Genomic DNA, 110,485 nt, shown 5'->3' with positions numbered 1-110,485 from the left:
TCGGCCGGGTGACGGTCCGCTTCGAGACCGCGGACACCACGCCGGGGCCGGTCCGGACGTTCGCCGTCGACGACCCGGCACTGTCGAAAGTGGTCCACTCCGGGGTGGATGAAGACGCCGACGCCGAAAATGACCACAATGGGCCGGGTGAATGAGGAACGGCGGGGGGTCTACCCGTTCTGTGCGCGTTGCACCGCGGGGTCGGAGGCCTGGCGGGTGGCCGCGGGCGTAGGGCCGATGGGGAGCCGGTTCGTCGGGCACCGGGATGCCTGCGCGGACTGCGGCTCGCCGGTGCGCACGCTGTACCAAACCGTGTTGTGGATCCCGGTGGCGAAACGCGGGCGGTACCGGATCATCCCGACCGGCGGTCGCACGTACGTCGGCCGGCGGGTCATCGACGAGCAGGTCACAGCCGGCGTACGGCGGGAACCGGTGTCGGCGATCGTGAACCACCCGGAGCTCGACGGCGATCCGGCGTACCAGCAGGCCGAGGCGTTCTGGGCGGACAGCGAGCCGGGTCAGGCGTTGCCGTTCTACCAGTCCGTGCTGGTCGAGCGGGAGAAGGTGCTGGCGGCCGACGACCCGGCCACGCTGCGGGTGCGGCTGCGGGTCGCCCAGGGGATGCTGGCGACCGCGAACTACGGCCGCGCGATCGCGTGGTTCGAGTTGCTGACGCCGCAGCTGGCCGAGGTGTTCGGTCCGAACCACGAGCTGACGCGGTCGGCGGCCGAGGCGGTCACCGGCGCCCGGCTGATGGTCGGCGGCCCGAGGGCCGAGGCGCAACTGCTGACCGACATCGTTGCCGCGGACCAACACACGCCGGACGAAGCGCAGCTTCGACGCGACCGGGCCGCGTTGGGTAAGGCCTTGCTGGCGAGCGGCGAGATCCTTGCTGCGCTTGAGGTTCTGACCCGGACGGTCCGTGACTCGGTGCCCGGTCATCCCGATACGGCGGTCTACCGGTCGGCGGTGGTCGAGGCGTGCGAGATCGCCGAGGCGCGCGGCCGTAAGCGCGAAGTCGTTGCCATCGAGGCCGCGCGCGAGGTGCTCAGCCGCGCAGACGCACCGACAGACAAGTGACGCAGCCCTCGAGCTTCTCGAACTCGCTGATGTCGACCACCACCGGCGCATAGCCGAGCTCCGCGAACAACGCGGCCGACTTCGGTGCCGACGCGGCCATCAGCAGCCGGTCCTCCCCCAGCAGTACGACGTGCGCGCCGGACTCCTCGGGTACGGCGCGGAACCGCTCGAACGCCTCGGGCGCGTCGACGAGCGGCTCGTACCCGATCACGGTCCCGTCCGGCAACGCCGTGACCGCGGACTTGAGGTGCAGGACCTTGCGAACCGGCACCGAACGCACGTCGGCGCCCAGCGGCGCGAACGCCTCGCGCAGCTGGCGGATGCCCTCCGCGTTTGTCCGGCCGCCTTCGCCGATGTAGATGGTCGAGCCGATCTTGAGTACGTCGCCACCGTCGAGCGTGCCGGGATCGGCGATGCGCGTGATCCGGTAGCCCTGCGCCTGCACGGTCTCCGCTGCCGCGGCAGCTTCCGGTCGGCGCTCGTCGGCGCCGGCGCGGGCGATCACCGCGAGGTCGCCGTACACGACCATCGTGTCCTCGATGAACACGCTGTCGGGGCACTCCTCGATCGGCGGCACCTCGACCGTGGTCCAGCCGGTGCTGTGCAGCGCATCGACGTACAGCTGCCACTGCCGGATCGCGAGCTCTACGTCGACGGGCTGCCGCTCGATATGGGTGACGAGCCCCTCGGCGAGGCGGGCGCCTGGACGGCGGATGAGCGCGGTGGGCATGGCCGCAGGGTAGCCGGGGTACCAGGACGCATCCGAGAGAGGAGTCGATGAATGCCGAAGATCCTGCCGGCGACCGGTGGTGACGTGGTCGAGATCATTCTGGCCGACCACAGGTGGTTCGAGGAGGCGCTGCGTGAACTGCGCGACGTGCGCAGCGACCGCGCCGCCGTGCTCGCCGACCTGGCCACGGTCCTGATCGCGCACGCGGAGGCCGAGGAGTCCAAGGTCTACCCCGCGCTGCGCCGCAAGGACGCGATCGACGCCGACGAGGTCGAGCACTCCGAGCACGAACACGACGAGGGCAACGAGGCGTTGCTCGAGCTGATGGAGGTCGAGGACACGAGCAGCGAGGAGTTCAGCTCCAAGCTGCACGAGCTGTCGGAGGCGCTGACCCATCACCTCGACGAAGAGGAGCGCGACGTCCTCAACCCGGCGCGGACCGACGTCACGGAAGAGGTACGCCGGACGCTCGGCGACGCGTTCGCCGAGGAGCGGGCCCGGTTGATCGAGTCTGGGTGCGGCGACATCGCCAACGTCCGCAAGATTGTGAACAACTAAGCTTCGTGGATGGACGAGCTCACGGCGCAGGTCGAGGTGGGAGTCGGGCCGGACGTGGCCTTCCGGCTGTTCACGGACGAGTTCGGTGACTGGTGGCCGCGGGAGTTCTCCTGGTCCGGCGCCGACCTGCTGGAGGACATCGGCCTGATGGCCGGCGTGCTGTACGAGGTCGGTCCGAACGGTCTGCAGTGGGACTGGGGCCGCGTGCTCGCCTCCGAGCCCGGCCGGCGGTTCCGCTTCAGCTGGCAGATCGGCCCGGACCGCGTGCCGATCCCCCGCACCGAGGACGCCACCGAGGTCGAGGTCACCTTCACCGCTGGCCTGGTGCACGTCACCCACCGCGGCTGGGAACGCCACGGTGACGCCGGCGCCGACTACCGCAACAGCTTCACCGAGGTATGGCCCCACGCCCTGGGCAGGTTCGCGAAGTACGCCGCGGCTCGCGCCAAAGTGTGACCGGCCTCCTGCAGCACCGCGGCTTCGTCAAGTTCTGGGTGGCCGATGCCGTGTCGATGGTGGGGTCGGCGGTGACCGGGCTGGCGTTGCAGGTGGTGGCGGTGGTCACGCTGAAGGCGTCGGGGACCGAGGTCGGGATTCTCAACGCGGCGCGGTGGGTGCCGTACTTGTTGTTCGGGCTGGTTGCCGGTGTGATCGTCGACCGGTACCGGCGGAAGCCGTTGCTCGTCGGGGCGGACTTCGCGCGGGCGGTCGTGCTGGCTGTCATCCCGGTGGCGGCGGCGTTCGACGTACTGACGCTGCCGCTGCTGATCGCTGTGGTGCTGGTGTTCGGGACGCTGTCGTTGGCGTACGACGCTGCGCACCAGTCGTTCCCGCCGTCGTTGGTGCCGGCTGACCTCCTGATGCCGGCGAACTCGCGGCTCGAGCAGTCGGCCGCAGTGGTACAGACCGGTGGCCCGGTGCTCGCCGGGGCGCTGATCAAGCTGCTCACCGCACCGGGCGCGATCCTGGTCGACGCGGCGTCGTACCTGGTGTCGGGGTTGCTGCTGGCGACGGTCCGGCCGCGGACCGAGGAAGTTGCCAGGGGCACCGATCAGCCGCGGCACCTGGGCCGGGAGATCCGCGAGGGACTGCGGTGGGTGTACCGGAGCAGCACGCTCGGGCCGCTCGCGGTGACCTCGCATGTGTGGTTCGTCTTCCAGGGTCTGCTGACGACCGTGTACGTGCTCTTCGTCCTCAACACGCTCGCGTTGGGCGCCTTCTGGCTCGGCGTAATCTACGCCTTCGGCGGGGTCGGGTCGGTGATCGGCGCGACCGCGTCCGGCTGGGCGGGACGCCGGTTCGGCGTCGGGCCGGCGATCATTGCCTGCCGGTGGGTTGCGCCGGTCGCCTATCTCACCGCGCCGCTGGCCGGCGACACCACTTTCGGCATCGTTCTACTGTGCGCCGGCCAGTTCGTGTTCGGGATCTCGCTCGGCGTCGACAGCCCGATCGAGCTGAGCTACCGCCAGTCGATCACGCCGAGCTCTCTGCTCGGCCGGATGAACGCCACCATGCGGTCCCTCAACCGCGCCGCGATCGTCGTCGGCGCTCCGGTCGGCGGCCTCCTCGCCGACCACTTCAGCACCCGCACGGCGCTGTGGGTCGGCGTCGCCGGGATGGTCGTCCAAGCCGTCCTGCTGACCCGCTCCGACTTCCGCCACGCCCGCCTCACCCCGGCGCCCTGAGCTCAGAGCGGTACGACGAGACCTTCCTCGGCCGCGATCACTTCGCCGTCGAACTCCCGGCCCGCCTCAGCGACCGAGATGGAACGATCCGACCCGGGCCAGAAGTGCGTCAGCAACAACCGCCGCGCGCCCCTTGCTCCCCGGGCTGCTTCGGTCGCCGTCATCACATAACGGGGTTCGGTCTGTGGGGCCTCCCCCTGCAGCGTCGCATCCGACACCACCAGGTCAGTCCCCTCGGACAACCGGTGAAGAAGCGGTGACGGTCCACTGTCACCGGTGTACGCAAGCGACACGCCCGGCGCCGTCAAGCGCACCCCGAGATTCGTCTTGTAGTGCGGCAGCTCCACAGTCTCCACCGCGAACGGCCCGATCCGGGTCGTGCTCGCGAGCTCGTGCACGGCGAACACCTCTCCCGGATCAGGCGAGGGCTCGAGTGCTCGCAGTACCTCCAGGGTCCCGGGCGTGCAGTGCAGCGGAACGGGTGGCGCGTCCGGCGCCTCGTAGTACCGCACCCGGGCCAGCGCGCTGACATCTACACAGTGATCCGGGTGTTGGTGCGTCACCACAACCGCGTCCACTTCACCCTTCGGGCAGTACGAGAGCAGTCGCGGCAGCGTGGCGTAGCCGAGATCGAGGACCACCCGGAAGCCGTCGTACTCGACCAGGAATCCGGCACACGCCCGCCCGGCCTCCGGCCAGGCGCCGCACGAACCGAGAACGGTGAGCGACCTCACCGGACCGCGAACGGCTGGTCGGTCGGAACGATCTGCTTGCCCAGCGGCAGCAGCGAGACCGGGATCAGCTTGAAGTTCGCGACGCCCAGCGGGATGCCGATCACGGTGACGCACAACGCGATCCCGGTGACCAGGTGGCCGAGCGCGAGCCACCAGCCGGCGAAGACGATCCAGATCAGGTTCCCGAGCAGCGCACCCGCGCCGGCCGTCGGCTTGTCCACCACGGTCCGCCCGAACGGCCAGAGCGTGTACCCGGCGATCCGGAACGAGGCGATGCCGAACGGGATGGTCACGATCAGCACGCAGCAGATGATGCCGGCGACGGCGTACCCGACGGCCAGCCAGAACCCGGCCAGCACCAGCCAGATCAGGTTGAGAAGCGTCTTCATGCCTCCAAGCCTGCCACCCTGCGGGTGTGCTCCCGCACCAGCCGGGCAACTTCTCCGGGGTTGTTCCGGGGCATCCAGTGGCCGCCCCTGACCACCTCGACGGTGCTGTTCGGGGCCCACCTGGCGATGTCGGTCTGGAGCGCGGTGGTGACGAAGGGATCGCGCTCCGGTGCTACCGCCAGCACTGGCACGGCGGTACGGCGTTCCTCCGGCCGGATCAGGTGTTTGAGGACGTTGGCGCGGTAGAGCTTGATGCCGTTGGTGTAGTCGGTGAGGTTGCGGTCTGCTGCGGTTTGGGGTTCCAGGCGGTTGAAGGCTCGGTGGGCCCAGCCGCTGCGCCATCCCAGCTCCGGTAGCCAGGGGAGGTGGAAGTAGAAGATGTACCAGGAGTGGATGAGCTGACGGAGGGTGTTCTTGGTGGGGCGGCGAATGGAGTACCCGGCGTGATCGAGTGATGGCCCTGAAATGGAGATGAAGGAAGCGATGCGGGCCTGCAGGGCGGGGTTGGTGATGGGGTGCCAGGCCTGGATCGAGCCCCAGTCATGGGCCAGCACATGCACCGGCCGCGCCGCGACCCCAGCCGCGCGGGGAGACGGCGCCGATGCACCGGCGGGCGGCCCAGGTGCACCGGCGGGCGGCTCGGGTGCACCGGCGGGCGGCTCGGGTGCACCGGCGGCTGGCTCGGGTGCACCGGCTGGCTCAGGTGCACCGGCGGCCGGCTCGGGTGCACCGGCGGCCGGCTCAGATGCACCGGCGGCCGGCTCAGATGCACCGGCTGGCTCAGATGCACGGGAGGGTGGCTCAGGTATCCCGGGAAGCGGTTCTGGGGCGACGTGGTTGAGGACTGCTTGGAAGTCTTCTTGTAAGCGGTTCAGGGTGTACGCGGACGTGGTGCTGGGGTGGTCTGATTCGCCGGCACCGCGGACGTCGTAGGCGACTACCTGGAAGTCGTCAGCGAGCAGTTCTGCGACAGGAGCCCACAGAGCCGCGTTGTCTGGGTAGCCGTGGATGCACAGCAGGATCGGGCCGGCGCCTGGATACGTGTAGACAGCGAGGCGGGTGCCGTCGAGGCTAGTAACTGTCGACTTCGAGGGTGGCAAAGGTCATCCCCGCTCTCATCAGTCGCTCCCGGAGTGCGGGACCGAGCGCCGCGGCGGTCGTGGTCTGGCCCGCCGTTTCGGGGAGATCGTCGAGCGCCAGGCACAGAGCGCTCTCCCCCAGCATCTTCGCGGTCTCGTCGTACCCGGGATCGCCGCCGGCGACCTCGGTGACCACCTGCTTCCCACCGCCGCGCCCGACGAACCGCGCGTTGAACCACGACCGCGCCCGCTGCTCGGCGCTCGGCCCATCCCCCGGCTGCAGCCGGTTGAGCAACGCCTTCCGGGCCGGCGGGATCTGCGCGGCGGTGGCCAGCAACGCGACCGCGCCGATTCCACCCGCCATCATCGGCAGCCGGTTGAAGGCCGCATAGTGCGAGTAGCGGAAGTCGGGCCCGTAGCGGTCGAGCAGGCGGCCGGAGTACGCGACGATCTGCGGATCGACCGTCGGCAGTGGAACCGCCCAGAACCCTTGCTGGCGGTGGATCCGGCCCGGCACCGCCCGGGCCTTGCGGCCGATCGGCGGGTGCTCGGCCTGACGCCGGGCGCGATGCGCGTCCAGGTTCTGCTTCGGCCGGGAGAACGCCGTGATCGCGGTGTGGAACGTACCGCCCGAGAAACGCCCGCCGGCCCGCAGCAGCCCGTCGACCTGGATCGGCACGTTCTCCGGCAACTGCTCGACGGTGTACTGCACGCCGAGGTCGTACGGGATCGAGTCGAAGCCACACGCGTGCACCAGCCGCGCACCGGTCTGCGTCGCGCGTTCGTGGTACCGGACGTACATCCGGTCGACGAACTCGGGCTCGCCGGTGAGATCGAGGTACCCCGTCCCGGCCTCGGCGCACGCGGCGACGAGCGGCTCGCCGTACTGGATGTACGGACCGACCGTCGTGGCGACGACCTTCGTCGCCTCCGCCAGCACGCGCATCGACGCCGCGTCGGTCACATCCGCCTGCAGCACGTCCTTCCTGAACACCTCGAGCTTCTGCTTGTTGCGTCCGGCAACGGCCCACTTCAGCCCGGCCGGCGCGTTCTTCTGCAGGTACTCCGCGGTCAGCGCCCCGGTGAACCCACTCGCGCCGAGCAGGACCACGTCGTACTCGCGGCTCACCGGCCCGCGACCTTCGCAGCGTCGGCCCGGCCGCCCGCACCGGTCGCCTGCGACGATGCAGCCGCACCCCGCGCCTGTACGTCGGCCAGCGCCGCCGCGTCCGCCTTCGGCACGCTGAACCGCGAGCCGAGCTCGATGAAGTGCGGGATGACCCAGCGGAAGATCTTGAGCACGCCGATCCACTCCGGCACGTGCACGGTCCGCGACCGCTTCCTGATCCCGTCGGCGAACTTGTCCACCGCGAAGTCCAGCGGATACGTCTTGCTCGTCAGTGGCGTCCCCGTCCGGACCTTCCCGAACACCGGGTGCTCGTCCGCGCCGCGGACCATGTCGGTGTCGACGAACGTCATGTGCGCCACGCCGACCCGCACGCCGAGGTGCTTCAGCTCCGGCCGCAAGGTGTCGCCCATCGCCTCGACGCCGGCCTTCGCCGCGTTGTACGCCGAGAGTCCGGGGACGTGCACGATCGCCGCCAGCGACGACACGAGCAGCAGGTAGCCCTTGCTCTCCAGCAGGTACGGCAGCGTCAGGTGCGTCGTACGCCAGACGCCCAGCAGGTCGACCTCGAGCACCCGCTCCCAGCTCGCCGGGTCCATGCTCCGGGCGAAGCCGGGTGCCGCGATGCCGGCGTTCGCCATCACCACGTCGATCCGGCCGTACCGCGCAGCCGCTCCCTCGACCGCGGTACGCAGCGACTCGGTATCGCTGACGTCGGCCTCCCACCAGCCGGCGTCCGGGCCGCAGTCCTCGGCGACCTGCTTCAGCTCGTCCGGCTCCAGGCCGACCAGGGCGAGGGTGGCGCCTTCGGCGGCGAGATTCCGGGCCACCGCGGCACCGATCCCGCGGGACGCGCCCGTGATGAGGACGACTTGACCACGCATCGGACGCATCGAGTACCTCCAGCTTGTTGAGTGGATACTCAACAGTAAGTGCTTGTTGACCGATTACTCAATAGACTGTCGGTATGACCCAGACCTCGTCCGCCCGGCTGCGGCCGGACCAGCGGCGCGCGCAGATCCTCGCGGCCGCGCGCCGGGTCCTGGTCGCGGACCCGCACCGGGAGCTGACGGTCGAGCTCGTCGCCGCGGAGGCCGGCGTCTCCCCCGCCCTGCTGTTCCACTACTTCGGCTCGAAGAAGAAGTTCCAGTACGCCGTGATCGAGGAGGCCGCCGCGGAGGTCATGCTGCGGACCGCCCCGGACCCCTCGCTCCCCCCGGACGAGCAGCTCCGCTCCGGGATCCGTGCATTCGTGCGCGCCGTACTCGAAGCCCCGCAGCTCTACCGCGCCACGCTGCTGATGTCCGCCGCGGGCGATCCCGAGATCCGCGCGCTGCACTCCCAGTTGCGGCAGGTCTTCAGCCAGTGGGTGATCAGCGCGGTCGCGCAGAGTGGAACCGAGATCACCCCGGTCGTCGAGCTCGCCTGCCACGGCTGGCAGGGTTACGTAGAGCAAACCCTCCTGGCCTGGATCGACACCCCGACCGTCTCACCAGAGGACCTCGAACACCTCTGCGAGCGGTCCCTCGACGCGATCCTCACGACGACCTCCGGCGGCACGCCAGAGGGTAAGGTTCCGGCGTGCTGACGGTTGCCACGGTGAATGTGAACGGGATCAGGGCCGCGTTCCGGCGCGGGATGGGCCCGTGGCTCTCGGACACGGACCCGGATCTGCTGCTGATGCAGGAAGTCCGCGCATCGGACGACGTACTGCGAGAGCTCCTCGGCGGCGACTGGAATCTCGCGCACGCCGAACCCTCGCTCGACGGGCACAAGGGCCGCGCCGGAGTCGCCGTCGCGAGCCGGCGGCCGATCAAGGACGAGCGGGGTGAGATCGGCCCCGAGCGGTTCGCCGGCTGTGGGCGCTGGGTCGAGGCGGACGTGGTGCTCGACGACGGGAGGACGTTGACCGCGGTGAGCACGTACGTGTTCACCGGCGAGTTCGAGACGCCGCCGCGGCAGGAGGAGAAGTACGCGTTCCTCGACGCGATCACGGCCCGGCTGACCGAGTTGCGCGCCGACGGCCGGCACGTGCTGATGTGCGGCGACCTCAACATCGCGCACCGCGAAGAGGACCTGAAGGCGTGGAAGGCGAACCGCAAGAAGAGCGGCTTCCTGCCCGACGAGCGGGCCTGGATGGATCGTTTGTTCGCGGCCGGCTGGGTCGACCTCGGCCGTCGCTTCGGCGGTGACGGACCCGGGCCGTACTCGTGGTGGTCGTGGCGCGGCAAGGCGTTCGACAACGACGCGGGCTGGCGGATCGACTACCAGATCGCCTCCCTCGAGCTGGCCACCGCGGCCACGAGCTGCGCGGTCCACCGAGCCCCGACGTACGCCGAGCGCTGGAGCGACCACGCCCCAGTGGTCGCAACGTACGGCGTCTGACGGACCCTCCGTCCCCTACCGTGGCGCCATGCCCGCAGATCCCCCCTTCGTCCTGCCCGTCCCCGACGTCACCCGCGCGCTCCACGACAGCCTCGAGCTGTATCTGCCGAGCACCGCGGACCCCGCTCCGGCAGTGCTTCTCGTCCATGGCGTGCCTTACTCGGCGGAGGGCCGATCGCTCCCCAGCGCGTGGCAGATCTACCAGGGCTATGCGAGCCAGCTGGCCGACCGTGGATGCGTTGCCACCACGGTCGACCACAGCCCCGACGGTCTGCCGGACGACGACCGGTCCAACGCCGCGCTGGCCGCGGCGATCGATTCTCTGCGAACCCATCCCCGCGTGGACGGGGACCGCGTCGCGCTCTGGTTCTTCTCCGGGGCCGGTCCACTCGCCTCGGCATTCCTGCGGCGTCCGCCGTCCTGGCTGCGGTGCGTCGCGCTGACGTATCCGGTTCTCGGCGACTCCGAGTTGGTCACGGTGCGGGGTGTGCACCCGGTCGAGGCGGTCAAGGGCGCCGGCGCGTTGCCGCTTGTGATCACCGTCGTGGGCCGGGAGCTTCCGGACGTGGCGCCGACGCAGCCGCCGTTCGTCGAGGCGGCGCGGGCCGCGGGGGCCGAGCTCACGCTCATCGAGGTGCCGGAGGGGCGGCACGGGTTCGACGTACTCGATCACACCGAGGAGTCGCGTCAGGCCGTGGTCGCGGCGCTGTCGGCGGTGACTATCTCGGTGGGCGCTGAGACGGCACACGGGTAGTCTCGCGAGCATGTCCGAGACTTCTTCTTCTCCGGTCCCGCCCGTCGCCGCGCGGAAGCCGATCGAGCGTACGCATCACGGCGACACCTTCGTCGACGACTACGAGTGGCTGCGGGACAAGACCGACGAGAACGTGCTCGAGTACCTGCGGGCCGAGAACGCCTACACCGAGGCCCGCACCGCGCACCTCGAATCGTTGCGTGAGGCAATCTTCAAGGAGATCTCGGACCGGACCCTGCAGACCGACCTGAGCGTCCCGGCGCGGCGCGGCGGCTACTGGTACTACTCGCGCACGATCGAGGGCAAGCAGTACGCGCTGCACTGCCGGGTCAAGGTGGACGGTGACCAGCCGCCCGCGACCGACGGCGAGATCGCCGGCGAAGAGGTGATGCTCGACGGCAACGAGGTCGCCGGCGACTCCGAGTTCTTCTCGATGGGCACCGTCGACGTCTCCCCCGACGGCCGCCTGCTCGCGTACTCCGTCGACCTCAAGGGCGACGAGCGGTTCACGCTGCGGGTCAAGGACCTGGACACCGGCGAACTGCTGCCGGACGAGCTGCCCGAGGTGGCGTACGGCTCGGCATGGTCCGCGGACAGCTCGACGATCTTCTACACGAAGGTCGACGACGCGTGGCGCCCGTACCAGGTCTGGCGGCACACCCTCGGCGATAGCAGCGACGACGTGCTGGTGATGGAGGAGACCGACGAGCGGTACTGGCTCGGCGTCGACCTGACCCGCAACGAGCAGGCCTTGATGATCTCGCTCGGCAGCAAGCTGACCAGCGAGGTCTGGCTGCTCGACGCGAACGACCCGACCGGCGAGTTCACCGTGGTCGCGCCCCGCCACGAGGGTGTCGAGTACGACGTCGAGCACGCCGGCGACCGGCTCCTGATCACGCACAACGCCGACGCCGCGAACTTCTCGCTGGCGTCCGCACCGCTCGACTCCCCCGGCGACTGGACGACTCTGATCGAGGGCGACGAGACCAGCCGCCTGCTCGGCGCCGACGCGTTCGCGGAACACGTCGTGCTGTACCGGCGCCGCAACGCGCTCACCGAGCTCGCGATCATGCGCCGTACCGACGACGGTTTCGGTGCGCCCGAGGTGCTCGAGTTCGAGGAGCCGATCTACACGGTCAGCCCCGGCCGGAACGACGAGTGGCACGACACCCGCTACCGCTTCGGCTACACCTCGCTGGTCACGCCGACCTCGACGTACGACGTGGACGTGACGACCGGCGAGCGGCGACTGCTCAAGCAGCAGCCGGTCCTCGGTGGTGTCGACCTCGGCAACTACGTGCAGTACCGGGAGTGGGCGACCGCGTCCGACGGGACCAAGGTGCCGATCTCGATGGTGGCCCGCAAGGACGTCGCCAAGGACGGCAACGCTCCGGTCCTGCTCTACGGGTACGGCTCCTACGAGCACTCGATCGACCCGTCGTTCTCGATCCCGCGGCTGTCGCTGATCGACCGCGGCGTGGTGTTCGCGATCGCCCACATCCGCGGCGGCGGCGAGCTCGGCCGGCACTGGTACGACGACGGCAAGATGCTCACCAAGCGGAACACGTTCACCGATTTCATCGCCTGCGCGGAACACCTGGTGACGGCGGGCTGGACCAGGCCGGAACGGATCGTCGCCCGCGGCGGCAGCGCCGGCGGACTGCTGATGGGCGCGGTCGCGAACCTCGCTCCGCAGGCGTTCGCCGGAATCGTCGCCGAGGTGCCGTTCGTGGACGCGCTGACGACGATTCTCGACCCGTCGCTGCCGTTGACCGTGATCGAGTGGGAGGAATGGGGCAATCCGCTCGAGGACCCGAAGGTCTACGAGTACATGAAGTCCTACGCGCCGTACGAGAATGTCAGCGCGCAGCAGTACCCGCGGATCCTCGCGATCACGAGCCTGAACGACACCCGGGTGTTCTTCGTCGAACCGGCCAAGTGGGTGGCGAAACTCCGGGCCACCGCGACCGGTGACGTCGACGTGCTGCTGAAGACCGAGATGGACGCCGGTCACGGCGGCCGCAGCGGCCGGTACGACGCCTGGCGCGAGCTCGCGTTCTCGATGGCCTGGGAGCTGGACACCCTCGGCCTGAGCTGAGCACCAGACCCACCGCTGGGAATAAGTGCCTCCGAACGTGTGTTGTGCAACACATTCGGGGGCACTGCGACGCCTGATTTCTGGACCGATTCTCAGCCTTCGCCCGGCGGGTTGCCGCGAATAACGCCGGGTACTGGCGGGACACCGGTTTCCGGCGCGGATTCGCTGCCGGGAACTCTCAGGGAACGTTCAGGGTGTTTACACATCCGTCCTGGAATCTTGAACCCTACTCGAGCGTTGCTCTCCATGTAACGACGAAGGGAGTTTCGGTGGCTCGCACAGCTCGTGTCCGGAGCATGGACGACGGTATCGACGGCAAGGACAGCGTCGGTCTCTACCTCGAAGAGATCGCACGTACGCCTCTGCTGACGGCTGAGGAAGAGGTCGAGCTCGCTGAGACGGTCGAGGCAGGACTCCTGGCGGAGCAACTGCTGGCCGAGGGGCGGGTTGGACGAAAGAAGGGCGGAGCGCCCAAGTATGCGTCGGAGGAGGAGTTGGAGTGGCTGGCCGATGAAGGCCGGCGCGCCCAGCAGCGGTTCGTGACCGCGAACCTCCGGCTGGTGGTGTCGATCGCGCGCCGCTACGGACGTTCCCAGATGCCGCTGCTGGACCTGGTCCAGGAGGGCAACACGGGACTGATCCGCGCGGTGGAGAAGTTCGACTACCGGAAGGGATTCAAGTTCTCGACGTACGCGACCTGGTGGGTGCGGCAGGCCATCACCCGCGGTATCGCGCAGCAGGCCCGCGTGGTCCGGCTGCCGGTGCACGTGGTGGAGCAGCTGAACCAGATCGGGTCCGCGCGGCGCACGCTGGAGCGCAAGCTCGGGCGAGAGCCGGAGATCGACGAGATCGCGGCCGAGCTCGGCCTGGACGAGGAGCGGGTCACCGAACTGATCCGCATCGGCCGGGACCACATCAGCCTGAACAGCCCGGTCGACGACGAGGGTGAGACCTCGCTGGGTGACCTGATCGCGGCCGAGACCGCGCCGGGTCCGGACCAGCTGGTCGCCGACGCGTCGGACCGCTCGGGCCTGTTCAGCCTGGTCGACCAGCTCGACCCACGGTCGGCGGACGTGATCCGTCGCCGGTACGGCCTGCACGACGGCCGGCAGGCCAAGCTGGCCGACATCGGCGCGGTGCACGGCATCTCCGCCGAGCGGGTCCGGCAGATCGAGCGCGAGGCCCTCGGCAGGCTTCGACTGCTCGCGGACCCGACCCTCGCCGCGTAACAAACCGACTCCGAAACCCCTCGAGGACCCCTGAGCCTGATCGGCTCGGGGGTCCTTTCGGTTGTCAGGCAGCGGCCGCGTTCCAGGAGTCGATCAGGCCGGGCAGCTCGGACAGCCGCTGGACGGTCGCGTCCGGCGTACCCTCCGTGTGGCCGATCTGCTCGGTCGGGATCGCGCTGTGCGGGAAGTGCGCGGCCCGCATGCCCGCGTTCTGAGCGCCCCACACGTCGTCGAAGAGCCGGTCGCCGACGAACAGGCAGCGGGCCGGGTCGGACACGCCAACGGCCGCCATCGCGGCCAGGAACGCCTCCTTGTGCGGCTTCGTGTACGGGATCTCGCTGGTGTAGACCGCGCCGTCGATCAGGTCGAGAACGCCGTCGCGCGCGAAGAGCTCCTCGTGCCGCCGCCGCGACCACAGCGTGTTTGACAGCACACCAACCTTCAGTCCTCGGGCCCGCAGCGCCTGCAGGGTCTCGATCGCGTCCGGCTCGAGCTCGGTGTGTGGATCCCACTGCCGCTCGTACTCCGTCAGCGCCGCCGGGGTCAGCTCCACCTCGGCGAGCAGGCACACCTCTTCCAGCGTGCTGCTCAGGTGCTCGTCCCGCGACCGGCGCCAGACGGACCCCTCGGCCGCGACCAGACGAGCCGCCACCTCGTCGGGCTCGGGGACGTCGAGAACTCCGGTCACCGCGCGCCAGGCGGTCAGCAGGTCGATGTCGTGCCAGGTTGCCAGCGTGCCGCCCCAGTCGAACAGGACGGCCTCGATCTTCACGTTCGTCACGCGGACAACCCTGACAGACCGCACCGACAGTTCTCGCCTGGTTTTAACGGCTGCGCGTCGCGACCTCTTGTTTACGGGCGAGGAACAGCACCGCGAACGCGAAAACCACCAAGGCGGGCACGTCGGAGAGCAGCAGTGTCCACGGCGCGCCGCCCTGGTCGTCCCAGGTGTCCAGCCGACCAGTTGCCGCAGGCAACAAGAAGGCGAACAAGTTGTTCAGCACGTGGACCGCGATCCCGGCCTCCAGTCCCCCGGTCTTCACCGCGAGCCAGCCGACCGTGGCGGCGAACAGGAAGATGTCGACCATCGCCCAGCCCGTGTACCCGTGCCCGGCGACGAACGCCGCGCCGCCGACCACGATGCCGGGCCACGGCGAGCGGAAGACGACCCGCAGCCAGCGCGCCTTGCCCTCGGCGCTGTCCGAGCCGTACGCGCCGACCGCCTGGATCAGCCAGCCGCGGAACACGAACTCCTCGGCCGCGGACTGGAACGGGACGAGGACCAGGATCACCAGCGCCGGTACGACGAACGCGCCGAACCCGGGCCAGTGGCCGCTGTCGCCGCTCGAGTCGTCGGTGGGGAGGACCGCGCTCACGAGGATGCTGAGGCCGTACGACACCACGACGTACCCCGCGCCGGGGAGGCAGCACCAGAGCAGCCAGCGCCAGCGGATCTTGTTCAGGACCGAGGCGACGCTGAACCACGGGCGGCGCTGAACGAGCCAGGCGCTGAGCACGACCAACGGGGTGAGGATGCCGAGCGAGACCAGCGTGAGGGCGAGGTTCTCGGTGTCGCTGGGGAAGAAGTCGGAGCCGCTGGAGGTGCTGAAGTCGTCGCCGGCGATGGCGGTGTGGGCGATCGTCCAGACGATCAGGACGACGACGAGCACGATGAAGCCGGTCGCGCCCAGGAACAGCGTGCCGACGAGCGGCCGCCACCAGGTGTGCTTCGCGGTCCGGGCGAGGCGGTGGAACGGCGTACCGGGCACGGCCGGGACGGTCCTCGGCTCGCGGACGGCGAACTGGCCCGGGTACGGCGCCGGCGCACCCCACTGCTGCTGGTACGGTCCCGGCGGCGGGTAGCCGGCAGGTGGTGGGTAGCCCGCCGGTGGCGGCGGGTAGGCAGCCGGGGGTGGTGGGTAGCCCGCTGGCGGCGGGTACTGCGGCGGCTGCGAATATGGGCCCGGTGGTGTGGGCGGCCCGGGTTGTTGCGGGTCCATGACTGGACTCTAGAAGATCCGGCCAAGAAGTTGTTGCTGGTTGTCGCTGGTCGACGGAGGGAGAACACGGTGGTTACGGAACCGATGACTGGCGGAGGCCCGGCGACGCGCGCGCTGCCGCAGTCCGTGCTGATGCCGTTGAGCGGTTCGGCCATCTTCCTGGTGGTGCAGATCCGGCCGGGTGGCGAGGCGACGGCCCGCGACCTCCTCGAGCGGATGAACGGCCTGGTCCGTTCGGTCGGCTTCCGGGTGCCCGCGGGCAACCTGTCCTGCGTCACCAGCATCGGCTCGGACGTGTGGGACCGACTGTTCGCCGGTCCGCGGCCGGCTGAGCTGCACCCGTTCATCGAGCTCAAGGGCTCGACGCACGGCGCACCATCGACGCCGGGTGACCTGCTCTTCCATATCCGGGCCGCGCACCAGGACCAGTGCTTCGAGCTGGCCAGCCAGATCATGAACATCCTGGACGGCGCCGCGACGGTCGTCGACGAGGTGCACGGCTTCAAGTACTTCGAGATGCGCGACCTGCTCGGCTTCGTCGACGGCACCGAGAACCCGACCGGCTCCGAGGCCCAGGACGCCGTCCTGGTTGGCGCCGAGGACCCGGAGTTCGCCGGCGGCAGCTACGTGATCGTGCAGAAGTACCTGCACGACCTGAAGGCGTGGAACGCGCTCACGGTCGAGCAGCAGGAGGCCGCGGTCGGCCGGACCAAGCTCGAGGACATCGAGCTCGACGACGACGCCAAGGCGCCCAACTCGCACCTCACGCTGAACGTCGTCGAGGATGCCGACGGCAACGAACTGAAGATCGTCCGGGACAACATGCCGTTCGGCACCGTCGGCACCCAGGAGTTCGGCACCTACTTCATCGGGTACGCGAAGACGCCCACGGTGACCGAGCTGATGCTCCGGCGGATGTTCATCGGCGAGCCCGAAGGCACCTACGACCGGTTGCTCGACTTCTCCACCGCGGTCACCGGGACGCTCTTCTACACGCCGACGGCAGGCTTCCTCGACGACCTGCCGCCGGCTCCGTAGCTGCTACTCGCCGAACACCTGGTCGTCGACGTAGCTCTGCCAGGCGAAGGTGACCGGCTCGTTGAACGTGGCCGGCACCTTGCCGAGGCTCTTGATCACGGTCGACGTGCCGTTGGCGTGCCCAACCGCGTACAGGTTGCCGGCGCCGGTGTCCTTGTCGACGCCGAGCAACAGCGTGCCGTAGTTGCCGCAGCGGCTGGTCAGCAACGTCTCGAAGCCCTGCCAGGTGCCGCTCCGTACCTGCTTGACCACAGGCTTCAGCGGGGACGTCAGCGGCAGGTGAATCGTGTAGAGCGCGCCACTGCGAGTCGTGGCCAGCAGCGTGTCGTACGTCGACGTCCGGCTGAGCAGCGCCACCGACTTGACCGCCGCGAAGCCCGGCGCCGAGCCGGCTGCCCGCCAGACGGGCTTGCCGTTGGTCAGTCCGACGTTCCAGCGGAACAGGGTGCCGTCGTTGCGCAGCGCGTAGGTCCGCTCGGGGCCGTCGGCCGACCGGGACCGGGTCAGCGTGTGGAACTGGTCCCAGCCACCACCGATCCGGGTCAGGTCGGTGCTCTTGACCGCACCGCCGGTGCCCTTCGTGGTCGAGATCCCCACGCTGAACAGTGCACCACCGCTGACGATGTACCCCGTCAGCAAGGTCTCGTCACCGAAGTCGTCGTCCCAGACCCATTCACTGCTCAGGCCGACCGCGCGAGCGCCGTACGGGTTCTTGGCCATCGTCGACGTCGGCTTCACCGTGATCGGTGCGGTGGCGTTGACGTACCGGTCGACGTAGTCCTTACCTGTGGTCCAGGCACCGGCCTGGAGGTAGCAGGCCTTGGCAGTCACGGCGGGCGCTGCGCCCGCAGTACCGGTCGCCGTGAGGACGGGCGCAGCGAGCAGCAGGCCCGCTGCGGCCGCGATGGTGCGTCGCACGATTCATTCTCCGTTCAGTGGGTCGCTGGCCCACGGGACCGCGGTCCAGCGGAAGTAGACCGGGTCGTTGAAGGTTGTCGGCACCTTGCCGAGGCCGTTGATGACCGTGGACGAGCCGGTCGCATGGCCGACGGCGTACAGGTAGCCGGTCTTGGTGTCCTTGTCGATGCCGAGCAGCATGGTCCCGTACTGGCCGCACCGCTCCGCGACCAGGCTCTCGAACCCCTGCCAGGTGCCAGGCCGGATCTGCTTCACGATCGGCTTCAGCGGCGACGTTACCGGGATGTGGATCGTGTAGAGCGCACCGCCGCGGGTGTTCGCGATGAACGTGTCGTAGGTGCGCGTCTGGCTGATCAGCGCCATCGTCTTGACCGCGCCGAAGCCGCCGTACGACCCGTCCGCCTTCCACCCGTCCTTCCAGCGGAACAGGGTGCCGTCCTCGCGCAGCCCGTAGTAGTGGGTGTGCGCCACACCGCCCGGCTGGGCCCCTTCGTCGTACTGGGAGCGCTCGAAGTACGTGAACTGGTCCCAGCCGGCGCCGATGCGGGACAGGTGCAGGCTCTCGTCCTGGACGGCGCCGATCTGGTACTGGCCAGCGTACATGGTCGCGTTGAGCACGACGTAGCCGGAGTACAGGGTGTCCTGCGGTACCTCGGGCTCGGCGGTCCAGGTGCTGTGCAGGCGGGTGATACCCGGGGTGAACCGGGCCTTCGCGACCACACCTTTCTGGGAGGCGGTCGGTGGGTTGCCTGCGGTGATGCCCTGGGACAGGTGGTCGCCGTTGGCGTTGACCGAACCCAGCCCGAGGCTGCAAGCGGCAGTGGCCTGGGCCGTGCCGGTGGTGTGTGCGTGTGCGGGTACTGCGGTGACCAGTGGTGCGAGCAGCGCGAGCGTGGCGGCTGCGGCGGTGCGACGGGACATCGATTCCCTCCTCGATGGGGACCCTCTTGCCCAGCTCGATGCAGGTGCCTCCGGGAAAGTTGTGCAGACCGGAAATGTCGGTGGGATGGGCGAGACTGGGGAGATGTTGCTGCTCTCCGAGGTGGTCGAGACGTCGGCCGCGCTGGCCGGGACCCGGTCGCGGTTGAAGAAGGCCGAGTTCATCGCTGCCCTGCTGACCAAGGCGACCGAGCTCGCCGATACCGAGCTTGTCGTGATCTACCTGTCCGGCGAGCTGCGGCAGCGGCGGACCGGGGTGGGGTGGCGGACGCTGATGGACGCACCCGAGCCCGCCGCGACGCCTTCGTTGACGATCCAGGAGGTCGACCAGGCCTTCGCCGAGCTGGCCGAGATGTCCGGCGCCGGCGTGCAGGCGCGGCGGCGAGCGGCGGTGGATGCGCTGTTCGTCCGGGCGACGGCCGACGAGCAGCGGTTCCTCCGGCAGCTGGTCGGTGGTGAGCTGCGGCAGGGCGCGCTCGACGGAGTGATGGCCGATGCGGTGGCTCGGGCCACGGGCATTCCGTTGGACAAGATCCGGACCGCGACGATGCTGCGCGGTGCGGCCGCGCCGGTCGCGGTCGCCGTACTGACCGAGGGCGAGGCCGGGCTGGCGCAGTTCGGGCTGGAGGTCGGGCGGGGCGTGCAGCCGATGCTGGCGCAGTCGGCGGCCAGCGTGGAGGAGGCGTTCGGCAAGACCGGGACGCCGGCCGCGCTCGAGTGGAAGCTGGACGGGATCCGGATCCAGGTGCATCGCAACGGCGACCAGGTCGTGGTGTACACCCGGACGCTGGACGACATCACCGGCCGGGTGCCCGAGGTGGTGACGGCCGTGCTCGCGCTCGACGCGCGGCAGGTCGTGCTCGACGGCGAGCTGATCGCGTTGCGGGCGGATGGTCGGCCGGAGGCGTTCCAGGTGACCGGTTCGCGGACGGCGACGCGGGCGGCGACCGGTCCGGAGTCGGTGCCGCTGACGCCGTACTTCTTCGACATCCTGCATCAGGACGGCGAGGACCTGCTCGGGCTCGACGGCGCGGCCCGGCATGAGCGGCTGTCCAAGCTCGTGCCCGAGGAGCGGCGGATCCCACGGTTGGTGACCGACGACGCCGCGGCCGGGCAGGCCTTCTTCCTCGATGCCGTCCGGCGTGGGCACGAGGGCGTGATGGTGAAGTCGTTGACCGTGCCCTACGAGGCGGGCCGGCGCGGGTCCGGGTGGGTGAAGGTGAAGCAGACGCACACGCTCGACCTGCTGGTGCTGGCGGCCGAGTGGGGTCATGGGCGTCGTACCGGCTGGCTGTCGAACCTGCATCTCGGGGCGCGGGACGAGGAGACCGGCGAGTTCGTCATGCTCGGGAAGACGTTCAAGGGGCTGACCGACGAGCTGCTGAAGTGGCAGACCGAGCGGTTCCAGGAGCTCGAGGAGCGGCGCGACGACTGGACGGTGTACCTGCGGCCGAAGATCGTCGTCGAGATCGCGTTCGACGGCGTGCAGACCTCGCCGCGGTACCCGGCCGGCATGGCGCTGCGGTTCGCCCGGGTGATCCGGTACCGCGACGACAAGCGGCCCGCCGACGTTGATACCGTGCAAGCCGTGCGAGCGATCCACGAAGGCGCTGGGGAGGAGTCCGATGGCTGAGGATCCCGACGTGGCGTCCCGCCGGATCGCGAAGGAGTCGCTCGACCGCGACGACCCGAGCGGCTGGTTCGAGCACCTGTACTCCGCTGCTTCCGAGGGTCAGGCCGTCGTGCCGTGGGACCGCGGTACGGCGCACCCGATGCTGCTGGAGTGGGTCGAGGAAGCCCAGCCGGAGGGGAACGGGAAGACCGCGCTCGTGGTCGGCGCCGGGACGGGCTGGGACGCGGAGCTGATCGCGGACTGCGGGTATGTCACGACCGCGTTCGACATCTCCCCCACCGCGATCGAGACGGCCAGGTCGAACCACCCGGACTCGAAGGCGCACTACCAGGTGGCGGACCTGTTGGCTCCGCCCGCCGAGTGGCGCCACGCTTTCGACCTGGTCGTCGAGATCTACACCGTGCAGGCGCTGCCGATCGCCCTGCAGTCGCAGGCCATCAAGCAGGTCACCGAGCAGGTCGGCCCCGGCGGCACGCTCCTGGTCATCGCCGCCGCCCGCCCCGACGACGTTCCCGACGAGGACGTCCAAGGCCCACCCTGGCCGCTGACCCGAGCCGCCATCCAGTCCTTCACCGCCCCAGACCTACGCCTCATCCAACTGGTCCAGTCCCCCAGCCCCACCGACCCGACCATCCTCCGCTGGCGCGCCGAATACCTCCGCGACTGACCCACGCTGGACCCACGCTGGACTACCGTCACCGGGTGGACCTACCAGAGCTCGTCCTCCGAGCCCACGCAGCCGCCGCTGACGTCGCCATGCCCCTCACCCGAGACGGCACCGGCCCATCGTGCAGCCTGCCCGGAGTCGGCCGTTTCCTGGCCGTTCTCGCGGCCGGCTGCGTCGGTGGGACGATCGGCGAGCTCGGTACGGGCGTCGGCGTCGGAGCGGCCTGGATGGCGTCGGCAATGCCGGCGGACTGCACACTCGTCACGGTAGAACTCGACCAAACCCGCGCAACCGCCGCCCACCGCGTTTTCGCCGACGACCCCCGCGTCGAGGTGGTCCGCGGCGACGCCCTCACGGTCCTCTCAACGAGAGCGCCGTACGACCTGCTCTTCGCCGACGGCGGCACGGCCGAAGCCCCAACGCTGGTCGATCTCCTGCGGATCGGCGGCCGCATCGTGTCCGACGACGTCACCCCGCTGGACCTGCTCCCGGCCGACTCACCCTTCCGGACGAACGACGCGAAGCGCGAGTTCTACTTCGGCGAACCTCGCCTGATCTCCACCGAAGTCGTCCTCCCGGACCGCCAGAACTCCCTCCTGGTGGGCACCCGCGTCAGGTAGGTCTCGGAGACAGATACCCCGAGCAGTGGCCTAGCGCGTCTGGCCGGCCGACTTTTTGATTGCCTTCTTGGTGGCCTTGGTGGGCTCGACGCGCGCTCGCTTGCCGTCACCGGTTTCCGCGGTGAAGGTCTCTGTCGGGTGCGGGCGCGCGCCGTGGAGGAGTTCCAGTGCCCGGCGCTGGTCGTCGTCGATGAACTCCGACGGCTCGATGTCGCTCATTCGTTCTCCGTTCGCCAGTGGTCGAGCCGATGATCACATCGCGGTGGGGTCAGCTCGACCGGCATTCGCTCGAACACATGGGAACATATGTTCGATAATGATGTAGACTTGGGTTATGGCGGGGCAGGGCGTGGTGGGGCCGACGGCGTTGCGGATGATGTTGGGGAATCATCTGCGGAGGCTTCGTGAGCGCGCTGGGGTGAGTCGGTCCGACGCCGGGTGGGCGATCCGGGCGTCGGAGTCGAAGATCAGCCGGCTGGAGCTCGGCCGGGTGGGGTTCAAGGAGCGGGACGTCGCCGACCTGCTCACGCTGTACGGCGTCGGTGAGGCGCGCGAGCGGGAGCGACTGCTCGACCTGGCCCGCGAGGCGAACGATCCCGGCTGGTGGCACCGGTACGGCGACGTCACGCCGGACTGGTTCGACGCGTACCTCGGCCTCGAGTCCACGGCGGAGCTGATCCGCACCTACGAAATCCAGTTCGTCCCCGGCCTGCTGCAGACCGCCGACTACGCCCGAGCCGTCAGCCGCTTCGGGTCCAGGCGCACCGAGGACGCGATCGAGCGGATCGTCGCGCTCCGCACCCGCCGCCAGCGCGTCCTCGACCGCGAGCCACCCCTCAAGTTGTGGGCCGTCATCGAGGAGTCCGTCCTCCACCACCCGATCGGCGGCACCGACGTACTGCGCAACCAGCTGACCGCTCTCCAGGAGGCCGTCACCCACCCCAACATCACCCTCCAGATCGTCCCGCTGGACGGGCCGGGCCACGCTGCGACCGGCGGAGCTTTCTCACTCCTCCGCTTCCCGCAGCGCGACCTGCCCGACATCGTCTACCTCGAGCACCTCACGAGCGCCTTGTACCTCGACAAGCGCGACGATCTGGAGGCCTACACCCAAGCCTTCGACCTGCTCGCCGCCAGCAGCCCGTCACCCCAACACACCCAGGAGCAACTGAGCCGCCTGCTAGCCACCATCGGCGACTAACCCAGCGCCGCCAGCAGGGTCTTGTTGAACGCAGGCAGGTCGTCCGGCTTCCGGCTCGTGATCAGGTTGCCGTCCGTCACGACAGTCTCGTCGACCCACTCCGCGCCGGCATTCCGCAGATCGGTCTGCAGGCTCGGCCACGACGTCACCCGCCGGCCCCGCACCACATCCGCCTCGACCAGCGTCCACGGCGCATGGCAGATCGCCGCGACCGGCTTCCCCGACTCCACGAACGACTTCACGAATCCGACCGCGTTCTCGTCGGTCCGCAGCGCGTCCGGATTTGCCACCCCACCCGGCAGGACCAGCGCCGCGAAGTCGTCGACCGATGCATCTCCCACCGCCTGGTCCACCGGTTCCTTCTCAGCGGCGCTCAGGTGGTTGAACGTCTGCACTTCACCCTTCTCCGGGCTGAGCAGGACGGGTTCGTACCCCGCCTCTCGCACCGCCTGCCAGGGCTCGGTCAGCTCCACCCGCTCGATCCCCTCGGCGGCAACCAGGAACGCGACCTTCGTGCGGTCAGGCATCACAATCTCCTCTCGGGGCTCAGTCATGAGTACGTCCGGGCCGGTACCCGAGGTCGACTGCGGCACACGTTTCAGCGTGGCGGTCCAGCCGTCAGGACCGCTTGCACGTCGGCCAGCCGGGCATTGGAGTCCAGGTCCATCAGGCACCAAGTCGCCCCAGCATCGGCGTACGGACGAGGATCGACCGACGGCTCGAGCGCCGCCACGATGTCGTAGTAGTCCAGGTCGCCACGGAGCTCACGCAGTACGGCGGCCGGCCAGGCGATCTGGTCCGGCGAGGTGAGGTTCACCGGGAAGTAGCCGTCGTACTTCGCCGCGCGCTGGAGCGGCCGGGTCTTGCCCGGGTAGCCCGCGACCCAGATCGGTATCCGCCCGGCGAGCGGTCGCGGCAGGAACCGTACGTCGTCGACCGTGAGGTGCTTGCCGTGGTGGTTCACCGGCTCGCCCGTCCAGCCCGCGGTCAGGATCGCCAGCGTCTCGTCCAGCCGCTCCGCCCGGGCCCGGTCGTCCGTCTCCTCACCGGTCTTCGAGTACTCCTGCGCGTACCGGTCGCTGCCCAGGCCGACCCCGAGCGTCAACCGGCCACCCGACAGCCGGTCCAATGTCGTTGTCTCCCGCAACAACTTCACCGGCCGCCGCCGAGCGACCGGCGTCACCATCGGGCCGAGCTGCAGCCGTTCGGTGGCGGTCGCCATCGCGGTCATCGTGATCCAAGGATCGCCCACCTCGCGCACCGGTTCGCGCCACCACAGCTGATCCCAGAGGAAGAAGCCGTCCCAGCCGGCCTCCTCGGCTTCGGCTGCGAGCCGCGCCAGCACGATCGGGTCGGACAACTCGTCGAACAGCGGCAACCACATCGCGAACTTCACAGCGTCACCAACTCGTCGACGAAGGTCGCCCAGTACGGCTCCGACAGCCCATGGCCCATACCGTCCAAGACCACGAGGCGCGACCCCGGGACCGCGTTCCGAACCGCCTCGCCGTGCGGCAACGGCAGTAGCGGATCCGCGGATCCGTGCAACACCAGCACCGGGACCTTCAGGTCGCCGAAGTCCCCACCCTTCGGCCCGTCGAACTCCATCGCGAAGTGGTTCGTCAGCGCGCCCTCGTAGTTCCGGGCCCGCGCCATGTCGGTCCGCACGAGCTCTCGCGCGGCGGCCTCGTCGAAATGACCGGCAGCCTCCGCCTCGATCGACCGTACGACGTACTCCTCGACCGCGTCGGCGTCGTTGAAGTCGGGCGAGCCCAGCCGCGGCATATCGGACGACGGCGGCGGGAGACCCTCGTCGCCGGTGCTCGTCGACACGAACGTCAACGAGGCAACCCGGGCCGAGTGATCGATTCCGAGCTGGAGCCCGATACCGCCCGACATGGACTGTGCGACCACGTGGGCCTGGTCCACCCCCAGAGCGTCGAGCAGGCCGACGGCATCCGCGGCGAGATCGCTCATCGCGTAGCCGGGAGCGCCGGCCGGGAACGCTGTCGAGCGTCCGGTGTCGCGCTGGTCGTACCGGATCACGTAGCGGCCGCGGGCGGCGAGCGCGTCGCACAGACGGCTGTCCCACCACACCATGGACGCGCCGCCGCCGTGGATCAGCAGGACGGCGGGATCGGCCGGATCGCCGAACGTCCGCGCGCAGATCTCGATGCCGTTGACCGGGTGCAGCTTCTCTGTCGTCGTCATGTATCCGACCGTAGAAGCGATTGGTGATCGTGAAAAGCAATTGATTCAGATGCAGTCGATCGCCTCCAGCGATAGACTAGGGTCATGTACGAGCTCCGGCACCTCACGACCCTGGCCGCCGTCGCCGACGAAGGCTCCTTCGGGCGGGCCGCGAACCGGCTCGGGTACACCCAGTCGAGCGTCAGCCAGCAGATCGCCGTGCTCGAGAAGATCGCCGGTGGCGCGCTGTTCGACCGGCCGGGCGGGCCGAAACCGGTCCGGATCACCCCGCTCGGCGCGGTCGTCCTGCAGCACGGGCGTGAGCTGCTCCGCCGCGCGGACGAGATGGCCGACGGGATCGAGCGGTTCCGGGCGGGTGACAGCCGGATCGACATCGGCACGTTCCAGACGGTGTCGAACACGCTGCTCCCGCGGGTGATCAGGGAGCTCCGGGAGGCGCATCCGGGCTGCGACATCCGGCTCTTCGAGGAGGAGACCGACGATCCCGACCTGAGCGGGCTGGACCTGATGTTCTTCGACGGCCACGGCAGCGACGGCATCGACGATCTGAAGCTGCTCGACGACCCGTACTTCCTGGTCACGCGGCCGGCCGACTTCCCGGCTGGTTCGTTGCCGCTGGCAACACTCGACGGGTTGCCGCTGGTGGCGCACCCGGCGATCTGCCACCAGGGCGTTGTCGAGGACTTCCTGCGCGCGCACGGGATCCGGCCCCAGGTGGTGTTCCGCACCGAAGGCAACGAGGCGCTGCTGGCGATGGTCCGGGCCGGCCTCGGCGCGGCGTTGATGCCGCGGCTCGCCGTACTGCGCGACGACGACAGCCTGGCGCTGCACGAACTGACGCCAGGCCTCCCGCCGCGAGAGATCTTCCTGCTGTGGCAGGCCGGCCGCACGCACTCGCCGCTGGCGGCGCACGCGATCGAGATCGCGCGCAGTGCGGCGACCGACCTGGCCCCAGCAACATCAGCTAGCTGACGGTCAGCACCTTGGACGCGGTCTGCGTGCCCTGGTGGTCGGCGTCGGCCAGCCACACCACGCGGTAGGTGTAGGTGCCACGAGCGGTCGGCTTGATGCTGAACGCGTACTTCCCGTTCGTCGTCAGCTTCCCGGTCGTCACGGCCACCCAGCTCGTGCCGGACCGCCGCTGCAGGTACGCCGTCGTACCGGCGTGCGCCGGGTTCAGGTACCCGTAGAGCGCCGCCGCCCCGCCCAGCTTGACCGCCGCCGGGACGAGGTACGCCGACATCGCCGGATGCACCTGCACCAGCGGAGCCGTGCTCCGCGTGCCCAGCAGGCCGGCCGCGCCGTTGTAGCCCCACATGTAGTACGTCGACACGGCCGGCTTCTGCACCGTCGACGCGACGCCGCTCGCGTTGGTGGTGAAGGTGCCTACCGTCGACCACCTGGTCGCGTTCTTGGCCCTCGAGTACAGCACCGCGGGTACGCCGGCCAGCTTCGCGCCGGTGTCCAGCCGCGTCACCGTGGACGACAGCGTCACCGACCCGGTGTACATGAGCGATGCCACGCTCGCGCCGATCGTTGCCTTGGTGCCAACCAGCCGTACGTCGACACCCGGCCCGGTCTTGCCCTTGCTGTCCTTCACCCAGACCCGGTAGGCGTAGCTGGCCGAGTTGGACAGCCCGGTCTGGACGAACGAGCTCGCCGCGCCGTTGTAGACCGCAGTACCGGATGTCGGCAGTGCCGGCGGGGTCGAGCCGACCGCGCTCCGCACGATGATCTGGCCCAGCGTGACGTTGGCCGGCTTCACCCATCGGAGCGTGGCCGATGCGACCCCACCGGTCACGCCGGCGCTGGTGACGGGCGGCGGCGGCGCGGTCAGGTTCACGTAGTTCTTGTCGATCTGCATGCTGACGCCACCGTTGGTCTCGCTCAGGTCACCTTCGAACTGGTGCACCCGCTGGTGGTTGGTCCAGTACAAGCTCGAGATGTACTTGCTCTGACCGACCGGCGATGCCTTCCAGTGCGCGAACCACAGGTTCTCCGGGTGCGTGTACGCCGTGCTCGTGTACGCGCTGGACAGGTCGGCGCCGCCCGAAGCAGCTCCGACGTACGCGCCGCCGACGTACCCACGCGCGGTGAGCTCCTGCGTCCAGCCGCTCAGGTAGGACAGCACGGCCGCCTTGCACGCCGCCGTCGAGGTGTAGGCCTCGATGTCGCTGTAGATCGCGCTGCGCTGGGTGAACCCGAGCGCCTGCGCCGCGGTGACCGCGTTGATCGCCGCGTTGCGGCCCTGGGTGAGCGCGGTCGACGCGACCGACGACATCCGCAGACGGTACGTCGTGCACGGCGCCTGCAGGCCGACGTCGACGAGCAGGAACTGCCAGCCCTTGGCCGCGTTCGCCACGACCCAGTCCTGGGTCAGGTTCTGCTGCGCGCAGGCCCGCAGGCCGCCGCTGATGTAGATCCCGATGCCTTGGTACGTCGGGCGCCACGCATCCATCGACGCCTGCGTCGGGGCGTCGCAGGTGTCGAAGGCGTTGCCCGCGAAGTTGCCGGTAGCAACCACGGACGGAGCGGCCACCTTCGGCTGGACCACGTTGGCCTGCGGGGTCTTCGTGACCACGCGGCCGGTCGCGAGCAGGTCGCTCGCTGCGGTCTGCGCGCCGGGTGCGTAGTACGCCGTGGCCAGGACGCCGGCGTCCGTGACAGCCCGTCGGAGCAGGCCGTCGGTGGACTGCTGGGCGCTGGTCAGCGGCTCCAGGAGCAGGCCGGAGCTGCGGCCGACGAGGTGCGCCGGGCAGTTCGCCTGCGACGTACTGCGACCGAGGTACACGGCGGCGCGGTCCAGGCGGACGCACGCGGTCGGGTCCTTGGCGAGATCGACAACCGGCCAGCTGGCCGGGACGGTGACTTCGTAGCCGCGGTACGAGACGGTCTTCGTCTCGCCGGCGGCCGCTGCACCGGCGGCGGTCACGCCCGCCACCAGTGCGAGGGCAAGCGTCAGCCCCCCAGATCTGAACAGCCTCACAGTGTTATCCCCACTTTGTTGGACGTCTGCCAGATGCTACCGGTCCCGGGTTTTAGATCGGTTAGTCCATAACGTGCTACAGTGGCAGCCATGCCCAGGCCACGGACGTTCGACGAGGATCGCGCCATCGACGCCGCGATGCGGTTGTTCTGGACGACCGGTTACGAGGCGACCTCGACGCAGGACCTGTGCGCGGCGACCGGGCTCGGGCGGAGCAGCATCTACAACACGTTCACCAGCAAGCGCGACCTGTTCGACCGGGCGCTGCGGCGGTACGTCGAGCAGTTCACCGCCGTACAGCTGGCGACGATCGAGGACTCGAGCCTGCCGATCCGCGAGCGGGTCCGGCGGATCCTGTGGACCGCGGTCGAGCCGGCGCCGGACGATCCGGTCGGGTGTTTCGTGATCAACACGATCGTCGAGCTCGGCTCGAAGGATCGGGAGGTCGGCGCGCTGCTCGACCGGGACCACGAGGCGAAGGTGGCGGCGTTGGCCGCGGCGATCCGCTCGGCCCAGTCGGCCGGCGAGCTCGACCCGCACCAGGAGCCCATCGGACTCGCGAACTACGTCTTCACGGTCCTGGGTGGTCTGCGGGTCGCCGCGCGCCGGGGCGCCGATCCGGCCGGCCAGCGGGCCGTGGTCGAGGCGGCGTTACGCGTCTTCTGAGCGGGTCTGTGTTTTGCACTGACTGATCCAATTCGAGAGGAAATCATGCCGCTCGCTGTCTACCTGCTCGGCCTGGCGATCTTCGCACAGGGCACGTCCGAGTTGATGCTGGCCGGGATCCTGCCGGAGATCTCGTCCGACCTGGGCGTGTCGATCCCGGCCGCCGGGCTGCTGATCTCGGCGTTCGCGGTCGGCATGCTGGTCGGCGCGCCGATTCTGGCCGTCGTCACGCTCCGCTGGTCGCGGCGGGCGGCGATGCTCGCGTTCCTCGCCGTCTTCGCGCTGACCCACGTGGCCGGCGCCATCACTTCGTCGTACGGCGTGCTGCTCGCGACCCGCGTGGCCGGCGCGTTCGTGTACGCCGGGTTCTGGGCAGTCGCGTCGGTCACCGCGATCGAGCTGGCCGGCCCGCAGGCGCGGGCTCGGGCGATGAGTGTGCTGGCCGGTGGTCTGACGGTGGCAACGATCGTCGGACTGCCGGCGGGGACGTTGCTCGGGCAGCACTTCGGGTGGCGGTCGGCGTTCTGGGCGGTCGCGGGACTGTCCGTGGTCGCGATGGGGAGCATTGTCGCGACCATCCCCAGCGGGCGGTCGAGCGACGTACCGGAGTTGCGGCAGGAGGTGCGCAACCTGCGGAATCCGCAGCTGTGGCTGGCCTACAGCACGACGGCGCTGTCCACTGGCGCGATCCTCGTCATCTTCAGCTACCTCGCTCCCCTGCTCACCTCGACCACCGGACTGTCCGCCGGCTGGATCCCACTGATCCTGGCGCTGTACGGCGTCGGCGCGCTGATCGGCATCACGATCAGCGGCCGGGTCGCGGACCGCCACCCCTTCCGGACCTTGCTGGTGAGTTTGGCCGGGGTGATCGCCGCCGCGGTCGTGCTTGCCGTCGGTACTCACACTCCCTGGCTGGCCGTTCCCGCGGTCATCGCCATCGGCACCTTCGGCTTCGCCGCCAACCCCGCGGTCAACTCCCGCGTCTTCACGGTCGCCGGCGCGGCACCCACCCTGGCCGCCGCCTTCAACATCTCCGCCTTCAACGTAGGCATCACCGTAGGCCCCTGGCTAGGCGGCCTGGCCCTGGACGCCGGCGCCGACTACCCCACCGTCGGCTGGCTAGGCGCCGCCCTAGCCCTACTAGCCGCCGGCACCATCCCCCTCGCAATCCGAGCTACCCATCAGACCTCACCTCCGGGGGGGCGAGTGCGGGTCGGCGGTGGGGCACTCTAGGATCTCGTGGTGGCTGAGGTTGAGTTGTTCGGGGATTTGGACGTTGGGGCTCTTTCGGAGCGGCAGCGGCGGATCCTGGTGGTGATCCGGGACTGGGTGACGCGGTACGGGTATGCGCCGAGTAGCCGGCAGATCGGGGACGCGGTCGGGCTGCGGTCCTCGTCGTCGGTGTCGAAGCATCTGGCCTCGCTGGAGGACAAGGGGTTCCTGCGCCGGAGTCCGTCGGTGTCGCGGCCGATCGACGTCCGGATGTTCCTGCAGGATACGGCCGTCCGCGACTCCGGCGACGAGAACGTGCCGGTCCCGGTCGTCGGTGACATCGCCGCCGGTACGCCGATCTCCGCGATCGAGCACGTGGACGACGTACTCCAGCTCCCCCGCGGCCTGACCGGGCGCGGGAACGTGTTCGGCCTGCGGGTCCGGGGCGAGTCGATGATCGACGCCGCGATCTGCGACGGCGACATCGTCGTGGTCCGGCAGCAGTCCGAGGCGCACTCCGGCCAGATCGTCGCCGCGATGATCGACGAGGAGGCAACGGTCAAGGTGTACCGCCGCCGCAACGGCCACGTGTACCTCGAGCCGCGAAATCCGGCCTACGAGGTCATCGACGGCGACCACGCCACCATCCTCGGCGTCGTGGTGTCGGTACTGCGGAGCGTCTAACCCTCGAGGTTCGCCTTCAGCCGAGCCATGTTGGCGCGCATCTCCCTGCGCGACTGCGGGACGACCATCAGCGGGACGAGCAGCTTGCCGATCCCGTGGCCCTCGAAGTCGAGGCCGATCCGAACCTTGCTGGCGTCGCGCCCGGCCACCGGCTCGACGGTCACGTGCACCCGGGACCGGATCGGACCCTCGTCGCCGTGCACGGCCCAGGCGCGCGGCGGGTCGAACACGGTCAACCGCGACGTGACGTCCCGCTCCCGGCCGCCGATCTTCCGCCGGGTCATGCACAACGCGCCGACCACCGGCTCACCACCTTCCAGGTGACCGCCGGTGACGTTGGACTGCCATTCCGGGAAGTGGTTCGGGTCCGTGACGTAGGCGAACACCTCGTCGGCCTTTCGCTCCACCTCGATCTCGGTGACGATCGATCCCATCGCACGCTCTCCTTCGGTGTGGACTCTCAGGTAGCTGACGAACGGGGCGACTGCGAATTCGACACCGCCGGGCGTTTCACCCCGAGCAGCATTGAGATGCCGGGGAGGGTGGACAGCAGCCAGGCGAGGGCGGCTGACGCGGCGAAGGTGGTCGGGAGGAGTACGGCGTACTTCGTCGCGATGCTCGCGTTCCAGCGGACGACGAAGTACGCGACGATCAGGATGATCGGCTGATGCACGATGAAGTACGGCATCGCGCCGCGGGCCAGGACCGTCGGTAGCGGGCGCTGGAAGCCCGATGCGCGCATGCCGAACCCGAGCACGCCGACCAGCCAGCCCCAGACGGCCAACGTGATCAGCGGCGAGTACCAGAGGTACACCCAGGAGTAGCCGGGATCCGGCCACCAGCCGTCGAGGAAGTCGATGATCCCGGTCAGCACGCCGATCACGAACGCGGTGATCCCGAGGATCAGCCCGGGTACGGCGTCGCGTCGTACCGCAGCCGTCAGCCGCTCGTCCGACATCACCACGAACCCGACCACGAAGAAGTCGAAGAAGAACACGAACTCGCCCCACCCGTGCTCCGGTCCCGGCGCCGCGAGCAGCAGCAGATGGACCGGAACGAGCGGTACGGCGAGCAACAGGGTCGACCCGCGACGCCGGCACCGCTCGGCGATCCACCCCGTCCGGCCGCGGAGCAGGAGAAACAGCGGGAGCCCGAGGACCGCGAACTGGATCAGGTAGATCAGGAACCAGAGGTGGTACGTGTCCCGCAGCCAGAGCGGGGCATGGCCGCCGAGATCGCTGAAGAACGTCCGAGTGTCACCGAGAAACGACTGCGTCGACCTGCCCTTGTGGTGCTCCTCGATGTAGTACTGCAGCGGGGAGAGCAGGACATACGCGACGAGGAACGGGACGAGCAACCGCAGCGAGCGCTCTCTGAGGAACTCGGCCGCACTCCGCCGGCGCAGCGCCAGCCAGGACGCGGACCCCGAGATCAGGAAGAAGAACGCGAGCCCCCAGAGACCCAGAAACGCGATCCCGATCGAGATGCCCTCGCTGGTCTGCGCGTTCTTCACATGCCAGTCGCCGTCGTCGAACGGCCGCAGCGTGTGGAACACGAACACCCCGAACACCGCCAGCACCCGCAACCAGTCGAGAAACCACAACCGTTCGCCCCGCCCCTCAACACCCATGGAGCAAGAATGCTGGCTCACCGGGCCAGTCGGCAGGGCGTACCGCTCAATCCGCCACTCTGACATGCTGAGGCGCCATGAGTCGTCACCCGGTTTTTGCTCGTCTCTACGCGCGGGTCCGGCCGACCCTGGACGAGGCCGGCGCGGCCGAGCATCGCCGTCGGTTGCTGGCTGGTCTGCGCGGTGAGGTGGTCGAGGTCGGGTCTGGGGACGGTGGCAACTTCGCCTACTACCCGCCTGAGGTCACCAGTGTGCTCGCGGTGGAGCCCGAGTCCTACCTCCGAACCCAGGCCCATTCCGTGCCGGCCACCGTCCCGGTGCAGGTCGTCGACGGTGCAGCAGACCACCTGCCGGTTGCTGACGCCTCGGCCGACGCAGTGGTGTTCTCGCTGGTCCTCTGCTCGGTCCCGGACCAGAGCGCGGCCTTGGCCGAGGCACGTCGGGTACTGCGACCCGCCGGCGAGCTCAGGTTCTACGAACACGTCGCGGCCGGGCCTGGCCGACTGGCGACCGTACAGCGGGTGGCCGACGCGACCCTCTGGCCGCTGTTCGCCGGCGGATGCCACGTGCACCGCGATACCGCGGCGGCCATCACCGCGGCAGGCTTCACGATCGAGGACCTCGACCGCTTCAACTTCCCGCCCGACCGCTCGAACCCGGCGCAACCGCACATCCTCGGCCGCGCCCGGCGCTAGTCCGTGGTGGCTCGGATCTCGGTCCCTGACCCGGCGGGGACTCAGGGTGTGAGGTCCATTGCGGACGTACCCTCCGGGAAGTTGGTGGGAACCGAGACCTGGTCGTGCACGATCATCCACTCGCCGTCGAGTCGCTGCCACGCAGACGTCCAGCGGAGCCAGTAGTCGATCTTGCCGCCGGTGAGCAGCGACGCGTTCAGGTGGTTCAGGCTGTAGACCACGGCCAGGTCACCGTCCACGAGCACCGTGAGATCGCGGGTCTCGTACTCCAGGGGCAGCTGGAACGCCGTGAACACCTGCTCCCAGTTCGACCACTTCTTCCGGGCGCCGAGGTGCCGGAGCGGCGGTTCGATGTCGAACGAGACCAGGTTCGGGGCGAAGATCGTCTTGATCGCGTCCAGGTCGCCGGTGCGGACCGCGTCGAGCAGGGTGTCGATCCGGTGCCGGACATCAACTTCGGCTACTGCGTTGTCTGTCGTCATGATCAGTACGACGAGGCAGCCGCGCGCACTGTCAGACCTCACAGTTCGCCGCGCCGTTTCGTCGGACCGGTATGGATGAGAGGACCGATATGGAGCTCGGCGCGATCATGAGCGAGCGGCGGCAGCTGATCAACCTCGCCTACCGGCTGCTCGGCTCGCTGGCCGACGCCGAGGACGTGGTGCAGGAGACGTACGCCCGCTGGTACGCCATGTCGGCGCCCGAGCAGCAGGCGATCGACAACCCGGCCGCCTGGCTGACCAAGGTCGCCAGCCGGATCTGCCTGGACCTGCTGCGCTCGGCCCGCGCTCGCCGCGAGCGGTACGTCGGCGAGTGGATCCCCGAGCCGCTCCCGGAGAGCACGGAGTGGCGCAGTACGGACGACGGGTCCGTCGATCCGGCCGACCGGGTGACACTGGACGAGTCGGTGAACATGGCGTTCCTGGTCGTCCTCGACGCGATGACCCCGGCAGAGCGGGTCGCGTTCATCCTGCACGACGTGTTCCGGTACCCCTTCCCGGAGGTCGCCGAGATCGTCGGCCGGACCCCGGCCGCCTGCCGTCAGCTCGCCTCGTCGGCCCGGCGCCGGATCCGCGACGCTCAGCAACCAGCGCCGCCGTCGGCCCGCCGGGCCGAGATCGTCCGGCAGTTCAAGGAGGCGTGGGAGGCGACCGACATCGCCGCGCTGGTCAGTCTGCTGGATCCCGACGTCACGGCGACCGCCGACGGTGGTGGCGTGGTGACGGCCGCCCTGCACCCGGTCCACGGTGGTGCGGACGTCGCGGAGTACTTCACCGGGCTGCCGGTGTTCCAGCTCGGCCGCACGGTCACCGAGCGGACGGTCAACGGTCAGCCCGGCCTGGTCATCCAGTTCGAGGGTGTGGTCGAGACGGTGATCGCGTTCGGCGTCTCCGACGACCGGATCACGAACATCTGGGCGATCCGGAACCCGGAGAAACTGCACCCCTGGACCGACTGACCAGCGTCTGCACGGTCTCCTGGGCACACGCCTTGTTGACCCCGATCCCGCCGCGTGCGCCGCGTTTGATCCACCCCGCCACATAGTGGCCGGGCCGGTCGACGACGGCGCCGCGGTCGTTCGGGACCACGCCGCGCTCCGGATCGAACGGGAGCCCGTCGATCGGCCGGCCCTCGAACCCGATCGCGGTGAACAGGTTGCCCGCAGCAATCGTCTCGCCGGTGTCCAGGGTCAGCCCGTCCGCGCTCCAGGCGGTCGGGCGGGCATGGTAGCGAAGCTCGACCCGGTCGCCGGCCACGGTCATCAGCTCCTGCAGCGCCGACTGGGTGTAGGCGGCGTTCTCGGGTCCACGCCGGCCGAGCAGGACGACCTCCTTGATCCCGCTGCCCGCGAGCGTACGCCGTACGGCCGGAGACATCGACCGCAGCCGGTCTTCGTCGCTCAGCAGCAACCGCGCGATGTCGAGGGCAACATTCCCGTTGCCTACGACAACCGCTCGCGGCCCGCCCAGCTCGACCGGCAGCGAAGCACCCGGCCGCCCGTTGTACCAGGCAACGAACTCCGCAGCCGTACATTCACCGGCAAAGCCGAGTCGGCGGCTGTGGTAAGCGCCCACCGCATGCACCACCGCGTCATACCCCTCGAAGCCCGCAGCCTCGGTCCTCGGCCGCCACCGCACGCGCTCGTGCCGGACGATTCGTTCGAAGGACGAGAGGATCTGCTTCGTCTGCGGATGATCCGGTGCCACGCCATACCGCACCAGGCCGCCGACACCGTCGAAGCGATCCACCAGCGTCACCTCAGCCGTTGTCCGCAGCAACAACTCCCGCGTCGCGTAGAGACCGGCCGGCCCCGCGCCGACCACCAGCACCCGCCGCGGCCCGCCACCCCACAGTTCGTACGTCGGCGGCCGCCACGAGTCGAGGTCCAACGCATCGAGCGGCTCCGACGCAGCGAAGTACTCCGCGTTCCGTGCCACATCCGCAGGCGCGGACTCGTCCGCAGGCTTGGCGGCGTCGACCGGGCAGATGTCCGCGCACGCACCGCAGTCGATGCACGTCCGCGGATCGATGAACAGACTCGCCCCGGTCCCGAACCCCGGCTCGCCCGGCGACGGGTGGATCGAGTTCATCGGACACACCGCCACGCAACTCGCGTCCGAGCAGCACTCCCCCGAGATCGCGTAGGTCATAACAGCCCGGTACGCTGGTACACCCGCGCCGCGGCCGGCGTCAGCAACCCCACCGAGCCGAGGAAATCCATCAGGTTCACGCAGGACGTCCGCAGCAACGACCGGTGGTGCTCGTTCCCGCGCGCCTCCCGGACGGCCCGCCCGACGTCGAGTCCGACGTTCGCGTAGACCGACTGGCCGACCATGCTCGACACGATCATGTCCGCCGCGATCGCGATCACCAGCGCACTCACCCAGCGCCGCCCACGTCCCGCGCCGGCGAGCCGCTCGCGCGTCTCCTCCCGGGCGAACACCATGTGCCGGGACTCCTCGACCACGTGGATGTGGTTCACCTGCCGGACCAACGGCTCGACCCGGCGGTCGCGCATCCAGTCGCGCTGCATCACGTCGAGGACCTCCTCCGCGACCAGGATCGCGGCGTACGCCGACTCACCGGTCGCGACGGTCTTGAACATCCGCCCGAGTTCGCGCGCGAGCAGCCGCGGCCGGTACGCCGGCTCGACCATCCGCTCGGTCGCCTTGGCGAACATGATCGAGTGCCGGCACTCGTCCGCGATCTCGGTCAGCGCCCACTGGAACTCGGCGCTCCGCGCGGGCTTGTCGTAGACGTCGCGCAGGATCAGCTGCTGCAGGATCAGCTCGAACCAGATCCCGGTCGTCGCCACCGATGCCGCCTCATGCCGAGTCAGCTCGCGTCGCTGCGCCTCGGTCAGCTCGTCCCAGTACGGCGTGCCGTAGAGCGTGCTCCACTCCGGCGACAGGCCGTACCCGTCGCCGACCGGCGCGTTCCAGTCGATCTCGGTCTCCGGGTCGCGAGACATCCGCTCGGCCGACCCCAGCAACCGCTCCGCCGTTCCGTCCATCGCGCACCTCCTGAGCGACATGACATCTGCTATGTAACATAACCGTTGTTCCACGTGCCGTGCAAGCGTTGTAACGCGTGCTACATTGCTGGCTGTGACGGATGGCTGGCTGGTCTTGCTGGTGCGCATCCCGACGGAGCCTTCGAGGCATCGCGTCGCGGTGTGGCGCGAGTTGCGGAAGGCTGGTGCGCTCTCGCTCGGGCAGGGCGTGTGGGCGGTCCCCGCGTTACCGATCTTCGAGGCGGCGGTCCGGCGTACCACTGAGTTGGTGGAACGCGCCGAGGGCGAGGTGACGATCCTGCAGGCCTCCGGGCGCGGGGAGGCTGATGCCGCTCGCCTCCAGGCGCTGTACGACGAGGCGCGGCGGGCGGAGTGGATCGAGTTCCTGGCGGACTGCGGGAAGTTCGAGGCCGAGATCGCGAAGGAGATCCGGATCAAGAAGTTCACCCTCGCCGAGCTCGAGGAAGAAGAGCAGAGCCTGGACCGGCTCCGCCGTTGGCACCGCGACCTCACCAGCCGGGACGTCTTCGGCACCCCGGAAGCCGCCCAGGCCACCGCCCGGCTGAAGGACTGCGCGGCCCGCTGTGAGGACTACGCCGAGCTCGTCTTCCGTGCGCTGCACCAACTGCCCGGAGCGCCCAAGTGAAGCAAATGTGGCCGCTCTACGCGGCCGGGTTCACCACCGCGTTCGGCGCGCACGCGATTGCGGCAAACCTCGGCGGCGCGTCGTCGGATGCCGTGACCTCGTTGCTGACTCTCGGGTTGTTGCTCGCGTTGTACGACGGTGCCGAGGTGCTGCTCAAACCTGTGTTCGGCACGATCGCCGATCGGGTCGGGGCCCGGCCCGTCCTGCTGTTCGGGTTGATCGGGTTTGCTGTTGCCTCTGGCATCTACGTGCTGGTCGACCAGACGAGCTGGCTGTGGCTGGCGCGCCTCGGGCAGGGAGCCGCGGCGTCGGCCTTCTCCCCCGCCGCATCGACTCTCGTCGCCCGGCTCAACCCGTCCGCCAAGCACGGGCGCGCCTTCGGCAGTTACGGCTTCTACAAGAGCATCGGCTACACCGCCGGTCCGCTCCTCGGTGGTGCGATCGTCTGGCTCGGCGGCTTCCGCCTGCTGTTCGGTGTAATGACAGTCCTCGCGATCGCCGTCGCGATCTGGGCCGTGGCGATCGTCCCCGTCGTACCACCGCTCCCCCGGACCCGTCAGACCGTCCTGGACCTGGCCAGGAGAATCGCCGACCCGCAGTTCCTCCGCCCGACGGTCGCCCTGGCCGCCGCGACGGCTGCGCTCTCGGTCGGCGTCGGCTTCCTCCCGGTCACCGGCGCCGGCGACGGCCTCGGCACGATCGCCACCGGCGCCGCGGTCTCCCTGCTCGCCGCAACGGCCGCCATCGTCCAGCCACGCGCCGGCCGTGCCCTCGACGCCGGCCGCCTCTCCACCCGCACCGGCATCGCCGTAGGCCTCGGCTTAGCCAGCGCCGGCTTCGTCTGCGCCACCCTGCCCGGCGTCGCGTCACTCCTGATCGCGGCCGCGCTGATCGGTGCAGGCACCGGCGTGATCACCCCACTCGGCTTCGCCGCCCTCGCCGCGAGCACACCTCCGGAGCGTCTCGGCCAAACCATGGGCACCGCCGAGCTCGGCCGCGAACTGGGCGACGCGGGCGGACCTCTCCTCGTCGCCGCCGTCGCCACCGCCGCAGTCCTGGACGCCGGCTACCTGGCCCTCGCCGCACTCCTGGCGCTCGTCCTCGTTATCGGCTGGACCCGAAAGTGAACAGGCGCGAGCCCTTCACCAGCGGCTCGGACGATCCCGTGAACCGATGCACCCCGACCCCGAACCCGGCATCGCGCTCCGACAGGTAGACCCGCTCGAACCCACGGGACTCGAACCACCCACAGATCGTCGGTGCCAGATCCGGGTCCTCCCGGTGCCGCGTCCAGATCAACGTCGCGCCAGGCGCGCAGAACTGCGGCGCGGCAGCGATCGTGCGCTGGATGTCGGCCGTGGAGATGTTGCCGAAGATCCCGCACATCAGCACCAGGTCCGCCGGCACCATCCCGTCGTACTGATCCGTCAGCGACGCATCGCCCGTCACCACCTCGACCTGCTCCGGCGCCCGCTCCCGCGCCCACCCGGCCAGCTCCGGATCGAGCTCCACCAACCGCGCTCGCACGTCATCCCGCCGGGGATGGTCACTCAGCACCTCGAGCAGGTCCCGCCCCTGCCCGGCACACAAGCTGACGACAGTCACCGGCCCGGCCGGCGCCCGATCGAGCCCCGCCCGCACCTGCTCCTGCACTACAGCCAGCCGCCGCGCCAGCTCGGACCCCGGTACGTCGTACTTCGCATGCCATGCCTGCCAGTCCATGGCGAGCACACTAGGACCTCCCTCCGACAGTCCGGACTGCCATCTGTAACCTCGCGGTGACGGAAAGACAGGAACTTCCGGGGCAGATGAATAGTTGTTCCTCTGGGATTACTGTCGCGAGCGAAGGAGTGTCATGGCGAGGCGTGTCGAACAGAAGGCCGCGGCCCGCGAGCGGATCGCGGCGCAGCTCGCTGCCCAGCAGGCAGCGGAGCGGCGGCGGCGACTTCTGCTCGCGGTGGGGGCCGTGGTGCTCGTGGTGGTGATCGTGGGCGGGCTGGTCGCGATCCGCCTGGCCGGCGGCGGCAAGAAGACCGCGACCGGTGCCTCCGGTTCGGCCGACTCGAGTCTCGTCACCTCGCTGAGCTCGGTCCCCGACTCCGCGTTCTCGACCGTCGGGTCCGACGGTGTGAAGGCCGCGCCGTCGGCGATCACCGCACCGGCCCTGACCGCGAGCGGCAAGCCGAAGGTGCTCTACATCGGCGCCGAGTTCTGTCCTTACTGCGCGGCGGAGCGCTGGCCGGTCACCGTGGCGTTGTCCCGGTTCGGCACCTTCAGCAACCTGGGGACGACGCACTCCGCCGGCGCCGACGTGTTCCCGAACACGGCGACGCTCTCCTTCCACGGCGCGACGTACACCAGCCAGTACCTGTCGTTCACCGGTGTCGAGACCAAGACGAACGAGCAGGAAGGCAACGACTACAAGCCGCTGGACACGCCGACCGCCGAGGACCAGAAGACGTTCGACACCTACAACAAGCCGCCGTACGTCCCGAGCCCGGACTCGATCCCGTTCATCGACCTCGGCGGCAAGTACGTCGGCTCCGGCGCGACGTACAGCCCGGAGGTGCTGGCCGGGAAGACGCAAGCGCAGATTGCCGACGCGCTGAAGGACCCGTCGAGCCCGATCGCGAAGGCCGTGCTCGGCTCCGCCAACGTCTACACGGCGGCGATCTGCAAGCTCACCAACAACCAACCGGCCAAGGTGTGCTCGACCGACACGGTCACCGCCGCGGCCTCCAAGCTCGGCGCGGGGAAGAGCTGACCGATGAGCAGCACCGCGCAGCAGTCCTCGCGGGCCTCGTCCGGCCTCGGCGTGATCCCGTGGGCCACCCTGGTGGTCTCGATCGCCGGGCTCCTGGTCGCGGCGTATCTGACCTACGAGCACTTCACCGCCGGTACGACGCTGGCCTGCCCGGACACCGGCGTGGTGAACTGCGCGAAGGTCACCAGCAGCCAGTACTCGAAGCTCTTCGGGATCCCGGTCGCCCTGCTCGGCCTCGCCTTCTTCGTCGGCATGACCGCGCTGTCGTTGCCGCAGTTCTGGCGTACGTCGTCGCCGTGGCCGGGCCGGCTGCGGCTGGCGGGCGTGCTCGTCGGCGTCGTGATGGTCTGCTACTTGATCTGGGCCGAGCTGTTCCAGATCGATGCGATCTGCCTGTGGTGCACGGTCGTCCACGCGCTCACCCTCGTGCTCTTCGGACTGGTCATCGTCCGGCTGGCGCTGGTCCCGCCCGCGTCATGAATCCCGCGTCATGAATTAGGCCTCAGCGGGTACGGGAAGCCCATGAACCAGTACGCCGGGGCCGAGGACTGGGTACCGCACGCCGGTGGGATGCGGAAGCTGAAGGCCGACCTGCCGAGCTGCCGTGGGTGTGACCTCTGGGAGGACGCGACGCAGGCCGTGCCTGGTGAGGGCCCGGTCCGGGCTCGGATGATGCTGGTCGGCGAGACGCCCGGCGACCACGAGGACAAGGAAGGTCACGTCTTCGTCGGACCCGCCGGCCACCTGCTCGACCGCGCGCTGGACGAGGCCGGCATCGACCGCTCGGACGTCTACCTGACCAATGCGGTCAAGCATTTCCGGTTCGAGCGCGAGGGCAAGCGGCGGATCCACAAGACTCCATCGGCCGGGCAGATCACCGCCTGCCACCCGTGGGTGGTCCGCGAGGTCGAGATCGTGAAGCCGGAGCTCGTCGTCGTTCTCGGCGCCGTCGCCGCCCGGTCCCTGATCGGCCCTTCCTTCCGCGTCACCCAGGACCGCGGAAAGCAGGTCGAGCTTGCCGACGGACGGCCGGCGGTAGCGACCGTGCACCCGTCCTCGGTCGTGCGCTCGCAGGAGTTCAAGCGGGACCTGGGACTGCTCGTGGACGACCTCCGCGCCGCAGCGGCCTTACTCAAGTAGTAGTCCAGCTCAAGTAGTGGTCCAGCGCCAGTCGCGAACCTCCGGCAGGTCCTCGCCGTACCGCTGCACGTACGCATGGTGCCGTGTGCGCTGGTCTGCGAAGTACTGACGCGTCGTCACCGCACGGCTGCCCAGCCCCGGCACCCGGTCGATCACGTCCATCGCGAGGTGGTACCGGTCGAGGTTGTTGCGGACGACCATGTCGAACGGCGTGGTCGTCGTACCCTCCTCGAGGTAGCCGCGCACGTGCAGGTTGCCGTGCCCGTGCCGCCGGTAGGTGAGCCGGTGGATCAGCCACGGGTAGCCGTGGTACGCGAAGATCACCGGCTTGTCCGTCGTGAACAACGCGTCGAACTCCACGTCCGGCAACCCGTGCGGATGCTCGGACTCGTTCTGCAGCCGCATCAGGTCGACCACGTTCACTACCCGGATCTTCAGGTCCGGCAGGTGCTCGCGGAGCAGGTCGACCGCGGCCATCGTCTCCATCGTCGGCACGTCGCCCGCACACGCCATCACCACGTCCGGGTCGCCCTCGTCGTTGCTCGCGAACTCCCAGACGCCGGCCCCACGGGCGCAGTGCAAGGAAGCGCTCTCCCAGTCCAGCCAGTTCGGCTGCGGTTGTTTGCCGGCGACAACGACATTGATGTAGTTGCGGGTCCGGAGGCAATGATCCATCGTCGACAGCAGCGTGTTGGTGTCCGGCGGCAGGTACACCCGGACCACCTCGGCCTTCTTGTTCACGACATGGTCGATGAACCCGGGATCCTGGTGCGAGAACCCGTTGTGGTCCTGCCGCCAGACATGCGAGGTGAGCAGGTAGTTCAGCGACGGGATCGGCCGGCGCCACTCCAGCCGGTTGATCGTCTTCAGCCACTTGGCGTGCTGGTTCACCATCGAGTCGACGATGTGCACGAACGCCTCGTAGCACGAGAACAGGCCGTGCCGGCCGGTCAGGAGATACCCCTCCAGCCATCCCTGGCAGGTGTGCTCGCTGAGGATCTCGAGCACACGACCGTCGGGAGCGAGATTGCGGTCGGTTTCCCGGCGTTCCGCGAGCCAAAGTTTCTCGGTGACCTCGTACACCGCGTTCAGCCGGTTCGACTCGGTCTCGTCGGGGCCGAAGAGTCTCAGGTTGTCGGTGTTCAGCACGAACGCGTCCCGCAGGTACGCACCGAAGACCTTCGTGGGTTCACCGTCCTCGGCACCCGGAGTCTTCACGGGTACGGCGTACTCCTCGACGGGCGGCAGCTCGAGATCACGGCTCAGCAGGCCACCGTTGGCGTGCGGACTCGATCCCATCCGCTTCTCGGGACCGGGAGTGAGGTCCAGCAATGTTTCCGACGGCCGGCCGGCCTCGTCGAACAGCTCTTCGGGCCGGTAGCTACGCAACCAGGCCTCCAGCTGGAGCAGGTGCTCCTCGTTCGTGCGCACACCGGAGAGCGGCACCTGGTGCGATCTCCAGGTGTCTTCGACCTGCTCGCCGTCGACGGTCCGCGGTCCGGTCCAGCCCTTCGGCGTCTGCAGAACGACCATCGGCCACGCGGGCCTGGTCGGAGGCTGCGTCCCTGACCGTGCTTCTCGCTGGATCTCTTCGATGCGGTCCAAGCAGGTATCGAGGGCCGCCGCCAGGGCTTGGTGCACGACCGCTGGTTCGGACCCCGCCACCAGAATCGGTTCGTAGCCGTACCCGCGCAGGAGCGCAGTCAGTTCCTCGTCACCGATTCGGGCCAGCACCGCGGGGTTGGCGATCTTGTACCCGTTCAGGTGCAGGATCGGCAGCACCGCGCCGTCGCGGACCGGGTCCAGGAACTTGTTCGAGTGCCACGACGCCGCGAGTGGCCCGGTCTCCGCCTCACCGTCGCCGATCACGCACGCGACGACGAGTTCCGGGTTGTCCGCGGCAGCGCCGTACGCATGGCTGAGCGAATACCCGAGCTCGCCGCCCTCGTTGATCGACCCGGGAACGTCCGCGGCCGCATGGCTCGGGACCCCGCCGGGGAACGAGAACTGCTGGAACAGGCGGCCCATCCCGGCCTCGTCCCGCGTGGTGTTCGGGTACGCGGCGGTCCAGCTGCCCTCGAGCCAGGTGTTCGCGATCACCGCCGGGCCGCCGTGGCCGGGTCCGGCGACGAACAGGACGTCACGCGACCTCAACCTGATCACGCGGTTCAGGTGCGCGTAGATCAGGTTGAGGCCGGGAGTCGTACCCCAGTGCCCCAGCAGGCGGGGTTTGATGTGGTCAGGCCGCAGTGGTTCGCGAAGCAGCGGGTTGGCAAGCAGGTAGATCTGACCGACGGACAGGTAGTTCGCCGCCCGCCAGTACGCATCCACTCCTTGCAGCTCGTCGTCGGTCAGAGGTTTCGCGTCGATCTGCTGCACGGACTCTCTTGCCTGCTTCCCTGCCTAACGGCCGACGGCCTTGGCCAGCTCGGCCTTCGTCATCTTGGACCGGCCCTTGATGCCCTTCTGCTTGGCCTCGTTGTAGAGCTGGTCCTTGGTACGGCCCTGCGAGCCGCTGTGCGAGCGAAGCCCACCCCGCCGGCTGGACGAGATGTCGTGCGTCGAGGTCCGGCTCTTCTCCTTGGACTCACCGGAGCGCGCACGTTCCTTGTTCACCGTACGGGCGGCGATCTCCTCGGCGGTGTCCTCACTGCGACCACGCTTCTTCAGACCCGCTTTGATGTGCTCGTACTGCCGTTCCCGCTTGGGACTCGACCCAGCCGGCATGGTGGTTGCTCCTCTCAACTGGTACCAGGTCAGGTGAAGATGCTCACGCCGCCCGGGCCGACCAGCAGACCGATGATGATCAGCGCGATGCCCCAGATCAGCTGACCGCGGAAGATCGAGAAGATCCCGGCGATCACGAGAATCGCCGCGATGATCCACAGAATGAGACCCATGGTCCTTCCTAACTTGACGGGCCGGGCGAACCCGGCAGTTCCTCCCCGTGCGACGGTCCGGTGCCCGCGCCCAAACTCGCCAAAACCGCGTTTGGGTGCACCCGGTGCGGACACCGGTTCCGCATGCCGCGTGAGTTGCCGATCGCTTCGCCGTTGGATGCCGGGCTGGTGCTACGGGACGTCCTCCTGCCCGTAGTCGCGCAAGGGGCTGTCCTGCGAAGACCACGCGTCGGCACGGTGGCCGAGAAGCTCCGCGCCGACAACCGGGCGCTCCGGCGGGTCCGGCAGCTGCGGCGCAAGTACGGCGACGGACCGGTGCTGATTCAACTACCCGGTCGTACTGTCGCGCTCGTGCTCGCGCCGGACGACGTACTGCGGCTGCTCGCCGAGACGCCCGATCCGTTCGCGGCATCGACCGCCGAGAAGGACGGCGCGCTGCGGCACTTCGAGCCGCACGCGGTGCTGGTGTCGGACCCGCCGCTGCGCGCACCGCGTCGAGAGCTGAACGAGCTCGTGCTCGAGCCGCATCAACCGGTCCACCAGCACGGGCACCGCATGCTCGAGGTCGTTCGCGAAGAGCTCGACACCATGCACGCGACCCTCGGCTGGAACGACTTCCGCGCCATCTGGTCCCGGGTCGTCCGCCGGATCGTCCTCGGCGACGGTGCCCGCGAGGACTCCGAGCTGACCGACCTGCTCGACCAGCTCCGTGCCGACGCGAACTGGGCCGGCTTCCGTCCGCAGCAGGAAATAGTTCGAGCGCGCTTCCTCGCGAAGCTGACGCCGTACGTCGACCACCCGGAGCCCGGCAGTCTCGTCCACGTCCTGCACGAGAATCTGCCCGCCGCGCACGGCGGGATTGATGGTCTCCCCCACGATCTCCCGACTGCCGGGCTGGATCCGGTGGGGCAGGTCCCGCATTGGTTGTTCGCGTTCGACGCGGCGGGAATCGCGCTCTGGCGACTCTTCGCCGTCCTCGGAACGCATCCGGAGGCACTCGAGCCGATCGTTGCCGAGGCCCGGCACCCCGAGGCGTCGCCGCTGCTGGCGCATGCCGGCGCCGCGGTACAGGAGTCGCTTCGGCTGTGGCCGACGACGCTCGTCATCCTGCGTCAGTCCCAGGTCGACACCGAGTGGCGCGGGCGGTTCGCACCGGCGGGTACCGAGTTCGCGATCGTGAGCTCGGTCTTCCACCGCGACGACGAGGCACTCGACTTCGCCGACCGGTTCGAGCCGTCGATCTGGCTGGACGGGAGGTCCGACGGACCGTGGCCGATCATCCCGTTCAGCACCGGGCCGGCCGAGTGCCCGGGGCGCAACGTCGTACTGCTCACGACCAGTGCCGCGGTCAGCCACGTCGCCACGCACTTCGACCTCGACGTCGACCCCGTGACGCGGGCCCGGCTGGCCGACGACCTGCCCGCGACGTTCAACCACGCGACGGTCCGGATCGGCTGCTGGAAGACGGCGCCGCAAACGACCGTATAAATCAAACAATCACATCAAGAATGCAGTGCGTGACCTTACGACCGCGTAGCCGGACCGGCCGGTTCCGTTGTGAATTCGGTGCGGTTTGCCTGGTCAGGGCGCGGGTACCGCGATCAAAAGCACTCTCGGGCCGTTGAATATCCGGCCCAAATCCAGGAGGTCGAAATGGGTATCGGGCTGTCGGTGTTCTTTCTCGCGCTGGGTGGCGTGCTGGCGTTCGCAGTGCACGACGGGATCGCCGGGGTCGATCTGACCGCGGTCGGCTACATCTTGATGGCCGCAGGCGCGATCGGCCTGGCCGTGGCGCTGTTCTTCGCCAACCAGCGGTCGCACACCAGCCACGTGTCCGTCGAGGAACGCCGCAACATCAACGAGTGAGCGCTTTCCGGCGGTAATTCGCCGGTGAAACATCTCGGGGATCCGTCTGCGCACACTGGGGCGTGCGTCACCACAATTGAGGGAGAATTTCCATGAACTCGACCGCGAAAGTCGCGGCCGCGGTCGCCAGCGGTTACCTGCTCGGCCGCACCAAGAAACTCCGGCTGGCGATCACGGTCGGTGGTCTGCTGGCCGGCAAGCGCATCGCCACGGATCCGCGGGGGATCGTCACCCAGCTCAGTGGGCTGGTCGAGCAGAACCCCGAGCTGTCCCGGCTCTCGAAGCAGGTCCGCGGGAAGCTCGTCCAGGCGGGTCGTGAGGCCGCGGTCGCGGCCGCGTCCAACCGCCTGAACAAGGTGAGCGACTCGATCCGTGACCGCACCGACAGGCTCCTGTCCGCCCCCTCGTCCCTCACCAAGGGCAAGCAGGACGACGACGAGTACGAAGACGACGACTACGACGACGCTGACGAGTACGACGACGAGTACGACGACGACGCGGAGGACGAGGACGAGCCGGACGACGGCGGCGACTCCGCGGACGAGTCCGACGAGGAGCCCGTTGACGAGTCGCGTGACGACTCGGCGGGTGACGAGGGTGACGAGGGTCGACGGTCCCGCCGGCCGCGCGGTCGCCGCGGCAGCTCGCGGTCGTCGGGCTCGCGGTCGTCCGGCTCGCGCTCGGGTTCCCGCTCCTCGGGTTCCCGCTCCTCCGGGTCGAGCTCGTCCGGTTCGGGCTCTTCCGGGTCGCGGTCCTCGGGCTCGCGGTCCTCCGGGTCGCGGACGTCGGCTCGGTCCGAACGCTCCGGCCGCACGTCGGCGCGGCGCAGCTCGGGTTCGCAGTCGAGCAGCCGTTCGTCCGGTGGCTCCGACGACTCCAGCTCCTCCAGCGGCTCCGACTCCTCCGGCGGTGCCGGCTCGTCCGGCTCCGGTTCGTCCGGTTCTAGTTCGTCAAGCTCCGGTTCGTCAGGCTCCGGTTCGTCAGGTTCTGGTTCGTCCAGCTCCGGTTCGTCCAGGCGGTCGAGCTCGGCGCGGAAGGCAACGGCGAAGAAGACCGCCCCGGCCAAGAAGACCGCGAGCTCCGCAGCCAAGAAGACGGCTGCCAAGCGGCCGGCGGCCAAGAAGGCCGCCAGCTCGGCCTCGAAGCGGCCGGCGGCGAAGAAGACAGCAGCAAAGAAGACCGCGGCCAAGAAGACGGCTGCGAAGAAGGCCACGGCGAAGAAGACTGCTCCGGCCAAGAAGACGACACGGGCCGCGGCGAAGAAGACCGCTTCGTCGACCCGGAAGCGTGGGTGACCTCCGATGGCTGATCAGCAAATCAGGGAACGCGGCAGGAACCGCGGCAGCAGCAACGGCGAGCGGAACGGCGACGGCAACGGTGAGGGCGGTGGGATGTCCGACCTGCTCTCCTCGATGGTCGACGAACTGCCGCTCGACCGGCTGAAGGCGGAGCTGCAGGACGCACTCTCCGCGGTGGCCGAGCGCGCCATCGATGCCGCCGGCAACAAGGTGTCGGGACTCACCGACCGGCTGACCGACGTCGCGGACGGCGGCAGTCTGCTGGGCGGCAAGGGCGTCAAGGGTTCGATGGTGGCGGGCGCGCTCAAGGGCGGCCTGTCGGGCGTGGCCGAGAAGGCCAAGGACGCCCTCACCGGCGGTGGTGGCGGGGGCGGCAGCAAGCCCGCCAAGGCGACCAAGGCCACGAACATCATCGAGTCGATCGACGTCGGCGTACCGATCGAGGTCGCGTACAACCAGTGGACGGAGTTCGAGGACTTCCCGAGCTTCATGAAGAAGGTCGAGAACGTCGAGCAGCAGGCCGACGAGAAGGTCACCTGGAAGGCGAAGATCGTCTGGTCGCACCGCACCTGGGAGGCGACGATCATCGACCAGGTCCCGCAGGACCGGATCGTCTGGCGCTCGAAGGGCCAGAAGGGGCACGTCGACGGCAGCGTCACGTTCCACGAACTGGCGCCGAACCTGACCCGGATCCTGGTCGTGCTCGAGTACTACCCGCAGGGGATGTTCGAGCGGGTCGGGAACATCTGGCGCGCGCAGGGCCGCCGCGCCCGGCTGGAGCTGAAGCACTTCCGCCGGCACGTGATGACCCGGACCATCCTGCACCCGGACGAGGTCGAGGGCTGGAACGGCGAGATCCACGACTCCCAGGTGACCCGCGGACCGGACGAGGAACCGCCCGGCGACGAGGACCAGTACGACGAGGACCAGCCGGACGACGAGGACGACGACGAGACCGACGAGGGCGAGGCGGACGAGGCGGACGAGGCGGACGAGGCGGACGAGGCGGACGAGGCGGACGATGAGGGCTTCGACGACGAGGCCGATGAGGACGTCGACGAGGCCGACGACGCCTACGACGACGAAGACGCCGGCGTCGAAGACGGCGATGAGCCCGACGACGAGTACGCGGACGACGAGCTGGACGACCAGGCAGACGAGGCGGACGAGTACGACGACGCCGACGAGGACGAGCTGCCCGAGGACGAGTACGACGACGCTGGACCCGAGGACGACGCCGAGGCTGAGGACGAGCCGGAGGACGACGAGGGCGACCTCGACGAGGCGGAGTACGAGGACGAGGAACCCGAGGACGAGGAACCCGAGGACGAGGAACCCGAGGACGAGTACGACGACGAGGAGTACGACGAGGACGAGGAAGACCGGCCGGCCCGCCGACGGGCCAGCTGATCACCACCAACGGAACGGGAGGTAACAGTTCATGACTGTCTCTGCTGTGGGACAGCAGCGCCGCGGCGGTGGGTACCTCGAGCGCCCCGCGCCGAGTGGGCTCGCCGATGTGATCGACAGCATTCTCGACAAGGGCCTCGTCATCGACGCCTACGTCCGGGTCTCGCTGGTCGGCATCGAGCTGCTCACGATCGACGCCCGGATCGTCATCGCCAGCGTCGACACCTACCTGCGGTTCGCCGAGGCGACGAACCGGCTCGACCTGTACGAGCACGGCGGCAAGGACCTGCCCGAGGTCATGCAGGAGCTGCAGCAGGGTGGCGCGCAGGGCCGCACGAAGGGCATCCTCAGCGGCGCGAAGGAAGCGCTGCTCGGGTCGGGCGACGACGACAACGACGAGCAGGAAGAGGAAGAGCGGCCGCGCCGGCGGCCACCGCGCAAGGCTGCCGCTCGCCGCCGGAGGACTGAGGAGTGAGCCCGGCAAGCACCGGCCGACGCCGTCCGTCCGGACGCGAGGCCGACACGGCCGAACAGACTCCTGAGCAGCACGATCTCTGGTACGTCTACGGCATCACGTTCGAGGACGTGAAGGTGCCCGAGGCGCTCGAGGGCCTGGACGACCGCCCGGTAGACCTGATCCGCAGCGGTGGTCTGGCCGCGATCGTCAGCGAGTTCACCGACGGCAAGCGGATCGGCAAGAAGGTGCAGCTGCTGGCGCACAGCCGGGTGCTCGACTCGATCGCGGCCAAGGGCACCGTGCTTCCGCTCCGCTTCGGCACTGTCGTCGCGGACCGGTCGACGCTCGCGAGCCAGGTGCTCGAGCCCGGCGAGGAGCGGTTCACCCAGATGCTCAACGGTCTCAAGGGACGTTCGCAGTACACCCTGCAGGCGCGGTACGACGAGCAGAAGGTGCTCGCCGAGATCGTCCGGGAGGACCCGCAGATCGCGGAGCTGCGGGAGCAGACCCGCGGCGCACCCGAGGACACCACGCTGAACGCCAGGCTCCGGCTCGGCGAGCTCGTCTCGGTGGCGCTGCAGAACAAGCGGGAGAGCGACGTGCCCGCCGTGCTGAAACCTGTCCTCAAGCACGCTGTCGCGCACTCGGTGCGCGACAGCGGGTACGGCGTGGAGCATCTGGTGGACGTCGCGTTGCTGATCGACGACGACCACTGGGACGAGTTCGACCGGGCGGCCGAGGGGGTCGCCCGGGCGCTCGCCGGCCGGGTCCGGCTGAAGTTGCTGGGCCCGACCGCGCCGTACGACTTCGTGGCGGAGCTCTGACCATGGGCCTGTTCCTCGGCTTGCTCACCGCGCCGCTGGCGCCGCTGCGCGCGACGGTCGCGATCGCCGCGCAGATCCGGCAGCAGGCGATCCGGGAGTACTACGACCCGGGTCGCATCCGGTATCAGCTCGACGAGATCGACCGCTTGCGCTCGGCCGGCGTACTCGACGAGGCCACCGCGGAGGAACTCGAGGACGAGCTCCTCGAGCGCCTCCTCGAGGGCCAGACGCTGACCGAAGGACCTGGGTGATCGCAGATGGCAACGCCACGGAAGACCACGTCGCCGCGGAAGACCGCGGCGAGCACCCCGCGCAAGCGGGCCCCGAGTGCTGCCAAGAAGGCCACTACGAAGGCCACTACGAAGGCCACTGCCGCCAAGAGCAGCACAGCCAGGAAGACCACCACCGCCAAGACCAGCGCGGCCAAGAAGACGGCAGCCGACCAGACCAGTGCGCCCGAGGAGAACAGTGTGGCCGGCAAGTCGGTGCCGATGCGGCAGGTGGTGCTGCAGGCGGCTTCCGAGCTGCGAGACCTGATCGGGCGCCAGCCCGAGGGCGTCGTCGCAGTGGAGCATCTCGACGACGGCCACTGGAAGGTCCAGATCGAGGTGATCGAGTCGCACCGGATCCCGGAGACGACGGACATCCTCGCGGTCTACGAGCTGACCGCCGACAGCGACGGCGCGCTGCTGTCGTACCGGCGGATGAGCCGGTACGTCCGCGGCAAGTTCGAGGAGTGAACCGGCCATGACGAGCATCGACCGACAACCCCTCCCCGGCTACGGGCTGTCCAGTACCCGGCCGCAGGGCGAGAGCCTCGCCGACCTGCTCGAGCGGGTGCTCGACAAGGGCATCGTGATCGCCGGCGACATCCGGGTGAACCTCCTCGAGATCGAGCTGCTGACGATCAAGATCCGGCTGCTCGTGGTCTCGGTGGACAAGGCGATGGAGATGGGCATCGACTGGTGGACCCGCGACCCGATGCTGTCCAGCTCGGCGGAACAGCGGGAGCTCGAGCAGCTGCGGAAGCGGGTCGAGGAGCTGGAGGCCGAGCATGAGTGAGCGCGGCTCCTACATCTACGCCGCGAGCCGCCACGTCGAGGATCTCGAAGGACTGACCGGGCTTCGGGGCGCACCGCTGCGGGCCGTGCGGGACCGCGAGCTGGCCGCGATCGTGAGCACGGTCGAGCTGGACGAGTTCGGTGAGGACCCGCTGCGGCAGCATCTCGAGGATCTCGACTGGCTGGAAGAAGTCGCCCGCGGGCACGATCAGGTCGTGCGGACGATCTGGTCCCTGACCGGCGCCGTCGCGCCCTTCCGGCTCGCCACGATCTGCCTCAACGACGAGGCGGTCGAGGCGCGGTTGACCGCGCAGTACGACGGGTTGATGGAAGCGCTGAGCCGGGTCGAAGGGCGGGGCGAGTGGTCGGTGAAGGCGTTCCTGACCCAAGCAGCACCGATCACGACCGTTGCCTCTGCCAACGGCTCGGCCGGGAGCGGTACGGCGTACCTGGCGCGGCGGCGGCAGGAGATCGCCGGTCAGCAAAAGGCGGCGGAAGACGCGGAAGCGCTCGCCGAAGAGCTGCATCGCCAGCTCGCCGCTGCCGCGGATGCCTGCCGGAGGCTGCCGGCACAGGACCGGCGGCTCAGTGGGCACGCGGAGCCGATGGTGCTGAACGGTGCGTACCTCGTCGCCGACCAGGACGCGGAGCTGTTCCGCTCGGCCGTCGACGAGCTCGGCGTACGGCGTCCCTCGGTGCGGCTGCAGGTGGACGGGCCATGGCCGCCGTACTCGTTCACCTCGCTGGAGCCGGCATGACGGTTGGCACCGAGCTGCGCGGAGACGTGCGAACCGGACCGCAGCCGGTCGCGCTGGTCGACCTGCTCGACCGGCTGCTCGGCAGCGGGGTCGTGATCGCGGGCGACGTGATCATCTCGCTCGCGAACGTGGAGCTGATCCACATCCAGCTGGCCGCCCTCATCCATACCGTGACCGAGGAGCTGGAGACGCTGCGATGACTCGTTGCCTGCCCCAACGGATCGAGACCGATGCGGAGAGTGTCGAGCGGGACCTGTTCAAGCTGGTGCTGACGATCGTGGAGCTGGTCCGGCAGCTGATGGAACGTCAGGCGCTGCGCCGGATCGACGCCGGCGGGCTCGCGGACGATCAGGTCGAGGAGCTGGGGCTCGGCCTGATGCGGCTGGAGGAGGCCGTGACGTCCCTCCGGGAGCGGTTCGACCTGCAGCCGGAGGACCTGAACCTCGATCTCGGCCCGCTGGGTCCGCTGCTCGGGGACTGAGCCGGCGCTGGGGTGGGCACCGGGGGTACGACATTCCTCGTTGAGGAGGTTGAGATGAGTACTACGCCGATGCCGCCCGTCCCGCCGCTGCCGGACCCGACCGATCCGGACCGCCCGTTCCCCGGGCGCGATCCTGATCCGACCGTGAACCCGGACCCGGACCCGGAGCCGCAACCCGACGAGGACCCGGACGAGCAGCTCCCCCGCGACAACTAGACAGGTAGACCAGGTAGGCAACTGTTGTCGAGGCGCAAGTGATGGTTGCTGTTAGGGTGCGGAGATGGTGGCAGGGGGTGGGCTCGATCAGTCCGCGGCGGTTGAAGAGCTGTCGCTCGCAATGGTCGAGGTGACCCTCAAGGCACTCTCCGCATCCCGGCAACCCTCGGTCCTGCAGACGCGGGTCCTGCTCGCGATCGATCGCCACGGCCCGGTGAACCTGGGCGAGCTGGCCACGCTCCTCGACCTCTCGCTCCCGTCGGCCAGCCGGCTCGTCACCCGGCTCGTCGACGAGCGGCTGATCCTGCGCCGGGTGCCGGCGCACGACCGCCGGATCCTTCAGCTGACGCTCTCCGCACGCGGCCGGACGACGCTCGCCCGCCTCCGCACGGCCCGCCGCCGGGAGTTGGAGAGCGTCCTCGCGCAGATGTCCGGACCGGACCGCGCAGCCCTGGTCCGCGGCCTCACCAGCTTCGCCGGAGCCGCCGACGAACTCCAGCGTCCCTAGCTCTGGTGCTGCTCCTCGTCGTCCGGCTTGCTCACTTGACCCAGGTCGATGCGGCGGGTGCGCACCAGGTAAAAGGTGCCTGCGGCAACAATCGCGGCGACGACCACGGCCGCCACCACCACCCAGATCGCGCCGTTGTAGTCGTCCGGACTGGAGTTCGCCGACCCCGGCGGATTAGGACTCGGCGACGACACCGCCAGCGCCGGACTCGCGCCGGCCGCGAGCCAGGCGAGCCCCAGCGTCGCGACCACGAGACACAACCCTTTCCTGGTCATGCACTTCCGGTTCCCGGACCGCCAACCAGCAAACGCCTGCCACAGGTGACTAGTCCTTCGTGCCGGGGAGGAACTCCTGGACCTTCGACTTCACGCCTTCCTTGATCATGCCGACGCGGTCGGTGTCGCCGCGGACGATCGACTCCAGCGCGTTCTCGATCTGGTCCCAGCTCGCGTGCGGCGGGATCGGCGGTACGGCGGGATCGGTCCGGAACTCGACCACGCACGGCCGGTCCGCGGCCAGCGCCTCCTCCCAGGCCGGTACGACCTCCTCCGGCTTCTCGGCCGTGATGCCGTGCAGCCCGATCAACCGCGCGAAGCCGGCGTACGGGAAGTCCGGCAGCTCCTGTGACGGCAGGAACTGCGGCGACCCGCCCAGCGCCCGGAGCTCCCAGGTCACCTGGTTGAGGTCGTTGTTGTGCAGGACCGCGACCACCAGCCGCGGATCCGCCCACTCCTGCCAGTACTTCGCGATCGTGATCAGTTCGTTGATCCCGTTCATCTGCATCGCGCCGTCGCCGACGAGCGCGATGCCCGGCCGGTCCGGCAGCCCGAACTTCGCGCCGATCAGATACGGAACCCCGGGCCCCATCGTCGCCAGCGTTCCGGACAGCGATCCCCGGATGTCGTCGCGGATCCGGATGTGCCGCGCGTACCAGTTCGCCGCCGACCCCGAGTCCGCGGCGAGGATCGCGTTCGACGGGATCCGCGGCGACAGCTCGTGGAACACCAGCTCCGGGTTGATCGGATCGGCCGACGTGTAGGCCCGGCGCTGCATGACCTCCCACCAGCGAGCCACGTTCGCCTCGATGCCCTCCCGCCAGGACCGGTCGCTCTTCGTCTCCACCAGCGGCAACAGCTCCCGCAGGGTCGCGGCCGCATCCCCGACCAGGTTGACCTCGAACGGGTACCGCATCCCGACCAGCGTCGGGTCGACATCGATCTGGATCGCCCGCGCCTGGTCAAAGGCCGGAAGGAACTGCGTATAGGGGAAGTTCGACCCGACCACCAGCAAGGTGTCGCAGTCCATCATCAGCTCGTACGACGGCCGTGTGCCGAGCAGGCCGATCGACCCGGTGACCCACGGCAGCTCGTCCGGCAGCACGTCCTTGCCCAGCAGGGCTTTCGCGACTCCCGCCCCGGTCGCCTCCGCCAGCCGGGTGATCTCGTCGACTGCTCCCCTGGCGCCCTGGCCGACCAGGATCGCGACCTTCGAGCCCGCATTCAGGATCTCCGCCGCGCGCTCCAGCTGGTCAGCGGCGGGTACCGGGGCCGACCAGGTCAGGTCGAGGCTCGAGGGCACCATCTTGAAGGCGTGCGACGGTGGCGTGTACTCGAGCTCCTGCAGGTCCGACGGGATGATCAGCGCGGTCACGGTACGGCGGGATGCGGCGATCCGCATCGCCCGGTCCAGCACGTTCGGCAGCTGCTCGGGGACCATGACCGTCTCGCAGTACTCGGAGGCCACGTCCTTGTAGAGCGTGTGCAGATCCACCTCTTGCTGGTAGTTCCCGCCCATCGCACTGCGGGCCGTCTGCCCCACGATCGCCACCACCGGCACGTGGTCGAGCTTCGCGTCGTACAGCCCGTTCAGCAGGTGGATCGCGCCCGGTCCGCTGGTCGCCGTACAGACTCCGACCCGGCCGGTGAACTTCGCGTACCCGACCGCCTCGAACGCGGCCATCTCCTCGTGCCGCGCCTGCACGAACCTCGGCTGGTTCTCCGCCTTCTCCCAGGCGGACAGCAGCCCGTTGATCCCGTCCCCGGCGTACCCGAAGACATGGTCGACACCCCACTCCCGCAGCCGCTGCAGCAGGTAGTCGGCAACTGTCGTGCTCATATCCGCTCCTCCGGACCGCGCGGCTGGGTGCCGCCGCCCGGTACCCGGCGGTCCCGGCGGCAAACGGTTGTCGTCTGACAACCACTGTGGTTTCGACCGGCGCTGGATGGTCACCGGTGCGGGAAACCGCTCGACGAAGGAGGCACGGTGGCGACGCATCCAGATTCGGCCACTGATGTGCTGGAACACCTCGACAACCGGGTCCCGACCTCGTTCTACTGGTCGCTCACGCTGCTCGCGACCGTCGGTGGGTTCCTGTTCGGGTACGACACCGCCAACATCGGCTCGGTCGTCAACTTCCTGCCGTACGACCTCGGCTCGCTCGCCCTCGGCTACCTCGTCGCCGGCGCCTCGATCGGCGCCGCGGTCGGCGCGCTGGCCGCCGGCCCGCTGTCCGACAAGCTCGGGCGCAAGTCCCTGCTCGTCGTCGACGCCGCGATCTACGCCGCCGGTGCCCTGCTGTCCGCGTTCGCCTGGGACGCCTGGGTCCTGCTCTTCGCCCGCACCCTGATCGGCCTCGCGATCGGCGCCGACTCGGCCATCGCCACGGCATACATCGCGGAGTACGCGCCCAAGGCCCGTCGCGGCGCCCTCGGCATCCTCCAGCAGTGGATGATCACCGTCGGCATCCTGGTCTCCTACCTGATCGCCCTCGCCGTCCTGATCCCGCTCCCCGACCACGCGAAGTCCTTCGACTGGCGCTTCCTGCTCGGCCTCGGCGCAGTACCCGCCCTCTTCGCCCTGGTACTGCGCACCCGGATGCCGGAGTCGCCGCGCTGGCTGATGCGCCAGGGCCGGTACGACGACACGCACGACGCGCTGGCCAAGCTCGGCGTCGAGGTCAGCGCCCAGGACATCGAGCGCAGCGCCGGCATCGTCGACGAGCAGGAACGCAAGGCCGGCCGGACCAAGACGCTCTGGACCCGCGGGGTGAAACGCGCGCTGATCGTGGTCTCGGTGTTCTTCGTCTTCCAGCAGATCACCGGCATCAACCTGACCTTCTACTACGGCCCGAAGCTGATGGAGCCGTACCTGAAGACCGGCGACGACGACGTCAAGGCAGCGATCGCGGCCGTCGCGGTGACCGCCGTGATGAGCGCGGTGAACGTGATCGCCACCTTCTTCGCGTTCCGGTTCATCGACAAGGTCGGCCGCCGCAAGCTCGCCCTCGGCGGGTACGCCGTGATGGCCGTGGCGATGCTGATCGCGGCCGCCGGCGTCGCGTTCACCGACGGGATCACCCGGGTCGTGCTGATCCTGATCGGGCTCGACCTGTTCATCGCCGCGTTCGCGATCGGCGTCGGCGGGACCGGCTGGCTGATCCAGGGCGAGTACTTCCCGACCGCGGTCCGCGGCCGCGCCGCCGCGATCGCCGCCTCCGCCGACTGGATCGCGAACTTCGCGCTGATCCTGCTGGTGCCGACGATGATCGACGGCTTCGGCCTGGCCTGGCTGATGGTCCTGTTCGCGGTGCTCTCGGTGGCCGCGCTGGTCTTCGTCTTCGCGTTCATCCCGGAGACCAAGGGGCTCTCGGTCGAGGAGATCACCCAGATCTTCGAGCAGCAAGCCGCCAGAAGTGAACCAGAAGCGAGCCAGAAGTGAAGGAGTCAGCCGTGGGACAAGTTGTCGTCGTCACCGGAGCCAGCGCCGGGATCGGCCGGGCCAGCGCCATCGCGTTCGCCCGGCGGGGCGCGAAGGTCGCCCTGCTGGCTCGCGGCGAGACCGGGCTGGACGCCGCCGCGCGCGACGTCGAGGAAGCCGGCGGTACGGCGCTGCCGATCGAGGTCGACGTCGCCGACTACGACCAGGTCGAGGAAGCCGCCGGCCGGGTCGAGAAGGAGCTCGGCCCGATCGACACCTGGGTCAATGTCGCGTTCAGCTCGGTGTTCGCGCCGTTCACCGAGATCGAGCCCAGCGAGTTCAAGCGGACGACCGAGGTCACGTACCTGGGCTACGTCTACGGCACGCGCGCCGCGCTGGACCGGATGACGCCCCGCGACCACGGCACGATCGTGCAGGTCGGGTCGGCGCTGGCGTACCGCGGGATCCCGCTGCAATCGGCGTACTGCGGGGCGAAGCACGCAATCCAGGGCTTCCACGAGTCGGTGCGCTGCGAGCTCCTGCACGACAAGTCGAACGTGCACGTGACGATGGTGCAGATGCCGGCCGTGAACACGCCTCAGTTCTCCTGGGTCCTGTCCCGGCTCCCGAAGCATCCGCAGCCGGTGCCACCGATCTACCAGCCCGAGGTCGCGGCCGACGCGGTGGTGTACGCCGCCGACCACCCGGAGCGCCGTGAGTACTGGGTCGGTGGCTCGACGGCCGGCACCCTGATCGCGGACAAGCTCGCTCCGGGCCTCCTCGACCGCTACCTGGCCAAGACCGGCTTCAAGTCCCAGCAGTCCGACCAGCCGAAGGAGAAGGCCCACAACCTCTGGCACCCGGCCGACGAGACCGAGGACTACACCGCGCACGGCGTCTTCGACGATCGCGCAACCACCCGCAGCTACCAGGTCTGGGCCTCTCGGCACCGCGGAATCGTGGGCGGCCTCGCCGCGGCGGCCACTGCGGCGTTGGTGGTCGGCCGCGCACTCAGCCGATGAATGGGACTGACGACTTCGGGCACCCGGACAAGGACTGACTGATCGGAGATTCAGGTGCAGATCGGATACTTCCTCTCCTGCGAGGAGTACACCCCCGCCGAGCTGATCGAGCAGGCCCGCCTGGCCGAGGAGGCCGGGTTCGAGAGCCTGTGGATCAGCGACCACTTCCACCCGTGGAACGACGCCCAGGGACAGAGTGCGTTCGTCTGGTCGGCGATCGGGGCGATCTCGCAGGTCTGCGAGCTGCCGGTGACGACGGCGGTGACCTGCCCGACGGTGCGGATCCACCCGGCCGTGATCGCCCAGGCCGCCGCGACCAGCGCCGTACTCCTGAACGGTCGGTTCCGGCTCGGGATCGGGACCGGTGAGGCGCTCAACGAGCACGTGCTGGGCTCGGTCTGGCCGACGGTCGATGTCCGGCTGGAGATGCTCGAGGAGGCCGTCGAGGTGATGCGCCGGCTGTGGACCGAGGACGGGTTCGTCAGCCACCACGGCAAGCACTACACGGTCGACACCGCGCGGATCTACACCAAGCCGACCGAACCGCTGCCGATCTACATGTCCGGCTTCGGCCCGGAGGCCACGGATGTCGCGGCCCGGATCGCGGACGGGTATATCACCACGACGCCGGACAAGGAGCTGCTGCAGCGGTTCCGGGACAACGGCGGCGGGTCGAAGCCGGCGCAGGTCGGGTTCAAGGTCAGCTACGCGCCGACCGAGGACGAAGGGGTCGAGCAGGCGCACCGGATCTGGGGAAACTCGGGTCTTCCGGGTGAGCTGTCCCAGGTGCTGCCGTCACCACGGCACTTCGAGCAGGCGACCCAGCTGGTGACCAAGGAGGCGACGGCATCGTCGGTCACCGCGGGACCGGACGCCGAGGCCCACGTCAAGGCGTTCGCGCCGTACGTCGAGGCCGGGTTCGACGAGATCTACGTCGCGAACATGGGCCCGTACGCGGTGGACATGATGAACCTCTACCGCACCGAGGTCCTCCCCGAGCTCCGCCGTACGAATCCCGCGTAAGGAGTCCTGATCATGGGTGACCACGAAGCCTGGACCACGGTCGACGTCGCGCCGAACATCGTCTACGACCGGCTGTCGGACCTCGAGCGGCTGCCGGAGTACCTGCCCTGGCTGACCGAGCTGCACCGGACCGAGGCACGTCCGGTCGAGGCGCAGGGACCCGAGGCGCGGCTGCCGCACCAGGCGCTGCACGAGGAGGTCGAGGTCGCAGCGGGCGACGACCATCAGGAGGGCTGGATCGACGTCGTGGACGAGGACCGGGTACTGCGCTGGGGCGCCGCCGGACCGCACGACTACCAGGGCGAGCTCTCCGTCGACTTCGTCGCGGACGGTACGTCGAAGCTCACCGTCCGCGTGCACACGAGCCGTGAAGCCGACGTCGACGCCGAGCTCGAGCGGACGCTCGCCGAGATCAAGACGACCCTCGAACGCGACGCCACCGGTTCCGGCGCGTGACGTTCGCGATCGGTAACCCGCGGGGGGCATGACCCGCAGTCGACCGGGTACCGGACGCGATCATGAGCCGAGCCGCCATTCTGGCCAGGTTGATCGAGGTGAGCACCGCCTTACCCGCGCTGCACCGTCTCGGTCGGCTGGGCACCGCCTGCCGGGAACTCCTGGCCGCCGACGGCGCGTCGATCACCGTCGACGCCTCCCCGGCGAACCGGGTGACGATCGCGGCGACCGACCCGATGGCGGCCCGCCTCGAGGACCTGGAGAACGTGCTCGGGGAAGGTCCCTGCCACCTGGCCTACGAAGCCGCCGAGCCGGTCGCGGTCCAGCTCGACAGCGAGCTGGACATGCGCTGGCCCGAGTTCGCCCGGTGCGCGCTCGAGGCGGTCGGACCGGTCACGATCCGCTGCTTCCCGATCCATCCGGCGGGACGGCCGTTCGGCGTACTGAGCTCGTACGTCTCGGACGGCCGGGCGCTCGCCGAGGGTGTCCCGGGCGCGCAGTTCCTGGCGGACGCGCTCGGCGTCACCCTGCTCCGCGACCTGCCGGCCGTCGACCGGCCCAACATGCACGACGCGTGGTCGCCCCAGGGCGTCGTCGACCTGGCGACCGGGATGGTCGCCGACCAGCTCGAGGTGACCACCGACGACGCGCTGGCCCTGCTCCGGGCCCGCGCGTACGCCAGTGACAAACCCCTCACGACGGTCGCCGACTACGTGGTCGCCCGGCGGCTGCACTTCGATTCCTGAACCGAACGGGGTCCGGGGGCGGCGATGACCGGGGGTCGGGGGTAAGATCGGCTACTGATCGCGCACACAGGAGCGGTGAATTCTGAGCCGCGTTCCTGGGGAACCCTCTGGACGGCTCCGCGTGACGCCAGCGTCCGTATCGGATGAGCGTCGACGGGTCGGTCGGTCCTCGCGCGGCGTTGCGTTCCGTCACGGCTCCGGCCGTGGCACGACACAGGAGGAAATGTTGGCCCGACGAGGTCAGCGCCAGCCAAGCGCTACCCGTTCCACTGCCGCACCGCGGCGGCGGCGCCGTGTCCGTGAGGGCGAGTCCGACGGCCTGATCCAGGTCCTGGCCCAGGCCGTCCGCGAGGTCGAGTCCGCCGTCACCCGGGGTGCGATCAAGCCGTCGACCCGGACGAAGTTCCAGGTCGTCGGCCTGCTGGTCCGCGAGGAGCGGGCCCGGGTCAACGGTGCCGAGTCCGCCACCGAGGCCTTCCGGGCCGAGCAGCTGCGCCGGCTGGACGGGATCGCGACGATCCTGGCCAAGACCGCCGCGCTGGAGCCGTCGCTGCTCGGGCTGCTGGCCGAGGACGCGGTGATCTCCGAGGCCGCCGCCGCCCTCCGCCGGCAGATGCTGGAGGAGGCCGGGATGGAGGTCCCGGAGGAGCCCGAGCCGGCCGCACCGGTGGCTCCGCCGGAGACCAGCACCCGGCGGGTCGTGCCACAGGCCGTGGTGGCCCGCCAGCTGGCCAACCCGTTCCTCGCACCCGACTTCTCGGCCGCGCCCTCCGGCCCGCCCCGGCCCGGGCGGCTCGCCGGCTGGGAGCTGATCGGGCCGCTGCTCAGGTCCTTCGAGCACGCCTCGGCCACCTCGAGCATGAGCCTGCCCGACCCGGCCGCGCTGAGCATGACCGGCGCGGTCAGCCTGGACGCGCTGCGGCTCCGCGGTCTCGAGCTGATGCCGCACCAGGCCCGGATGATCGCCGCCGCGGCGTCCGGCCACCGGACGTTCCTGCTCGCCGACGAGCCTGGTCTCGGCAAGACGGCTCAGGCGCTGCTGGCCGCTCAGGCGGCGAACGCCTATCCCCTGCTCGCCGTCGTACCCAACGTCGTCAAGACGAACTGGGCGCGCGAGGCCGGCCTGTGGACTCCGCGCCGGACGCCGACCGTCATCCACGGTGACGGCGACAGCATCGACGGCTTCGCGGACATCGTCGTGGTGAACTACGAGATCCTCGACCGGCACGTCGGCTGGCTCGGCGAGCTCGGCTTCCGCGGCATGGTCGTGGACGAGGCGCACTTCATCAAGAACAAGAAGTCGCAGCGCTCCCGGAACGTGCTCGAGCTGTCCGAGCGGCTCCGGGCCCGGAGCACCAGGCCGCTGCTGATGGCGCTCACCGGGACACCGCTGATCAACTCGATCGAGGACTTCACCGCGATCTGGGAGTACCTCGGCTGGATCGACGAGAAGGGCCCGCGGGCGGCGCTGATGGAGTCGCTCGAGGAGACCGAGCTCACCCCGGCCGACCCCGGGTTCGCCGCGGCGGCCCGGGCCCGGGTGATCGACATGGGCATCGTCCGCCGGCGCAAGGTGGACGTGGCCGCGGACATCCCGGCCCGGCGGATCGCCGACCTGCCGGTCGAGCTGGACGGCGCTGTCGGGCGCTCGATCCGCGCGGCCGAGCGGGAGCTCGCCGACCGGCTGGTCGCGCGCTACCGGACCGCGCTGGAGACCCGGCGTTCGGGCGTCACCGTCGACGGCATCGACCACGAGCTCGTCCGGCAGGTGGCCGGCTGGGAGCGGACCGAGATGGCCGCCAAGAAGACCGGGGAGAACGTGTTCAGCCTGTTCCGCCGGATCGGCCAGGCGAAGGCCGGGCTGGCCGCCGACTACGCGGCCCAGCTCGCGCAGAACGTCGGCAAGGTGGTCTTCTTCGCCCGGCACATCGAGGTGATGGACACCGCCGAGGAGCTGTTCGCCGAGCGCGGCATCAAGTACTCCTCGATCCGCGGCGACCAGACCACCCGGACCCGGCAGAAGAACATCGATGCCTTCGTCAACGATCCCGAGGTCTCGATCGTGGTCTGCTCGCTGCTCACCGCGGGCGTCGGCATCAACCTCCAGGTGGCGTCGAACGTCGTGCTCGCCGAGCTGTCCTGGACCAACGCCGAGCAGACCCAGGCGATCGACCGGGTGCACCGGATCGGTCAGGACGAGCCGGTCACCGCGTGGCGGATCATCGCCGCGCAGACCATCGACACCCGGGTCGCGGACCTGATCGACGCCAAGGCCGGCCTGGCCGCCAAGGCCCTCGACGGCTCCGACGAAGAGGTCGGCTCGTCGTCGGACTTCCAGCTCGAGGCGCTCGCCGCCCTGCTCACCCGCGCCCTCGAGGCATCAGCCTGACCCCTTCCCGTCGGCGTGCTAGTGAGCTGAGGTCAGCTCCCCCACCGGCAGCTCGACCGCGAGACGGTTGGTTGCCGGTGCGAGGGGGCAGGTCCACGCCGGGTTGTAGGCGCAGGACGGGTTGTAGGCGAAGTTGAGGTCGACGACGAGGTGGCCCGCACGGAGGTCGCCGCCGAGGTCGGCACCTTTGACGGTGTCGATCAGGTAGCGGCCACCGCCGTACGTCGACCTGCCGGCGAGGGCGTCCTTGAGCGGGACGAACAGGCCGCCGCCGTACGACTCGAGCCACCACACGTCCAGGTCGCCGACGTCGGGCAGGTGCAGGACGCCGACCCGGGAGAACGGGATCACGCCGTCGGTCGCGGAGGTGAACTCCCACTCGTGCGGCTTGACGTCCGTGTCGATCTCGGCCTCGAAGCGCAGCTCCGGGCGGTACGCACCGATGGCGGCGCCGCCGTACGACGCGCGCTCGTCCTCGAGCACCGGCGAGGCCGGGTGGTGGAGCAGCAGGTCGTCGCGGCCCTCCCGCCACAGCGCGTGTGCCGCGGCCGGATCCGACTCTGCGCGAACCTTGCCGTACAGCTTGAAGACTCGGCGCCGCCAGTCGGCGACCTCCAGTGCGGTCACGTCTACTCCCATCAGCTGCCGACGGCTTCGCCGGCTTTGGTCCAGTTGTCGTGCAACCGGTCGAGGTACGACTGCGCCTGCGACCCGGCCTTGGTGCCGCGGGCGAACTTCCGCATGTTGCCACCGCCGGCGTTGTAGCCGAGGGCAAGCAATTCGTCCTTCGTGTAGAGCTTGGCGCGCTGGTCCGGGATCCGCTTGGCCAGGTCGTGCAGATGCCAGGCGGCCGCCTCGATCGCCAGCTCGGGGTTGTCCGGCAGCTCCTCCCACTTGCGCTTCGCGAAGGCGCGGCCACGCTTGGTGTCGTCGAAGGCGGGCTTGTGCATGTTCGCGATCCCGAACGCCGGGTTCGAGTCGACCGCGGCCCATTGCCGCTCGAACTTCGGGTCGTGCGGCTTGTAGGCCTCGTTGTACAAGATTGCCATCAGCAACTGCGGGTTGATCCCGGCCGACTTCGCGGAGCGACGGACCTGCGGCGCGAAGTGCGCGGGGTCGTAGTCGTCGTACCAAGCCTTGGGTGTGGCCGTCGGCTTCGGCTTGGGCGCGGTGGTGGTTGTAGCGGTGGTTTGCGGCTTCGCCGTCGGCAAGGTGTCGTCCTTGGAGCAGGCAGCCCAGGTCGCCACGACCAGTGCCCCGATCACCAGCCATGCGCCTCGCTTCGCCACCCGCACCCCTTCAACATAGTCAGTCGCGATCAGAAACCAACTCATTCTCGGCTGGTACGGCGACTGTGACCGGACCGACACGGGGAAGCACGGCCTAGCCGTACGGCGAACCTCCGGCTAGCCGCAGAACGCAAGTTCGGCCGCAATCGCGCTACAGCCGCGTGAAACCGGCCGATCGCCCGCATGATGGGAGCGGGCAGCTGCTTGTCCCGGTGGAGGGCATACACGCCCGACCCGCCCGGAGGTACGCCATGACCATGATCGACCCGCTCGCGGACAGCACCGCGACGGCCTTCGCGCTGCTCGCCATCGAGCTGCACGATGCGCCCAGCGTGGAGGAGACGGTCGACGCCGTCGTCCAGTTCGCCCTGCAGGCTCTCAACTGCACATACGCCGGTGTCGCGCTGCACACCCGTGGCGCCCGGTCGGAGATCGCGGCCGTCACGGACCCTGTCGTCGCCGAGGTCTACGAGCTGCAGCTCAACAACCAGAGCGGCCCGCTGGTCACCGCGTTGCGCGAGCGTACGTCGGTGCTGATCCGGGACACGAACCACGACGACCGGTGGCCCGAGTGGGCGGCCAAGGTGTCGGCGCTCGGTGTCCGCAGCGTCCTCGACGTACCGCTGGCGACGGGTGGCGGCGGGAGCCGGACTGTTGGAGTGCTCGGGCTCTACAGCCCCGATCCGGACGCGTTCGCGCCTGACGACGAGGCGGTGGCGCACATCCTGGCCCGGCACGCGTCGGTGGCGCTGGCCTCCGCGCGGCACGAGCAGAACATGGCGCAGGCCGTCGACGCCCGCAAGCTCGTCGGACAGGCGATGGGGATCCTGATGGAGCGGTTCGACATCGACTCCGATCGCGCCTTCGCGGTCCTCAAGCGCTACTCGCAGGACACCAACACCAAGCTGCGCGACGTGGCGCAGCAGCTCGTCGACACGCGCAAACTGCCGTAGGTCAGGACCGGCTCAGCGTCGCGCTCGGCAGCTCGCCGTACGCCTGCTGGTACGCCGCTGCCAGCCGGCCGTGGTGGTGGAAACCCCAGCGCGCCGCGACCTGCGCGACCGTCTGCTCGGACGGGTCGGCGGCCAGCAGCTCGGTGCGAACCTCGGCCAGCCGGAGCCGGCGGAGATGGTCGAGCGGCGTCGTGCCCAGATGAGTGCGGAACGCGATCTGCACGGCCCGCACGGTGACGCCTGCCGCGGTCGCGATATCGGCGATGCCGATGCCCTGGTCGAGGTGCGACTCCATGAAGGCCAGCGCCCGCTGCACGGTCCTGGGGTGAGCGTCGCGGCGGTCGACGACGCCGGGCTCGGCCATCGCCGTGTTCGGGAAGGCGGCCAGCACGCTCGCGGCCAGCAACTGGGACAGCGAAGCGAGCAGCACCGGCGAGGCCTGCACGTGCGGGTTCGCCAGTACGTCGTCGCCGAGATAGGCAATCGTCTGCGACAGCTGACGGGCGGCCGCGCGGGAATGCGGCCGGTGGTCGAGCAGCCGCACCGGCGCGTCACCCTTGCGGCTGACGCCGGCGACCCGGGTGAGCAGGGCCGGGTCGAACATCGTGATCGTGTACTTCGACCGGACCACCTTCCCGCGGTACGGACGGTCCGGCGGCGCGAACGAGACCAGGTCACCCGGCCCGAACGCGTCCTCCCAGCCGTCGGTCGCGTGCTCCTCGATCGTGCCGGAGTCGACCTCGCACAGGCAGATCTTACCGAGCGGGTCCGCGTCGTAACTCATTTCGAACCCGATCTCGATCCGGTCCACACTCATCGAGTCCGCCGCCGTCCGGGAGATCCGCGCGCTGACCTGCGGCGCCGTACTCCCGATCTGCATCTTCGTGTACGCGCGATTGAGGAACGCCTCCGTACGTCCCAGATCCCGGCTCTCGAACCGCAACGACTCCATCAGCCCATTTTGCACCTGCCGGCGGCGTCGAGCATCCGGAACCGGCTGGACGACCAACGGCCCCCGGTTCCCGAAAGGGACCAGGGGCCGTGGACGTCGCCGGGGTTACTTGCCCTGGAGGACGTTGAAGAGGTGGGTGTGGTCGTTGGTGCCGAGGATTTCCTCGCCGCCCGGGCCGTTGGCCAGACGGGCACGACCGCGCCGGTGTGCTGCTGGCTCGGCGGGGTGGCGACCGGCGCCTTGCCGTCGCCGCCGAAGCCGGCGGTGCCGTAGGTCAGCGTCAGGGTCTGACCGTCCTTGGTGGTCAGGTTGGTCGACCAGCCGGTCGGCAGGCCGGTGCCGGAGGCGTCCTCGCCGACGATCTGGCTCGTGTGCGCGTGGTCGGCGGTGACGACGACCAGCGTGTCCGGGTGCGAGCGCTGGTAGTCGAGCGCGACACCGACGGCCCGGTCGAAGTTGACCGTCTCACCGATCTGGCCGCAGGCGTTGGTGGCGTGGTCCTGCTTGTCGATCGACGCACCCTCGACCTGCAGGAAGAAGCCCTTCTTGTTCTCCAGCAGGTCGATCGCCTTCGAGGTCATGTCCGCGAGGCTCGGCTCGTTGGACGGCCGCTGGTTCTCCTTGCAGGACTCCGGCGCGTTGCCCTTGCCCAGCGAGGCCGCTGGGCCGGCCCACTCCAGCGACATGTTGCCCTTGCTGAACAGACCGAGCACCGGCTTGCCGGACCTGGCCGCCTTCAGCCCGTCGGCGTCGGTGACGTACTGGATGCCCTTGGCCTTGGCCTGGTCGACGACCGTCTTGCCGGCGTACGGACCGCCGGTGATCTGCTGCTCGAAGCGTCCTCGGCCACCACCGAGAAGTACGTCGACCTTGTGGTCGACCTCCTGCTCGGCGATCGAGCCGAGACCGCCGGCCGCCTTGGTCTCCGTCGCGCAGTTCGCCATGTCGGCCGGGCCCTGGCAGCCGCGCAGCGAGATGTGCGAGGCGAGCACCGCCGGGGTGGCGTCGGTGATCTCGGCGGTCGACACGTTGCCGACCTTCAGGCCGCGCTTCTGGGCCAGCTCGAGGACGGTCTGGTAGTTCGTGCCCGGCACGTTCTCGGCGCTGCTCGGACCCTGCGAGATCCGCTCGTCGATCGTCTTCCGCCCGGTCGCCCAGCTCGAGCCCGTGGAGGCCGAGTCCGGGTCGTAGTCCGGCTTGTACGGCGGCGTCGGCGCGGTCTTCACCGACCACGTGGTGTCGAAGCCGGTGTACCTGGCCCGGTCGACGTTCAGCTTGTGGTTCACACCCTGGTAGTACCGAGCCGCGGTGATCTCCTGGGTGCCCATGCCGTCACCGAGGAAGAAGATCACGTTCTTGGGTCCACGCGGCGAGTGCGCGGCGGCGTCCGCGGTCCCCTGGGCAGACGTGAACGCACCGCTCGCGGCCGCGGACGCCATCCCGGCGGCGGCGATCACCGTCGCCGCGGCGAGGGCGGCCACGACAGCTTTTTTCCTGATCATTACGGGCCTTTCTGGTTGGGACACTGATCCGGAACGTAGGGGTCTCGCCGGGACACCAGGTGTCTTGCAGGCAACGACCAGGTGACGCCACAGCCGGTCAGGCCATCGGGACTCTCAGTACCGGAAAGCGCTTGCTAGGCTGGCGGGATGATCTACGAGCTGAATCACGTCGGTGGCCGTATCCAGGATCTCGACGCCAGCCTCGCGTTCTACGATGACCTCGGCGCCGCGGTCGTCGACCGGTTGTTCATGCAGAGTTCGCGTGTCCACCGGATCCACCTCCAGCTCGCGACCGGCCTGGTCGAGCTGCTCCACCACGAGCAGCCCGACGCGGAGGCGGCGTACGGGCTGAACCACGTCGGGTTCATGACCGACGACCTCGACAGCGACTACGCCCGGCTGATCGGGCTCGGGTACGGCGAGATCTCGTCGCCGCGGGTCGCGGGCAGCGGGCAGGGCCGGCTCGCGTTCCTGTCCGACCCGAACGGGGTGCGCGTCGAGCTTCTGCAGCGGTCGGAGGAGTTCCGGGTCGCGCCGATCACGTCCGGTCCGGTGCAGCAGCTCGCGCACGTCGGCGTACCAGCGGCGGACCGTGCGGCGGCGGCCGAGTTCTACGGAACGTACCTCGGGATGGAGCAGGTCGACGCGGACACGTTCCGGATCGGCCCTGACGCCATCAAGCTGTTGCCGTCAGCAACGGCACCGGTCCTCGGGCTGGCGACCGCGGAGCCACGGCCGAACGCCGTGGACCCCGACGGCAACCAGCTGGTGTTCCTAGCCGCGAGCTGACCTGGCCATCGCGCGCGGCACAGGAGCTGGCGCACTGCCGGTCGTGGTCGAGGATGTCGACGGGATCGCCGCTGCGGTCCGGCACATGCCGCACGCCTGCGCAGTCCCCGAGCAGCGTCATCAGCGCGTCGACGCTCTTCACCATGTCCTTGAGCCTAAGAACCGCAGGTGAACATAGCCTGTCCCCGTGCCCTTCGACCGCGACGCCGAAATGCGCTTCTACCACCAGCGGTACCTCGACGCCTGCGCGGTCCGGCCCGGTGATCGGGTACTGGACGTCGGCTGCGGTGCCGGTCAGACCACTCGCGACGTCGGGCGGATCGCCGCCTCCGTGCTTGGTGTGGATATCTCCGAGCATCCGAGCTGGCAGACCGACGAGCCCGGCGTGAGCTTCCTGCGGGCGGACGCAGCCGTCTACCCGTTCGGGTCCTTCGATGTCTGCATCAGCCGGTTCGGGACGATGTTCTTCGACGATCCGGCCGCGGCGTTTGCCAACCTACGCCGGACGGGGGCGCGGCTGGCCATGCTCGTCTGGCAACCGCGCTCGCGGAACGAATGGGCCATGGTCATCCCCGAGGCCTTCGGTGGCAGCTACCGGGACGACTCCCCCTTCTCGCTCGGGCATCAGGACCGCACGCGGCGGTTGCTGATGGGAGCCGGCTTCGGCGAGCCGACCTTCACGCCACTCGAGGCGCCCGTCTATTACGGCGCGGACGCCGGCGCGGCGTACGACGCCGTACTGCAGTTGCGGGAGCCGACGCGGCTGCTGGCAGAGCTCGATCCGCCGGCGGCTGACGCGGCTCGGGAGAGGTTGCGAGCGCTGTTCGCGGCCCACGAGACCGGTGACGGCGTGCTGTTCGACGGCGCGGCCTGGATCGTCACCGCGGAGTGACCGGCGTCACATTCGGCGGAATGTCGAGTTCCGGCCGGGCCGCGCGACGCACCGGCAAAGGACACCACCAACCAAGGAGCACCTGATGCGTACCCTCATCACCACCGCGTTCGTTTCGCTCGACGGCGTCGTCGAGGCGCCCGGCGGCGAGCCGGGCTACCGCAACTCGGGCTGGACCTTCAAGGACATCCCGTTCGACGAGGCGGCGTACGAGCTCAAGGGCCGTGAGCAGGAGGAGTCGACCGCGATGCTCATCGGCCGGGTCAGCTACGAGGCGTTCGCGCCGGTGTGGCCGACGATGACGGTGGAGTTCGCCGGCTACAACGCGATGCCGAAGTACGTCGTCTCGACCACCCTGCAGGACAACGACCTGGTCTCGAACTGGGGCGACATCACGATCCTGCGCTCGCTCGACGACGTCGCGGCGCTCAAGGAGACCGAAGGCGGGCCGATCAGCATCCACGGCAGCGCGACGCTGAACCGCAACCTCGCCGACGCCGGCCTGATCGACCGCTACAGCCTGCTCGTCTTCCCGGTGCTGCTCGGCGCGGGCAAGCGGCTGTTCAGTTCGGCCGACCGCGACAAGCAGAAGCTGACCCTCGTCGAGAGCGCGTCGTACTCGAACGGCATCCAGAAGCTCGTGTACGACGTCACCCGCTGAGTCACCCGCTGCCGTCAGCCGGCCGGGGGGACCACCGTGTACCCCCGGCCGCGGATGGCGTCGAAGCTCTGCTCGCGGGTCTCGGCATCGCGGAAGCGTGCCGTGACCCGCTTGGTCTCCAGGTCGAACTCGGGCGGGTCGACGCCGAACTCGGCCACCGCCTTGGTGATCGTCCGGATGCAGTGCTGACAGGTCATGTCAGGCACTTCGAAGACCGTGAATGCTGTGTGACCGTTGGGACCTGCGGGCCGGTGGCCCGTGGTCACGTCGACGGTGTCGAGCAGTTGGATGAACGTGTCGACGAACAGGTCGGCGACCCAGGTGACGAGGCTCGTGCGCTGGGCGCCCAGCGGCGGATGCGCCAGGCAGCGCGGGTGCTCGCCGTTCTGGAGGGCGGCGTACTGCTGCGCGCTCGGGTCCGAGCCGTGGGGTGCTTCCTCGATCCGCTGTTCCTTCATGGCGCGCAGGGCGGCGACGGTGTCGGCGGAGTACGCGACGCGGCCGCCGAAGCAGATCAGCTGGACGGGGATCAGGCCGCGACGGTATGTAGACGCTTGCAGACCCCAGTGCCAGGTCCCGGCGACGGTGCTGAAGAGGCCGCTGTCGCGGAGTACGGCGGCGAAGACGGCGGGATCGTCGTACGGCGTCTTCGCGGCGAGGTAGGCGTGCTGGACGATCACGCGGGCGGCGGCATCGACTCCGGTGCGGAAGATCGCTCGCGGGTCCTTGTCCGTGGTCACATCTTCCAGGAGCTTGGCCTCTGGTAGCGCTGCGGGGACGTCCAGCGTGCTCCAGATCGCGAGCGTGGTCTCGCGGGCGACGATCGGGACTGTTGCGCCGAGCGAGCCGGCGTGGGCGACGTTCGAAACGCCGGTGCTATCGGTCCAGGCAACTCGGTGGGTCGCGCTCGTCACCAGCGCGGGAGGGCAGGGCTGCAGTCGGGTCCGGATGAACTCGTCATGCTCGCCGGGCCGCACCGGCTCGACCTCGTAACCGATCTTGACGGCCGGACCGAGCGGCACCGGCCCGGCGAAGGCGTCGTACCCGAGCTCCGCGAGCACCCGAGCAACCACCACGCGATCCGTAGCACCCACGACGAGCTCCTCGCCTCGGCGTCACAGCACTCCGATGCTAAACAACAGAGCGTAACCAAGCCGCTCCCATCGGCGAGTCTTCACCACAGGCCGAATTGTCCTGACCCTGCAGTACGGTTCCGCCCATGGGCGCCATGCCAACTGAAACGCCGGAGGACTACCTGCGGCGCGCCGACGCCATCCTTGGGAAGGTCATTGACGACGTGGTGCGGGTCGACGGTGTGCCGCTGTCCGAGGACGACGATCCCGGCGTACCTGATCTGCCGGTCGAGCACTACGGCGTGCTGGTCCGTGCGATCGTTGGGCAGAACATCTCGAACGTCTCGGCGCGGGCCATCTACGGCCGGATCGCGCAGCGGTACGGCGGGCGCGCGCCGACGCCGGAGGAGTTGCTGGCCGATGATCCGGATGAGCTGCGAACGTCCGCCGGGCTCTCGCACGCCAAGACAGCCTCGTTGCGGTCCCTTGCCGAGCACGTCATCTCCGGCGAGCTTGACCTCGAGCACTTGCCGGAGCTCCCCGACGAAGAGGTGATCGGCCAGCTGAGCGCGGTCAAGGGCATTGGGAGGTGGACCGCGCAGATCTTCCTGATCTTCCACCTTCGGCGCCCGGACGTGCTCGCCGTCGGCGACCTGGAGATCCGCCGTTCGGTCGAGAAGGCCTACGGGCTGCCGGAGCTCCCGAAGCAGGCGGACGTGGAACAGCTTGGCGAGGCCTGGCGCCCGCACCGCACCTTGGCCGGCCGCTACCTCTGGCGCTGGCGAGCGGTCGCCTTGTCCGCGTGAGATTGCCCGGTGAGGGAGGATGTGCGGGTGCTGGATATTGCCGCCCTGGCAAAGGAGCGGCTCGGGTACGACGCTCTGCGACCCGGGCAGGAAGAGGCCGTGCAGGCGGTGCTCGACGGACAGGACACGCTTGCCGTTCTCGCGACCGGGACCGGTAAGACGGCCATCTACCAGCTAGCGGGACTCGCGGTCGGTGGTGTGACGATCGTCGTGAGCCCGCTCGTGGCGCTCCAGCGCGATCAGCTCAGGGCGCTGTCCAAGGGTGGCGTCGAGGTCGCCGAGCTCAACTCGACCGATCGCGCGGGCCGGCGCCAGGCGCATGACCTGCTGACCAGCGACCGCTCCGGCTTCGTGCTCCTCTCCCCCGAGCAGCTCACGCACCCCGACGTACTCGACCTCCTCGCCGCCTCCCGTCCGCGACTGATCGCGGTCGACGAAGCGCACCTGGTCAGCGAGTGGGGTGAGGACTTCCGCCCCGACTACCTGCGACTCTCCGCGGCGATCAAAGCAATGGGCCGGCCGCCGGTCCTCGCGCTGACAGCGACCGCGGCACCCCCGGTGCGCAAGGAGATCGTGCACCGGCTCGAGCTGGACAACCCGGCCATCGTGGTCGGCGGTTTCGACCGGCCCAACCTCAACCTCGCCGTCTTCGCGTTCGCCGACGAAGACACCAAGAATCGCCGAGTGATCAGCCACGTCCGCTCCTCCCGCGGTCCGGGCATCGTGTACGTCGCCACGCATCGACACGCCGAGGAGTTCGCCGCCGACCTCGAAACCGCCGGCGTCTCCGCGCAGGCCTACCACGCAGGTCTTTCGGCCAAGCAACGTCGCGAGGTCCAGGACGGGTTCCTGGCCGGCGACTGCCGGGTTGTGGTCGCGACGATCGCGTTCGGGATGGGCATCGACAAACCGGACATCCGCTGGGTCAGTCACGCCGAGGCACCGGACTCGATCGACGCCTACTACCAGGAGATCGGCCGCGCGGGACGCGACGGCGAAGCAGCCGACATCGAACTCTTCTTCCGGCACGCAAACCTCGGCCTCAACCGCTTCTTCGCCGCCGGCGGCGTCACGGACGCCGACCTGCTCGCCGTCGCCGACGCGATCGCCAACCACCAACCAGCCGACATCGCGGAGCTGGCCAAGGCAGCCGGGCTCAGTCCGGCCCGGGTCGAACGCGCCCTCGGCCGTCTCACCGACGCGCGAGTCGTTGCCGTCAGCCACCAGTTCCAGCTGACCGTCGACGTCGACGCGGCGGTCGCCGCCGCGTCCGCCGTCGAGCACGACCGCCGCGAGGTGGCGAAGTCCCGGGTCGACATGATGGCGACGTACGCGGAGTACGGCGGATGCCGGCGCGAATGGTTGCTCAGCTACTTCGGTGAGCAGTACGACGGCCCGTGCGGCAACTGCGACAACGACCTCGCCGGGCGGACGGCGGCACCGCCCGAGGACCAGCCGTTCCCGGTCGGCAGCCGGGTCGTCCACAAGAGCTTCGGCGCCGGGCTGGTCGAGCACTACGACGGGACCGCGATGACGGTCCTCTTCGACCGGGTCGGGTACAAGGAGCTGCGGACCGCGTTCATGATCCACAACCATTTACTCTCGCCGGAAAACTAGCTGCCGGCGTGGCATGGTGTCCGCATGAGCATCGACGTACGCCCGGCCACGGTGTTCGACGACGTGCGCGCCGTGATCGGGCCGAAGTCGCCGAACGCCACGGTCTGCTGGTGCCTGAGCCACCGCATCCCGTCCAAGCAGAACAATGCGCTCCACGGCACGGCCCGAGGCGAGTTCGTGGCCGACCTGTGCCGCGGCGTGCCGGCGCCAGGCGTGCTGGCGTACGACGGTGACACGCCCGTCGGCTGGGCCGGGATCGCGCCGCGGTCGGCGACGACGTACGAGCGGTCGCGCCTCATCCCCCACATCGACGACCGGCCGGTGTGGTCCCTCTGGTGCATCCGCGTGCAGCCCGGTCACCGCGGCGAGGGGATCTCGCACACCCTGATCACCGGCGCGGTCGACTTCGCCCGCGCCAACGGTGCACCGGCCGTCGAGGCGTACCCGATCGACAACGGCGGCGCGAAGGTCGACCTGACGATGGCGTACGCCGGGCTCCGCAAGAACTTCGAACGCGCCGGCTTCACCAAGGTCGCCGACACAACGTCAACCCTCGCCCGCCTCCCCCGCGTCCTGATGCGCCTCGACCTATGAACATCCTCGTGGCAGGCGCCGGACGGATCGGCCTCCCGGTGGTCCGGCACCTGGCCGCCGCGGGGCATGCCGTCCGCGTGCACGACGTACGCCCCGAGGTCCGGAAGGCGGCCCTGCAGGCGGGGGCCAGCTGGGCCGAGGAGCCCGCAACCGCCGACCTCGTTGTCACCGTCCTACCCGGAAGCCCCGAGCTGCGGACACTGATGCTGTCACCGGGTGGCTTGCTCGACCAACTGGACGGGACCTGGGTCGACCTGACCAGTGCTTCGCCTGAGCTCGGGGCCGAGTTGGCCGCCGCCGCGCAGGAACGCGGCGTCGCGTACGTCGAGGCGCCCGTCGGCGGTGGTGTGCCGGCGGCCGAGGCTGGCCAGCTGACGTTGTACGCCGCCGGCGACCCGGATGTGCTGGAGCGAGTCCGTCCGGTGCTCGAGGTGTTCGCCAAGAAGATCCACTACACGGGCCGCACTGGGACTGGTTACCTGACGAAGCTGCTGGTGAATCTGTTGTGGTTCACCCAGGCGATCGCAGTCGGTGAGGCGCTGCTGCTCGGGCAGTCGGGCGGCCTGGACGCGGCCGTGCTGCGGGACATGTTGCAGGACGGGCCGGCCGCCTCGGCGTTCATTGCTGACTCCGTGCCGAGGCTGCTGGCCGGAGACTACCTCGCGACCTTTGGTCTGGATCGGATCGTCGAGGAGCTGGAGTCGATCGAGGAGTTTGCCGTGCGCCGGAAGTCGCCGGCTGGGCTGATCGGCCAGGTGACGGCGCAGTACCGGGCTGCTCTTGACCGCTTCGGGCCGGTTGACGGCGAGCTGCTGGTGGTCTCGCACCTGGAAGACCTGGCCGGTCGTCGGCTACAACTGGAGCCACCGAGAGAGGTGGAGCGATGAGTGGGTTGCACGGGCAGACGGTGGTGGTGGTCGGTGGGAGTGCGGGCATTGGTCTGGAGACTGCGCGGCAGGCCCGCGAGCTGGGCGCTGCCGTGGTGCTGACCGGCCGTGATCAAGAGAAGCTGGCCGCGGCTGCCGCAGATGTCGGCGCCGAGAGTACGGCGGCCTTCGACGCGAACGACTCCGCACAGCTCGAGGACTTCTTCGCAGGCGTCGGCACGGTCGACCACGTGATGGTCACCGCCGGTGGCCCGTACTACGCCCCGCTCGCCGACATGGACTTCGACGAGGCGCGCCGCGCGCTGCAGGAGCACCCGATGCTGATGGTCGGCGTCGCCCGGTACACCATCGGCAAGATCCGTCCCGGCGGCAGCCTCAGCTTCATGGGCGGCACCGGCGGCCGCCACCCGGCGCGAGGCATCGGCATTACCTCCGCGATGACCGCCGCACTGCCGGCCCTGACCGCGAGCCTGGCGCTCGAGATCGCGCCGACCCGGATCAACCTCATCGCCGCCGGCTTCGTCGACACCCCACTGTCGGCGTCCCTCCTCGGCGACCAGCTCGACGACCGCCGCGCCGAGCTCCGGGCAAACCTCCCCATCGGCCGCGTCGTTCAGGCCGGCGACGTCGCGGCGCTTGCCATCCACCTGATGACCAACACCGCGCTGACCGGCGCCACCTACGACATCGACGGCGGCCAGCAACTCCTCCTGAGCTGAGCACCGGCTACGCGGGCGCGTGCTCCCGCAGTACCGTCATGAAGGCGCGCATCCAGGCCGGGTGGTCCGGCCAGGCGCGCCCCGACACAACGTTGCCGTCGACAACCGCTTCGCCGTCGACGAACTCGGCTCCCCCGGCCTGCACGTCCGGCGCCAACGCCGGGTATGCCGAGGTCTTCCGCCCGTTCAGCACCCCGGCCGCGGCCGCAACCAACGGACCGTGGCAGAGCTGCGCGACCGGCTTCGACTCGCCGTAGAAGTGCTTCACGATCCGCTGCGCGTCCGCGTCGTTGCGGATGTACTCCGGCGCCCGGCCGCCGGGGATCACCAGCGCGACGTACTCCGCCGGATCGACATCGGCGAACGCGACATCGGCCTGCCAGGTGTGCCCCGGCTTCTCGGTGTACGTGTCGAACCCGTCGACGAAGTCGTGCACCACGAACTGCAGCTTCTTGACCGCCGGAGCAGCCAGGTCGACGTCGTACCCCTCCTCCAGCAACCGCTGGTAGGGGTAGAACACCTCCAGGTCCTCGGCGGCGTCGCCGGTCAGGATCAGCACCTTCGCCATCATTCGCTCCCTTGTCGCGGCCTCCCGGTCCACTCGCCAGCTTCTGCCGGGGAGTGGACCAGGTCAAGGCGCCGGAGGTCAGAGGAAGTCAGAGGAACATGGACAGCAGCAGCGTCATCCCGAGGCCCATGACGGAGATGACGGTTTCCATCACCGACCAGGTCTTGATGGTCTCGCCCACGGTCATGCCGAAGTACTCCTTGACGAGCCAGAAGCCGGCGTCGTTGACGTGGGAGAAGAACAGCGAGCCGGCGCCGATGGCGAGGACGATGAGGGCGACGTGGGTGACGTTCTCGCCGGTGGCGAGCGGCGCGACGATGCCGGCCGCGGTGACGGTGGCGACGGTGGCCGAGCCGGTCGCCAGGCGGATCAGTACGGCGACGATCCAGCCGAGGAGGAGTGCGGAGAGGTTAGCCGCGATGGCGATCTTGGCGATCGCGATGCCGGTGCCGCCGTCGACCAGGATCTGCTTGAAGCCGCCGCCCGCCCCGACGATCAGCATCACGCCGGAGATCGGCAGTAGGCTCGCGCCGATCTTCTTGCTCAGCACGGGGATGCCGAAGCCGACCGCCGTGCCGAAGGTGAACATGGCGAGCAGTACTGCGAGCAGCAGCGCCACAACCGGGTCACCGATGAACTGCAGCACCGGGTAGAGCGCCGCGTCCTTGCTCATCCACACGTCCGCCGCGGCCTTGAGCAGCATCAGGACCACCGGGCTCAGCACCGTGATGATGGTCGCGGCGAAGGTCGGAGTCTTGGTCCGCTGTACGCCGTCGTCGGTCCGCTCCAGCGTCCCGGTCTGAGAACCGGTCGTGGCATCTTCGCCACCAACGGCCGTGGCGCCGCGCCGACCACCCGCCGGGACCTCCTCATGCCCGCCGCCGGTCACCTCGAGTGCGGTTCCTGCCGCGCCGATCGGGACCCACCTGGCCGCCAGCCGCCCGAACAGCGGACCGGCCACGATCACCGTCGGGATCGCGACCAGCAGACCGAGAGCGAGCGTGATGCCGACGTTCCCGTGCAGTACGCCGATCGCCGCCAGCGGACCCGGGTGTGGCGGGACGAACCCGTGCAGCACGGACAGGCCGGCCAACGCCGGGATCCCGAGCAGCATCGCCTTCGCGCCGGTTCGGCGTACCGCCAGCACCACCACGGGGATCAGCAGGACCAGCCCGATCTCGAAGAACATCGGGATACCGATGATGAAGGCAACCAATGCCATCTTCCACGGCAGCGCGCTCGTCCTGCCCCGCAGCAGCGTGTCCACGACCTGGTCGGCGCCACCGGAGTCCGCGAGCAGCTTCCCGACCATCGCGCCGAGCGCGATCAGGACGCCGACGTACCCGAGAACGCTGCCCACCCCGTTCTCGTACGACTTGGTGATCCCGCCGGCAGCGATCCCGGACCCCAGCCCGACCAGCAGCGCGCCGATCGTCAGCGCGAGGAAGGCATGCACCTTCACCGCGACGATCAGGACGACGATGACGGCGATCCCGAGAGCCGCGACCACCAGGACGCGGGTGTCGTGCCCGTTCCAGGGCGCATGCACATCCGGTCCAGCCGTCGACACCAGACCGACTCCGTAGGCGAGACTCATCTCCACGCTCCCAAGGTCCGACAGCCGTCAGAGGCCTGACATTCGCAGTCTCCCACCGCCGGCCGGTACCCGCGCGCCGAACCCGCCAAAAGCTGCCAAGGGCAACGAGGGCCTACCACTGAGCTCAGGCCGGAGCCTGAGCTCAGTGGGGTCGGTTCACGCTCGGTAGGCGGTCCACATGCTGCTCATGCGGCTGCTCTGGTCGGGCGTGAACTGGTTGTAGCAGGAGTCGTAGGAGTAGTCCATGTAATTGTGGATCGGGTCCAGGCCAGGCAGCGAGCAGGAGTCGCGGCCGGTCGGGCAGCCGCTGCTGGGGCTGCTCTGCGCCGGAGTGTCGGCGACCTCGTCGTTCGTCGCCGTACAACCGCCCTGGAAGGTGTGGTAGAGCCCGAACCAGTGACCGGCTTCGTGGGTAGCCGTCTCACCGAGGTTGTAGTTCGTCGCCGAGCCACCGGGCAGCGACGTGTACTGCACGCGGATGCCGTCGATCCCCGGCTGCTTCGCGTAGTCCCACGGGAAGGTCGCGATCCCGAGGTAGGCGAAGTCGACGAGCCAGATGTTCAGCGCGTTCTTGCCGCCCTTGCGCGTCTTCTTCCGGTAGGTGCTGCTCTGCTTGTCCTGGTGCCACTGGTTGTTGTCGTACCGGTCCACACCGGCGAGCGTGAACGTGAACCCGGTGTTGGCCGCCTCCGACGACTCCTGACCGGCGTACGTCTTGTTCAGTACGGCGATCTGCTGCGAGATCTGGGTGTCGGTGACGTCACCGGCGCCGGTGCTGCTGCGCATGACGTGGATGTAGACCGGCACCGACACCGAAGCCAGCTTGGTCCGGGTCGCGGCGGCGCCGCGAGCCTTGAGCAGCTGAGCTGTCCGTGCCTCGATCGCTTTCTGCTCGGCCACTGAGATGTCACGGGTGTCCGCGCCGTGGCCGCCCTTCGCGGCGGCGCCTCCGCCGGGCGGTACGAAGCAGTCGGCCGCGGGCTGCGGCGCGGCCGGCCGGGCCGTGGCCTCGCCACCGAGCGGGGTGAACAGCAACGCCGAACCGGCCAGGACGGCCGCCGCGACGCGGGGACGGGTGATGAGAGATCGCATGGCAGCGCTCCTCCGGGATCGGGCCGCTGGGCGGGCGGCCGGTTGGCCGCATCCTGCGCAGAATTTAGCTGCGGTGGAAGCGATCGCGCCGCGGACGAGGGGAATCCTTCGGTCCGCACGGCACTGTCGGCGGCGGCTGTTACGTTGCGGATTCCGGCGCGACGAAGGGGATTGCGAGATGGCAGACGTGGTACTGCGGGAGCTCCAGGACGAGGACCTGGATGCGGTGTTCGAGCAGATGCGGGACCCGGAGGCGGTGCAGATGGCCGCCTTCACGAGCCGGGATCCCAACGACCGGTCGGCGTTCGACGCGCATATGAAGCGGCTCCGGGCGAACCCGGAGATCATCAACCGGGCGATCCTGCGGGACGGGGTGCTGGTCGGGACGATCGGCAGCTGGGTGATGGAGGGTGAGCGGGAGCTGACCTACTGGATCGATCGATCGGTGTGGGGACAAGGGGTCGCCAGCGAGGCGTTGCGTCAGTTTCTCGAGGTCGTACCGGCCCGGCCGATGTACGCCAGGGCGGCGAGTGACAACCGCGGGTCGCTCCGGGTGCTGGAGAAGGCTGGTTTCCGAGTGACCGGGACCGACATGGGGTACGCGAACGCTCGGGCCGGCGAGATCGAGGAAACATTGCTGCAGCTCGACTGATCCGCTGAGAATGGGCGCATGCGAGCCGACATCGTGCCTGGCGCGACCTTTCCCGACTACGAGCTGCCGGACCACACCGACGTACCGCGGAAGCTGAGCGACCTCCAGGGCGATGACCCGATGATCCTCACGCTGGCGCGCGGTCACTACTGCCCGAAGGAACACCAGCAGCACCTCGAGCTGGCCGCGTTCTACCCGAAGATCGCGGTCAGCTACACGCGGATCGTGACGATCGCGACGGACGAGCACCACACGTTGCAGGAGTTCCGGGCGTCGGTCGGGGCGCAGTGGCCGTTCCTGTCCGACCCGGGCCGGATCGTGCAGCGTGACCTCGAGATCCAGGAGTACACCGACCCGGACAACGACCCGATCCCGTACACGCTCGTCCTCAAGCCGGGGCTCGTCGTGCACAGCATCTACAACGGGTACTGGTTCTGGGGCCGGCCGTCGATCGCCGAGCTCTGGCAGGACCTGCGCGCGGCGAGTGCCGAAGTACGGCCGGACTGGGATCTCGGCAAGCCGGGGCTGCGGGAGGCGTGGGAGAGCGGCGACCTCACCGCCTTCCACGGGTGGAGCAAGAAGTAGTCACTCGATGTCGTCGTACAAGCGGACGGCGGCCAGCAGACCGTCGGTACCGCGCTCGAACACGGCCAGGCCGGCTTGGGGTTCGCCGCGGCCGACCAGGTTGTACTCGAGCGCGCAGCTGGTTCCGTCGTCGGCGGTCGCGCAGGGTCGCAGGTCTTCGCGGCCGCGGGCCGAGTAGTAGGCCTGGAGCTCGCTCGTCCCCCGGTGCACGTTGTCCGGACCGATCGCCTCCTGGACATAGGCGTCCGGCGCGAACGTCTTCACGACCGACTCCGTATCACCGGCCGCCAGCGCCTCGACGTACCGCCCGACCACGCCCGGCGTCTCGACCGGAGCCGCCGGGAGGATCGGTGCGCGCGGGTGCCGCCGCCCGTCGACCGGCCACTGGCTGCAGTACGTCCGGAAGTCGATCGAGCGCTCGTCCATCGAGTCGGCCACGACCGCGACCGGCCAGGCGACCTCGCTCCCTTCGTGCAGCACGTGGGCCAGCAGCTCGACGACCGCGCGACTCCCGACCGTGATCGAGCCGACCACGCTGATCCGCGACTGGTGCGCGGCCATCCACGCCTTGTTGTCCCGGATGAACGCCCGCAGGTCGTGATGCCCGCGGACCTCCCCCGCGCGCGGATCGTGCACGACGACCTCACCCGGCCAGGCCCGCTCCAGCGCACCAGCACCGCCGTCGTCGAGCGCCTTGAGGTACTGCATCACCGGATCGGCCTGCCCGCGCGCCCGCGCGTCCCGGCGCGACAGCTCGATCGCAGTGGAGAACTCCGGGAACCACGGCATCACAGGCTCCAACCGCCGGCCAATCGGACAGCTCTACGCTACGGCACCCCCCGCGACGCTCGCGCGCGCTAGTCGAGGTCCGCGTAGATGGCTGCGTGGTCGGACGCCGCGTGGACGTCGGCGGTCAAGGTCGGGTAGATCTCCCAGGGGTTCTTGGTCCGCGGGCCGCGCCAGACACCCTTGCGGAAGACCGCGCCGCCGGTGGCCTTCGCGAACAGGGCCGGTGAGAGCAGGATGTAGTCGATCTTGTCCTTCTCGTTCCCGCTGCCGAAGGTGCCCTTGCGCGGGCCGAACTCGAAGTTCGGGTGGGTGCTGATGTCGCGCAGGTCGGTCTTGCCGAGCAGCGGGACCAGCGCGGTGCTCGCCGGGTCGTCGTTGAAGTCGCCCATGACGACGATCCGGTCGACCCCCGAGGCCTGGAGATCGTTGTAGATCTCGGCGACCCGGGTCGCCTGCCGCTCCCGGCGTTTCGCGCCGATCGGGTCGCCGGGCGTGCTGTACCCCTTCGACTTGAAGTGGTTCATCAGGATCACGAGTTTCCCGGACGGCGTGTCCACGTGGTACTCGCAGCAGTCGCGGCTGAACACGACCCCCTGGGCGTCGACGTCGAAGACGTGGGAGCGCATGTCCGCGAGCGGGTTCGAGTTCCGGAGCAGGATGCCGACGTCGATCCCCCGGTCGTCGTTCCCGTCCACCAGCATGACTTCGTCGTACGGCGTGCCGCCGACCTCGGCGATCAGCGCCTCGGAGAACATCTTCAGCAACGGCCGGCTGTCCGCCTCGACCACGCCGAGGATGTCGGCGTTGATGTCCCTGATCACCATCGCGGTGTGCTGCATGGCCAGCTCGTCGACCTGCTCGGTCTTGAGCTCGACCCAGCCGATCCAGTCCGCTCGCCCGTTGGCGACAACCTCGACCGGACCCGTCCGCGGCCGCTTGAGCAGCCTGCCGCGGATCTTGCGCAGCCGGACGAACTCGCTGTCGTCGGCTGTCAGCAGCCCGAGGATCCCGAGCTGCTTCAGGATCTCTGCCTTCGTCGGCTCGGTGTAGACGGTTTCCTCGAACAGGGCGTTCAGCTCGGCCTGCGCCGCGAGCACCGGCTTGGCGGCCGCCCACGAGTTGAGGTTGAGCGCCTTGGCGCGCGCGAACAGGTTCTCGACGTTGAAGGACGCAATACGCATCCTGATTCCCCCTAGGCATGTCTCGTCACGAGGCCCCCCTGGCCCGGTAACTCGATGGAATCGCGCGTACACAGCCGCGTCAAGGCCGCGCTGCCCGTGGGTTCGGGACCAGGGTGTTCCACGGGGGCGACGGGCGCGCGATCCGGGCAAGGTTGGCGTCGGTCCAGAGATCACGACTTCCCAGATCACGACTTCCCAGAGAGGTTCTTCCGATGCGTCCTTCCAACGACTCCACCGGCCCGACCCGGCGGCGGGTGCTGCAGGGCGGGGTCGCCGCCGGTCTCGGCGTGGCGGCGGCTGCTGTCGGCAGCGGTACGGCGAACGCGGCCGCCGCCGTACTGCCGACCAAGCCGCTCAGCGGCTCGGCCGCGATCCACCCGTTCCACGTGTCGATCCCGCGCGACCAGCTCGCCGCGCTGCGTCGCCGAGTGAGCGAGACGCGCTGGCCCAGGACCGAGCTGGTCGGCGACCGCTCGCAGGGTGTGCAGTCGGCGACCGCGCAGGCGCTGGCGAAGTTCTGGGCGACGAAGTACGACTGGCGCAGCTTCGAGGCGAAGCTCAACAAGCTGCCGCAGTTCACCACCGAGATCGACGGCGTCGACATCCACTTCATCCACGTCCGCTCGCGGCACAGCAACGCGCTGCCGCTGATCATGACGCACGGCTGGCCGGGGTCGATCGTGGAGCTGCTCGAGACCGTCGGCCCGCTGACGAACCCGACGCAGTACGGCGGCCGCGCGGAGGACGCGTTCCACCTCGTGCTGCCGTCGATCCCGGGGTACGGCTTCTCCGGCCAGCCAACCGAGATCGGGTGGGACCCGGCGCGCATCGCCCGCGCGTGGGCCGAGCTGATGCGGCGCCTCGGGTACACGCGCTGGGTGGCGCAAGGCGGCGATGTCGGCGCGTCGGTCACCGACACCTTGGCCCGCCAGGCGCCGGCCGGTCTGGCCGCCATACACCTCAACCTGCTGGTTCCCGCGCTCGGCGGCGCTCCCGAGCCGAAGAACACCCCCGAGGAGCTCGCCGCGGCCGCCCTGCTCACCGAGTTCGCGACCACGGGCAACGGCTACCTGATCGAGCAGTCCACCCGGCCGCAGACGATCGGCTACGCGCTCCTCGACTCGCCGGTCGCCCTGGCCGCCTGGATGCTCGACCACGACACCGACAGCTACTACAAGATCTCCCGGGCCTTCCGCGGCGGTCCCGTCGCCGGCAACCTCACCCGCGACCACATCCTCGACAACATCACCCTCTACTGGCTGACCGGCACCGGCGCCTCCGCCGCCCGCGAGTACTGGGAAGGCGCCCGCTTCCGCGCGGCCAACGCCGGCAAGCCGCCGGTACCCGTCACCATCCCGGTCGCCTTCAGCGCCTTCCCCGGCGAAATCTTCCAAGCCCCTCGCAGCTGGGCCGAGAACAGCTACCCGACGCTCACCTACTACAACAAACCCGCCCGCGGGGGCCACTTCGCGGCCTGGGAAGAGCCGCAGCTCTTCACCGACGAACTCCGCAACGCGTTCCGTACACTCCGCTGACCCGTCCCAGAAGCCCGGCCGGCCGACATACTTGAGGCATGGCCGGGATCTGGGGGCGTGGGCCGGGGGCCAATCGTGGGCGGGCGTTGCGGTTCCTCCGTGGGGTGACGAGTCGGTACGAGCGGTCGCAGGATCCGACCGAGCTGCTGGCCGACAAGACGGTGGCCGGGGTGCAGGAGGCGATGCGGCACGCCATGCGGAGCACGTGGGACCTTCCACTGGTGACGTCCGAGGTGGATGCGGAGGTTGCGCTCGAGGTCGGGAAGTACTACTGGTACCAGCACCTCGCGACAAAGGACGACGCCGCGCGTGGGGTCGCGATGGAGTTTCTGGGGCTGGCCAGGCGGGCCGGTAGCCCACTGCGAATGGAGGCTTCGTCGCGGTTCTTCAATCGGGTGCGGCCGGATGACATCCCGGGGCCGGACGATCGTCCGGTGGTCGATCCGGCGGCGGTGTACGGCGTACCCGGACAAGCCGCCGAGCCGGAGCCCGAGCCTGACCGTGACCTGAACTTCTACGAGTGGGTAGCGGCCGTGGTCGAGCATCTGCTGCCGCATGCGGCCGAGGTCGGCGTTGACGTCGCTGCCGCCGAGCTGGCGCAACAGTTGCCCGCGCAGTTCGACATCGTGCAGCCCGGCCTCGGATCGGACGTGGCGAGCGAGATCGCCATCCGGGTTGCCGAGGACCGCAGCAACCCACGCCTGGCGGTCGACCTGGCCGAGGCGCTGTTCTCCGAAGCCGCCGCGATCGCGCCCGACCGGGCCCGGCGCAGCAGCCTGGCGGCGAACCTCGGCGAGCTGCTCCGCGGCCGGTTCGTTGTCTTCGGCAACGAGGCCGACCTGGAAGGATCCCTCGAAGCCGGCCGGACCGCCAAGGTCCTGGCCGAAGGCGACACCACCGTGGAAGCCGCCGCCTTCAACATCATCGGCGCCGCCCTCCTGACCCGCGGCCGACGGCGATCCAGCCTGGACGATCTCCGCGGCGCCGTCGACGCACTGTTCCAGGCCACTCAGCGCGCTCGGCCGGACGATCCCGCGCGGCCGGGATATCTCGACCTGCGCGGCATCGCGCTGCGGGAGCTTGCTGTCGCCACCGGAGACCTGGCGCGACTGGACGACGCCGTCGAGATCGGCGCCGCCGCGGTGCGCCTCTCTCCGAGCCCGGCCGACGCGCAGGCGAATCTGGCCGAGACTCTCATTGCCCGCCTGGACCGTACCGGACGCCTGGCCGATCTCGACGAGGCGTACGACGCGGCCGCCCAGGCCGTGGATGCCGGCCGGAACGCACAGCGGCTGCGGCAGCTCGGCCGGGTGCTGCTGCGGCGGTACGAGTGGCGGCACGATCCCGCCGACCTAGACAAGGCCATCGCGACGTACGACGCGGCGCTCGACTTCCTCCCCGAGCAGGATCCGCTCCGCGCGGACGTGGCCAGCGACCTCGGCCTCACGTACCAACGCCGCTTCGCCCGGTTCGCCGAGAAGTCGGACCTGTACAACGCGATCTACTACGGCTCGATGGCGACCGAGCCAAGTCGCGACGGCGGTACGGCGCGGGCGCGGCGACTGTCCAACTACGCTGTCGCCCTCGACCGCTCGCTCGGGGACGCCGATGACGCCCAGCTCGCCGCCGAGTCGGTCATGGTGGCTCGTCAGGCCGCGGACGCCGAACCGGCCGGGCATCCGGATCGACCGCGGTACCTCCACAACTACGTGACCACGTATCTGCGCGAGCACCGCGACAACGACGAGCTGGACCGGGTGGTCAGCGCAGCGGCCGAGGCCGTCGACAGCCTGCGCGACCCGCGGTACTTGAGCCTGTACGTCACCGCTCTCCTCGCTCGGTACGACGCGACGGCTGCTGCCGACGATCTGACCCGCGCCGACCGCGCCGCTCGCGAAGCGTTGGACTCGGCGGCCGCGGACGATCCGCTGCGGTACCAGTACTTGATTGGTCTGGCCAACGTCCGGGTGCGCGAGTCCCGCGGCGGTGGGAACAGTCAGGCGGCTCGGGAGGCGATCGAGCTGAGCCGGGAGATCGTTGCCGACGGCACCGCTCCGACGCTCGTCCGCGCCGAGGTCGGGAAGGTGTGGGGCGAGGTGGCCGCCGAGCTGGGCGACTGGACCGCGGCCCTCGAGGGGTTTGGTGCGGCGGTCGAGCTGCTGCCGCGGCTCGTGTGGCGCAGCCTGGAATACCGGGAGCGACGGCGGCTGGTCGCCGAGCTCGCCGGCCTGCCGTCACCAGCCGCGTCCGCGGCGCTGACCGAGGGGTTGCCGGAGCGGGCGGTGGAGTTACTGGAGACCGGTCGCGCTGTCCTTGCCTCGCCACATGACGTGTCGGACCCCGAGCTCGTCGACCTGCACCGGCGGCTGAACAATCTGATGGATTCGTTCGCGTACTGGTCCGGACCGGACCGTCGGGAAGCCGCCCGGCGCTGGGACGAACTGACAGCGCAGGCCAAGGTTGGGCCGACGCCGTACGAGGAGCTGCGCGAGGCGGCGGTCGACGGCCCGGTGATCCTGGTCAACGTCAGACGCTACCGCTGCGACGCGATGATCATCACGACCACCGGACTCACCGTCGTACCGCTCCCGGACCTGCGCCTGGCCGAGGTGGTCCAGCGCGCGGAGGACTTCAGTCGAGCGGTGGCCGAGCCGCGTCGGCTGCGGTCGCGGGTCGTCGTCAAACAGACCTGCGACTGGCTGTGGGCGACGATCGCGGACCCTGTTGCTGCGCAGCTTGAAGCCGGCAGCCGGGTGTGGTGGTGCGTGACCGGGCCGTTGATGTCGCTTCCGCTGCATGCGGCCGGTGAGGTCACCGACCGGCTCATCTCGTCGTACACGCCGACGCTGGCCGCGCTGATCGCGGCCCGCCAACGTCCGGGTGTGCTGCCGTGGCGATCCGCGGTGCTTGTCGGGATGCCGGAAACGCCGGGATTACCAGCCCTCCACCACGCGGAGCGCGAGCTCGAGGTCGCCGGCCGGCGCTTGCCGCAGCCTGAACTGCTCGTCGGACCGGCCGCGACCCACGACGACGTGATGCGGAGTCTGCAGTCGGCCGATGTCGTGCACTTCGCCTGTCACGGTCGGCAGGACGCCGACGTACCGGGTGACGGCCGACTGATCCTGGCCGACCAAGACCTGACGATCGCTGACCTCATCACCAGCAGCGCGGTGCCGCAGTTCGCGTTCCTGTCCGCGTGCGAGACGGCTCGCGGGGATGCCGGTGTGCCGGACGAGTCCCTGCACCTGGCCGGTACGTTGTTCCTTGCAGGCTGCCCGCAGGTGATCGGCACGATCTGGCCGGTCAGCGACGCGGCGTCGGTCGACGTGGTCGCGGACGTGTACGACGAGCTGCCGGCCGCCGGTCCCGCGTCAGCCTTGCACGCGGCCGTCGCGAAGGTGCGCCGGCGCTACCCGGACGACCCGATGCGCTGGGCTTCCCACGTTTACTTCGGCCCGTGATGGTCGTACGGCGATGTCGTCGCCTGGCCCTGTCGCCACGACTTGCACAGGTCATGCGCCAGCGTCCGTTCAGCCGCCGGGTCGGTCGGTAGGGGTTGATGGAGTGCGACGAGCAGGTCGAACCGATGCAGGTCGAAGGCTGCGTCGACGGCTTCGCCGTACGCCATGGCCGCCTGGACGGCAGCGCGGTAGGCCAGCAGGCCGATCGCGATCGGTAGCAGCGCCAGGAAGATCCACCAGCCGGAGCCCGCGAGCAGAACGATCGCCACGAGCCCGGTGAGCAGGAAAACCACGCACAGCCGGATGGAGATGTCGAGGATGTCGCGGCGGTCGTCGACGATCTCGCGCGTCCGTGCGCCCAGCACTGGATACAGCCTGGGCCAAGCCACCACCGCGTCCCATCCGAACCGAGCACCCGCGTGCGCCTCGCCCGCCGCCAGCGCGTTGCCGAACGCCGTCGCCCGTACCGCGTCCTCGGCCGGATACCGCTCTCGCAGCCTGGCGCCGGCCCGGCCGATCCTGTTGAGGTCCTCCTGTGTCAGCGTCTCCGGCGGATCCGGCAGCGCCGCAGCGTCGACCAGCTTCTGCCGCCGCTTCTGCTGTGCCTCCCGCAACGGCTTGTCCAGCCAGGTGAGCCAGCGCGGCCAGTACCCCTCAACCAGCCGCACCAGACCGAGCTGCAACGGCTGCGTCACCGCACTGACGATCGTGAGCGCGACAGCGAGCAGCAGTACTTCGCCCAGCCCCAAGTTCCCCGCTGTCGTCCACGCCCGGCTGAACCGCAACTCCCCCGGCGCACCCGCCCATACCAGGACCAGGAAGAACAGCGCCGCGCCGTACGCCGGCAGGTAGTTCACCAGCACGAAGCGACCGCCGAAGGCGTCGCTCAACGGCTTGACCGCTGCGTCGAGATTCATTGGGGCGGATCCATCGCGCCATGCCCGTTGACACACAGCGGCGGGTCCCGCGGATCCACGTGCAGCCGGTAGGTGACGCTCCCGCACTCCGCACAGAGGAACGTCAGCAGCTCGTACGCCGAGGAGTACCCCGGCAGCGACGCGCCATCGCCGGTCCCGACCGCGCGCTCCTCCTCGACGAGCTCCACGTGACCACGCCCGGCCCCACCGATCACGTCGGACCCGACCACGATCGCCACGCTGTCGACGGAGTCCTCAGCGCGGAACAGCTCCTCCATCACCTCAGCGGCGCTCAAGACCGGAAACTGCTCCGGCAACTCGAGCCGCGGAGCCCCCTCGTCCGGCACCACCCGATCCCGCAGAATCCCGTACTCGTCCGCGCCCATCCCGGCATTATCGCCTGCTCGCGGCCGCCAGGAACCAGACGCCGGAGCCGGTGAGGGCCAGGAGGAGCAGGACGGAGACCTCGTCGCCGAGCTCGCGGCGGAGCTCGTTGTTCGACTTCGCGCAGCGGGTGAGGTGTTCCAGGGTGCGCGTGCCGCTTTCGCCGTACCGCTCGGACTCGGCGGTGCAGATGGTCAGTTGGGCGCCGATGGCATGGATCTGGCCGCGATGCTCGATCGACTCCGGCAGGGTCCACGCGAGCAGGGCGACCAGCGCCGCCGCGGTCAGGGCCGCCCAGGCTGCCAAACGGGTCATCGCTGCTTGTCCCGTTCTGACCGGTGGCGGTGGATGCGCCAGGCCACAAACGCCGCGAGTACGACGGCCACCGCGATCAGCGCCGTCGCGCGGCCGAACGTCTTCTCGACCCGGGCGTAGGAGTTGCCGGCCAGGTAACCGATCAGTACGACGGCGGTCCCCCACACGATCCCGCCCGCGGCGTTGAAGCTCAGGAACTTCAGGTACCGCATGCCGGACAGACCGGCCAGCGCCGGCATCGTGGCCCGGAAGAACGCGACGAACCGGCCGAGAAAGACCGCCGTACCGCCGCGCTTCGCGAGGAACCTGCGCGCGGAGTCGAGCCGGTCGGCCCTGCGTTTGAGCAGCCTGCTCGCCATGACTCGTGGCCCGATCAGCCGGCCGACCTCGTAGCCGACGCTGTCGCCGAGAACCGCAGCTCCGATCACGACCGCCACCATAACGACCACGGAAGCGTGCCCGACGCTCGCGGCCACCCCACCGAGGATCGCCGCCGTCTCACCGGGCAGGACGAAGCCCACGAACAGGGCATCCTCGGCGAACACGAGCAGGCCGACCAAGCCGTACACGGGTAGTCCGTGCAGGCTCAGCAACCAATCCGTCAACCGACTCACCCCACGACGGTAGCCCGGACCATAAATCCTTTGGCACCCCCGGCAGCTCCGCCCACACTTCACCCCTATGGACGACGACGAACTCGCAACACTCCTCAAGAACGACCGCTACCCCCGCTCATCGAAGTACTCCGCCCGCTGGCTGGTCGACAACGTGATGGGCCCCCATCCCCTCTGGCAAGCCGAAGCCCTGACCGACGTCATGCGGTTGGAACCCGGCATGCGAGTCCTGGACCTGGGCTGCGGCACCGCCCTGACCTCGATCTTCCTGGCCAAGGAATTCGGCGTAGAAGTCTGGGCCACCGACCTCTGGATCAAGCCCGACGACAACCTGCAGCGCGTGCTGGACGCCGGCGTGGAAGACCAGGTCCACCCCATTCACGCCGAAGCCCACACCCTCCCCTTCGCCGCGAACTTCTTCGACGCCGCCATCAGCATCGGCGCCTACCACTACTTCGGCACCGACGACCTCTACCTCGGCTACCTCACCAGCTTCCTCAAGCCAGGCGCCCAACTAGGAATAGTCCAACCCGGCCTCGCGGAAGAGTTACCCACCCTTCCCCCACCCGGCCTGGAACCCTTCTGGCACTGGGACTTCTGCGCCTGGCACTCCCCCACCTGGTGGCAGAACCACTGGACCAAAACCGGCCTGGTCACCGTCGAATTAGCCGACCGCCTCCCCAACGGCTGGCAAGACTGGCTCCAATGGAACCAAGCCTGCGACGCCGACACCACCTCCCCCCAATGGGAAGCCCAAATGCTCCAAACCGACGCCGGCCACCACCTCGGCTTCACCCGAGTAGTAGCCCACCGCAAGGAGTTGTCCGAAGCGGGCGCTCAATAAGACGTGCGCTTACATCATTCGCTCGAATGCAATTCGGGACTGGGGTGGCGACGAAGTCTCGCGTCGTACGTGCCGGCGGCGTAGCTTGAAAGTGGTGGTTGATCATCAGACGCCGCCGGGGGCTAGGGGGAATGTGATGTCGCGTTCGGATGATTCTGTTTACGATCCGCAGAGCGATGAAGAGCTTCGGTACTGCGGTCTTCCGCCGCAGCCGGAGCCGGTGATTCCGGCCGGGCTCGGGTCCGACCATGTCGGGGCGATTCTGCAGGGCCGCACCAAGTGGGTGAACGGAACAGTTCTGCACTACTACTTCTTCGATCGGGATACCGACGGTTCGCAGATCCCGTTCCCCGACGGCAGCACGAGATTCGTCCCCTGGGTCGGGGCCAAGCCGCAGTGCGACGTCGTACGGCACGCGTTCGAGACCTGGAAGGAGCTGGGCCTCGGCCTGGAGTTCCGTGAGGTCACCGACCGCTCCGAGGCCGAAGTACGCATCGGCTTCCTCTTCGACTTCGACGGATCGTGGTCGAACGTCGGCCGCGACGTACTGCTCGAGGGCATGAACACGCGGACGATGAACTTCGGCTGGGACCTGACGTCCTCCCCGCACGGGGTGACCACCGCCCTGCACGAGATCGGCCACACCGTCGGGCTGCCGCACGAGCACCAGAATCCCTTCGCCGGCATCGTGTGGGACGAGGCCAAGGTGTACGAGTACTTCGCCGGCCCGCCGAACAAGTGGGACGACGACAAAACCTTCCACAACGTACTGCGCAAGCTGGACCCGCGAGAGGTCGAAGGATCGGCCTGGGACCCGACGTCCGTCATGGAGTACGCCTTCGGCGCCGGCCTGATCGTCCAGCCGGCGCAGTACGCGGCCACCGGCGTACATCCACCGGGCACCATCTCCGACGCCGACAAGCAGTACGTCCTGAGCTGGTACCCGGGCCTCGGCGAGGAAGCCCCGCCGCAACTGGATCCGTTCCAGTCCGTGCCGCTGTCCCTCAAGCCCGGCGGCCAGGCCAACTTCGAACTGTCGCCGCCGGCCACCCGGCAGTACGACCTCGGAACCTTCGGCGCCAGCGACACCGTGATGGTCCTGTTCGAGGAGGTTCACGGCGAACTCCGCTACGTAGCCGGCGACGACGACAGCGGCGAGAACCGCAACTCCCACCTGACGGCCAAACTCTTCCAAGGCCGCCGCTACGTACTGCGCATCCGCCTCAACTACACCTGGTCCTCCGGGCAAACCGCAGTCATGTACTGGTGAGGCCCGTACGTAGCCTCGGTGCGAGAGGCGTTGTGCATGTCAAGTCAGGCAGGCTCTCGAATGCAGCCAACGAGTAAGAGACTGAGGCGCTGGCGAGGAGTCGGGTTCGCAGCGGTTCTGCTGATCTCTTGCGCCGTTGCGATGGCCGAGACGGACCGGCTGGTCACGGGCGCGCTCACCTCGACCGGAGACAGTCGTTCGGTGACCGACGTGGTCGGGATCGGAGCGATCGCCGGTCGTACCGCGTGGAGCGATTGGTCAGGGCTGACCGACGGCCGGCACGCTGTCGCCCTCTGGATCATCCTGCACGCGACCTTCGACATCGGTCTCTACGTTGGTTACCTGAGACTCCTCGGCCTGTTCATCGATCATGGCCATCGGACGGACCAGAGGACCGCAGCTGCTCAAAGGATGCCGGCCCGGCTTGCGCAGTGGTTCGTAAAGTCCAGACTCCGTCCCGGGCGGCTCCTTCGCTCCCTGCTCTGGCTCGAGATCACGGAGACTCTGCTGTTGTGGGTCGGAGGCCTCTGCGTCTACCACGGCGCGGTCTCGGCGTGGTACCCGTGGCTGGTCGTTGTTGTCGCCGTCGCCAAATGGGTGGTCGGTGGACTTCTGATCCTGGCCATCGCGCTCGACAGGAAGCTGCGTGCCGTCCTCGGGCAAGCTGTTCTGCGTGCCGCCCGGGCGCTCAAGGTTCAGCGGCTGTCCTTTGCCGTTGTCGTCGTACTCGCGGCGTTCTCACTCGTTCCAGGGCGGAACATCTGGGACCAACTCCCCGACGTACAGCGCTCCTGGTTCGCGGGTGGAGCGTCGGGCGTGGTGCACCTCCTCCTGGCATTGGTTGCCGCTGGCATCGTTGGTGGCTACCTCTTCGTGCTGGGCCGGCAGCGGACAGAGCGAATCTGGACCGTCCAGGTCTGGCGGCCGGCTCATCGCGACCTGGAATCCACGGAGGTGTCCCGCGCGACGGACCCAGAGCCGGGGACATGGGTATGGGGCGGGTGGATCGTCACCGCGGTTGTCCCGGTGGCAGTCGCGGTAGTCCTTGCCTGGCGAAAGGTACCGGGAATCATCGACTGGTCGCTCGTGATCGTCGCGTTCGGCGCTCCGGCGCTGGTCGTCCTGCTGTCCTTGGTGGCTTCTCTGGTTGCCAAACTTCGGGGTCGCCCGCTGTGGTGGGAACCGAAGCTCCAGGTTGAGCGGCCCAGGACGTTCGCCCGAGATGTCTGGGCGACGGGTGACATTCTCGCGACCTGCGTCGTGGTCTTCGCCGGTCTTGGACTGGTCCGCTCGCTGCTCGCGCCGATCTTGCTGGGCCCCAAGGACCGCTGGGGGCTCTGGTTCCTCGAGCTCGCCGCGGCGGCGATCGGCGGCGTGATGGCGTTCGGTGCGGTGCCGTGGGCGACCAGGTTCTGCGCCTGGCTCGACCTGTCCACCCGCAGTGGGTCCGAGTGGATTCCGGCGAACGACGCCGGACGTTCTGCTTTCGGTACGAAAGTAAGAAAGTTCCTGTCCCCGAAGGATCAGGATTCGAGGAAACGTGCGGCGTTCGTGATCGTCCTGATCGCGGTCGGTTGGCTTGCCGTGCTGCTCGTGTTTCCTTTGGCCATCGCCCCGGCGGTGGGGGTCGTGGCGACGACAGGACTGACGCTCGGCAGCTGGGCCTTCCTACTGGGCTTCCTCATCGTCCGCCTGCAGCGCTACAAGCCGCTGCCGATCTTCAGGGTGCTGAGGCTCAAGGCAACTCCGCTTCTCACCCTGTTACTCCTGTTTCTGCTGTATCAATCACACGCAGGCGGAGATCCCGATCTCCATCAGGCCCGCGTCTCCGGCACCGACGCCCTCCTCGGTGGCAGCGCTCGCGTCGACCTCGAGCAATCGTTCAAGCAGTGGCTCGACGATCCGGCCGCGGCGTGTACACACACGGCAAATGGGCACGTCGTTCGCCCGATGGTGCTTGTCGCAGCAAGTGGTGGCGGCGTCCGGGCGGCCGCCTGGACTGCCGGTGTGATGGACAAACTGCGCGCCTCGCAGCCGGGGACCTCGGGGACGGCGGCGTGTCTCCACCAGGTGTTTCTGTCCAGCGGCGTCAGCGGCGGCTCCATCGGACTGGCGATCGCCCGGAACGAGCCGAACGCGCTGGAGGCCACCACGAAGATCGCTGACGAGCACAGCCTCGCGGCCGCGATCGCCGGCCTGCTCGTCGGCGACATGGTCGCGTCAGCCAGCGGTTTACGCGTGCCGTCGTACGCCAACATGCCGGCCGACAGTGAACAGCCGACGTGGCACTGGCGAGATCGGGCCGGACTGATGGAGACGTACTGGGAGTCGCGCATCCCGTCGCTCGCACGTCCCTACGACTCGGAGACGACCGGCCCCGGCGGTGCGCTGCTGATGAACTCAGCCGACGCGAGCTCCGGATGCCGCGTGCTGGTCAGCCAGGTCGATCTTGCGACGGATCTGGCCGCAGGCTCCGACACGGCGAGTTGCAGCGGACTCATCAACCAACCGCCGGCCTCGCTGGATCTGCAGGCGCTCTATGGGACCTGCCAGCATCGCATCACCTGGGCCACCGCCGCGATGCTGTCCGCACGCTTCCCCACGGTCACCCCCGGCGGCCGGATCGAGAAGTGCATGAACCATCAGGATCTCCAGTTGATCGACGGCGGGTACGCCGATGCGTCCGGTCTCGGCAGCCTCTCCGACATCGCGCCGCAACTGCTCGAGGTGGTGCGGCGCCACAACGCCGAGGTCAAGGACGACGGACCGTTCGTCGTACCGGTCGTGCTCTTCCTCGAGGACGAGGCAAGAACCGACATCGTCCACCCTCCGCACGGCCTGTCCACCGAACTGTTCGTCCCGCTCGCCGGACTGCATGCCAAGGACGTCCAGGCATCGTCGGGAACCTGGCTGCAACGCCTCGCGACGAGCATCGACGAGCCGTGCCCGTCGACCGAGCCCGACGCGTGCCGAGCCGCCGTCTGGGCGGTACACAGCGCCGTACCGAACGGTGTCGTGATCGCGACGCCCGTCACCCAGCCGTCCGTCGAGGCGCCCCTCGGCTGGACGCTGTCCCAGGACAGCATCAACCGGCTGACGAGCGCCCTCGACGAACAGGCAACGAAGTGCCCCACTGTCCGGCCCGGTGGTTACGCCTGCCTCAACGAACTCCTCAACCTGCTGAAGCCTGCCCATTAGCCCGCGCCTTCCGGGCCCTCGGCTTGCGGACTGGGGGCGGTACGCCGTCCCCGCCGGCCTCCGGCTCGGCCGCGAACGGGATGAACGGCATGGTCAGTGGTAAGGCCGCCAGTCGCATCAGCAGCATGACGTTGTCGTCGCCGGCGGTCTTGTTGAGGCGGAGGCGGCCGCAGTTGGTGCAGCGGTGGATGAGGACCCAGCGGCCCTCGCCGCGGACAGTGACGGCGATCGGCTCCATGCCGCCGGAGCAGTCGGCCTTGCGGTCGCCGGGGACGTTGCGGTCCAGATGACGGGACCACAGACAACTCGGGCAGTGATTGCGATGGGTGGTGCCAGGGGCGTCGAGGGAGACCTCTACGCCGCAGTGTTCACAACTGAACGAACATGCGAAAGCCAAACCAGAGAACCTTTCAGAGAAAAGCTGCAGGACAGGACAGACATGGCTCTCCTCCTTCCGGTCCGCACCGGCTCCTCCGGCGCACGTCCTCACAGCAGATCAGCAGCCGGCGTACACCGTCAACCGATTAACCTTTCGCCGGGCTCAGCCGCGGTACGCAGCGACGGCGAGCTGGACGAAGGGCTCGACCAGCGGGTTCGGGTTCGACCTGGTCCAGGCAATCACGACGCGGCTCGGCGGCAGGTCGGCCAGCGGTACGACGACGAGCTGGACCGGCGGCTGATGGCCGAGGGGGCTCAGCCCGACACTGCCGTTCCACAGCACGGCCTGCCGGCACTCCTCGACCGAGCGGACCGTCTGCCTGTCGCGAGGTTCGCCTGCGTTCCAATAGTCCTGCCACAGCGGATCCGTACCGTCCGGGAACTGAAACCAGCGTCGATCGGCGAGGTCCGCGACCTTCAACTCGGTCCGATCGGCGAGCGGATCGTCGGCGCGCAGTACGGCGCCGACTGGGTCTGCTCGCAGCTGGTGAACCACAAGCCCGGTCTCGTCGAACGGCCCACGCGTCAGGGCCACGTCGACGAGGCCTGCATGCAGACCGCAGGTCGGATCCGTGAGGTCGGTCTCCCGAATGCGTACCTCGACGTCCGGGCGACGCTGACGGTACGCCTCGGCCAGCCGCAGGGCGCCCTCGTCGGTGCTGTCCCCGAGGATCCCGACGGTGAGGACCGACGTACCGGCCGCGAGGCGACTTCCAAGGTCGTCCACGCGTTCCAGGATGGCTCGGGCCTCGCGGAGAAGGACCGCGCCGGCCGAGGTCAGGCTGACGCCGGTCGGTGAGCGGTTCAGGAGTACGGCGCCGAGTTCAGCCTCGAGCTGCTTGATCGCGCGGCTCAGCGGCGGCTGGCTCATGTGCAGGCGCGCGGCGGCCCGGCCGAAGTGCAGCTCGTCGGCGACGGTGACGAAGTACCGCAGGGTCCGCAGCTCCATGACCTGGGACGATACCGGCACGGTATCGGGTCAGCGGGATCGGTCTTGGACGGCCGGCGTCCGGCGACGGTGCAATCGGAGCATGACACCGCTCGCCGACCCCGCTGTCCACGTCGCCAACGTCACTGAGGTCGCGTCCGACGTCCTGGTGATCCCGAACGACAACGGCGACCTGGTCCCCAACATCGGCATCATCTGCGGCACGGACGCCGTCCTGGTCGTCGACACAGGCCTCGGAAACGCCAACGCTGTCGAGGTCCTCGACCTGGCGGCACGTGTCGCCGGACGTCGCCGGATCTACCTCACGACGACGCACTTCCATCCCGAGCACGCCTTCGGAGCGCAGGCGTTCGCCGGCCACGCGACGTACCTCGTCAACCGCGCTCAGGCCGCGGACCTTGCGCTGAAGGGATCTGCGTACCTGACCATGTTCCGCGGCTTCGGCGGCGCAATCGCCGAGCGGCTGGAGGACGTCGAGGTCCCAGTGCCGGACGTCGTGTACGACGACCTGCACGAACTCGACCTGGGCAACCGCGTGGTCCGCCTCCGCCCCACTGGGCAGGGACACACCAAAGGCGATCAGGTCATCGAGGTCGACGGCACCCTGTTCACCGGCGACCTGGCCGAGACCGACCAATTCCCGATCTTCCCCTGGTTCCCACCGCACGACACCGACGTCTCCGCGACCGGGTGGCTGGCCGTCCTGGAGCGCGTGGTCGCCACTGCTCCAGCCCTCGTCGTCCCCGGCCACGGCGGGATCAGCACCTCGCAGCTCCTGGTCGAACTCGCCGACTATCTGCGAGATCTACTGGCGCAGGTCGATCACCGCCGAGCCTCTCTCGAGGAAATCATCGCCGAGCTCCGTCCTCTCCTCATCGCTCAGCACCCCACCTGGACCGGCGAAGAGTGGATCGGTCCGACCATCGCCTCTATGCACTCTGCACGTGCTCGAGGAGCCAACGGGTCAGAGGGCGTAGCTGGGTGAAGGCGGTGAGGACGTGGGTGGCTGCGGATGGGGTGTGGATCCAGTCGTCGCAGCCCAGCGGGCGGGAGGCGATCAGCGACTTGTGACGCAGAAGCTCTGAGCGTGGATGGTCTGCCGGGAAACCTCGAAGGGGCCGTTTGAGCAGATCGCCTGAGATGGTGAAGCCGGACCGCTCGAGGGCACGCAGTACGGCGACCAGGCGGCGACCGGGGCCAGGGGCAGCAACTGCGGCTCGATAGCGCTCGATCTGGCTCGACGGCGCGTACCACCAGGCCAGGCCGACCTCCAGCCCGTCGAGGTCGAACCGGACTCCCAGCTCCACGTTCCGCGCCAGCCGAACAATCGCGCTCTGCCGCTGCCAGGCCTGCAGCAGCACCTCGCCGTACCCCCAGACCGAAAAGTCCTCGTACACCGGATCCGCGTCGGCCACCACGTTCAGCAACTCGATCATCGGCCGCCGAACCAACTCTTCCCGCTCCCGCCGACAATCCCGCCTAACCTCCGCCGAAGGCTCCCCCTCCAGCCGCAACAACACGTCAAAGGCGTCCCTGGGCCACCCCTCGAACGTCACCGTCACAACTTAGTCGCCGGACACCCCCCAGAACGCGATCTCGGTCGGCTTCCCATCGGTGTACAGCAGCTGGTAGTAACCGCTCCAGCGCTGCGGGTACGGCAGGCCGGACCCCGCGGCCTCGAACTCCGCACGACTAGGCGCAGCAGTACCGAACATCTCGCGCGCCACCATCTCCGGCAGCTCCCGGACCGCTGCCTCGTAGTCCTCGTCGTCGCTGCCGACCACCCGATCCATGTCGAGAATCGAGTGCGTCCCAACCTCCCAGAACTCCTCGTCCTCACGGAGCACGTCAAGCTCGGCCAGAGTCGCCGGTTTGTCACCGAGATCCTCGTCCCAGTACAGATCGCCGTCGGCAAACGTCCGCGTACGACACTCGACCAGCGCCGCGGCAACGTCACCGTCGTACGCCACCACGTAGTCCCACCCCGAAGCTCCCACAGTGCCTCCTCGCACCTCAGCATCCGAGCCACCAGGATCGAGGCCGACCAGTCGCGACCGCCAACTGTGTCACGCACCTGCAATAGCAACCGGCCTGGACGTCAGCCGGACATGTGTTGCTCAGGGGTTCAACCGTAACTACTATCCTCGATAGGAGATAGAGTGACGGCTTGAGGGGGCTGGCATGGGGGTTCGTGGTGACGTGCGTACACAGCGGGTGGGTCTGTTCGGACGGCTCGGGGCGGGGAATCTCGGCAACGACGCGAGTATGGAGACGATTCTGGGCTTCCTCGCGACCACGGCGCCGGAGGCGACCGTTGACGCTCTGTGCTCGGGCCCTGCCCGGCTGACCGAGCACTACGGTCTGCCTGCTGGGCAACTGCTGTGGATGCACGCTCCGATGACGTCGCGGCTGCGACTTGCGCGCCCGGTGATCACACTCGCGAAGATCGGGCTGGGCGCGGTCATCGACACCTGTCGGATCGCCGCGTGGGTACGCCGGCACGACGTGGTCATCGTCCCGGGGATGGGCGTGCTCGAGTCCAATTTGCCACAGCGACCGTGGCAGTTGCCGTACGCGCTCTTCGTGCTGTCGGTGGCCGGCCGGCTGTTCCGTACCAAGATCGCGCTGGTCGGCGTCGGCGCATCGGTCGTCGAGGAAGGGTTGACCCGGAAGCTACTGGTGACGGCCGGCCGGCTCGCGAGCTTCCGCTCGTTCCGCGATCAGGACTCCCTCGGCGCCGCGCAGCAGATCGGGCTGGCCGACCCGGCCGACAAGGTCTGTCCAGACCTGGCGTTCGCCCTCCCGGTGCCGCCGGATCTGCCCGGTGCGACCGACGCGGTGGGAGTCGGCGTGATGGCGTACTACGGAGGTCCCGAGGACCGGCACCAGGCGGATCGCGTACACACGGAGTACGTCACGAAGATGACCGCATTCGTCCGCCGGCTGATCGAGTCCGGGCGTCCGGTCAGGCTGCTGATCGGGGACGCGGACGACGAGGCCGTTGCGCTGGGCATCCGCGCCGCCGTCCGGGCCGGCGCGGGAGCCGACGTACCGATCAGCTATGACCGGCCCGAGACCGCCGACGATGTGATGCGCCAACTCGCCACCGTCGACGCCGTCGTAGGCACACGCTTCCACACCGTCCTGCTCGCAGTGAAGCTCGCGAAGCCGACAATCGCGATCGCGTACGGACAGAAGCACGCCGCACTGATGGCCGCGATGGGCGCGGGCGACCTGGTTCAGAACGTCAAGGACCTGGACGTCGACGTACTCGCCAAGCAGCTCGAGACCGCGCTGTCAGATCGCGACAGCCTCATCCCGGCATTGGCTGAGCGCAGCGACGAGAACGCACGTCGCCTCGACGACCACCTCACCGAACTGGCAGCAGCGCTGTTCTGACTGGAGTCCCGATAGTCAGGGGGGTGGGCACGGTGGAGTGGTTCAGGGATCCGGGGGTCGTCGGCAGGTACCGGGCGGCACATGAAGGGTGGGGACCGCAGGCGCGGTACTACCAGTCGCGCATTCATCTGATCAGTGCGTCGCTCCAGGGGCGCAGCGGTGAACTGCTGGACGTCGGGTGCGGTCCGGGCGTCCTGATCGAGCACCTGCTGAGGACGCGGCCGGACGACCTCCGGATCAGCGCCTGCGACATCTCCGCGGAGATGCTGGACACCGCCGCGGGCAAGCTCGCGGACGCGGGCCGAACGGACCAGGTCAGTCTCTCGCTCGCCAGCATCGAGCAGCTTCCGTACCCCGCCGCGCGCTTCGACGTCGTCATCGCGGCCGGCGTGCTGGAGTACGTCGACCTGAGCAGGGCACTGCCCGAGCTCGCACGCGTCGTCCGCGCCGACGGCCTCGTCATCGTCACCATGCTCAATCCGCTGAGCCCGTACCGCCTGTTCGAATGGTGCGTCTACTGGCCCGCCGTACGCCTCGTCGGACGCGTCGAACGCCTGCTGGGCCGACCCGCTGACCAGTGCCATACCATCGCAGCCTCCGGAATACGCGCCAAGTCCCACCGCCGGCTCACCCGGCTGCTCGGTGCTGCGGGACTTGAGGAGATCGACGCCGCGTACTACGACGTGAACGCCTTGCTGCCTCCGCTGGACGGCTACGTACGCCGATGGACGCGGCGCTGGCGCGACCGGCCGGACACCACCATCAGCCGCGGCGCACGTCGATGGTTGGGTACGGCGTACCTGATCGCGGCCCGGCCTGCTACTACTTGAGATAGTCTTCAATGCTGTAGCGTGCGGGTGTACACCGAAGGGAGCATCCGGTGCGTGGGTTCGGTGAGCTCGAAGCGGCGGTGATGGAGCGGCTGTGGTCCTGGGGCCGGCCGGCGGTCGTGCGTGAGGTCCTCGACGACCTGAACAAGGATCGGGACCTGGCGTACACGACCGTGATGACCGTGATGGACAACCTGCACCGCAAGGGCTGGCTGACCAGAGAACGTGAAGGTCGCGCGTACCGTTACGCACCGGTCGCGACGCGGCAGGAGTACAACGCGGAGCTGATGCGCGAGATCCTCGCCGGAAGCGGCGACCAGGCCGGCACGCTGCTGCGCTTCGTCGAGTCCGCTTCGCCCGCGGAAGCTGACGCGATCCGCCGTGCCCTGCGATCCCGAGGCACCCGCCGATCATGACCGTCGTCGCCGCGCTCCTCGGGTACGCCGCCTTTCTGGCCGTCGCCACGCCCCGGCTGCTCGACGCGACCTGGCTGCACAGGTCGCCTCGGCTCGCGCTCGCCTTGTGGCACGCCAGCGCGGTTTCGACTCTCCTCGCCATCTTGCTGGCCACCGTCGCCTGTTTCGCCGACGACGGTATGGCCAACGGCTGGCTGGCCGCCCTGAACGGACACGGCGGAGAGACCGGGCTGGCGTTCGCGGCGGCGCCGATCGTCGTACCACTCATCCTGCTCGGCCGGCTGGGTCTGACCCTGCAGCGGCTGTCGACAGCAAAGCGTGCGGGTTCCCGGCGGCACCTCGATCTCGTCTCGCTGCTGGGTCGCCAGGATCGCCAGCTGGGCGCAACGGTGCTACCTACGGAAACCCCGGCCGCCTACTGTCTGCCCGGCGCGGGCCGCATCGTCATCACCGACGGCGCGATCGCGATCCTGGACGGCGCCGAACTTCAGGCCGTCGTGGCCCACGAGACGGCACACCTCACCGGCCGCCACTACCTGCTCGTCGGCTGGGCCGACACACTGCGCGCTGCCTTCGGCGTACTACCGCTGTTCCGCCGGATCCGCCAGGCCACCGGAGACCTCGTCGAACTCGTCGCCGACGACCGCACGGTACGACGAGGCGCGCAAACCCGCCAAGGTGGCGAAGACCCCCGTCGCGTCTCCGCCGAAACCCTCGCCTCCGCCATCGCAGTACTAGGCTGCCGCCCCACCCCGACCGCCGGCCTAGCAGCAACCGGCGGCTCAATCCTGACGCGAGTCGAACGCCTACTCAGCCCACCCGCCCCACTACCCCTCGTCCCCCGCATCGGCGCAACCGGCGCCACCGCCGCGCTCCTAACCCTCCCCATCCTCCTGGCCTTCGCCCCCGCCGCACTCGCCGCAAACCTGATCGAGTGCCCACCCTTCCTCGGCTGAGACAGCGTCACTCACTCGGACGGTTCGGCACCTGCCGCGTGACAACACCCGTCCCAGCCAAGGCAACAAAGAAGGCCAGCACCGCAGTCACCCACTGCCCCGCAGTGATCGTCCCAAACCCACTGTGCTCCCCCTGAAGCGCCGTAAGCATGGCCGACAAAAACGCAATAATCCCACTTACGATGGCAGACCAAATAGCCTTCAAATACGGCCCAGCTTTACTCATAACTCCCCCACGCCCCTCAGTTCCGGTACCCCTTCACCTACTCGGAGACCACCTGAACCCCCCTTGATACAGCCGCTCGCCGGCACGCGCTGGTTGATCTCCTCATGCCTCGGCGGCTCCTACCTCCCAAGAGGATCCGGCGCCAAGCCTGGCCCTTAGGTCGCCGTCGATGCTTGGTCCTTGGGCACGGCGTGGCCCCGCCGGAGACTCAGTGCCGCGGACTCGGTCCTCCGCGACCTCGGTCTCTCCGACCGGTTCGCAGCGCAGCCGACGACCGGGGAGGTTCCGGATGCGCAGGCGGATTACATCGGCGTACTGCTGCGCCAACTCGGACGGGGCGACGTGTTCCTCGATCAGTTCGTCACCGAGCCAGAGTTGGACCTTCCAGAGCATCGATTGGAGCTCCCTAGGCTGTGTTCTGCTGCTGTCGATTGGCACATCTCGAGTCTGCAGAACAACGACCGGCGAGGAGAGAACCTCGATGCGGACAGCGACACTGTCCGCGAGCCAGCGCTCCCAACCGTGATCGGGTGTACGGCACGTCCCCGGTTATCATCGCGGAGTGGCGCATCCGGCGACGTACGACGGCCTGACCTCGCACGCCGGCAGCTTGTTCTGGCTGGAATCGAGCGGTGAGCGCCACGTCCTGAAACGTTGGAGTCCCGGTGCCAGCCCATCGCTCGCAGCGCCTGGTGACTTCGATATTGACAACGAGATCCATGCGTACGGCGGAGGCGCCTTCGCAGCAGCCGCTACCGGATTGTGGGGCGTGTCGGGCCACGACGGACGTATTTGGCAGCTCGCCCCATCCGGCGCGACACCGCTCACTCCGCCTTCAGCAGACGCCTACGGTGATCTCATCGCAGCAGACGATCACCTGCTGTTTGTCAGCGAGGGACACGATGGCGATCAGATCTGTGCGATCTCTACGACGACCGGTACCACTCGGACTCTCGAACACTCCCCCGGATTCTTGGCAGCACCGCGGCCGATCGGTGACAAGCTGGCCTGGTTGAGCTGGGACCTCGATGAAATGCCGTGGGACAGCACGCGGCTCTGGGTCGACTCGCACATCGTGGCCGGCGGCCCCGACGAGTCGGTGGTCGAGCCATGTTGGGGACCCGACGAGAATCTCTACTTCATGTCGGATCGCACTGGTTGGCTCAACTTGTATCGATGGGACGGCCGGATCACTTTCCCGGTGGCGCCGGTCGAGGCTGACTGTGCCGCGGCACCGTGGGAGCTGGGCTACCGCAGCTACGTGTTCCTCGCGGACGGCTCGATTGTCGTCCGGATTCGTGAAGGCCTTCGCGATCGATTGATGGTCGTCGGCAGCACTGGCCGGCAGTCGGTCTTGGACCTGCCCTTCACCTCCATCAAGCCGTATCTTGCAGCGCTGGACGACAAGATTGCTGTCATCGCGGGAACGCCAACCACGGCCCCAGCCGTCGTTGTGGTCGAGAGGGATGGCTCATGCTCGGCCGTCGCCGGCGAACTGCCTTCTGACCATGCAGTCCGGATGCCAGAAGAGCGGTCGCTCGACGAGCTCATGTTCTTGCTGTATCCGCCAATAGGGGCCGAGGACAACTGGACCGCACCTCTCATCGTCCGAGCACATCCGGGTCCGACTGACGAGGCCAGTTTCCGTCGCGATCCGCAGATCGACTTCTTCACCCGTAACGGCTTTGCTGTCGCCGACGTCGACTACCGCGGCAGCACTGGACATGGCCGCGAGTTCCGGCGCAGTCTGTACGGCCGCTGGGGACTGGATGACGTCGCCGATTGCCGGACCGTCGCGGAGAACCTCTTGACCCTCGGTACGGCAATCGAAGGGCAGGTCTTTATCTGGGGAGCGAGCGCAGGCGGGTACACGGCCCTGCACGCTGTCAGTCAGCCAGGCCCGTTTCGCGCGGCCGCAGCACGGTCGCCCATCATTGATCCGAGGCGGTGGGCGGACAGTGTGCCTCGCTTCCAACGCGCTCACGCTGTGGCGCTGTCCGGAGGTGCTGGACCGGTCTTGGCCGACCACATCACACGCCCGGTACTCCTGATCCACGGCAAGCGAGACGCGATCACCTCAGCGCAGGACACTGCCGATCTTGCCTCGGGCCTGCACGCTCGCGGCGCAGACCACGAACTGATGCTCCTCGATACATCCAGTCACACCCTCGCGGCTCCAGACCTCGCGACCACTGTGCTCGAGGCCGAGCTCGCCTTCTTCCGACGAGCCATCGACTCACCCCGGCAGGGCTGACCGAACGTACTCGCCGAACTCCACAACGGACTGCAGGCCCGCGTACGGCACAAGCTCCTGGCACAACTCACCGACCCGCTGCCGACTCCGCGCGGACGATGTCTGGGCGGCGAGGTCCACCGCCCGCATGCCGACCGTGCAAGCCTGCTCGGGTTCGCCGGCTCTGGCCAGCGATGAAGCCATCAAGGCAGTGTCAATGGCGAGTCGCCTGATGTGACCCGATCCAACGTGCGCCAGTGCCTCATCCGCCTGTTCTTGAGCCAGGCCTTGATGCCCGAGGTCGTGAAAGCAGTGCGCCATCTCGTCGGCCAGATAGGCGGGGCTGAAGTAGGCGATCCATGCCGGTTCTGACTCCGGACTGCTCGACTCCAGGTCGCTCTCGGCCCGCATCAACGCACTCGTCGCGACCTTCTCGTCCCCGGACCGAGCGGCCGCTCGCGCAAGCACCGCTTCGAACGCCGAGCGAACCCCAGGCGTCGACAAGCCGGCCGTGCCATGCAGCCCCACACGAGCCATCCGCATGGCGTTGTCCACATCACCACCGTGCAACGCCAGGTGCGCACTGCTCACCGAGAGCAGGTAGCCGCCGTAGAGCCGATCTCCCGCGGCCGACGCCAGTTGCAACGCTCGCAAGTAGCAGGTGCGCGCATATCCGTCGAGACCGAGATCGATGGATTGGTAGCCAATCAGCTCCCAGAAGCCGGCCGCGGTCGCGTAGAGGGCAGCCGCCGTGCCCTCGTCAATGGGTACGCCGTCGAGAAGCGCTTCGAGTTCCGTCGTGACATAGCCGGACACCACATGGTGCATCCGGCCACCACCGTGCTGGTGATCGAGCTGACGGAAGCTCAGCAACTGCTGACGCGCGGACTCAACGTCTTCCTCATTGATCCGTCGACCGCTGTCGGACCCGAGAATGCGGACCGCACCTGGGTCCACCGTCAGCCAGTCAAGGGCCGCACGCTCGAGAGACTCGACACCGGGCGCGCGCTCTTGGCGCGCCTGTCGTTGCGAGCGCAGGCTCGGCCCAAATGCCTCCAAGAGTCCGGACGCGCCCAGTGTCGCATCGAGCATCGAGATCAACTCCGGATGTGGCCAGCGGAGCGCCTTCTCGATCTTGCCGATCTGATCCTTGCTGACAAAGACCAACTCCCCGAGGTCTGCCTGAGACAGGCCTCGCCGGATCCGCAACTCACGGACCGCAGCGCCAAAAGCATGGCGAACAGACAGTTGCGGAGACAGGGGTCGAGGAGCCTGGGCCACCTCCTCACCTCCGATTTCGACGAACTACAGCCAGCGACGGCCCCGTTCTGACCATGATCTCGACAAGCCAACCAATGGCCCGAGATCTGGTCGGGCTCCGATGCGGACAACCCGTCTGTCCGCATCAGAACCCTCGACCACCTTCGGACGAACCGCTCAGACTCGATTACGTACCGCAATCGTTCGCCTACAACCAGCCGAGGTCAAGGTGCTTCTTGACTTCCCTCGGACCACCTGGGCGGGTGGACAACTCGCGAGCCCTCCAGCCGGTGGGCCGGCGCATCGATCCCTGCATCTGCGTCGGCCTGCCGTTCCACTCCGCCAAACTCGAGGAGAACCGAATGGTTACCTTTGTCCCGCTGCTGCCGGCCGAGACGATAGCCGCGCTACCGGCGCGTGCTCAGGAAGTCGTCGAGTACCGCAAGTCCGGGCTCTCGCTCAACCACGTTCAAGGGTGTCCGCTCGGGTGCGCGTACTGCATCCGCCACACCTACGGGCTGTGGGACGCTAACACTCCGGCCGCATTGATGACGGACACCGAAGCGGTCGAGCAACTGGTCAGCCATCGCTACTTCAAGCCCCACCAGACACCGCTGCAGATCTTCAATCGATCGACCGATCCGTTCCTGGCCGGTGTGCGTGATCATCTCTTCGCGGTGCTGGAAGAGCTTGATACCCGCGGCCTCACCAACCACGTCCTCGTGATCACCCGGGCAGTCGTCCGCGACGCTGACTGCACACGACTGAACGCCTTGAAGAACCTCAAGCTGACCCTGCTGTTCACCTACTCAGGTATCGAGGACCGCCGCGTGGAGCCCTATCCGAGCTCCGTGGCTGCCGCGTCGCTTCGCCGCGCAACGGCATACGGCTCGGCCGAAGAGCCGCGTCGCTATCGAACGATTTTGTACTGGCGACCGCTCGTGCCGGGCCTCAATGACACCGACAAGCAATTGCGAGATGCAGTCGACCTGTCCAGGACTGCGGACGCCACGGTGTTCACCGGGCTGTTTTATCGCGAGCAGATCGCCGAGTACTACAAAGCCAACGGCATCCCGGAGCCGTACCAGGGCACCGCGCGCCGGAAGATCGTGCCTGAGACACTCGACCGGCGCGTGGTCGACGCCTTCGCTGCTCGGCCCACCAGCGCCACGCCGTTGTTCCGCAAGACGTCCTGCGCGGTGTCCTACGTGCACGGTTTGCCGGACTACAACGGTCACTACGGAATCCGCGAACTCTGCGATATCTGTCCAATGGCCCAGCTGCAACTGTGCGCCGGTGCCCACCACGTACCGACGACGCGCGCGTTCCTAAATGCAGCCGCCGCGCTGCCAGAGGCGGCAGACTTGGAGGTGCTCGACATCACCGACCGTGCAGTGCGGGTCGATGGGCTGGCTTCGGAGCAGCCCCGGTACTTCCTGCAGCACGCGTTCGCGTTTCAGGTCCACGACGCCGGGCACCCGCACCACCTCAACCGGCACGGCCGCGCAGACATCGGATGGGAGGCGACGACGAATGGCTGAACCCGCGAGTTCGTGGACTGCGTTCAACTACGCCGTCGTCGATGTCGAAGGGAACGGACAGCAACCACCCGATCTGGTCGAGATCTCGGTCGCTCCGATCGACAACGGCACGATCGGCCAGCCGAAGAGCTGGCTGATCCGTCCCCCTCGACCGATCACGCCGATGGCACGGCGCTTCCACAGAATCACCGACGACGACGTCGCCGGCGCGCCGACAGTTGCCGACATCGAGGCCGACCTCCGCGCGGCGCTGACCGACCGAGTGTTCGTCGCCCACAACGCCAACATCGATCTCAGCGTGGTCAGCCGTGAACTGCACGGCTACGAACCACCTCACGTCCTCGACACCCTCAAGCTCGCCCGACGATTTCTGCCAGGCCGTGACTCCTACAAACTCGGCGCCCTCGTCGACGCCTTCGGCCTAGCCAGCGGGCTAGCCCAAGACTTGGTTCCGCACAGAGCCACGTACGACGCCATCGTGTGCGCCAGGCTGTTTGTCCAATTGGCAACACCTCCGGACCGCGAACCTCTCACGCTCACGGAACTGCTCGACGCCACCGCGACGAAGGCGACATCGAAGAAGGCTGCCGATGAAGCAGCCGCGACCCTCTTCTGAGCCTTGCGCCGGACTGTTCGTCACCATCGACGGCCCGTCCGGCGTGGGCAAAACCACGACCATGACCCATCTGGCCCGGCTACTCAAGACGGACCACAGCGTCGTCCATTTCACGGTCGAACCGTCACGTGGCCCGATCGGACAGCTCGCTTACAACCTCACCGACACCGTCACCGGCCCAGCTTTGGCATGCCTCTACGCAGCCGACCGGTACCACCACCTACAGGCCGAAGTCCGGCCGGCTCTCGCCTCAGGGCACCTGGTCGTGTGTGATCGCTATGTCCCCTCAGCACTCGTGATGCAACGCCTCGACAGCCTCGACCTCGACTTTCTGTGGAACCTCAACTCCCTCGCCGACAGGCCGGACCTGTCAATCATCCTGACCGCCACCTCGGAGATAGTCGCCGCCCGCCTGAAGGCCAAGGGCGCACATAACCGCCTACAGCTTCAGGACAACAGCAGCACAACAGAGGTCCGCTTCTACGAAGAGGCACGTCAGGTCCTACACCAGGCTGGCTACCAGACCATCGTGATCGACACCAGCCACCAGCCCCCGCGAGCAGTCGCCGCCCGAGTACGGGAAGCGATCCGCCAAAGACACGAGCAACTCCTTACCGAGAGCCATGCCAACACCAGAGCCACCGGACGGGCGTGAGTCAGAAAACCTACTCGGCCCCCGCCAGGTCCGACTTTGCCCATGAACGCTGGCAGCGCCGGCTCTTGACCGGCCAATGCCCGGTCGGGCTTCTCCGCCTAGGTCTCGCGCGACCGCAGCTTACGCGCCCCACTTGCGAACCAGCGCCCTGCTCGCAGCTTCCGACTCAGCCGCAACGGAATGAGCGGCACCGTCTCCGGCGGAGCCGCCAACCGCAACAGCAGAAGGCGTGTGTTATCTGCCGGACTGCGAGGACGAATCTGGACGCCTGACAGGCCAACAAGGCGAAGTGGTTCAGCGACATCGAAACTTACTACGTGACACAACTACATTAAAGCATGACTCGCGTTCCTAACTATCAACTACAACTCGCCAATACTTGGCTTGGCGGTTCGCGAATGCAGGGCGGGCTCCTTCCAAGATGTCGATCGACGTCTCACCTAGCTCGAACTCGGCTAGGCCACCTGCGGCTATATGGAATCGCCGATCTGCGTCGATCGTAGTATGCAAAATTTGGTCCGCATCTCCGACGATCGCGAGATTTGCATTATGAGTGACGAGTATTATCTGCCGTCGAGTGCAAGCAAATTGGATGGCTGGAACGAGTGACGTCTTGATGGCTTCATTATCCAGGTTCTCCTCAGGTTGATCCAAGAGAAGAGGCATCTGGGAGTTGTCGACTACTAAATAGAACAGGAGAAGAATCAGACCGCGCTGACCAGGCGAAAGCTGTTCGAGAAGCTGACCATCTTTCGTAATCGTCAACTGCGTATCAATCCAACGCAGCGATGCAAGCCGGTGGACATAATCCGCTACTGAGGTCGCCTTCTTGGTCGCTGCGGCAGGATCCCGTTCTCGACCGTTTGCGTTTCCACCATCATGTCGGAGGCGTAGCAGGATACCCTGGATTGTCGCAACAACGCTGTCCGGGTTGTTCGGCTCAACTGTCGATTGTACCGTCTCCAAATAGGAGATCAAGCCCGCATTTCGACGCGCATCTAGGCCCTCAAACAGCGACTCCCATAACGGAGCAAAGATCAGGTTAGCCGCGAACTCGAATCCAACCTGCGCAGCCAGTGGATTGTGCTGCACGAATTCCGCGGCAGGGCGATACAGACCGCGATATACAGTGAGGCGGTCCACGATCAACGAGTGCACGTTCGCGACGCCGCTCAGCACCTCAGTCTCAGCCCTGTCAATAAGAAACGGCAGTTCTTCGGCTCGCGAAATCAGTGCACGCACGCCGCGCAAAGTCTGAGGCTCCGCTGGCGAGCCAATTATAGAGTCTATGCGCTGTTGTATCGCCTCTAGATGAGCGCGTTTCTGCTCGCGGTCAGCATCGCCGATTTCAAGCCTCCGCTGAATGTCAGCAAGTGAAGCGATGATAGCCGTTTGCTCGTCACCAATGAGAGCGATCCGAGCATCTAATACTACTCTCCGCTCAACCCACGCACTCCGTAACGCCTCGACCATGGCCATATCGATGCTCACGGAAATTAGTTGGGATGACTCCGCTTCCGCTTCAGCAACGATAATCTCTGCGAACTCGTCGTTGATGCTAGTGGCGGCGTCAACGATCGCCTCGAGTCTGCCCGCGAGACCATCCAGCGCGCGCACGTTCGCGGCGTAGTGGGCAGCCTCAGTTCTTGCCTCCGTCAATGATTGACCGGCTGCAAGGAACGCGGTCCGTCCAACCTCATACTCTTCCCTCAGCCGCAGCGTTTCGGGGTCGCCGGACATAGCGGATTGCTCGAGAGCCAATGCAGCGCGAGCTCGCTCCTCAGTAGCAGTCTCCAGCGACGTAATGAGTTGCGCTTCGCGACTGCGCAACGCTGACAGGTCAGCCCCGGCACGCTCCGCCAGTAAGCTCAGGTAAGCTTCGACATCGGTACGGAGTTTCGCCCGTCTCGATCTCAACTGCGGATCAACCGCACGGAGACCCCTCTCGAGAATTTCGTCGAAGCTGTTCGACTCCTCTCTATCCTCAATGGGTATGTGCGTAAACAGGACCCGCCTTAGTTCCGCCTCGAATTCCTGTCCGGTGGCAGAATTTGGGTCACTTGAGCACACCTTTTCGATCAAGGACTGGGGCAGATACTCAACTTCTTCGACCTCAGCGGCGGAATACCCGTGTCTAATCTCGACCGTTCGCTTGAGTCCCGTGGCCCAGGTCAGCGTTACAGCGATATCGTCAGCGTCATGATTGGTGGACCGAAGAAACCTCTTCGAGTTCAAGAATGCGAAATCGGCAGTCCGAGTAGAGTTGCCACCCAACGCAATTAGGTCCAGCAGCGCAGACTTACCTTGCCCTTTATTGCCAACTATGACCGAAAACCGTGGATTCAACTCGACACTGTAGTCAATCGGAACGGTTCCCGTAAATCCCGACTTTGGACCGGCCTTGAATTCTGAAATGATACGGTTCGCTCTTGCCTCTTGACTTAGCAGGTCCGGCGGCTTTTGACCAACATACACCCGAGAGTCGAACTCCTCGACGGCGTGCACCAAACCACGAAAGCTTGGTATGTCCGCATCCACGTCTCACAGTTCCCAATCCGGTTGGGTTGCCTAGAATCAGACCAGTAGTGAGCATCGCTACAGTCGACAATCCTGGACAGAACGTTCGCGTCGGTCAATTCTTCTCGACGCGAAGTCCACTTCGATGTATCTTCGAAAGCAGTGAAGATGAGCTGGCATCGATTGATGACATCGCGCTTCGTCGCCGCCGATGCGGCCTCCCATTTGATGCTTGCCCACTCCGCCCTGCCGAGTATCAAAAGGTGTTTGTTCTCGAAGTAATGCGACCTTAATGCATTGATTACTTGGTTAAAGTCGACGGTGAGATTGCTGAAGCCGGTCATCAATGGGGGGCCATATGATGAACGATATTTCTCTGGCGCACTATCGATTATTGACTGGCCCAGATCGGCGAGTGCTTCTTTTGTTACCACGCCGCTCCACGCATCGACCTCTCCTTGCTCCACCTTGAGGGATGGAGTAAGCGCGGAGATGAACTGACTCCGTATCGTGTCCGCACTGACACTTGGATCAAATAAAACATGCAGATTGATCTTTTTTAGAGACTCATTTGCGCCAGCGAGATGACTC

At 68.5% G+C, this 110,485-nt stretch carries 118 protein-coding genes (2 of these 118 running past the window's edge); 71 read left to right on the top strand and 47 right to left on the bottom strand.

Annotated features, from left to right (window positions below):
* Positions 1 to 155: the end of a DNA polymerase IV gene (locus tag AB0E69_RS20435; RefSeq protein WP_360147858.1), read on the top strand. The gene continues 1,201 nt to the left of window position 1, outside the view; 155 of the gene's 1,356 nt are visible here — the last part of the coding sequence; the start codon falls outside the window, past its left edge; it ends in the stop codon at positions 153 to 155.
* Complete coding sequence (locus AB0E69_RS20430) at positions 148 to 1,080, top strand: hypothetical protein (protein WP_360147855.1); 933 nt, start codon at positions 148 to 150, stop codon at positions 1,078 to 1,080. The genes AB0E69_RS20435 and AB0E69_RS20430 overlap by 8 nt, the downstream gene beginning before the upstream one ends.
* Here the strand turns inward: AB0E69_RS20430 and ddaH are convergent.
* Complete coding sequence (gene ddaH, locus AB0E69_RS20425) at positions 1,049 to 1,810, bottom strand: dimethylargininase (RefSeq protein ID WP_360147852.1); 762 nt, start codon at positions 1,808 to 1,810, stop codon at positions 1,049 to 1,051. The two genes, AB0E69_RS20430 and ddaH, sit on opposite strands and share 32 nt — an antisense overlap.
* Positions 1,811 to 1,861: 51 nt before the next feature.
* Between ddaH and AB0E69_RS20420 the strand changes: the two genes are divergently transcribed.
* The 3 genes from AB0E69_RS20420 to AB0E69_RS20410 are packed head-to-tail and all read left to right on the top strand — an operon-like array spanning position 1,862 to position 4,053.
* The gene (locus AB0E69_RS20420; protein ID WP_360147849.1) at positions 1,862 to 2,368 is read left to right on the top strand and encodes a hemerythrin domain-containing protein; all 507 of its coding nucleotides are present in this window, start codon (positions 1,862 to 1,864) and stop codon (positions 2,366 to 2,368) included.
* Positions 2,369 to 2,377: 9 nt separating this feature from the next.
* A complete protein-coding gene (locus AB0E69_RS20415) occupies positions 2,378 to 2,824 on the top strand; it encodes a hypothetical protein (RefSeq protein ID WP_360147846.1) in 447 nt (148 codons plus the stop codon).
* Positions 2,821 to 4,053 (top strand): MFS transporter, encoded by a 1,233-nt coding sequence (locus AB0E69_RS20410; RefSeq protein WP_360147843.1) that lies wholly within the window; start codon positions 2,821 to 2,823, stop codon positions 4,051 to 4,053. The genes AB0E69_RS20415 and AB0E69_RS20410 overlap by 4 nt, the downstream gene beginning before the upstream one ends.
* 2 nt (positions 4,054 to 4,055) lie before the next feature.
* Here AB0E69_RS20410 and AB0E69_RS20405 read toward each other — a convergent pair whose 3' ends face one another.
* From AB0E69_RS20405 to AB0E69_RS20385, 5 genes are read right to left on the bottom strand one after another with little or no spacing between them, the layout of a single operon-like run.
* The gene (locus AB0E69_RS20405; protein ID WP_360147840.1) at positions 4,056 to 4,787 is read right to left on the bottom strand and encodes an MBL fold metallo-hydrolase; all 732 of its coding nucleotides are present in this window, start codon (positions 4,785 to 4,787) and stop codon (positions 4,056 to 4,058) included.
* Positions 4,784 to 5,176 (bottom strand): YccF domain-containing protein, encoded by a 393-nt coding sequence (locus tag AB0E69_RS20400; RefSeq protein WP_360147837.1) that lies wholly within the window; start codon positions 5,174 to 5,176, stop codon positions 4,784 to 4,786. The genes AB0E69_RS20405 and AB0E69_RS20400 overlap by 4 nt, the downstream gene beginning before the upstream one ends.
* Positions 5,173 to 6,276 (bottom strand): alpha/beta fold hydrolase, encoded by a 1,104-nt coding sequence (locus AB0E69_RS20395; RefSeq protein WP_360147834.1) that lies wholly within the window; start codon positions 6,274 to 6,276, stop codon positions 5,173 to 5,175. Before AB0E69_RS20395 ends, AB0E69_RS20400 begins: the two co-directional genes overlap by 4 nt.
* A complete protein-coding gene (locus AB0E69_RS20390; protein ID WP_360147831.1) occupies positions 6,248 to 7,384 on the bottom strand; it encodes a saccharopine dehydrogenase NADP-binding domain-containing protein in 1,137 nt (378 codons plus the stop codon). Before AB0E69_RS20390 ends, AB0E69_RS20395 begins: the two co-directional genes overlap by 29 nt.
* Complete coding sequence (locus AB0E69_RS20385) at positions 7,381 to 8,274, bottom strand: SDR family oxidoreductase (RefSeq protein WP_360147828.1); 894 nt, start codon at positions 8,272 to 8,274, stop codon at positions 7,381 to 7,383. Before AB0E69_RS20385 ends, AB0E69_RS20390 begins: the two co-directional genes overlap by 4 nt.
* A 74-nt stretch (positions 8,275 to 8,348) precedes the next feature.
* Between AB0E69_RS20385 and AB0E69_RS20380 the strand changes: the two genes are divergently transcribed.
* The 5 genes from AB0E69_RS20380 to AB0E69_RS20360 all read left to right on the top strand — a co-directional run bounded on the left by AB0E69_RS20380 (position 8,349) and on the right by AB0E69_RS20360 (position 13,847).
* Positions 8,349 to 8,969 carry a TetR/AcrR family transcriptional regulator gene (locus AB0E69_RS20380; RefSeq protein WP_360147825.1) on the top strand — a complete coding sequence of 207 codons (621 nt, stop codon included), beginning with the start codon at positions 8,349 to 8,351 and terminating at the stop codon, positions 8,967 to 8,969.
* Positions 8,963 to 9,766, top strand: a complete 804-nt coding sequence (locus AB0E69_RS20375; protein WP_360147822.1) for an exodeoxyribonuclease III — start codon at positions 8,963 to 8,965, stop codon at positions 9,764 to 9,766. The genes AB0E69_RS20380 and AB0E69_RS20375 overlap by 7 nt, the downstream gene beginning before the upstream one ends.
* Before the next feature lie 28 nt (positions 9,767 to 9,794).
* On the top strand, positions 9,795 to 10,520 hold the full coding sequence (locus AB0E69_RS20370; protein ID WP_360147819.1) for a hypothetical protein: 726 nt from the start codon (positions 9,795 to 9,797) through the stop codon (positions 10,518 to 10,520).
* Positions 10,521 to 10,530: 10 nt separating this feature from the next.
* On the top strand, positions 10,531 to 12,618 hold the full coding sequence (locus AB0E69_RS20365; RefSeq protein WP_360147816.1) for a S9 family peptidase: 2,088 nt from the start codon (positions 10,531 to 10,533) through the stop codon (positions 12,616 to 12,618).
* Between the two features lie 269 nt (positions 12,619 to 12,887).
* Positions 12,888 to 13,847, top strand: coding sequence for a sigma-70 family RNA polymerase sigma factor (locus AB0E69_RS20360; RefSeq protein ID WP_360147813.1), 960 nt, complete (start codon positions 12,888 to 12,890; stop codon positions 13,845 to 13,847).
* A gap of 64 nt (positions 13,848 to 13,911) precedes the next feature.
* Here AB0E69_RS20360 and AB0E69_RS20355 read toward each other — a convergent pair whose 3' ends face one another.
* Positions 13,912 to 14,628, bottom strand: coding sequence for an HAD family hydrolase (locus AB0E69_RS20355; RefSeq protein WP_360147810.1), 717 nt, complete (start codon positions 14,626 to 14,628; stop codon positions 13,912 to 13,914).
* Positions 14,629 to 14,671: 43 nt separating this feature from the next.
* Positions 14,672 to 15,847 carry a CPBP family intramembrane glutamic endopeptidase gene (locus AB0E69_RS20350; protein ID WP_360147807.1) on the bottom strand — a complete coding sequence of 392 codons (1,176 nt, stop codon included), beginning with the start codon at positions 15,845 to 15,847 and terminating at the stop codon, positions 14,672 to 14,674.
* Between the two features lie 69 nt (positions 15,848 to 15,916).
* On the opposite strand from AB0E69_RS20350, the gene AB0E69_RS20345 reads away from it, so the two are divergent.
* Positions 15,917 to 16,885 (top strand): Dyp-type peroxidase, encoded by a 969-nt coding sequence (locus AB0E69_RS20345; RefSeq protein WP_360147804.1) that lies wholly within the window; start codon positions 15,917 to 15,919, stop codon positions 16,883 to 16,885.
* A gap of 3 nt (positions 16,886 to 16,888) precedes the next feature.
* Here the strand turns inward: AB0E69_RS20345 and AB0E69_RS20340 are convergent, their stop codons facing one another.
* Together AB0E69_RS20340 and AB0E69_RS20335 are read right to left on the bottom strand one after the other, a co-directional pair.
* Positions 16,889 to 17,803 carry a hypothetical protein gene (locus AB0E69_RS20340; RefSeq protein WP_360147801.1) on the bottom strand — a complete coding sequence of 305 codons (915 nt, stop codon included), beginning with the start codon at positions 17,801 to 17,803 and terminating at the stop codon, positions 16,889 to 16,891.
* A 3-nt stretch (positions 17,804 to 17,806) separates the two neighbouring features.
* A complete protein-coding gene (locus tag AB0E69_RS20335) occupies positions 17,807 to 18,724 on the bottom strand; it encodes a hypothetical protein (protein ID WP_360147798.1) in 918 nt (305 codons plus the stop codon).
* Positions 18,725 to 18,809: 85 nt separating this feature from the next.
* On the opposite strand from AB0E69_RS20335, the gene AB0E69_RS20330 reads away from it, so the two are divergent.
* From AB0E69_RS20330 to AB0E69_RS20320, 3 genes are read left to right on the top strand one after another with little or no spacing between them, the layout of a single operon-like run.
* Positions 18,810 to 20,375 (top strand): ATP-dependent DNA ligase, encoded by a 1,566-nt coding sequence (locus AB0E69_RS20330; protein ID WP_360147795.1) that lies wholly within the window; start codon positions 18,810 to 18,812, stop codon positions 20,373 to 20,375.
* A complete protein-coding gene (locus tag AB0E69_RS20325; protein ID WP_360147792.1) occupies positions 20,368 to 21,042 on the top strand; it encodes a class I SAM-dependent methyltransferase in 675 nt (224 codons plus the stop codon). The genes AB0E69_RS20330 and AB0E69_RS20325 overlap by 8 nt, the downstream gene beginning before the upstream one ends.
* A gap of 35 nt (positions 21,043 to 21,077) precedes the next feature.
* Positions 21,078 to 21,662, top strand: a complete 585-nt coding sequence (locus tag AB0E69_RS20320) for a class I SAM-dependent methyltransferase (protein WP_360147790.1) — start codon at positions 21,078 to 21,080, stop codon at positions 21,660 to 21,662.
* Positions 21,663 to 21,692: 30 nt separating this feature from the next.
* Here AB0E69_RS20320 and AB0E69_RS20315 read toward each other — a convergent pair whose 3' ends face one another.
* Positions 21,693 to 21,881 carry a hypothetical protein gene (locus AB0E69_RS20315; protein WP_360147787.1) on the bottom strand — a complete coding sequence of 63 codons (189 nt, stop codon included), beginning with the start codon at positions 21,879 to 21,881 and terminating at the stop codon, positions 21,693 to 21,695.
* 115 nt (positions 21,882 to 21,996) lie between these two features.
* On the opposite strand from AB0E69_RS20315, the gene AB0E69_RS20310 reads away from it, so the two are divergent.
* Complete coding sequence (locus AB0E69_RS20310) at positions 21,997 to 22,863, top strand: helix-turn-helix transcriptional regulator (protein ID WP_360147784.1); 867 nt, start codon at positions 21,997 to 21,999, stop codon at positions 22,861 to 22,863.
* Here AB0E69_RS20310 and AB0E69_RS20305 read toward each other — a convergent pair.
* The 3 genes from AB0E69_RS20305 to AB0E69_RS20295 form a co-directional block, all read right to left on the bottom strand.
* Complete coding sequence (locus AB0E69_RS20305) at positions 22,860 to 23,390, bottom strand: type 1 glutamine amidotransferase domain-containing protein (RefSeq protein WP_360147781.1); 531 nt, start codon at positions 23,388 to 23,390, stop codon at positions 22,860 to 22,862. The genes AB0E69_RS20310 and AB0E69_RS20305 overlap by 4 nt on opposite strands.
* 71 nt (positions 23,391 to 23,461) lie before the next feature.
* Positions 23,462 to 24,259, bottom strand: a complete 798-nt coding sequence (locus AB0E69_RS20300; RefSeq protein ID WP_360147778.1) for an LLM class flavin-dependent oxidoreductase — start codon at positions 24,257 to 24,259, stop codon at positions 23,462 to 23,464.
* Entirely contained in the window at positions 24,256 to 25,074 is an 819-nt protein-coding gene (locus AB0E69_RS20295) for an alpha/beta hydrolase (protein ID WP_360147775.1), read from the bottom strand. The genes AB0E69_RS20300 and AB0E69_RS20295 overlap by 4 nt, the downstream gene beginning before the upstream one ends.
* Before the next feature lie 84 nt (positions 25,075 to 25,158).
* On the opposite strand from AB0E69_RS20295, the gene AB0E69_RS20290 reads away from it, so the two are divergent.
* Complete coding sequence (locus AB0E69_RS20290; protein ID WP_360147772.1) at positions 25,159 to 26,046, top strand: LysR family transcriptional regulator; 888 nt, start codon at positions 25,159 to 25,161, stop codon at positions 26,044 to 26,046.
* Here the strand turns inward: AB0E69_RS20290 and AB0E69_RS20285 are convergent.
* Positions 26,039 to 28,060: a DUF1906 domain-containing protein gene (locus AB0E69_RS20285; RefSeq protein WP_360147769.1), complete on the bottom strand. Its 2,022-nt coding sequence runs from the start codon at positions 28,058 to 28,060 to the stop codon at positions 26,039 to 26,041. The genes AB0E69_RS20290 and AB0E69_RS20285 overlap by 8 nt on opposite strands.
* A 90-nt stretch (positions 28,061 to 28,150) precedes the next feature.
* Between AB0E69_RS20285 and AB0E69_RS20280 the strand changes: the two genes are divergently transcribed.
* The 3 genes from AB0E69_RS20280 to lexA are packed head-to-tail and all read left to right on the top strand — an operon-like array spanning position 28,151 to position 30,622.
* Positions 28,151 to 28,726 (top strand): TetR/AcrR family transcriptional regulator, encoded by a 576-nt coding sequence (locus AB0E69_RS20280; RefSeq protein ID WP_360147766.1) that lies wholly within the window; start codon positions 28,151 to 28,153, stop codon positions 28,724 to 28,726.
* Positions 28,727 to 28,771: 45 nt separating this feature from the next.
* Entirely contained in the window at positions 28,772 to 29,959 is a 1,188-nt protein-coding gene (locus AB0E69_RS20275) for a Cmx/CmrA family chloramphenicol efflux MFS transporter (protein WP_360147763.1), read from the top strand.
* A gap of 9 nt (positions 29,960 to 29,968) precedes the next feature.
* A complete protein-coding gene (gene lexA, locus AB0E69_RS20270; protein ID WP_360147758.1) occupies positions 29,969 to 30,622 on the top strand; it encodes a transcriptional repressor LexA in 654 nt (217 codons plus the stop codon).
* Here the strand turns inward: lexA and AB0E69_RS20265 are convergent.
* Both AB0E69_RS20265 and AB0E69_RS20260 read right to left on the bottom strand, forming a co-directional pair.
* Positions 30,619 to 31,056, bottom strand: a complete 438-nt coding sequence (locus AB0E69_RS20265) for an SRPBCC family protein (protein ID WP_360147755.1) — start codon at positions 31,054 to 31,056, stop codon at positions 30,619 to 30,621. The genes lexA and AB0E69_RS20265 overlap by 4 nt on opposite strands.
* Positions 31,057 to 31,082: 26 nt before the next feature.
* Positions 31,083 to 32,252: an acyltransferase family protein gene (locus AB0E69_RS20260; RefSeq protein ID WP_360147752.1), complete on the bottom strand. Its 1,170-nt coding sequence runs from the start codon at positions 32,250 to 32,252 to the stop codon at positions 31,083 to 31,085.
* A 77-nt stretch (positions 32,253 to 32,329) separates the two neighbouring features.
* Here AB0E69_RS20260 and AB0E69_RS20255 point away from each other — a divergent pair, with 77 nt between their 5' ends.
* A complete protein-coding gene (locus AB0E69_RS20255; RefSeq protein WP_360147749.1) occupies positions 32,330 to 32,947 on the top strand; it encodes a class I SAM-dependent methyltransferase in 618 nt (205 codons plus the stop codon).
* A 41-nt stretch (positions 32,948 to 32,988) separates the two neighbouring features.
* Here the strand turns inward: AB0E69_RS20255 and AB0E69_RS20250 are convergent, their stop codons facing one another.
* A complete protein-coding gene (locus AB0E69_RS20250; RefSeq protein WP_360147746.1) occupies positions 32,989 to 33,429 on the bottom strand; it encodes a nuclear transport factor 2 family protein in 441 nt (146 codons plus the stop codon).
* Between the two features lie 71 nt (positions 33,430 to 33,500).
* Here AB0E69_RS20250 and sigJ point away from each other — a divergent pair, with 71 nt between their 5' ends.
* Entirely contained in the window at positions 33,501 to 34,406 is a 906-nt protein-coding gene (sigJ, locus tag AB0E69_RS20245; protein ID WP_360147743.1) for an RNA polymerase sigma factor SigJ, read from the top strand.
* On the opposite strand, the gene AB0E69_RS20240 is transcribed toward sigJ, so the two are convergent.
* Both AB0E69_RS20240 and AB0E69_RS20235 read right to left on the bottom strand, forming a co-directional pair.
* Positions 34,351 to 35,598, bottom strand: a complete 1,248-nt coding sequence (locus AB0E69_RS20240) for an FAD-dependent oxidoreductase (RefSeq protein WP_360147740.1) — start codon at positions 35,596 to 35,598, stop codon at positions 34,351 to 34,353. The two genes, sigJ and AB0E69_RS20240, sit on opposite strands and share 56 nt — an antisense overlap.
* Complete coding sequence (locus AB0E69_RS20235) at positions 35,595 to 36,461, bottom strand: diiron oxygenase (RefSeq protein ID WP_360147737.1); 867 nt, start codon at positions 36,459 to 36,461, stop codon at positions 35,595 to 35,597. Before AB0E69_RS20235 ends, AB0E69_RS20240 begins: the two co-directional genes overlap by 4 nt.
* 94 nt (positions 36,462 to 36,555) lie before the next feature.
* Between AB0E69_RS20235 and AB0E69_RS20230 the strand changes: the two genes are divergently transcribed.
* Together AB0E69_RS20230 and AB0E69_RS20225 are read left to right on the top strand one after the other, a co-directional pair.
* Positions 36,556 to 37,107, top strand: a complete 552-nt coding sequence (locus AB0E69_RS20230; RefSeq protein WP_360147734.1) for a Chromate resistance protein ChrB — start codon at positions 36,556 to 36,558, stop codon at positions 37,105 to 37,107.
* A 5-nt stretch (positions 37,108 to 37,112) separates the two neighbouring features.
* Positions 37,113 to 38,234, top strand: a complete 1,122-nt coding sequence (locus AB0E69_RS20225; RefSeq protein WP_360148525.1) for an MFS transporter — start codon at positions 37,113 to 37,115, stop codon at positions 38,232 to 38,234.
* On the opposite strand, the gene AB0E69_RS20220 is transcribed toward AB0E69_RS20225, so the two are convergent.
* Positions 38,212 to 38,829: a class I SAM-dependent methyltransferase gene (locus tag AB0E69_RS20220; RefSeq protein WP_360147731.1), complete on the bottom strand. Its 618-nt coding sequence runs from the start codon at positions 38,827 to 38,829 to the stop codon at positions 38,212 to 38,214. The genes AB0E69_RS20225 and AB0E69_RS20220 overlap by 23 nt on opposite strands.
* Positions 38,830 to 38,962: 133 nt before the next feature.
* Here AB0E69_RS20220 and AB0E69_RS20215 point away from each other — a divergent pair, with 133 nt between their 5' ends.
* From AB0E69_RS20215 to AB0E69_RS20205, 3 genes are read left to right on the top strand one after another with little or no spacing between them, the layout of a single operon-like run.
* A complete protein-coding gene (locus tag AB0E69_RS20215) occupies positions 38,963 to 39,871 on the top strand; it encodes a DUF929 family protein (RefSeq protein WP_360147728.1) in 909 nt (302 codons plus the stop codon).
* 3 nt (positions 39,872 to 39,874) lie between these two features.
* Complete coding sequence (locus tag AB0E69_RS20210; RefSeq protein WP_360147725.1) at positions 39,875 to 40,351, top strand: vitamin K epoxide reductase family protein; 477 nt, start codon at positions 39,875 to 39,877, stop codon at positions 40,349 to 40,351.
* A 42-nt stretch (positions 40,352 to 40,393) separates the two neighbouring features.
* Complete coding sequence (locus tag AB0E69_RS20205; RefSeq protein ID WP_360147722.1) at positions 40,394 to 41,011, top strand: UdgX family uracil-DNA binding protein; 618 nt, start codon at positions 40,394 to 40,396, stop codon at positions 41,009 to 41,011.
* 9 nt (positions 41,012 to 41,020) lie between these two features.
* Here AB0E69_RS20205 and AB0E69_RS20200 read toward each other — a convergent pair whose 3' ends face one another.
* The 3 genes from AB0E69_RS20200 to AB0E69_RS20190 are packed head-to-tail and all read right to left on the bottom strand — an operon-like array spanning position 41,021 to position 43,911.
* Entirely contained in the window at positions 41,021 to 43,390 is a 2,370-nt protein-coding gene (locus AB0E69_RS20200) for a phosphoketolase family protein (protein ID WP_360147719.1), read from the bottom strand.
* Positions 43,391 to 43,414: 24 nt separating this feature from the next.
* Complete coding sequence (locus tag AB0E69_RS20195; protein WP_360147716.1) at positions 43,415 to 43,738, bottom strand: plasmid stabilization protein; 324 nt, start codon at positions 43,736 to 43,738, stop codon at positions 43,415 to 43,417.
* Positions 43,739 to 43,767: 29 nt separating this feature from the next.
* Positions 43,768 to 43,911, bottom strand: a complete 144-nt coding sequence (locus AB0E69_RS20190) for a GPGG-motif small membrane protein (protein ID WP_360147713.1) — start codon at positions 43,909 to 43,911, stop codon at positions 43,768 to 43,770.
* 123 nt (positions 43,912 to 44,034) lie between these two features.
* Here AB0E69_RS20190 and AB0E69_RS20185 point away from each other — a divergent pair, with 123 nt between their 5' ends.
* From AB0E69_RS20185 to AB0E69_RS20120, 14 genes are all read left to right on the top strand, one after another.
* A complete protein-coding gene (locus tag AB0E69_RS20185; RefSeq protein WP_360147710.1) occupies positions 44,035 to 45,399 on the top strand; it encodes a cytochrome P450 in 1,365 nt (454 codons plus the stop codon).
* Positions 45,400 to 45,564: 165 nt separating this feature from the next.
* Positions 45,565 to 45,777, top strand: a complete 213-nt coding sequence (locus AB0E69_RS20180; RefSeq protein WP_360147708.1) for a DUF6458 family protein — start codon at positions 45,565 to 45,567, stop codon at positions 45,775 to 45,777.
* A 92-nt stretch (positions 45,778 to 45,869) separates the two neighbouring features.
* A complete protein-coding gene (locus AB0E69_RS20175; RefSeq protein ID WP_360147705.1) occupies positions 45,870 to 47,072 on the top strand; it encodes a hypothetical protein in 1,203 nt (400 codons plus the stop codon).
* A 6-nt stretch (positions 47,073 to 47,078) separates the two neighbouring features.
* On the top strand, positions 47,079 to 48,485 hold the full coding sequence (locus tag AB0E69_RS20170) for an SRPBCC family protein (RefSeq protein WP_360147702.1): 1,407 nt from the start codon (positions 47,079 to 47,081) through the stop codon (positions 48,483 to 48,485).
* A gap of 31 nt (positions 48,486 to 48,516) precedes the next feature.
* Positions 48,517 to 48,960, top strand: a complete 444-nt coding sequence (gene gvpJ, locus AB0E69_RS20165) for a gas vesicle protein GvpJ (RefSeq protein ID WP_360147699.1) — start codon at positions 48,517 to 48,519, stop codon at positions 48,958 to 48,960.
* Positions 48,957 to 49,766: a GvpL/GvpF family gas vesicle protein gene (locus tag AB0E69_RS20160; protein ID WP_360147696.1), complete on the top strand. Its 810-nt coding sequence runs from the start codon at positions 48,957 to 48,959 to the stop codon at positions 49,764 to 49,766. Before gvpJ ends, AB0E69_RS20160 begins: the two co-directional genes overlap by 4 nt.
* 2 nt (positions 49,767 to 49,768) lie before the next feature.
* Positions 49,769 to 50,017 carry a gas vesicle protein GvpG gene (locus AB0E69_RS20155; protein ID WP_360147693.1) on the top strand — a complete coding sequence of 83 codons (249 nt, stop codon included), beginning with the start codon at positions 49,769 to 49,771 and terminating at the stop codon, positions 50,015 to 50,017.
* 6 nt (positions 50,018 to 50,023) lie between these two features.
* Positions 50,024 to 50,506 (top strand): gas vesicle protein GvpO, encoded by a 483-nt coding sequence (gene gvpO, locus AB0E69_RS20150; RefSeq protein WP_360147690.1) that lies wholly within the window; start codon positions 50,024 to 50,026, stop codon positions 50,504 to 50,506.
* A gap of 7 nt (positions 50,507 to 50,513) precedes the next feature.
* Entirely contained in the window at positions 50,514 to 50,828 is a 315-nt protein-coding gene (locus AB0E69_RS20145) for a gas vesicle protein (RefSeq protein ID WP_360147687.1), read from the top strand.
* Positions 50,821 to 51,585, top strand: coding sequence for a GvpL/GvpF family gas vesicle protein (locus AB0E69_RS20140; RefSeq protein WP_360147684.1), 765 nt, complete (start codon positions 50,821 to 50,823; stop codon positions 51,583 to 51,585). Before AB0E69_RS20145 ends, AB0E69_RS20140 begins: the two co-directional genes overlap by 8 nt.
* Positions 51,582 to 51,785, top strand: a complete 204-nt coding sequence (locus AB0E69_RS20135) for a gas vesicle protein (RefSeq protein ID WP_360147681.1) — start codon at positions 51,582 to 51,584, stop codon at positions 51,783 to 51,785. Before AB0E69_RS20140 ends, AB0E69_RS20135 begins: the two co-directional genes overlap by 4 nt.
* Positions 51,782 to 52,066 (top strand): gas vesicle protein K, encoded by a 285-nt coding sequence (locus AB0E69_RS20130; protein ID WP_360147678.1) that lies wholly within the window; start codon positions 51,782 to 51,784, stop codon positions 52,064 to 52,066. The genes AB0E69_RS20135 and AB0E69_RS20130 overlap by 4 nt, the downstream gene beginning before the upstream one ends.
* A 54-nt stretch (positions 52,067 to 52,120) precedes the next feature.
* On the top strand, positions 52,121 to 52,282 hold the full coding sequence (locus AB0E69_RS20125; RefSeq protein WP_360147675.1) for a hypothetical protein: 162 nt from the start codon (positions 52,121 to 52,123) through the stop codon (positions 52,280 to 52,282).
* Positions 52,283 to 52,346: 64 nt separating this feature from the next.
* Positions 52,347 to 52,790, top strand: coding sequence for a MarR family transcriptional regulator (locus AB0E69_RS20120; RefSeq protein ID WP_360147672.1), 444 nt, complete (start codon positions 52,347 to 52,349; stop codon positions 52,788 to 52,790).
* On the opposite strand, the gene AB0E69_RS20115 is transcribed toward AB0E69_RS20120, so the two are convergent.
* Both AB0E69_RS20115 and AB0E69_RS20110 read right to left on the bottom strand, forming a co-directional pair.
* Positions 52,787 to 53,041: a hypothetical protein gene (locus tag AB0E69_RS20115; RefSeq protein WP_360147669.1), complete on the bottom strand. Its 255-nt coding sequence runs from the start codon at positions 53,039 to 53,041 to the stop codon at positions 52,787 to 52,789. The two genes, AB0E69_RS20120 and AB0E69_RS20115, sit on opposite strands and share 4 nt — an antisense overlap.
* Positions 53,042 to 53,114: 73 nt before the next feature.
* Positions 53,115 to 54,905 carry a thiamine pyrophosphate-requiring protein gene (locus AB0E69_RS20110; protein ID WP_360147666.1) on the bottom strand — a complete coding sequence of 597 codons (1,791 nt, stop codon included), beginning with the start codon at positions 54,903 to 54,905 and terminating at the stop codon, positions 53,115 to 53,117.
* Between the two features lie 147 nt (positions 54,906 to 55,052).
* Between AB0E69_RS20110 and AB0E69_RS20105 the strand changes: the two genes are divergently transcribed.
* The 6 genes from AB0E69_RS20105 to AB0E69_RS20080 all read left to right on the top strand — a co-directional run bounded on the left by AB0E69_RS20105 (position 55,053) and on the right by AB0E69_RS20080 (position 62,122).
* Positions 55,053 to 56,507 (top strand): sugar porter family MFS transporter, encoded by a 1,455-nt coding sequence (locus tag AB0E69_RS20105; protein ID WP_360147663.1) that lies wholly within the window; start codon positions 55,053 to 55,055, stop codon positions 56,505 to 56,507.
* An 11-nt stretch (positions 56,508 to 56,518) separates the two neighbouring features.
* Positions 56,519 to 57,508 (top strand): SDR family oxidoreductase, encoded by a 990-nt coding sequence (locus tag AB0E69_RS20100; RefSeq protein WP_360147660.1) that lies wholly within the window; start codon positions 56,519 to 56,521, stop codon positions 57,506 to 57,508.
* Positions 57,509 to 57,562: 54 nt separating this feature from the next.
* Positions 57,563 to 58,531 (top strand): TIGR03557 family F420-dependent LLM class oxidoreductase, encoded by a 969-nt coding sequence (locus tag AB0E69_RS20095; RefSeq protein WP_360147657.1) that lies wholly within the window; start codon positions 57,563 to 57,565, stop codon positions 58,529 to 58,531.
* A gap of 12 nt (positions 58,532 to 58,543) precedes the next feature.
* Complete coding sequence (locus AB0E69_RS20090; protein ID WP_360147654.1) at positions 58,544 to 58,987, top strand: SRPBCC family protein; 444 nt, start codon at positions 58,544 to 58,546, stop codon at positions 58,985 to 58,987.
* A 62-nt stretch (positions 58,988 to 59,049) separates the two neighbouring features.
* Positions 59,050 to 59,733 (top strand): ANTAR domain-containing protein, encoded by a 684-nt coding sequence (locus tag AB0E69_RS20085; RefSeq protein ID WP_360147651.1) that lies wholly within the window; start codon positions 59,050 to 59,052, stop codon positions 59,731 to 59,733.
* Positions 59,734 to 59,956: 223 nt separating this feature from the next.
* Complete coding sequence (locus AB0E69_RS20080) at positions 59,957 to 62,122, top strand: DEAD/DEAH box helicase (RefSeq protein WP_360147648.1); 2,166 nt, start codon at positions 59,957 to 59,959, stop codon at positions 62,120 to 62,122.
* 18 nt (positions 62,123 to 62,140) lie between these two features.
* Here the strand turns inward: AB0E69_RS20080 and AB0E69_RS20075 are convergent, their stop codons facing one another.
* Positions 62,141 to 62,749, bottom strand: a complete 609-nt coding sequence (locus AB0E69_RS20075) for a DUF1684 domain-containing protein (protein WP_360147645.1) — start codon at positions 62,747 to 62,749, stop codon at positions 62,141 to 62,143.
* An 11-nt stretch (positions 62,750 to 62,760) separates the two neighbouring features.
* A complete protein-coding gene (locus AB0E69_RS20070) occupies positions 62,761 to 63,456 on the bottom strand; it encodes a transglycosylase SLT domain-containing protein (RefSeq protein ID WP_360147642.1) in 696 nt (231 codons plus the stop codon).
* Positions 63,457 to 63,668: 212 nt separating this feature from the next.
* On the opposite strand from AB0E69_RS20070, the gene AB0E69_RS20065 reads away from it, so the two are divergent.
* Complete coding sequence (locus AB0E69_RS20065) at positions 63,669 to 64,364, top strand: GAF and ANTAR domain-containing protein (protein WP_360148522.1); 696 nt, start codon at positions 63,669 to 63,671, stop codon at positions 64,362 to 64,364.
* A gap of 1 nt (position 64,365) precedes the next feature.
* Here AB0E69_RS20065 and AB0E69_RS20060 read toward each other — a convergent pair whose 3' ends face one another.
* Both AB0E69_RS20060 and AB0E69_RS20055 read right to left on the bottom strand, forming a co-directional pair.
* Positions 64,366 to 65,316: a helix-turn-helix domain-containing protein gene (locus AB0E69_RS20060; RefSeq protein ID WP_360147639.1), complete on the bottom strand. Its 951-nt coding sequence runs from the start codon at positions 65,314 to 65,316 to the stop codon at positions 64,366 to 64,368.
* Positions 65,316 to 66,818, bottom strand: coding sequence for an alkaline phosphatase (locus tag AB0E69_RS20055; RefSeq protein ID WP_360147636.1), 1,503 nt, complete (start codon positions 66,816 to 66,818; stop codon positions 65,316 to 65,318). Before AB0E69_RS20055 ends, AB0E69_RS20060 begins: the two co-directional genes overlap by 1 nt.
* Before the next feature lie 147 nt (positions 66,819 to 66,965).
* Here AB0E69_RS20055 and AB0E69_RS20050 point away from each other — a divergent pair, with 147 nt between their 5' ends.
* The 3 genes from AB0E69_RS20050 (at position 66,966) to AB0E69_RS20040 (ending at position 69,160) form a co-directional block, all read left to right on the top strand.
* Complete coding sequence (locus AB0E69_RS20050) at positions 66,966 to 67,607, top strand: VOC family protein (protein WP_360147633.1); 642 nt, start codon at positions 66,966 to 66,968, stop codon at positions 67,605 to 67,607.
* A gap of 187 nt (positions 67,608 to 67,794) precedes the next feature.
* Entirely contained in the window at positions 67,795 to 68,499 is a 705-nt protein-coding gene (locus AB0E69_RS20045; RefSeq protein WP_360147630.1) for a class I SAM-dependent methyltransferase, read from the top strand.
* Positions 68,500 to 68,584: 85 nt separating this feature from the next.
* Positions 68,585 to 69,160, top strand: coding sequence for a dihydrofolate reductase family protein (locus AB0E69_RS20040; protein WP_360147627.1), 576 nt, complete (start codon positions 68,585 to 68,587; stop codon positions 69,158 to 69,160).
* Positions 69,161 to 69,174: 14 nt separating this feature from the next.
* Here AB0E69_RS20040 and AB0E69_RS20035 read toward each other — a convergent pair whose 3' ends face one another.
* A complete protein-coding gene (locus AB0E69_RS20035; protein WP_360147624.1) occupies positions 69,175 to 70,254 on the bottom strand; it encodes a heavy-metal-associated domain-containing protein in 1,080 nt (359 codons plus the stop codon).
* Between the two features lie 125 nt (positions 70,255 to 70,379).
* On the opposite strand from AB0E69_RS20035, the gene AB0E69_RS20030 reads away from it, so the two are divergent.
* Genes AB0E69_RS20030 through AB0E69_RS20010 form a run of 5 tightly spaced genes read left to right on the top strand, consistent with a single transcriptional unit; the run spans position 70,380 to position 74,856 of the window.
* Entirely contained in the window at positions 70,380 to 71,039 is a 660-nt protein-coding gene (locus AB0E69_RS20030; RefSeq protein WP_360147621.1) for a hypothetical protein, read from the top strand.
* A gap of 9 nt (positions 71,040 to 71,048) precedes the next feature.
* Positions 71,049 to 72,656, top strand: coding sequence for a RecQ family ATP-dependent DNA helicase (locus AB0E69_RS20025; RefSeq protein ID WP_360147618.1), 1,608 nt, complete (start codon positions 71,049 to 71,051; stop codon positions 72,654 to 72,656).
* Positions 72,657 to 72,680: 24 nt separating this feature from the next.
* Positions 72,681 to 73,250, top strand: a complete 570-nt coding sequence (locus AB0E69_RS20020) for a GNAT family N-acetyltransferase (protein WP_360147615.1) — start codon at positions 72,681 to 72,683, stop codon at positions 73,248 to 73,250.
* A complete protein-coding gene (locus tag AB0E69_RS20015) occupies positions 73,247 to 74,137 on the top strand; it encodes an NAD(P)-dependent oxidoreductase (RefSeq protein ID WP_360147612.1) in 891 nt (296 codons plus the stop codon). The genes AB0E69_RS20020 and AB0E69_RS20015 overlap by 4 nt, the downstream gene beginning before the upstream one ends.
* Positions 74,134 to 74,856: an SDR family oxidoreductase gene (locus tag AB0E69_RS20010; RefSeq protein WP_360147609.1), complete on the top strand. Its 723-nt coding sequence runs from the start codon at positions 74,134 to 74,136 to the stop codon at positions 74,854 to 74,856. Before AB0E69_RS20015 ends, AB0E69_RS20010 begins: the two co-directional genes overlap by 4 nt.
* Positions 74,857 to 74,863: 7 nt before the next feature.
* Here AB0E69_RS20010 and AB0E69_RS20005 read toward each other — a convergent pair whose 3' ends face one another.
* From AB0E69_RS20005 to AB0E69_RS19995, 3 genes are all read right to left on the bottom strand, one after another.
* Entirely contained in the window at positions 74,864 to 75,424 is a 561-nt protein-coding gene (locus AB0E69_RS20005) for a DJ-1/PfpI family protein (protein WP_360147607.1), read from the bottom strand.
* An 88-nt stretch (positions 75,425 to 75,512) separates the two neighbouring features.
* Positions 75,513 to 77,021: a gluconate transporter gene (locus AB0E69_RS20000; protein ID WP_360147604.1), complete on the bottom strand. Its 1,509-nt coding sequence runs from the start codon at positions 77,019 to 77,021 to the stop codon at positions 75,513 to 75,515.
* A 156-nt stretch (positions 77,022 to 77,177) separates the two neighbouring features.
* On the bottom strand, positions 77,178 to 78,113 hold the full coding sequence (locus AB0E69_RS19995) for a zinc metalloprotease (RefSeq protein WP_360147601.1): 936 nt from the start codon (positions 78,111 to 78,113) through the stop codon (positions 77,178 to 77,180).
* Positions 78,114 to 78,291: 178 nt separating this feature from the next.
* Between AB0E69_RS19995 and AB0E69_RS19990 the strand changes: the two genes are divergently transcribed.
* Both AB0E69_RS19990 and AB0E69_RS19985 read left to right on the top strand, forming a co-directional pair.
* Positions 78,292 to 78,765, top strand: a complete 474-nt coding sequence (locus AB0E69_RS19990) for a GNAT family N-acetyltransferase (protein ID WP_360147598.1) — start codon at positions 78,292 to 78,294, stop codon at positions 78,763 to 78,765.
* 18 nt (positions 78,766 to 78,783) lie between these two features.
* Positions 78,784 to 79,350, top strand: a complete 567-nt coding sequence (locus tag AB0E69_RS19985; RefSeq protein WP_360147595.1) for a redoxin domain-containing protein — start codon at positions 78,784 to 78,786, stop codon at positions 79,348 to 79,350.
* On the opposite strand, the gene AB0E69_RS19980 is transcribed toward AB0E69_RS19985, so the two are convergent.
* Positions 79,351 to 80,139 (bottom strand): nuclear transport factor 2 family protein, encoded by a 789-nt coding sequence (locus tag AB0E69_RS19980; protein WP_360147592.1) that lies wholly within the window; start codon positions 80,137 to 80,139, stop codon positions 79,351 to 79,353.
* Between the two features lie 68 nt (positions 80,140 to 80,207).
* Positions 80,208 to 81,320, bottom strand: coding sequence for an endonuclease/exonuclease/phosphatase family protein (locus tag AB0E69_RS19975; RefSeq protein WP_360147589.1), 1,113 nt, complete (start codon positions 81,318 to 81,320; stop codon positions 80,208 to 80,210).
* Positions 81,321 to 81,532: 212 nt separating this feature from the next.
* Between AB0E69_RS19975 and AB0E69_RS19970 the strand changes: the two genes are divergently transcribed.
* Together AB0E69_RS19970 and AB0E69_RS19965 are read left to right on the top strand one after the other, a co-directional pair.
* Complete coding sequence (locus AB0E69_RS19970; protein WP_360147586.1) at positions 81,533 to 82,855, top strand: epoxide hydrolase family protein; 1,323 nt, start codon at positions 81,533 to 81,535, stop codon at positions 82,853 to 82,855.
* A gap of 38 nt (positions 82,856 to 82,893) precedes the next feature.
* On the top strand, positions 82,894 to 86,316 hold the full coding sequence (locus tag AB0E69_RS19965) for a CHAT domain-containing protein (RefSeq protein WP_360147583.1): 3,423 nt from the start codon (positions 82,894 to 82,896) through the stop codon (positions 86,314 to 86,316).
* On the opposite strand, the gene AB0E69_RS19960 is transcribed toward AB0E69_RS19965, so the two are convergent.
* The 4 genes from AB0E69_RS19960 to AB0E69_RS19945 are packed head-to-tail and all read right to left on the bottom strand — an operon-like array spanning position 86,301 to position 88,546.
* Complete coding sequence (locus tag AB0E69_RS19960) at positions 86,301 to 87,233, bottom strand: hypothetical protein (RefSeq protein ID WP_360147580.1); 933 nt, start codon at positions 87,231 to 87,233, stop codon at positions 86,301 to 86,303. The two genes, AB0E69_RS19965 and AB0E69_RS19960, sit on opposite strands and share 16 nt — an antisense overlap.
* Positions 87,230 to 87,619: a hypothetical protein gene (locus AB0E69_RS19955; protein WP_360147577.1), complete on the bottom strand. Its 390-nt coding sequence runs from the start codon at positions 87,617 to 87,619 to the stop codon at positions 87,230 to 87,232. The genes AB0E69_RS19960 and AB0E69_RS19955 overlap by 4 nt, the downstream gene beginning before the upstream one ends.
* A 7-nt stretch (positions 87,620 to 87,626) precedes the next feature.
* Positions 87,627 to 87,932: a hypothetical protein gene (locus tag AB0E69_RS19950; RefSeq protein WP_360147574.1), complete on the bottom strand. Its 306-nt coding sequence runs from the start codon at positions 87,930 to 87,932 to the stop codon at positions 87,627 to 87,629.
* A complete protein-coding gene (locus tag AB0E69_RS19945; protein ID WP_360147571.1) occupies positions 87,929 to 88,546 on the bottom strand; it encodes a DedA family protein in 618 nt (205 codons plus the stop codon). The genes AB0E69_RS19950 and AB0E69_RS19945 overlap by 4 nt, the downstream gene beginning before the upstream one ends.
* Positions 88,547 to 88,613: 67 nt before the next feature.
* Between AB0E69_RS19945 and AB0E69_RS19940 the strand changes: the two genes are divergently transcribed.
* From AB0E69_RS19940 to AB0E69_RS19930, 3 genes are all read left to right on the top strand, one after another.
* A complete protein-coding gene (locus AB0E69_RS19940; RefSeq protein ID WP_360147568.1) occupies positions 88,614 to 89,390 on the top strand; it encodes a methyltransferase domain-containing protein in 777 nt (258 codons plus the stop codon).
* Positions 89,391 to 89,526: 136 nt separating this feature from the next.
* Complete coding sequence (locus AB0E69_RS19935; RefSeq protein WP_360147565.1) at positions 89,527 to 90,660, top strand: matrixin family metalloprotease; 1,134 nt, start codon at positions 89,527 to 89,529, stop codon at positions 90,658 to 90,660.
* Between the two features lie 201 nt (positions 90,661 to 90,861).
* Positions 90,862 to 93,858, top strand: coding sequence for a hypothetical protein (locus AB0E69_RS19930; RefSeq protein WP_360147562.1), 2,997 nt, complete (start codon positions 90,862 to 90,864; stop codon positions 93,856 to 93,858).
* Here AB0E69_RS19930 and AB0E69_RS19925 read toward each other — a convergent pair.
* Together AB0E69_RS19925 and AB0E69_RS19920 are read right to left on the bottom strand one after the other, a co-directional pair.
* Complete coding sequence (locus AB0E69_RS19925) at positions 93,833 to 94,255, bottom strand: RNHCP domain-containing protein (protein ID WP_360147559.1); 423 nt, start codon at positions 94,253 to 94,255, stop codon at positions 93,833 to 93,835. The two genes, AB0E69_RS19930 and AB0E69_RS19925, sit on opposite strands and share 26 nt — an antisense overlap.
* Positions 94,256 to 94,399: 144 nt before the next feature.
* The gene (locus AB0E69_RS19920; RefSeq protein ID WP_360147556.1) at positions 94,400 to 95,245 is read right to left on the bottom strand and encodes a LysR family transcriptional regulator; all 846 of its coding nucleotides are present in this window, start codon (positions 95,243 to 95,245) and stop codon (positions 94,400 to 94,402) included.
* An 82-nt stretch (positions 95,246 to 95,327) separates the two neighbouring features.
* Here AB0E69_RS19920 and AB0E69_RS19915 point away from each other — a divergent pair, with 82 nt between their 5' ends.
* Complete coding sequence (locus AB0E69_RS19915) at positions 95,328 to 96,230, top strand: MBL fold metallo-hydrolase (RefSeq protein WP_360147553.1); 903 nt, start codon at positions 95,328 to 95,330, stop codon at positions 96,228 to 96,230.
* On the opposite strand, the gene AB0E69_RS19910 is transcribed toward AB0E69_RS19915, so the two are convergent.
* Positions 96,175 to 96,681: a DUF2461 family protein gene (locus AB0E69_RS19910; RefSeq protein ID WP_360147550.1), complete on the bottom strand. Its 507-nt coding sequence runs from the start codon at positions 96,679 to 96,681 to the stop codon at positions 96,175 to 96,177. The genes AB0E69_RS19915 and AB0E69_RS19910 overlap by 56 nt on opposite strands.
* Before the next feature lie 129 nt (positions 96,682 to 96,810).
* Positions 96,811 to 97,242, bottom strand: coding sequence for a hypothetical protein (locus AB0E69_RS19905; protein WP_360147547.1), 432 nt, complete (start codon positions 97,240 to 97,242; stop codon positions 96,811 to 96,813).
* Positions 97,243 to 97,444: 202 nt separating this feature from the next.
* Here AB0E69_RS19905 and AB0E69_RS19900 point away from each other — a divergent pair, with 202 nt between their 5' ends.
* The 5 genes from AB0E69_RS19900 (at position 97,445) to AB0E69_RS19880 (ending at position 103,326) form a co-directional block, all read left to right on the top strand.
* The gene (locus tag AB0E69_RS19900) at positions 97,445 to 98,644 is read left to right on the top strand and encodes a polysaccharide pyruvyl transferase family protein (RefSeq protein WP_360147544.1); all 1,200 of its coding nucleotides are present in this window, start codon (positions 97,445 to 97,447) and stop codon (positions 98,642 to 98,644) included.
* 32 nt (positions 98,645 to 98,676) lie between these two features.
* Complete coding sequence (locus AB0E69_RS19895) at positions 98,677 to 99,474, top strand: methyltransferase domain-containing protein (protein ID WP_360147541.1); 798 nt, start codon at positions 98,677 to 98,679, stop codon at positions 99,472 to 99,474.
* 50 nt (positions 99,475 to 99,524) lie between these two features.
* Positions 99,525 to 99,890 (top strand): BlaI/MecI/CopY family transcriptional regulator, encoded by a 366-nt coding sequence (locus AB0E69_RS19890; RefSeq protein WP_360147538.1) that lies wholly within the window; start codon positions 99,525 to 99,527, stop codon positions 99,888 to 99,890.
* Entirely contained in the window at positions 99,887 to 100,846 is a 960-nt protein-coding gene (locus AB0E69_RS19885; protein ID WP_360147535.1) for a M56 family metallopeptidase, read from the top strand. The genes AB0E69_RS19890 and AB0E69_RS19885 overlap by 4 nt, the downstream gene beginning before the upstream one ends.
* A 788-nt stretch (positions 100,847 to 101,634) precedes the next feature.
* Positions 101,635 to 103,326 carry a prolyl oligopeptidase family serine peptidase gene (locus AB0E69_RS19880; RefSeq protein ID WP_360147532.1) on the top strand — a complete coding sequence of 564 codons (1,692 nt, stop codon included), beginning with the start codon at positions 101,635 to 101,637 and terminating at the stop codon, positions 103,324 to 103,326.
* Here AB0E69_RS19880 and AB0E69_RS19875 read toward each other — a convergent pair.
* Positions 103,309 to 104,586, bottom strand: coding sequence for a helix-turn-helix transcriptional regulator (locus AB0E69_RS19875; protein ID WP_360147529.1), 1,278 nt, complete (start codon positions 104,584 to 104,586; stop codon positions 103,309 to 103,311). The two genes, AB0E69_RS19880 and AB0E69_RS19875, sit on opposite strands and share 18 nt — an antisense overlap.
* A gap of 242 nt (positions 104,587 to 104,828) precedes the next feature.
* On the opposite strand from AB0E69_RS19875, the gene AB0E69_RS19870 reads away from it, so the two are divergent.
* From AB0E69_RS19870 to tmk, 3 genes are read left to right on the top strand one after another with little or no spacing between them, the layout of a single operon-like run.
* On the top strand, positions 104,829 to 106,106 hold the full coding sequence (locus tag AB0E69_RS19870) for a hypothetical protein (RefSeq protein ID WP_360147526.1): 1,278 nt from the start codon (positions 104,829 to 104,831) through the stop codon (positions 106,104 to 106,106).
* Positions 106,099 to 106,722 carry a 3'-5' exonuclease gene (locus tag AB0E69_RS19865; protein ID WP_360147523.1) on the top strand — a complete coding sequence of 208 codons (624 nt, stop codon included), beginning with the start codon at positions 106,099 to 106,101 and terminating at the stop codon, positions 106,720 to 106,722. The genes AB0E69_RS19870 and AB0E69_RS19865 overlap by 8 nt, the downstream gene beginning before the upstream one ends.
* A complete protein-coding gene (gene tmk, locus AB0E69_RS19860) occupies positions 106,697 to 107,377 on the top strand; it encodes a dTMP kinase (RefSeq protein ID WP_360147520.1) in 681 nt (226 codons plus the stop codon). The genes AB0E69_RS19865 and tmk overlap by 26 nt, the downstream gene beginning before the upstream one ends.
* Positions 107,378 to 107,728: 351 nt before the next feature.
* Here tmk and AB0E69_RS19855 read toward each other — a convergent pair whose 3' ends face one another.
* Entirely contained in the window at positions 107,729 to 109,882 is a 2,154-nt protein-coding gene (locus AB0E69_RS19855; protein ID WP_360147517.1) for a hypothetical protein, read from the bottom strand.
* Positions 109,819 to 110,485 carry the 3' portion of a hypothetical protein gene (locus AB0E69_RS19850; RefSeq protein ID WP_360147514.1) on the bottom strand. The gene runs 266 nt beyond the window's last position, so 667 of the gene's 933 nt are visible here — the last part of the coding sequence; the start codon falls outside the window, past its right edge; its stop codon occupies positions 109,819 to 109,821. The genes AB0E69_RS19855 and AB0E69_RS19850 overlap by 64 nt, the downstream gene beginning before the upstream one ends.

The organism is Kribbella sp. NPDC026611 (genome assembly GCF_040638345.1).
Taxonomy (GTDB): domain Bacteria; phylum Actinomycetota; class Actinomycetes; order Propionibacteriales; family Kribbellaceae; genus Kribbella.
The sequence above is the reverse complement of the archived record's forward strand: the minus strand, read 5'-3'. Positions and strand labels throughout refer to the sequence as shown.

Bases quoted from the DNA above. Each gene is read 5' to 3' on its own strand.
- ddaH (WP_360147852.1), bottom strand. From the start codon at position 1,810: ATGCCCACCGCGCTCATCCGCCGTCCAGGCGCCCGCCTCGCCGAGGGG.
- AB0E69_RS20420 (WP_360147849.1), top strand. From the start codon at position 1,862: ATGCCGAAGATCCTGCCGGCGACCGGTGGTGACGTGGTCGAGATCATT.
- AB0E69_RS20415 (WP_360147846.1), top strand. From the start codon at position 2,378: ATGGACGAGCTCACGGCGCAGGTCGAGGTGGGAGTCGGGCCGGACGTG.
- AB0E69_RS20400 (WP_360147837.1), bottom strand. From the start codon at position 5,176: ATGAAGACGCTTCTCAACCTGATCTGGCTGGTGCTGGCCGGGTTCTGG.
- AB0E69_RS20385 (WP_360147828.1), bottom strand. From the start codon at position 8,274: ATGCGTCCGATGCGTGGTCAAGTCGTCCTCATCACGGGCGCGTCCCGC.
- AB0E69_RS20380 (WP_360147825.1), top strand. From the start codon at position 8,349: ATGACCCAGACCTCGTCCGCCCGGCTGCGGCCGGACCAGCGGCGCGCG.
- AB0E69_RS20370 (WP_360147819.1), top strand. From the start codon at position 9,795: ATGCCCGCAGATCCCCCCTTCGTCCTGCCCGTCCCCGACGTCACCCGC.
- AB0E69_RS20365 (WP_360147816.1), top strand. From the start codon at position 10,531: ATGTCCGAGACTTCTTCTTCTCCGGTCCCGCCCGTCGCCGCGCGGAAG.
- AB0E69_RS20350 (WP_360147807.1), bottom strand. From the start codon at position 15,847: ATGGACCCGCAACAACCCGGGCCGCCCACACCACCGGGCCCATATTCG.
- AB0E69_RS20335 (WP_360147798.1), bottom strand. From the start codon at position 18,724: ATGTCCCGTCGCACCGCCGCAGCCGCCACGCTCGCGCTGCTCGCACCA.
- AB0E69_RS20330 (WP_360147795.1), top strand. From the start codon at position 18,810: ATGGGCGAGACTGGGGAGATGTTGCTGCTCTCCGAGGTGGTCGAGACG.
- AB0E69_RS20325 (WP_360147792.1), top strand. From the start codon at position 20,368: ATGGCTGAGGATCCCGACGTGGCGTCCCGCCGGATCGCGAAGGAGTCG.
- AB0E69_RS20315 (WP_360147787.1), bottom strand. From the start codon at position 21,881: ATGAGCGACATCGAGCCGTCGGAGTTCATCGACGACGACCAGCGCCGG.
- AB0E69_RS20310 (WP_360147784.1), top strand. From the start codon at position 21,997: ATGGCGGGGCAGGGCGTGGTGGGGCCGACGGCGTTGCGGATGATGTTG.
- AB0E69_RS20305 (WP_360147781.1), bottom strand. From the start codon at position 23,390: ATGCCTGACCGCACGAAGGTCGCGTTCCTGGTTGCCGCCGAGGGGATC.
- AB0E69_RS20295 (WP_360147775.1), bottom strand. From the start codon at position 25,074: ATGACGACGACAGAGAAGCTGCACCCGGTCAACGGCATCGAGATCTGC.
- AB0E69_RS20290 (WP_360147772.1), top strand. From the start codon at position 25,159: ATGTACGAGCTCCGGCACCTCACGACCCTGGCCGCCGTCGCCGACGAA.
- AB0E69_RS20280 (WP_360147766.1), top strand. From the start codon at position 28,151: ATGCCCAGGCCACGGACGTTCGACGAGGATCGCGCCATCGACGCCGCG.
- AB0E69_RS20275 (WP_360147763.1), top strand. From the start codon at position 28,772: ATGCCGCTCGCTGTCTACCTGCTCGGCCTGGCGATCTTCGCACAGGGC.
- AB0E69_RS20265 (WP_360147755.1), bottom strand. From the start codon at position 31,056: ATGGGATCGATCGTCACCGAGATCGAGGTGGAGCGAAAGGCCGACGAG.
- AB0E69_RS20260 (WP_360147752.1), bottom strand. From the start codon at position 32,252: ATGGGTGTTGAGGGGCGGGGCGAACGGTTGTGGTTTCTCGACTGGTTG.
- AB0E69_RS20255 (WP_360147749.1), top strand. From the start codon at position 32,330: ATGAGTCGTCACCCGGTTTTTGCTCGTCTCTACGCGCGGGTCCGGCCG.
- AB0E69_RS20250 (WP_360147746.1), bottom strand. From the start codon at position 33,429: ATGACGACAGACAACGCAGTAGCCGAAGTTGATGTCCGGCACCGGATC.
- sigJ (WP_360147743.1), top strand. From the start codon at position 33,501: ATGGATGAGAGGACCGATATGGAGCTCGGCGCGATCATGAGCGAGCGG.
- AB0E69_RS20240 (WP_360147740.1), bottom strand. From the start codon at position 35,598: ATGACCTACGCGATCTCGGGGGAGTGCTGCTCGGACGCGAGTTGCGTG.
- AB0E69_RS20235 (WP_360147737.1), bottom strand. From the start codon at position 36,461: ATGGACGGAACGGCGGAGCGGTTGCTGGGGTCGGCCGAGCGGATGTCT.
- AB0E69_RS20225 (WP_360148525.1), top strand. From the start codon at position 37,113: ATGTGGCCGCTCTACGCGGCCGGGTTCACCACCGCGTTCGGCGCGCAC.
- AB0E69_RS20220 (WP_360147731.1), bottom strand. From the start codon at position 38,829: ATGGACTGGCAGGCATGGCATGCGAAGTACGACGTACCGGGGTCCGAG.
- AB0E69_RS20215 (WP_360147728.1), top strand. From the start codon at position 38,963: ATGGCGAGGCGTGTCGAACAGAAGGCCGCGGCCCGCGAGCGGATCGCG.
- AB0E69_RS20210 (WP_360147725.1), top strand. From the start codon at position 39,875: ATGAGCAGCACCGCGCAGCAGTCCTCGCGGGCCTCGTCCGGCCTCGGC.
- AB0E69_RS20205 (WP_360147722.1), top strand. From the start codon at position 40,394: ATGAACCAGTACGCCGGGGCCGAGGACTGGGTACCGCACGCCGGTGGG.
- AB0E69_RS20195 (WP_360147716.1), bottom strand. From the start codon at position 43,738: ATGCCGGCTGGGTCGAGTCCCAAGCGGGAACGGCAGTACGAGCACATC.
- AB0E69_RS20190 (WP_360147713.1), bottom strand. From the start codon at position 43,911: ATGGGTCTCATTCTGTGGATCATCGCGGCGATTCTCGTGATCGCCGGG.
- AB0E69_RS20185 (WP_360147710.1), top strand. From the start codon at position 44,035: ATGCCGCGTGAGTTGCCGATCGCTTCGCCGTTGGATGCCGGGCTGGTG.
- AB0E69_RS20180 (WP_360147708.1), top strand. From the start codon at position 45,565: ATGGGTATCGGGCTGTCGGTGTTCTTTCTCGCGCTGGGTGGCGTGCTG.
- AB0E69_RS20175 (WP_360147705.1), top strand. From the start codon at position 45,870: ATGAACTCGACCGCGAAAGTCGCGGCCGCGGTCGCCAGCGGTTACCTG.
- AB0E69_RS20170 (WP_360147702.1), top strand. From the start codon at position 47,079: ATGGCTGATCAGCAAATCAGGGAACGCGGCAGGAACCGCGGCAGCAGC.
- gvpJ (WP_360147699.1), top strand. From the start codon at position 48,517: ATGACTGTCTCTGCTGTGGGACAGCAGCGCCGCGGCGGTGGGTACCTC.
- AB0E69_RS20155 (WP_360147693.1), top strand. From the start codon at position 49,769: ATGGGCCTGTTCCTCGGCTTGCTCACCGCGCCGCTGGCGCCGCTGCGC.
- gvpO (WP_360147690.1), top strand. From the start codon at position 50,024: ATGGCAACGCCACGGAAGACCACGTCGCCGCGGAAGACCGCGGCGAGC.
- AB0E69_RS20145 (WP_360147687.1), top strand. From the start codon at position 50,514: ATGACGAGCATCGACCGACAACCCCTCCCCGGCTACGGGCTGTCCAGT.
- AB0E69_RS20140 (WP_360147684.1), top strand. From the start codon at position 50,821: ATGAGTGAGCGCGGCTCCTACATCTACGCCGCGAGCCGCCACGTCGAG.
- AB0E69_RS20135 (WP_360147681.1), top strand. From the start codon at position 51,582: ATGACGGTTGGCACCGAGCTGCGCGGAGACGTGCGAACCGGACCGCAG.
- AB0E69_RS20130 (WP_360147678.1), top strand. From the start codon at position 51,782: ATGACTCGTTGCCTGCCCCAACGGATCGAGACCGATGCGGAGAGTGTC.
- AB0E69_RS20125 (WP_360147675.1), top strand. From the start codon at position 52,121: ATGAGTACTACGCCGATGCCGCCCGTCCCGCCGCTGCCGGACCCGACC.
- AB0E69_RS20120 (WP_360147672.1), top strand. From the start codon at position 52,347: ATGGTGGCAGGGGGTGGGCTCGATCAGTCCGCGGCGGTTGAAGAGCTG.
- AB0E69_RS20110 (WP_360147666.1), bottom strand. From the start codon at position 54,905: ATGAGCACGACAGTTGCCGACTACCTGCTGCAGCGGCTGCGGGAGTGG.
- AB0E69_RS20090 (WP_360147654.1), top strand. From the start codon at position 58,544: ATGGGTGACCACGAAGCCTGGACCACGGTCGACGTCGCGCCGAACATC.
- AB0E69_RS20085 (WP_360147651.1), top strand. From the start codon at position 59,050: ATGAGCCGAGCCGCCATTCTGGCCAGGTTGATCGAGGTGAGCACCGCC.
- AB0E69_RS20080 (WP_360147648.1), top strand. From the start codon at position 59,957: ATGTTGGCCCGACGAGGTCAGCGCCAGCCAAGCGCTACCCGTTCCACT.
- AB0E69_RS20070 (WP_360147642.1), bottom strand. From the start codon at position 63,456: ATGAGTTGGTTTCTGATCGCGACTGACTATGTTGAAGGGGTGCGGGTG.
- AB0E69_RS20065 (WP_360148522.1), top strand. From the start codon at position 63,669: ATGATCGACCCGCTCGCGGACAGCACCGCGACGGCCTTCGCGCTGCTC.
- AB0E69_RS20060 (WP_360147639.1), bottom strand. From the start codon at position 65,316: ATGGAGTCGTTGCGGTTCGAGAGCCGGGATCTGGGACGTACGGAGGCG.
- AB0E69_RS20055 (WP_360147636.1), bottom strand. From the start codon at position 66,818: ATGATCAGGAAAAAAGCTGTCGTGGCCGCCCTCGCCGCGGCGACGGTG.
- AB0E69_RS20050 (WP_360147633.1), top strand. From the start codon at position 66,966: ATGATCTACGAGCTGAATCACGTCGGTGGCCGTATCCAGGATCTCGAC.
- AB0E69_RS20040 (WP_360147627.1), top strand. From the start codon at position 68,585: ATGCGTACCCTCATCACCACCGCGTTCGTTTCGCTCGACGGCGTCGTC.
- AB0E69_RS20030 (WP_360147621.1), top strand. From the start codon at position 70,380: ATGGGCGCCATGCCAACTGAAACGCCGGAGGACTACCTGCGGCGCGCC.
- AB0E69_RS20020 (WP_360147615.1), top strand. From the start codon at position 72,681: ATGAGCATCGACGTACGCCCGGCCACGGTGTTCGACGACGTGCGCGCC.
- AB0E69_RS20015 (WP_360147612.1), top strand. From the start codon at position 73,247: ATGAACATCCTCGTGGCAGGCGCCGGACGGATCGGCCTCCCGGTGGTC.
- AB0E69_RS20010 (WP_360147609.1), top strand. From the start codon at position 74,134: ATGAGTGGGTTGCACGGGCAGACGGTGGTGGTGGTCGGTGGGAGTGCG.
- AB0E69_RS20005 (WP_360147607.1), bottom strand. From the start codon at position 75,424: ATGGCGAAGGTGCTGATCCTGACCGGCGACGCCGCCGAGGACCTGGAG.
- AB0E69_RS20000 (WP_360147604.1), bottom strand. From the start codon at position 77,021: ATGAGTCTCGCCTACGGAGTCGGTCTGGTGTCGACGGCTGGACCGGAT.
- AB0E69_RS19995 (WP_360147601.1), bottom strand. From the start codon at position 78,113: ATGCGATCTCTCATCACCCGTCCCCGCGTCGCGGCGGCCGTCCTGGCC.
- AB0E69_RS19990 (WP_360147598.1), top strand. From the start codon at position 78,292: ATGGCAGACGTGGTACTGCGGGAGCTCCAGGACGAGGACCTGGATGCG.
- AB0E69_RS19985 (WP_360147595.1), top strand. From the start codon at position 78,784: ATGCGAGCCGACATCGTGCCTGGCGCGACCTTTCCCGACTACGAGCTG.
- AB0E69_RS19980 (WP_360147592.1), bottom strand. From the start codon at position 80,139: ATGCCGTGGTTCCCGGAGTTCTCCACTGCGATCGAGCTGTCGCGCCGG.
- AB0E69_RS19975 (WP_360147589.1), bottom strand. From the start codon at position 81,320: ATGCGTATTGCGTCCTTCAACGTCGAGAACCTGTTCGCGCGCGCCAAG.
- AB0E69_RS19970 (WP_360147586.1), top strand. From the start codon at position 81,533: ATGCGTCCTTCCAACGACTCCACCGGCCCGACCCGGCGGCGGGTGCTG.
- AB0E69_RS19965 (WP_360147583.1), top strand. From the start codon at position 82,894: ATGGCCGGGATCTGGGGGCGTGGGCCGGGGGCCAATCGTGGGCGGGCG.
- AB0E69_RS19960 (WP_360147580.1), bottom strand. From the start codon at position 87,233: ATGAATCTCGACGCAGCGGTCAAGCCGTTGAGCGACGCCTTCGGCGGT.
- AB0E69_RS19955 (WP_360147577.1), bottom strand. From the start codon at position 87,619: ATGGGCGCGGACGAGTACGGGATTCTGCGGGATCGGGTGGTGCCGGAC.
- AB0E69_RS19950 (WP_360147574.1), bottom strand. From the start codon at position 87,932: ATGACCCGTTTGGCAGCCTGGGCGGCCCTGACCGCGGCGGCGCTGGTC.
- AB0E69_RS19940 (WP_360147568.1), top strand. From the start codon at position 88,614: ATGGACGACGACGAACTCGCAACACTCCTCAAGAACGACCGCTACCCC.
- AB0E69_RS19935 (WP_360147565.1), top strand. From the start codon at position 89,527: ATGTCGCGTTCGGATGATTCTGTTTACGATCCGCAGAGCGATGAAGAG.
- AB0E69_RS19920 (WP_360147556.1), bottom strand. From the start codon at position 95,245: ATGGAGCTGCGGACCCTGCGGTACTTCGTCACCGTCGCCGACGAGCTG.
- AB0E69_RS19915 (WP_360147553.1), top strand. From the start codon at position 95,328: ATGACACCGCTCGCCGACCCCGCTGTCCACGTCGCCAACGTCACTGAG.
- AB0E69_RS19910 (WP_360147550.1), bottom strand. From the start codon at position 96,681: ATGATCGAGTTGCTGAACGTGGTGGCCGACGCGGATCCGGTGTACGAG.
- AB0E69_RS19885 (WP_360147535.1), top strand. From the start codon at position 99,887: ATGACCGTCGTCGCCGCGCTCCTCGGGTACGCCGCCTTTCTGGCCGTC.
- AB0E69_RS19865 (WP_360147523.1), top strand. From the start codon at position 106,099: ATGGCTGAACCCGCGAGTTCGTGGACTGCGTTCAACTACGCCGTCGTC.
- tmk (WP_360147520.1), top strand. From the start codon at position 106,697: ATGAAGCAGCCGCGACCCTCTTCTGAGCCTTGCGCCGGACTGTTCGTC.